Below are 115343 nucleotides of genomic sequence, written 5' to 3' on the forward strand. Positions count from 1 at the left end.
CTCACTTTCTTTATTCCATTCTTAAGCAATGTCTACGCACTGCCCATTGCGTTAGTTGGTGCATATGGAATTATTAACCAATATTGTCTAAAGATGGTTGGCGGCCCTATCGGTGGCTTAATTGCGGACAAAGTTCTGAAATCACCAAGTAAATATCTTTTCTATACCTTTATTATTAGTGCGATTATGTTGGTGGTATTGATTCTTTTACCTCATAAACATATGTCGGTTTATTTAGGCATGGTATGTACTTTACTATTCGGTGCAGTGGTCTTTACGCAGCGAGCGGTATTTTTTGCACCTATCGGTGAAGCTGGAATTAGTGAGAAAAATACTGGGGCAGCAATGGCGCTAGGCAGTTTTATCGGTTATGCCCCTGCAATGTTTTGCTATAGCCTGTATGGCCATATTTTGGATGCCAATCCAGGGCTCATTGGCTATCAAATTGTCTTTGGTCTGATGGCGGTTTTCGCCTGCTTAGGGATTTGTATTTCAGGATTACTGATTAAAAACATTCGTAAAGATCGACAGCTGCGCTCAATGGCAACCGTTTAATATTAATTATTAGACGGTGTAGTTTATTGTCGGCTTATTATCTGAAAGTTTAGAACGAAGGGCTCGCGTCTTCCCAAAGCGTGAAGGACGCGAGCCAGACCGCAGAATTATTTTTTCTTCAAGCAGTCGCTCATGAAGGTTTTACGTTCGCCTTCTTTAAAGGTTTTGCTTTTGGCTTCCGCGTTACAGGTTTTCATTTTCTGCTGCTGTGGCGTTAGCGTGGTAGCGGTTGGATTCGTTTCCGCCTTTAAACAGGTACTCATAAAGGTTTTACGAGCGTCACCGCTCAATGACTGGCTGCTTGCCTGCTGGCTACAGTCGGTCATTTTCTTTTGCTGAGCTAACTGTTTTGCCGAAGGGGCTTTGACTGCTTTAGCATCTGTAGTAGCCGGATCTGCCGCCAGAGCGCTACCAGCCAGCAGTAAACCCGCCATTAAAGGGAGAACTTTGCGCATGAACATAACTGTTTCCTTATTTGCCGAAATGTAGCTCTTTAGATGAATTTTTACTGACCCATTCATTTACGTAATAAGCGTAGATGGCAAGTAGCAGAATTGGAATGAGACTTTTATAAAAAGCGCGTTAAAACAGAGAGAAACGGATAAATCTCAGAAGAATAAACAAAAAAAACACAGCCGGGATAGGCTGTGTTTTGACTTCAAACGTTAATTTTAATGGGGTTGCTTGGGATCCGCTTTAACCGGATGAAGCAACAAATACACCGCAGGGATGACTAGCATCGATAGCAGTGGGGCGCTGACCATCCCGCCAATCATTGGCGCCGCAATGCGCTGCATGACTTCTGACCCCGTTCCGCCTCCCCACATAATCGGCAATAAACCCGCCATAATGGTGGCAACCGTCATCACTTTGGGGCGAACGCGCAGTACGGCACCTTCGTGCAGCGCTGCCAGCATTTGCTGGTGGGTGAGCGGCCGATCGCCTTGCTGATGTTTGGCAACCGCATGGTTGAGATACAGCAGCATAATGACGCCAAATTCTGCCGACACGCCCGCCAGCGCGATAAAGCCAACGGCTCCGGCAACCGAGAGGTTATAGCCCAACAAATAGAGCAGCCAAACGCCGCCGATTAAGGCAAAGGGAAGGGTGCCCATGATCAGTAAAGCGTCACGAATTTTGCCGAAGGTGATGTAGAGCAACACGAAGATAATCATCAACGTTAACGGCAGAACCATCTGTAATTTGGCGCTGGCGCGTTCCATATACTCAAACTGTCCTGACCAACTTAAAGAAACGCCTTCGGGCAGTTTTACCTGTTCAGCCACGGCCTTCTGCATATCTTCCACCGCTGATTTCAGATCGCGCCCGCGCAGGTCAACGTATACCCAATCAGACAAGCGTGCATTCTCGCTTTTTAACATCGGTGGGCCTTCGCTGATCCGAACTTCGGCTAAATCTCCCAGCGCAACCTGAGCGCCGCTGGCCGTGACTACCGGCAAAGCACGGAGTTTTTCAACGGAATCACGCACTTCTCGTGGGTAACGGATATTGATAGGAAAACGCTCGCGGCCTTCAATGGTTTCACCAATATTTTCACCGCCGACAACGCTGGAAACCAATGACTGAAGCTCTTTTACCGTGACGCCATAGCGAGCGGCTGCGGTGCGGTTAATATCAATATCGATGTAACGACCGCCGGTCATACGTTCGGCTAGCGCCGACGTGACTCCGGGCACTTTTTGCACCACGCGTTCGATCTGCTCAGCCACCTCGCCAATCTGCTGCAAATTGTTGCTGTTTACCTTGATGCCGACCGGGCTTTTGATGCCCGTAGACAGCATATCTAAACGGTTACGGATCGGCGGTACCCAAATATTAGCGATGCCGGGAACCTGTACACGAGCATCCAGTTCGGCAATCAGTTTGTCCATCGTCATACCCGCGCGCCATTGGTCATGCGGTTTGAAGCGAATGGTCGTTTCCAGCATGGTGAGCGGGGCGGGATCGGTCGCGGTATCTGCGCGGCCTGCTTTGCCAAATACGGTCTCAACTTCAGGTACGGTTTTGATCAGGCGGTCGGTGAGCTGTAACAGTCGGCTGGCTTCACGCGCTGAAATACCGGGCAATGCGGAAGGCATATACAACAAATCACCTTCGTCCAGCGACGGCATAAACTCGCTGCCCAAGCGGCTTAAAGGATAAGCCGTTGCCAGCAGCAGCGCAGCGGCAATCACTAACGTAGTTTTTGGGCGTGCTAACACCCAATCTAATAACGGGTGATAGGCTTTTATCAGCCAGCGGTTTATCGGATTAGCATTTTCATCCGGTATCTTGCCACGAATAAAATAGCCCATCAGCACCGGAACTAGCGTAATCCCTAAACCGGCCGAAACCGCCATGGCATAGGTTTTCGTGAACGCCAGCGGGGAGAACATTTTCCCTTCCTGTGCCTCAAGTGCGAACACAGGAATAAAGGACAGCGTAATAATTAATAAGCTACAAAATAGCGCTGGGCCCACTTCGACCGCGGCTTTCTCTGCGATCTTCCAATATTCTGCGCTGCTTGGCGTGCGGTTTTCATGATCGTGTCGCCACTGTTCCAGCACCTTATGCATGTTTTCGATCATCACGATCGCGGCATCCACCATCGCCCCAATGGCGATCGCGATCCCGCCGAGTGACATAATATTGGCGTTGACCCCCTGATAATGCATGATCACAAACGCGCCGAGTATTCCCAGCGGCAGGCTGATAATGGCCACCAACGCCGAGCGGAAATGGAACAGGAACAGGGCACAGATAACGGCGACCACCACGAACTCTTCCAGCAACTTATGTGAAAGGGTTTCGATAGCGCGTTCAATGAGCTGAGAACGATCGTAAGTGGTGACGATCTTCACCCCCGGTGGCAAACTTTTTTGCAGCTGATTCAGCTTGTCTTTCACCGCGTTGATGGTGTCTAAGGCATTTTTCCCCGAACGCATCACGATGATACCGCCAGCCACTTCACCTTCACCGTTAAGCTCAGCCACGCCGCGGCGCATCTCTGGCCCTAAACGCAGCGTTGCCACATCGGAGAGCATGACGGGAACTCCGTTACGTGTGGCGATAACCACGTTGCGGAAATCATCCAAGGATTGCAGATAGCCGGAGGTGCGAACCATATACTCCGCTTCGCCAAGTTCTAAAACCGAGCCACCGCCTTCCTGATTTGCCGCCTTAATGGCCGCCGTTATTTGCTCATGCGTCACGTTAAGCGCACGCATTTTCTCAGGCTGCAAAACGACCTGATATTGACGCACCATACCGCCTACGCTGGCGACTTCTGATACGTTCGGCACCGTTTTTAATTCATATTTCAGCGTCCAATCCTGTAATGCGCGAAGATCGGCCAAACTGTATTTTCCTGTGGTATCCGTGAGCGCATATTCATATACCCAACCAACGCCGGTGGCATCGGGGCCGAGAGAGGCTTTAGCCTCAGGCGGCAGCGTTGACTGCACTTGGCTGAGATATTCGAGAACGCGCGAGCGCGCCCAGTAAGGGTCGGTGCCATCGTCAAAAAGCACATACACATAGGAATCACCAAACATAGAGAAACCGCGCACGGTTTTCGCACCGGGCACCGAAAGCATGGTGGTGGTGAGTGGATAGGTGACTAGGTTTTCGACCACCTGCGGAGCTTTGCCAGGATAGCTGACACGAATAATTACCTGCGTATCAGAGAGATCGGGCAGCGCATCCAACGGAGCTTTTTGTACGGCCCACAATCCCCAAACGGCTAAACCGATGGCAGCCAGTACCACCAACAGACGGTTTTTGAGCGACCAGCGAATAACGGCGGCAATCATGGTCGGCCTCCCGACATATCCATTTTCATGTCCGCGGGCATGATGTGGCGGATGACAATCCCGCTGTCATCCATCGTGAAGCTAAAGCTGACATGCGACCCTGTTTCCACACCTTCGGGTAGCTTACCGCCCGGCAAGGTGAAATCCATGGTCATTGGGCCCCATTTCAAGGCCGGAATCGCTTCGTGGCTGATCGTTAAACTCTCGCCCGTTATCGCCTTAATCACGCCGGTGGTGGAGTATTGCGTCTCCTCCGGCTCTTGCTTGGTTTGAGCTTCAGTAGACGTTTTCGCCTCGCTAAACTGCGGCAGCGCGTTACGCAGGCTGGCTTCAGAATCCAGCATAAATTGACCGGACGTTACGACCGGCTGACCTTCTTTAAGACCCTCTAAGATCTCCACCCAATCGCCTTGGCTCTCGCCGGTACGCACCGCCACCGGGGTGAAATGCCCGTTGCCATCGCTAAGCAGTACATGACTGTTTTCACCGGTGGTAATTAACGCGGATTGCGGGATCGCCAAGGCGCTACGTTCGTGGCTGCTAGCGCTTGCGACGTTGAGGTACATCCCCGGTTTTAATTGTTGCTGCGGGTTGCTGAGCTCAATTCGGGCTTTCAGGTTACGGGTAGTTGCATCGAGTTCGGGCAAAAGCTCGCTCACGCGGCCATCAAAACTGACACTAGGCCATGCGCTGCTGGTGGCGGTTACGCGATCGCCCAAGCGGATCCTCTCGGCCTGTGACTGCGGATAGTCAATAACCACCCAAACCGGATCGAGGCTTGCCAATTCAAATAGCGGCTGAGCGGTGGCAACCTGCTGTCCTTCACGCACTTCCAGTTTAGATACGTAGCCACTGCGCGGTGCGGTGATGGTCATTCGCGGTTGTACTTTGCCGCTACGCTCTACGGCTCGGATAACGCTTTCAGGCATGAACTGTAGCGCTAAGCGTTGACGGGCCGCCTGCGTTAGCGCCGAATCGCCCACGGCGCGGATAGCCAGATACTCCTGCTGAGCGCTGCTCCAGCTAGGATTCCAGATAACCGCCAGCGTTTCACCGGCCTTAACGCTTTGCTGTAGCGCTCTTACCTTCAATTGCTCGATAACGCCCGCGCTCGGCGCAGAGAGCGTGCTCAGCGTGCGTTCATTAACGGCGACGGTGCCATAGGCTTTCAGGTTGCTGCTAAATGTATGACGCTCGGCGGGTGCCGTTTTAATGCCGAGATTCTGCTGTTGGCGAGCGCTAATGCTGACACCGGTATCTGATTCCTGCCCTGATTCACTGGCATAGCGCGGCACAAGCTCCATATCCATAAACGGAGATTTACCGGGCTTATCAAATCGCTGGCCGGGCACCATCGGATCGTACCAATACAGCACTTTGCGTCCTGCTTCAGCGGTCTGTTTGGTAGTGGGGGCGTCATTCGTATGCTGAGATTGCGAACCTAATTTGTATCCGCCCCAGCCCGCAGCGAGCAAGGCAATGACAATGGCGCTAAGGGTAAATTTGTTATTCATTGGGCAAACTCCTGCGGGATGAGATAGCGGATTGAGGCCCAGATTTTGGCCATTTCACGTTCAGCCGTAACGGATGCTAACTCGCTTTCTAATAGGGCACGGCGACCACTCATCACCTCGGCTAAGGAGCTGCTGCCTGCACGATACTGTGCTTCTAGCAGACGGATTTTCTGTTGCTGTAGCGGCACGATTTCCTGCTGCTGGCGCTGCCAGCGGCTTTGGGCGGCCTGATACTGAGCGATTAACGTATCTAACTGCGCGCGGTGATCGCGCTGGAGTAACGTAAGCTGGTCGTTCGCTTCCATGCTGCGGGAAACTTCGGCGGCGTAGTCTTTATCCTGACGTTTGGATTTAAACAGCGGAAGATCGACGGTAAACATCACGCCTGCCATATCTTCATAGTCATCTCCGCGCTTGGCGTAATAAACCTCAACGCCCACGTCGGGTATTGCGGCCAGCGCGGTTTGCTCGGAACGGGCATGCGCAACGTCTGACTCACGCTTGGCCTGTAGAACTTCAGGATGTTCATCAATGGCCTGAATCAAAATATCGCGCTCGGCGGGTAAGCGCTGATAACGCGGCAGCGAGCCCGCGGTACGCACATCGTTTTCGCCGGTCAACTGCATCAGACGTGCCTGAGCAACCTGAACATCACGGCTGGCATCGGTCACGAGATCCTGCATGGCGGCGAGCGTGAGTCTGGCATCAATTGCGCTGCTCGGCGCACTGCCGTTGGCGACGCTGGCATTTTGCAGTGGAACCTGACGTTGGCCTTCATTCACCAATTTTTTTGCCTGTTCTTCACTGCGCTGTGCCAAGGCCAGATCGAGCCACGCTTGTGCGGTATCTCGTTGGAGCTGAGCGCGGATCGCCAGCGAATTGGCCGCGGTTTTTGCCGCTTCAGCGCGTAAGGTATCGGCTTTACGTTCGCGTTTTTCGCTGCTGACGTAGTCCTGCATGATCCCTATACGCTGCATGGTCATCCCTTCACGCGTTAGACGACGACCGTTATCCCCACCGACGGGGACGTTTTCGATACCAAATTTTAATTTTGGATCGGGAAGCTGCGTGGCAGAGTCAGCCATGTTTTCCAGTGCATTAACCTGATGTTGGTTCGCCGAGAGCGCCGCAGAATATTTCTGCGCGGCGTTCAGGGCTTCATCCAAGCTCAGGCTTGCCGCCTGTGCGGCGGCAGGCAGGAAAAACATCGCCGCCAGCCACGCCGCAATGCGGCGCTGCTTTCGGTTTTGCATGATGTTTCTCCGTTACTGAGCTGGGGTAATTTCAGTTAATTGATAACCGGATTCGGTTTGAATAAAGCTGAAATTCACTTTGCTACCCACGGCCAGTGGCTTGATGGCTGGCGCAGAGGGCAATGCAAAGGTCATGGTCATGGCTGGCCAATGCAGTTCAGGGATCGGGGCGTGAGTTAATGAAACGCCGCTTTCTTGGCTCCAGCTTTTTACTACGCCGGTAGCGTGGTAAGACGCCGCGGTTGATTCATGATGCGGCATGTCGCTCATGTTATGCATCGCGCTCATGTCATGACCGGTGTTGGCCATAATCGGCGTAGCGAAAGCAAAGGCAGAAAGAACGGCGGTGGTTGCGAGTAGGGTACGGATGTTTTTAGCGTAAGACATAAGATTAACTCCTGTAAAAATAACGAAAACCCGCTGCGTATAGGCGAAGCCACGCAGCAAAACTAAATTGAGGTTTTACGTCTGGAGTTATTCTCTAAAGCGGCAAAAACGTATTTCGGCTGGAGGGCCGACAGAAGGGGGCTGACGCCATTCGGTATCACAGGGCAGTTCTACCGCGGCCACATCAATGGCGGCGAGTTCAGAACTGACGGGGATCGCATGGAGCGTTAGCTGGGTTTCACCGTTGTCTTGTTTCATGCTGTCAGGAGAACAGTGTTTTTCACACATGGTTTCCGACACTTGCATGTGATGCGCGACAACGTCGGGTGCGCCTTGCATATGCGTGATGTGCTGCACCATTGGCGCAGGGCCATCAACGTTCATATTGCATTGATGTCCAGCGATGGCGAGCTGAGCGTTCAGCAGCGTCCAACAAGCAACCAATACAATCGCCCACACGTTTTTCACGCGTAGATTATGCATCCGTTGTTGAAGCTTGCTGCTCATAAACATAGAAATCGACAGTCACCCTAAATGAAACGGCTTTCAGTGTAGCGTTTAGCATTGCGTGCTAACAAGGAATGATGGGTAAAGAACTGTCAGGAGGAGATATTTCGGATAATCAGGGAGTTGATTTAACTTTTTGGTTACTGGGGGGATTCAATTTTGTATCAATTCTATTTGATTGGTGTGGTAGGTGTAAGGTTACGTCCGCCTAAAATTCCGAATTCTGCTTGTGCATTGTGCAGACGTCCGAGCAAGGCGGCTCAATTGCCTCTATAGCTTAAGTACGGTGAAAGGTTACGTCCGTCTAAAACTACGAATTCTACCTGTGCATCGTGCAGACGTCCGTGTTAGGGGGCCAATCGCCGCCCCCTAACAACCCGGCTTGGCACCGTTCTTCAGCCTGCTTCGCAGGTTCCCTCATTTCGTCATTCCGGCTTTAACGGAACGAGCGACAATCGGCATCCATGCCTCCGTCGCTCTTTTGCCGACGTCCAGTCGGCAAATCCTAGCCTTCATTCCTCTATTCGGCTGAAGAACAACGTGCCGGAGAAGGTCAAACCCAAAAGACAAAAGACAAAAGACAAAAGACAAAAGACAAAAGACAAAAGACAAAAACTTTATATGTTTTTTAGTCTAAGTCATGGCATTTAGAGCAGTGAAAACAGGATGTTTTCACGAGGGGAGGAGGCGCCAGGGATGGCGCATGCCGACCCGGCGCGGAGATGGCGTCTCGGATAAAAGCGCGAGGATTGAAGGGGCGCGCGCTGGCGCCCCTCATCGGTCGCCTTTGACTCTAGCTATATGTGATAGCTGTTATTGATAGGCGAACGAAACCTTACACAAAGGCGTCATAATCCGGTCGAAACTATACACGGATATAACACAAACGGATGTCCCTAACCCTTTGGGTTATCCCCTAAAATATCAACTTAAACACACCCGTAATCGTCAACAGCCCCACAATAAAGATAATCGCAATAACCCATAAGAGAATTTTCATTTGCTGCTCCTTATCCATTTTTAGTCGCTGAAAAAAACGCCCTAAATGGGCGTTAGTCATAGTGAGTATAGATTAAGAAAAGCAAATGCTTAGGTTATTGGGTTTTACCACCCTTGCACGGCACCGCCGTTGAATATCTTCTGAGCCGCGGCGGCAACCTCCGGCGATTCATAAGATTTTACGAAGTCTCGGACATTTGCGGCGTCTTTATTATCTTCGCGGGTGACGATGATATTGACGTAAGGCGACTCTTTATCTTCAATAAATACGCTGTCTTTGACCGGCGATAAACCGGTTTGCTGTAGATAGGTGGTGCTGATAATTGCCACGGTGACTTTCGGATCTTTTAACACGTGCGGAAGCTGTGCGCCTTCAAGCTCCATAATATTTAAATCGAGCGGGTTGGAAGTAATATCAATCGAGGTTGGCAACAGGCCTTTATCCTGTTTAACCGTAATCAGCTTCTCTTTTTGCAGCAGCAATAATGCGCGACCCAAGTTGGTAGGATCGTTTGGAATCGCGATGGTGTCTCCCTTTTTCAGCTCGGAGACAGTTTTGATTTTGTCTGAGTAGCCCGCCATCGGAAAAACAAAGGTGTTGCCGACGGCGACTAGTTTATAGCCGTGAGCCTGATTTTGTTCGGCTAAGTAAGGACGATGTTGGAAAACGTTAGCATCGAGTTCGCCTTTATCGGTGGCGTCGTTAGGCAGCAGCGAACCGCTAAATCCAACCAGCTCCACGTCAAGGCCATATTTTTCTTTTGCTACTTTCTGAGCCACCTCAGCCACATCCTGTTCCGCCCCGTTAATCACGCCCACTTTTATATGATGAGCCTGATCGCTTTTTTGATCACAACCAGAGAGCAATGCAGCCGTGCTAAATAGCGCAACGAATAGTGTTGCGTTAAATGCAGATTTCATGAGTACCGTCCTTATGTTTTTCAATGGGGTGAGAAAGGTGCAACGCCAATATTAATCGCTTTTCTCAACCTCCCGCGTGATGGTTTTGCCGACGTGACTGTCTCAGCGGAAAGGTTATTTTGACGTCATATTCAGCATCGCTTTTTCACCTGCGTTTGTATGCTGATTATTTTTCATCATGTTGCCTATTCCGCCCACTTAGCAAAGTAAATACCTGTTTTATAAGTCACCTCAATCATTACTCTTAGGCTAATGATTGCGTGAATTGGTTAATTGATAGACGACTTTAGGAATTTTATGCTGGCCTCACTGCAAAAATTCTTACTCGCATGATGCGCTAATGAATTAAACCGGGGAGGTTTAGGTATGTCGCTTCATCAAACACCCACTCGCGTATGGGATACCCGCCGTCAGGAAAAAAGACGTCGCGTTGAAAGCGTGCAGGGGCTCATCAACGGAAAAGTAATTCCGACCGATGATTTAACCGCAATTCTCGAAAAACTGATTGTCTCTGGCGACCGCGTTGTTATGGAAGGTAACAACCAAAAGCAGGCTGATTTCTTATCGCGCAGCTTGGCTGAGGTTGATCCGGCGAAAGTCCACGATTTGCATATGATCATGCCAAGCGTGGGTCGTGCAGAACATCTGGATATCTTTGAAAAAGGGATTGCTCGCAAGCTGGACTTTGCCTTCTCCGGCACCCAGAGCCTGCGCATTTCACAGCTGCTTGAAGATGGTCAGCTAGAAATTGGTGCCATCCATACCTACATCGAACTGTATTCACGCCTTTATGTGGATCTGGTGCCTAACGTGGCGCTGGTCGCCGGTTTCAAAGCGGACCGCCACGGCAATCTTTATACCGGTCCAAGCACCGAAGATACGCCCGCGCTGGTTGAAGCTGCGGCGTTCAAAAATGGCTTAGTCATCGCACAGGTTAATGAGCTGGTCGATGACGAAACCGACCTGCCACGCGTTGATATTCCGGGTTCTTGGATTGACTTCGTGGTGGTTGCCGACAAGCCATTCTTTATCGAACCTCTGTTTACCCGCGATCCTCGTTTGATTAAACCCGTGCACGTACTGATGGGCATGATGGCCATTAAAGGTATTTATGCCAAGCATCAGGTGCAGTCCCTCAACCACGGGATTGGTTTTAATACCGCCGCCATCGAATTGCTGCTGCCAACCTACGGTGAGCAATTAGGGCTGAAAGGCAAAATCTGTAAACACTGGACACTGAATCCGCATCCAACGCTGATCCCTGCTATCGAAAGCGGCTGGGTTGAAACCGTTCACTGCTTCGGCGGCGAACTGGGGATGGAAGATTACATTGCGGCACGCCCGGATATTTTCTTCACCGGTAATGACGGCTCTATGCGTTCAAACCGTGCTTTCTGCCAGATGGCAGGGCAGTACGCGGTGGATATGTTTATCGGTTCCACGCTGCAAATTGACGGCATGGCACACTCTTCAACGGTCACCCGTGGTCGCCTATCCGGTTTCGGCGGTGCGCCAAATATGGGACACGATCCGCATGGTCGCCGTCACGCGACGCCAGCTTGGCTCGATATGATCGAAGAGCCAGATCCGTTAGCACGCGGTCGCAAGCTGGTGGTTCAGATGGTTGAAACCTTCCAAGCCGGTGCGAAACCGACCTTCGTTGAAAAACTGGATGCGATTGACGTGGCCAAAGAGTCAGGCATGCCGCTGGCTCCGGTCATGATTTACGGCGATGACGTAACTCACGTACTAACCGAAGAGGGGATTGCCTATCTCTACCGTGCCCGCTCGTTAGAAGAGCGCCGTGCGATGGTGGCGGCAGTTGCGGGGATCACCGATATCGGTTTGGGCGTTGATGCTAAACGCGTTGCCGAGCTGCGCCGTGAAGGCAAAGTAGTCTTCCCTGAAGATATGGGGATCCGTCGTACCGATGCAACGCGTTCGTTGCTGGCAGCGGGTAGCGTATCCGATCTGGTTGAGTGGTCTGACGGTTTATACAACCCACCCGCTAAATTCCGGAGCTGGTAATGAAAATCCAACCCTATTCACTCCATTCCGACGCCGATGATGCGGCCAGTTTACTCGCTAAACAGGCGACGCAAGCACTGCTGGACGAAGCGCGTCTGTCTCCAAAACCTGGCTTGGTTGATAGCCGCGGTTCTGGCGCACATCAGGATTTAACGCTGGAACTGATGGAGCGCTCGGCACATAGCCTAACGCCTGCGTTTCAACAGCTCGCCATCGCAAGCTGGCAGCGTCCGGTAGACAGCGCGCTGCGTCAGGAGATTGGAAGAATAGGGCGGGACGGTGAGCGCAGCATGATGCTGGCGACGCAGGGCGTGAATACCCACCGTGGTGCTATTTGGGCGCTGGGATTATTGGTGAGCGCCGTCTCCATGCAAGGGGCGAAGGGGGACGTGTACTCAACGCTCAGTTTGGCCGCGCAGGTTGCGCGTTTGCCCGACCATGCAAGCCCAAAAGTATTCAGTAAAGGGCTTCGAGCGACTCAACGTTATCAGGTTCCCGGTGCACGTGAAGAGGCACAGCAAGGCTTTCCGCATGTGATAACGCTGGCTTTACCACAGCTGTGGCGTAGCCGTCAGCAAGGGGCAACGGAACAAGAAGCCCGGATTGATGCGCTGATGGCTATTATGACCTCGCTTAGCGATACCTGTGTGCTTTCTCGCGGTGGTTTATCCGCCCTGAATGCGATGCAACAGGGTGCCGCCGAGGTGCTGGCTAACGGCGGATATCAAACGCCAGCAGGTCGTTTAGCGTTAGCCCATTTGGAAGCCCGCATGCTGGCTGACCACGTTTCTCCCGGTGGAGCCGCAGATTTACTGGCCGCCGCGCTGTTTTTAGACAGAACCTGCCGCCAATAGGTGGGGCATAAAGATTCGCGTCGGCGGTTAGACAACGAATAAAGAGGACGTTATGGAACGTATTGAACTGAGCTATCCGGCAAGCGAAACGCTGCCGAACAAAGCATTAAGCGGGGTCGTCGGTTCCGGCGATATGGAAGTGCTGTTTGCGCCTGAACAGAGCGCAGGCACGCTGTCCGTGGTGATTAAAACATCGGTGGACGGCAGCGGTCTGCGTTGGCAACACCTGTTTGAGCGCTTGGCTAGCCTACGTACTTTGCCTGCGGGGCTTTTAGAGATTAATGATTTCGGTGCGACGCCGGGCGTGGCTCGCCTACGTATCGAACAAGTGTTTGAGGAGGCAACTCATGCGTAACGATCTCAGCTTTATCGAACTCAGCGCCCGTGAACGTGCGCGTCGTTTACTGGATGCCGGTACTTTCCGTGAATTATTAGGCCCCTTCGAGCACATCACATCGCCGTGGTTAGAACCTCAGGGCATTGTGACGCAGGCCGACGACGGCATGGTGGTGGCTAAAGGCACCATTGAAGGCAAACCCGCGGTCGTGGTTGCGGTTGAAGGCGCTTTCCAAGGCGGCAGCATGGGCGAAGTGTCCGGTGCCAAAATGGCTTCAGCGCTAGAGCTGGCCGCGGAGGATAACCGCAACGGTATTCCAACGCAGGCTGTCTTGTTGCTAGAAACCGGCGGCGTGCGTTTGCAAGAGGCCAATCTCGGTTTGGCGGCCATTGCGGATATTCATGCGGCGATTGTCGATCTGCGTCGCTATACGCCGGTAGTGGGCATTGTTGCCGGTACCGTTGGCTGCTTCGGTGGTATGTCGATTGCGGCCGCGCTGTGCAGCTATTTGATCGTAACGCGTGAAGCGCGCTTAGGACTCAACGGCCCGCAGGTGATTGAGCAGGAAGCGGGGATTGAAGAGTATGACTCACGCGACCGCCCATTCATCTGGAGCATGACCGGTGGTGACGTTCGTTATCGCAACGGTTTTGTTGATGTCGAAGTCCCTGATGGCTTAAACGCGGTAAAACAGGCAATGAATCAGTGTATTGCCCGTGGTGTTCCTGAACAACATCGTTCAGATAAATTCGCCCAGTATCTGACCGCGCTGCAAGGATTCGATACTCGCCAACAGGCAACGACTGAACTGGCCGCCGAACTTTTCTCTCAGAATCATCTCTCTGCTAAAGACCGTTTACAGGAGGATCGCGCATGAGCACCTCAACAGCACACACCGCCAGCCGTGGCCGCTACTGGTTTTCCTTACTGACTCAGGGCGCCACTCAGCGCCAAGGGCAATGCGAATCGGTTAAAGTCGCCGATGGCGAAATTGATGGACAGGCCGCACGTTTTATCGCGGTGGTTCCAGATGCAAACAATCATTATCCGCGTGCGGTCAACGGCGAAGTCGGTCTGCTCGAAGGCTGGACGCTGGCACAGTTGGTGAGTGAGGTCGTCGAAGCTGACCAAGACAAACCACAGAAGCGCGCCATCGTGGCCGTGATTGATGTGCCAAGTCAGGCTTATGGCCGTCGCGAAGAAGCGTTTGGTATTCATCAGGCCTTAGCCGGTGCCGCAGGTGCTTACGCGAAAGCGCGTTTGGCGGGTCATCCGGTGATTGGCTTAATCGTCGGTAAAGCGATGTCAGGTGCTTTCTTAGCGCACGGCTATCAGGCTAACCGTCTGATTGCGTTCAATGACGCGGGCGTCATGATTCATGCGATGGGGAAAGAGTCTGCGGCGCGTATTACGCTGCGCTCCGTGGAGTCGCTGGAGAAATTAGCCGCGACCATTCCGCCGATGGCCTATGACATTAAAAACTACAGCACGCTGGGCTTATTAGACCAACTGCTAGACATCAACGATCCGCTCAATGCCAGCGCAGACGATCTTGCTCGCGTGAACAACGTACTGCGCGAGGCCATTGCCGATGCTCGCCAACAGGGCGTCGATCTCAGCAACCGCTTAGGCGCGCACAATCGCCAAAGTTCTTCTCTGGTTCGCAGCCGTATGCGCGCCGAGTGGTAACGCGTTAAACACACTAAGACCGACCGTTAGTTTTAATTATAACGCTGGGAACGATGCAAATGTATCGCACCCAGCGAGTCTTCACCTGCCCGCTAACGACTGTTTTATAAAAAGAAAATAACGTTTTAACTGAATTTTTCTGTAACGCTTTTTGTTTTTATACAAGGTGATTTATGACATACGTAATTATTCACGCCCTCGCCCCAATCTTCGTCATCATGCTGCTCGGCTTTTATGCCGGTAAAGCCAAGATGGTCGATAACAAGAATGTTTCTCTGCTCAATATCTTCGTGATGGACTTTGCTTTGCCTGCGGCGCTGTTTAGCGCCACGGTGCAAACGCCGTGGAGCGGCATCGTTCAGCAGTCTCCGCTGATTGTCGTTCTGGTATTAGGCATGTGGATCACCTATGCCGCCATTTACTTTATCTGCACCAAAGTCTTCAAGAAAACCCCACAGGACGCAGCGGTTCTGACGCTAACTGTGGCGTTACCTAACTACGCCGCGCTGGGCTTACCGATTTTAGGCAGCGTGTTGGGCGAAAGCTCTTCCACGTCGCTGTCGGTTGCGGTGGCTATCGCCTGTGGTTCCGTGCTGATGACGCCGTTCTGTCTGCTGATCCTCGAACGTGAAAAAGCGCGTGAGTCGGGTGCGATTCAGGGTTCAACGCTGACCATGCTGCCGGTTCTGATGTGGCGTTCGGTGAAAAAACCTATCGTGTGGGGGCCGCTGCTGGGGGTTGTGCTGTCAGCCATCGGTATTCACATGCCTGAAATGGTGCTGGCTTCAATCAAACCGTTGGGGCTGTCTGCCACGGCTTCGGCGCTGTTCCTGACCGGTGTGATCCTGTCTGCGCGTAAACTGCAAATCAATACCTGCGTGGTGCTGTCTAGCGTCACCAAGCTGCTGATTCAGCCTTTCATTGCGTGGGGTATCGTGTTGGCGATGGGCTTGCATGGCGATGTTGCCGTCACGGCCATTCTGATGATCGCGCTTTCTGCGGGCTTCTTCGGTATCGTATTCGGCAACCGTTTCGGCGTGCAGTCTCCTGATGCTGAAGCCACGCTGCTGATAAGCTCCGTGCTGTGTATCATCACACTGCCGCTGTTTATTGCGCTGACCGCAGGAATTTAAATAAGGAATCCGTATGTTACGCCCGCATGACCTGATTTGGATTAACAACGCACAGTCACTGACTACGCAAGACACCATGCCGGAGTGGGTGACGCAGCAGTGGCGCACATCATTGCCATTGGTGGTGCGACGCGATGTTCAAGACGGCGGGCGTATTCCAGTTGGGATCCGTGGCATGAAGCGCAGCCAGCGTGCGGCGGGGTGGGTCGATGAGCAAAGCGTGGTGCGATGCGTCACGCCGGAGTCGTTAATCGCCGATCCTATCGCGTTACTGCAATCTTCTTTTGTTTCCCTGCCTCCGGTTCAGGTGCTGATTATGCTGATGCAGACGCCGTGGCCGTGGGTATGGGGCGTGACAGGAAGCTGCGGTTACGCCTTAGCGACGGATATTCCGGTGATGCATACCGATAGCGATCTCGATTTAGTGGTGCGCTGTCCGCAAAAAATAACTGCGGAAGAATTGGCGCACTTTGCCGAACGCATTGCTCAGGTTCAGCTCCCGTGCCGAACCGACGTTCAAGTTGAAACCCCACTCGGGGCTTTTGCTCTGACAGAATGGCTACGCGATAAGCGCGTCATGCTGAAAACGTCAACCGGACCGGTGTTAACCCGCGATCCGTGGTTGCCGTCAGAGGAGGCATAATGAAGGTCTTATTTACTTTTCCCGGTCAAGGGCCGCAGCGCCCTGCGATGCTGCATGACTTACCTGATAATGCTATTTCACGCTCGCTCATTGAACAGGCTAATATCGCGTTAAACGAAGACGTGTTGGCGCTAGACAGCGCCTCATCGTTGCAAAGAACGCGTGCGGTTCAGCTATGTTTACTGATCGCGGGCGTTGCCTACGCCAGAGAGCTTCAGACGGCGGGAGTTCAGGCTGATTTCGTTAGCGGCCTGTCTATTGGTGCTTTCCCCGCGGCGGTGGTTGCGGGTGCGTTGGATTTCTCGGACGCCGTGCGTTTAGTCGCCCTACGCGGTGAGCTGATGGAAAATGCTTATCCTACGGGTTTTGGCCTTTCTGCCGTTGTCGGTCTGAATTTGAATCAGCTAGAACCGCTGATTGCCGAGGTGAATTCGCCGGATTTGCCGGTTTATTTAGCCAACATCAACGCCGAAGAACAGTTTGTGATTGCCGGTAGCGAAGCCGCTATGCAGCAGGTAATGACGCTGGCGCGGGCCAAAGGCGCGCATAAAACGCAGCGTCTGGCGGTTAGCGTTCCTTCGCACTGCGCGCTGTTGCTGGAGCCCGCACACCAGTTGGAGCAGGCGATGCAAAACGTGGTGCTACAACGACCGAACATTGCTTATCTCAGCGGCAGCACGGGGCGCGTGTTATGGCAACCCGAACGCATTGCCGACGACTTGGCATTCAATATGTCGCGCACCGTGCGTTGGCATGAAGCCATGGTCGCGGCCTATGAGCGAGAAGTGCGTCTGGCAATTGAAATGCCGCCGGGTGCAGTACTTACAGGCTTAACCCGAAAAGTGATGGAGCAGGGGGAAGCGCTTTCGCGCTGCCAACTTGGCTTGAAATCTGTCACTGATATTGTGGCTCGCTATCAGAAACAGGCTTAACTGAATGAAGGATGGGCGCGTGCGTACATGCGTCCTTCTGCGGTAAGCGCGAGCAGGTTAGGATCTTGTTCTCGGCTACGTGCAAATACCAAGGCAATGGTCTGACGCATCTGATATTCATTGCACAGCGGCAGTAGTTTTACGCTGCTTTCATACACGTTTTTCATTCGGCCTGGGATCAGCGTATAGCCCACGCCAGCCTGAACCAGACTGAGCATCGAGAAAATATCGTTGACTCGGGTAACGATGTCCGGCTCGAAACCGGCTATTTGAAATGCCTCGCTAAAGCCATGATAGGTGGCAAATCCTTCCGCTAAGGCAACGAATTTCTCGCCTCGATAATCCCGCAAATCTGCCAAACCGGGTTTCACCAGCGTTGATGAGGCGGGTGCCGCAAGAAAAATATCGTCTTGAAACAGCGGCACGGTTTCGAATAACTGTTCGTTTACTTGGCTATCGGAAATTGAAATCAGAATGGCGTCGAGCTGCTGGTTTTCGAGCTGCTGTAATAAATCCTGATTCGAACCCATGGTAAGGCTGATTTCCACTTCTGGGCGGCGCAGCTTAACGCCCATGATGAGCTTTGGAATGGTTTCCAACGTCAGCGAATACATGGTGCCAATTTTCATCCGCTGCTGGCCAAATCCAGCGGCAATGCGCGTTTCTTCGATGCCTTTCTGGGCAAGCTCCACCAAGTCGCGGGCATATTCCGCCAGCGTGTGTGCGGCCGGAAGCGGTAATAAATTCCGTCCTTTATGCACAAATAGCGGGCAGCGAAAACCTTCTTCCAGCGTGTGTAACGCTCTATGCACGCTCACACTGCTTAACCCCAGTGATTCTGCTGCGCGGGTAATATTCTCTTTTTCCATGAAAGCTAAAAAGATTTCTAATTTTCGCAGAGTTATTTCGCTGTCGATCATTATGCCGCCACATATAAACTTACCAATATTAGGGAATACTTTAGCAAAATAAGTGATTTATGTTTGGCAAAAAGACAGCTTCGAAAAATTAAAACAAATTCAGTCCGAACCCAATCAGGGCGCGGCTTATAGAGGTAAAATAATTCCTATTTTTTCTGTACTTTTGTGGGAGCGTTCTATACTGAAAGTGAGGGGAAAATGTGAGTGAGCGTGATTCCCTCGATAGACGTCAGGGGGTGTGTCATGAGTAACCATGTTTGGGGACTGTTATCGCATCCGGCACAGGAGTTCCGGCAAATACGGCAGGAAAATGAGTCGGTATCGCATATCTATACTCACCATGTGCTGCTGATGGCTGCTATTCCTGTCATCTGCTCTTTTATCGGTACCACCCAGTTTGGCTGGGATTTCGGCGGAGACCGCGTTTTTAAAGTTATGCCGATGACGGCGTTAGCCATTGCAGTTGTGTTTTACGGCTTAATGCTCGCCGCGGTTGGTTTTGTTGGTATGGTCATTCGCTGGATGGCTCGGGAATATGAAAACTGCCCGAGTTTAAATCAATGTATTGTGTTTGCGGGCTACGTCGGTACGCCCATGTTTATTAGCAGTATCGTATCAATATATCCGATGGTATGGCTGTGCATGCTCACTGTTATTGTTGGTGTATGTTATAGCGGGTATTTGTTGTATCGCGGTATTCCGAATTTCCTCGGTATCACTGAAGGTCAGGGGTTTATATTTTCTGGCTCCACCTTTGCAATAGGCGTTTTGGTACTCGAGCTGTTATTAGGGATTACCGTTATCATGTGGGGCTATGGTTCACATATTTTCTAGCCCTGCGGTGTTCAACGCGGTAGAAGTGAAAATCGTTTTGTTAATGTCCACCTAGCAGGCGCTGAAGTTTATCTTCAGCGCCTTTTCCTTTTTATATTTCAAACCGCAGAACGGCAATTTGAACTATGAAGGAAAATAGAGCGCGGTCGCTTATTTCTTATTCAGCATGGCTTTAAGATCGGCAAACGGATTATAGGTGGCTTCACCTACGTCTTTTTGCGCATCTTCACCCGCAATCACGGTTGAACCGTATTGGTCGGCTTCGGTGTATTTTGAGTGCTCGTGGTCGTGGCAATATAAACACAGAAGCTCCCAGTTGCTGCCGTCTTCTGGGTTATTGGTGTGATCGTGATCGATATGATGCACCGTTAATTCACGCAGATTGGAGTACACAAATTCGCGCGAACAGCGGCCGCACACCCACGGATAGATTTTAAGCGCTTTTTCGCGGTAGCCAGTTTCTAAACGGGCATAGTTCTTAGGGATAATGGCCATCGGGGACAAACCTTAACAAGACTGAGGGATATTTGCCTATAGTAGGCGAAGTCGCGGCTCAGGCCAATCTTTGGCAGAAATTATGAGCGAACTATGAGCGAACATAGATAATAATTCCGGCCAGAATCACTCCGCCAACGCCGCCCAGAGTTAATAGTGCCATTCCGGCGATGATTGCTTTTTTCAGCATGATTATTCTCCTAAATACAATTGCGCCGATTATACCCCGCAGCAGGCTTTGTCTCTAACCATTTTGTAACATTCAAGTCACTTTTCTGGTGGTTTATATATTCATTATCGAAATAAAAACTAATTTTTTAGTATTTAGTGGAATTTAAAGTTTCAGGAATACTGAGCCACATCGGATTTAGGGAGTGGCTTATTGATGACATCAGCAACCAGCAAAACGCGAACTTCGCACTATCTGCATGCCGAGCAGAAAAACCGTATTCGTTTATGGCAACGCCAATGGCTGTGGCGCAGCGAGCTTCCAACGTGGTGCGTGCTGATCGCCGTGTATGGCGGATGGGCGCTGGTGGTTTGCCACTGGCAGTCGCTTGGCAAAGCCGTGGGAACTCCGCTGCTGATACTCATCGCGTGCTGGTATATGTCATTACAACATGAGCTTATCCATGGGCATCCAACGCGCTGGCCGCGTGTGAACCAACTGCTTGGGCTTTTACCGTTGGCGGTTTGGTATCCCTATGGCGTTTATCGAGACTCTCATTTAGCCCACCACAACGATGACTCTTTAACGCATCCGCTGGAAGATCCTGAGTCCTACTATTTTGCCGAGTCACGCTGGCAGCATTCATCGGCGTTGTGGCGCGGCGTTATTGCGTTTCGAAATACCTTTTTTGGTCGCATCTTGCTGGGCCCCGCGCTGGGGATTGGCGCACTGCTTAAAAATGAGTTTATGGAAATAATTCACGGCGATAGTAAAAAAATTGCCATGTGGTTGATTCATCTTTCATTGCTGGCGTTAGTGCTCTGGATCGCCCAACTCGCGGGGATTTCAGCGTGGTGGTATCTACTGGCGGTGAGCTATCCGGCCTTAGGGCTTGCCATGGTTCGCTCGTTTTACGAGCACCGTGCGGTGGACGAACCCTCAGCCCGTTCTATTATTAATGAAGCGGCATGGCCTTGGCGGCTGCTTTTTCTCAATTTGAACTATCACATTGTTCATCACGATTTGCCGGGATTACCGTGGTATGGATTACGTAAAGCCTATCTGGCAGACCGCACCGAGTATCAACAGCGCAATCACGGATTTGTGGTGCAGGGCTATTCGCAATGGTGGCGGAACTATGCGTGGCGCTCTGTTGAAGTGACTCAGCATCCTTTAATGGGGCGAGAAGAAAAAGGCTTAACCGAGCTTTCAGATGCAAACAAACACAATAACAATGATGAGGAACCGTTATGGCAGGAAATGTATTTATCGGACGTAAGATTCTGGCATCTTTGGCGTTAATGGGCGCGGTGATGTGCACGGCACAGGCGGCCGATGCGGTTACGGTGGGCTCTAAAATTGATACCGAAGGTTCTTTGTTGGGCAATCTCATTGTGCAAACCTTGGACGCAAACGGCATTAAAACGGTGAACAAAACCCAGCTTGGCACCACTAAAGTTTTACGTGGGGCGATAGCCGCGGGAGAAATTGATATTTACCCTGAATATACCGGCAACGGGGCTTTCTTCTTTGCCGATGAAAAAGATCCTGCGTGGAAAAATGCCCAGCAAGGCTATGAAAAAGTGAAGCAGCTCGATTTGGCCAAAAACCAAATTGTCTGGCTGACGCCAGCACCGGCTAACAATACGTGGAGCATCGCGGTGCGCAACGACGTCGCGCAGCAAAATCATCTGGAGTCGTTAGAGGATCTAGGTAAATGGCTGAAGCAGGGCGGTAAATTTAAGCTGGCCGCATCGGCTGAGTTTATCGAACGTCCTGATGCGTTACCGGCCTTTGAAACGGCCTATGGTTTCAAATTGGATCAAGATCAGCTGCTGTCATTAGCCGGTGGTGATACCGCGGTGACAATCAAAGCGGCCGCGGAGCAAACGTCGGGTGTTAACGGCGCGATGGCGTATGGCACCGATGGCCCCGTAGCCGCGTTAGGTTTGAAAACGCTCAGCGATCCTAAAGGCGTGCAGCCAATCTACGCACCAACGCCAATCGTGCGTGAAGCGACGCTGAAAGCACATCCCGAAATCGCGACCGTGCTGAAACCGGTATTTGAATCTCTTGATGGCCCAACGCTGCAAAAACTGAACGCCAAAATCGCCGTTGATGGGCAAGACGCAAAGAAAGTCGCAGCAAAATATTTGAAAGATAAGGGCTTTGTTAAGTCTTAAGTCAATACCCCCTCCCAACCTCCCCCTTGGCAGGGGGAGGAGTAGATCGTGTATCGCGCTGTTGCGGCCTCCGTTGATAAGAGGTGGATTTGGGTGGGGAAAACTATAGGGAATTCCGTTTTGGTAAAAAACAGAGTCGTGCTCACACTCTGGCTGCTGATGATGTTGGCGCTCTGGCAAATGCCGCTGCTGACTCAGGCGGCAAACCGCTTGGTGTCTGGTACTGGTATGCCGCTAAGGGACATTATTCATGGCTTTGCATGGATTCTGATCCTGCCATTTCCTGTTTTGCTCATCCTCTGCTTCTGCCCACAAAACCGCCTTGTGCTATGGCTGATTTACCTCGTCAGCGGCGCGTTGTTTGCGGGTTTGCTGCTCTTAATTGCATGGCAAGCACACCTGCTGGCCGGTGATGAAGACAGCCTAGTGCGCGTGTCTTTAGGCGGCGGATTTTGGTTTATCGGCGCATTAAGTTTGCTGAGCGGTGCTGACGCCGTTAGCCGTTTAACCCAAAGCAGCGGAATGCGTATTTTGGCCGCGCTGCTGATTTTGGCTCCGATACCGATCTTATTAGTCAGCGGTGCGCTGGATACGCTTTCGCTGATGAAAGAGTACGCCAACCGTGATGATGTTTTTAATCAGGCGCTGGGGCAGCATCTCACGTTGTTGTTCAGCACGCTCGCGGTGGCCGTGCTCATCGGTGTGCCGCTCGGCATTGTTGCTGCGCGCTGTGAAAAACTGCGTAAACCGATGTTTTCGGTGCTGAATATTATTCAGACCATCCCCTCAATTGCGCTATTTGGCTTGTTGATCGCACCGCTTGCGGGATTAGCTCAGGCATGGCCATGGTTGGGAACGCTGGGTATTAGCGGAATTGGCGTTGCACCGGCGCTGATCGCCTTGGTGCTGTATGCGCTGTTGCCGCTGGTGCGTAGCGTGGTGGCCGGAATTGAACAGGTTCCGCAGCCCGTGATTGAGGCCGCGCGCGGCGTGGGTATGACGCAAAGCCAAATCCTACGTAAGGTTGAATTGCCTCTGGCGCTGCCCGTTATGCTCAGCGGCGTGCGAATTGTGGCGGTTCAAACCGTGGGGATGGCGGTTATCGCCGCGCTGATCGGCGCGGGTGGATTCGGTGCCATCGTCTTCCAAGGCCTACTCAGCAGCGCGTTGGACTTGGTGTTGCTGGGGGTTATTCCGGTGGTTGTGATGGCGGTGACCGTAGATACCTTATTTAAATTTTTAGTTTCTCGAATTGAAGCGACGCGACAATGATTCATTTCAAGCATGTTAATAAATACTTTGCCGGACGTCCGGCGGTAGAAGACCTCTCTTTGCATATTGCCGAGGGGGAATTTACCGTGCTGATCGGCACCTCTGGCTCGGGGAAATCGACCACGCTGAAAATGATCAATCGCTTAATCGATCATGACAGCGGTGAGCTGACTTTCGCCGGACAGGATATCAGTCATTTTAAGCCTGAGGCTTTGCGGCGGCGTATGGGATATGCCATTCAATCCATTGGATTATTTCCACATTGGACGGTAGAGCAAAATATTGCCACCGTGCCACAGCTGTTGAAGTGGCCCGCGGCCCGTATTCGCCAGCGCGTGACGGAGCTGATGGAAATGCTGAGTTTGGATGTGGCTGAGTTTCGCCATCGTTATCCGCATCAGCTTTCAGGGGGGCAGCAGCAGCGCGTGGGCGTGGCGAGAGCTTTGGCTGCCGATCCGGAAGTTTTACTGATGGATGAGCCTTTTGGCGCGCTCGATCCCGTTACTCGCACCACTTTGCAACAGGAAATCGCCCGCATTCATACCTTGCTCGGCCGCACCATTGTTTTGGTGACTCACGATATTGATGAAGCGCTGAGTCTTGCCGACCGTATCGTGCTGATGGATGCCGGAAAAGTGGTTCAGCAGGGAACGCCGCAGGCGTTGCTGAATCAACCGGTAAATGATTTTGTGCGCCAATTCTTCGGCCATAGCGACGTTGGGATCAAGCTGCTGGGATTAGACGTAGTGGCTTCCCGCGTGCGTCGCGGCGAACTTCTTCACGGTGAACCGATTCGCTGCGATCTTAATTTACGCGATGCGATGTCGGTCTTTATTTACCGTCAGGTTGACCGTTTACCCGTTATCGATGAGGCAGGGCAGCCGGTTGGCGTGCTCTATTTCGCCGACTTGGTGAAGAAAACGGAGGCATGATGCAGGGGCAATATCATCCGACAGTCCGACGCTGGTATTTCGATCCTTTGCTGTGGGGAATTGTGCTGCTCATTGGGCTGAATAGCGGAATGGCGCACATGGGACGTTTATTTAGCGCCTTATTTCCTGAGCTTTCACGGCCGGTGTATCAGCAGGACAGCTTTTGGTCGCTCACGCTGGCGCATGTTTCGTTAGTGGCGATTTCCAGTCTGATTGCCGTGGTGATTGGCGTGAGTGCAGGGCTATTGGTCACCCATCGCGGCGGACGCGAGTTTCGCTCAATGGTGGAAACCATTACGGCGGTGGGGCAAACATTTCCACCCGTGGCGGTGCTGGCGGTGGCGGTGCCGCTGATGGGCTTCAGCCCAGAGCCCGCGGTGATTGCCTTGGTGCTGTATGGTTTGTTGCCGATTTTGCAGGGAACGATTAGCGGAATTGAATCGGTGCCCGCCGCGGTACGAGAGACTGCCCGAGTAGCGGGAATGAATCCTTGGCAGATTCTATGGCGAGCGGAAATTCCCTTAGCCGCGCCGGTGATTTTGGCCGGAGTACGCACCTCCGTCATTATCAATATCGGCACGGCAGCCATTGCCTCAACGGTTGGGGTAAAAACGCTAGGTTCGCCTATTATTATTGGGCTAAGTGGTTTTAACACCGCTTACGTCATTCAAGGCGCACTGCTGGTGGCGCTCTTGGCGATGATTACCGACGCGGCGTTTGAACGCTGGGTAAATTATTTAACACGTTGGCGACAGGTGCCAACGTCGACAGAGGGATGATAAACATGCGGGTTTCGTTGCCTATGTATGGAATCAATCGCGATGATGTAGAGCTGCTCTGGCAGGGGCTTTCTCGCTGGCTGGCGCAGGAGGGTGAAGAGGATTTGCCGCCTAATCTGTGCTGGCCGGATGATCTCTATGCGCATTGGCAGCAGCCTGATTTACTGCTCAGTCAAACCTGTGGCTATCCGCTACAGGAAACATTGAGTGCAAAAGTCGACGTAGTGGGGGTGTTTCGCTATCGCGCCCCTGGATGTGAAGGTAACGATTATCGTAGTTTTTTAGTGGCGAGAAAACAGGACGCCGGTGCCGATATTGGTTCGTTTTTAGGCCGTAAAGCGGCGTATAACAGCGAGGATTCCCAGTCCGGCTACAATGCGTTGCGCTCGGTGATTGCACCCTTGGCGCATCATGGACGCTTTTTTGCCAGCACGTTACAGACCGGATCACACCGTGCCTCGCTGCTGGCGATTAAACAGGGCGATGCCGATATTGCCGCCATTGACTGCGTGACGCTGGCGCTGCTGCAAAAAGCAGAGCCGCAATGTATGAGTGGTTTGAAGATTATTGGGGAAACGCCACCGGCACCCGGTTTGCCGTTAATTACCGCGGCGGGAAATGAAACGCGTTTGCTGCGTTTGCGTCGTGCGCTGAAAAAAATGGTGGAAGATCCGTCGATGGCAGCGGTGCGGTCGCGTTTATTGATTAGCGGTTTTAGCCCGATATCCGTGGATGAATATCAGCGTTGTAGCGATATGAAACTACGGGCAGCCGCGCTATGCGTGACGCGGCTGTAAAGTCTTCGAGGCGCTTAGCGTTTTTGCAGCCAGCGATCGAGCTGGTTGGCGAATTCTTGTCTATCGCGTTGATGCAGCGTCGCTGGGCCACCGGTTTGTACACCGCTGGCGCGCATGGTATCCATAAAATCACGCATATTCAGGCGTTCTTTGATGTTGGCTTCGGTATAAAGCTCGCCGCGCGGGTTTAACGCTACGCCGCCTTTTTCCAGCACTTCGGCCGCCAAAGGAATATCGGCGGTGATAACTAGATCACCGGGATTGACGCGACGCACAATTTCGTTATCCGCAACGTCAAAACCAGCCTCAACGCGCAGGCTGCGAATAAAGCGCGATGGTGGAGTGCGGATGGTTTGGTTAGCAACCAAGGTGACAAAAATCCCGACGCGATCGGCGGCGCGAAACAGCACCTCTTTGATCACGTTCGGGCAGGCATCGGCATCGACCCAAATTTGTTTTGCTTCTGACATTACTCTTCCTTTAGCCAGTCTTGAACCGGCAAAAAATCACGCTCAAGCGCGGCCTCTGGTGAATTTGGCTCAGGGTGGAAATCATATTCCCAGCGAACCAGCGGCGGCATCGACATTAAAATAGACTCGGTTCTTCCCCCGGTTTGCAGGCCAAACAGCGTACCGCGATCCCATACCAAATTGAATTCAACGTAGCGGCCACGACGATACAGCTGGAATTGGCGTTCGCGTTCACCGAAGGGGGTATCTTTGCGCTTAGCCACAATAGGCAGATAGGCGGTGTTAAAACCGTTTCCCACGGCCTGCATGAAATCAAAGCAGCGATCGAAATCAGGGGTGTTTAAATCGTCAAAGAACAGGCCACCCACGCCGCGTGATTCCTGACGATGTTTGATAAAGAAATACTCATCGCACCACTTTTTATAGCGCGGGTAAACTTCTTCGCCAAACGGCTGACACAGATCGCGCGCGGTGCGATGCCAATGCAGCACGTCTTCTTTGAAAGGATAAAACGGCGTGAGATCGAAACCGCCGCCAAACCACCATACGGGCTCTTCGCCCTCTTTTTCAGCGATAAAAAAACGCACGTTAGCGTGGCTGGTGGGGACATAAGGATTGAGCGGATGGATCACTAACGACACGCCCATCGCTTCGAAACTGCGCCCGGCTAATTCAGGACGATGCGCCGTGGCCGAGGCGGGGAGTTGCCCGCCGGTAACGTGGGAAAAATTGACGCCAGCCTGCTCAAATACGGCACCCTGAGTCAGCACGCGGCTGCGTCCGCCACCACCGGCCTCGCGCTGCCAGTTATCCTCACGAAACGTAGATTGCCCATCGGCGGCAGCAATTTGCTGACAAAGAGAATCCTGCAGGCTCAGCAAAAAAGCTTTTACCTGCGCAGAAGAAGGCTTGCTCATGACGTTTTCCGCTACATTGCTCAATGAAATAAAATGCATCTAATGATGCAAATAAGTGCGCCAGTATAGCGGAAAACGGGGCTTTCCTGTGGGATTAACTTCCCACGTTATTTTGCCAAATTAACTCGGACGCCGACGCTCGTGGGCGTCGAAATAGTCGAGGTATTTGACGATGCCGTTCGCGATAGCCTGCGAAATCTGCTGGCGGAAGGCCACTGAGGTTAACAACTGTTCTTCCTGATGATTGGTGATAAACGAGGTTTCAACCAAGACGGAGGGGATCGACGGTGATTTTAAAACCGCAAACGCGGCCTGTTCAGTATGCTGGCTGTGCAGATGATGCACCGGTTTAATATGGTCTAACAGATGGCGGCCTAGCGTGAGGCTATTTTTGATGGTGTCGGTTTGCACCAAATCGAATAACACCTGCTGAAGATAATTATTATCTTCATCGGCGTATTTTGCCCCTGCCACTTTGTCGGCATCGTTTTCACGCTGCGACATATATTTTGCCATGGTGCTGCTCGCGCCGCGGTTGGAGAGGGCAAACACCGAGGCGCCCGATGCGGTTGGGCTGGTAAATCCATCGGCGTGGATAGAAACGAACAGGTCGGCCTGATGCTGATGGGCAATTTCGACCCGCTTATACAGCGGAATAAAGAAATCGTCTTCACGCGTCATTTTCACGTCAATATTGCCGTGTTCGCGCAGATGATCGCGCACGTAGTGGGCAATCTCTAACACCACATGTTTCTCTTTGGCTCCTTGATGACCCACAGCCCCCGGGTCGATGCCGCCGTGACCCGGATCGAGCATGATGACCTTGCGAGCGCCCGGTGCTTTTTTTGCCGGTTTTGCCGTCAAGGCGGTGCTGCTGGCGGTGGCCGCGTCGATTTTACTTCCCGCCAGCGCTATCGCCGCCAATCCAGACAGGAGGAACTGACGACGGGAAGTGTATTTAGGCAATAAACGGAAGTGGGAGAAATTCTTCATGTGATGAATGATTCATTAGCCATTGATAACAAACAGAGGCTGAATAGTAGCGCGTCGCTACCGCAATGATCGAGTTGAGAACTATTTCGAACTGTTACCTTGTTTGAGGCCGTTCATAGAACGGTACTTTACTGCTTTACAGCGCTGTGTTTGTTATTCATTTTGATGTTCTATTCGATATTGAAGATGCATAGGCCATCGCGATGAAATCTAATTCTGCTGATAACGCTGTTAATTCGCTGTCTGTTGTTCTTTCTCGTCGTGACTGGGAAAACCCTATTTGCACGCAATATCGACGCTTACCGGCTCATCCGCCTTTTAATAGCTGGCGTAATACGCAGGATGCGCAAAACGATCGGCCTTCGTTGCAGCGGATTTCACTAAATGGCGTCTGGGCATTTAGCTATTTTAGCCAACCTGAACAGGTGCCCGAAGCTTGGCGGCATGGGGACCTAGACGATGCCGATGCGTTACAGGTGCCGTCTAACTGGCAAATGGCGGGCTATGATGCACCTATCTATACCAACATCACCTATCCAATTCCGGTCAATCCTCCGTTTGTGCCACAGCAAAACCCCACGGGATGTTATTCGCTGGCGTTTAGCGTGGATGACGCGTGGCTGGAACAGGGGCTGACGCGGGTTATTTTTGACGGCGTAAATTCTGCATTTTACCTTTGGTGTAATGGTCAGTGGATTGGCTATTCGCAGGATAGTCGGCTGCCCGCCGAGTTTGATCTCACCCACGCGCTGCATTCCGGGGAAAACCGGCTGGCAGTGTTGGTGCTACGTTGGAGCGACGGTACCTATCTTGAAGATCAGGATATGTGGCGCATGAGCGGCATTTTTCGTGATGTAACGTTGCTGCATAAACCTGCTACTCACCTGTGCGATGTTCAGATTAGTACGCATTTGGAGGCCGGTTTTTATCACGCCGAACTCGAGGTTTTGGTGCGGCTGAATCGTCCTGAACCGAGCTATTATGCCCGTGTGGAGCTGTGGCGAAACGATCGCTGCGTTGCCGAACATCAGCAGTCTATCGTCAGTGATGTTGTGGATGAGCGCGGCGCCTATGACGATCGCACCACGCTGCGTTTGCGGGTGGATAAGCCTCTGTTGTGGAGTGCGGAAGAACCCCATCTCTATCGTGCGGTAGTTTCACTCTGTGACGAGCACGGCGGCATTGTTGAGGTTGAAGCCTATGACGTTGGATTTCGTCAGATAGAAATCAGCCATGGGCAGCTCAAACTGAACGGAAAACCCTTATTGATACGCGGCGCCAATCGACATGAACACCATCCTGAACATGGGCAGGTGATGGACGAAGAAACCATGCGCCGCGATATTGTTTTGCTGAAACAGCACAATTTTAATGCGGTGCGCTGTTCCCATTATCCCAACCATCCGCTGTGGTATCGGCTGTGTGATCAATACGGTTTGTACGTGGTGGATGAGGCCAATATCGAAACGCACGGCATGATCCCCATGAATCGCTTAAGTGACGATCCAGTTTGGTTCAACGCCATGAGCGAACGTGTGACGCGTATGGTGCAGCGCGATCGTAACCATCCGTCGATTATTATCTGGTCGCTGGGGAACGAGTCTGGCCACGGCTGTCATCATGATGCGCTCTATCGCTGGGTAAAAAGTAACGATCTGACTCGACCCGTTCAATATGAAGGTGGGGGCGCTAATACTACCGCCACCGATATTCTTTGCCCGATGTATGCGCGCGTGGAGCAGGATCAGCCGCACCCAACGGTGCCCAAATGGTCAATTAAAAAGTGGGTCGGTCTGCCGGACGAAGCGCGTCCGCTGATCCTGTGTGAATATGCTCACGCGATGGGTAACAGCTTGGGTGGTTTTGATCGCTATTGGCAGGCATTTCGTAAGTATCCGCGTTTACAGGGCGGCTTCGTGTGGGATTGGGTCGATCAGGCGTTGACTAAAGTGGATGAAAATGGCGAAGCGTATTGGGCATACGGAGGAGACTTTGGTGATACGCCAAACGATCGCCAGTTTTGCCTGAATGGCTTAGTGTTTCCCGACAGAACACCGCATCCGGCGTTGTTTGAAGCCCAGCGTGCGCAGCAGTTTTTCCAGTTTCGGTTGGTCGAACAAAACCCGCTCAGCATAGAAATCACCAGTGAATATCTGTTTCGAACCAGCGATAACGAGCAGCTGTTTTGGAACGTCGCGCAGGATGGAAATATTCTGGCGGCGGGATGTGTCGATCTCAACCTGCGGGCGGAAACTTCGCAACACATCGTATTGGGCGAAATGCCTGAGATGATTTCTTCAGGTGAACTGTGGCTTAACATAGAAGTTCGGCAGCGTAAAGCCACGCCGTGGTCGGATGAACATCACCGCTGCGCGTGGGATCAGTGGCGATTGGCGCAGCCGCTCGCTCTTCCTACCGCTGTTGAAGCGTGCGGCACAATGCCGCGTTTGGAGACGTCTGGCGATGAGCATTGCGTCATTTGGCAAGATCAGCGCTGGCAGTTTAACCGCCAAACTGGCCTGCTCGAACAGTGGTGGCAGGGCGATAAAGCTACGCTGTTAACACCGCTGCAAGACAACTTTACGCGTGCGCCGCTCGATAACGATATTGGGGTGAGTGAAGTGGCGCGCATCGATCCCAACGCGTGGGTTGAACGCTGGAAAAAGGCAGGCATGTACGCATTGGACGTTCAGTTGTTGCAATGTGCTGCTGATGTGGTTTCTCAAGGCGTTCAAATCACGACAGAGCATGCTTACCATAGCCAGCAAGCGGTGTTGTTTATCAGCCGGAAAACCTATTTGATTGATCGTCAGGGCAAGCTACATATCACCGTGGCGGTGGATGTGGCCCACGGAATGCCAGCGCCTGCTCGCATTGGCTTAAGCTGTCAGGTGGCTGAGGTAGCGTCTGATGTCACATGGTTGGGGCTTGGCCCACACGAAAACTATCCTGATCGACAGTTTGCCGCACAGCATGGATGCTGGACGTTGCCGCTTTCTGAGTTGCATACCCCTTATATTTTCCCAAGCGAAAATGGACTGCGCTGTCATACGCACCAGCTGGAGTTTGGGCGCTGGCAATGGCAGGGGAATTTCCATTTTGGTTTAAGCCGATTCAGCCAGAGACAGCTGATGAATACCTCTCACCAGCACCTATTACATGAAGAACAGGGCGTGTGGGTTAACATTGATGGCTTTCATATGGGCGTCGGTGGAGACGATTCATGGAGCCCCAGCGTTAGCCCAGACTTCCTGCTCAGCGATACGCATTATCGCTATTCGCTGGTTTGGTTCGCCGACCGACCAGCGTCCGTCGGATAAGCCCATGGAAACAGTAAGATAACTTTTTCGTTGCGTATCGAAGGATTCCAGCGATAATTAGGTATTAATACAAATAATTACGGTCAGAACCATGGAAATCCGCGTTTTTAAACAAGCTGATTTTGAAGAAGTTACTACGTTGTGGGAGCGCTGCGACCTGCTGCGCCCGTGGAACGATCCGGAGACGGATATTGAGCGTAATCTCAATCACGACGCGGATTTATTTCTCGTCGCGGAAGTCGGCGGTGAGGTAGTGGGGACCGTCATGGGCGGCTACGACGGCCATCGTGGCACGGCGTATTATCTGGGCGTTCACCCTGATTTTCGCGGCCGTGGCATTGCCAATGCGCTGATCAGTCGGTTAGAGAAAAAGCTGATCGCCCGCGGCTGCCCAAAGATTCAAATCTTGGTCGGTGAAGAAAATGATGCGGTCATCGGCATGTATGAGAAGCTGGATTACGAAACGCAGGACACCTTGTGTCTGAGCAAAAGACTGATTGAAGATCACGAATACTGATCGCGCTTTTATGTTGGGCTCGTTATTTTGCAGAAGCAGGATAACGAGCTGAAACGTCTGGTTTATTTCCTATGAGTGGCTATGCTCCATCGCACCTATTCCCCCGATGATTTTAATACCCACGGCATGTTGCGCTTACCGTGGGCATTTTGGCTGGTTTTGATATTACAGGCTAAAACCTGGTTTTTGTTTGTGATGGCGGGGTCATCGCGCCAGCAAGGTGCCGATCTGCTCGCGTTGTTTTATCCCGATCGCGGATTGTTTTGGAGCGGAATGCTTGTCGGTCTTCCGGCGGCTTTGGGCTTTTTATTGAGCGGTCGCCGCCATTTATGGAAAGGTCTTTGGAAAAGCTGGCGTTGGGTATTAATTCTCACCACGCTGGCCCAAATGGGGCTACAGGCTGTACCTTTTTGGACCAACAGCAATGATGTCACGCTGCTCTCTTTAGTCATTCTGTTGTTGGATTTGCTGGCGGTAGCCTATTTGCTGTTTAACTCCCGTCTGATTGATAGCTTCAAGATTAGCGAGTCATTTAACACTGAGGCCTAAGTGCGAATGACGCGTTAAGGTGAAATTAGGAAAAAGTTTTCGGCACTTTTTCCCAGATGTGCACTCCAACCAGCCAGATAAACTTTCTCGGGCGTGCTGACCACGACTCGATACCAAGGAGCATTCGCATGAATTTTCGTCCTCTGCTGTTGGTGGTTCCGTTGTTATTAACGGGCTGCTCTACGATGAGTCATATGTCATGGTCAAGCTTGTCACCGCTAAACTGGTTTGGTAGCTCGGTAGAAGTGAGCGACATGGGCGTTGCGGGTATCAATGCCAGTACGCCGCTAAACGAAGCCGCTATCAATAAGGCGCTGGATGATGATTATCGCCTGCGTTCTGGTATGGGCACGCGTAACGGAACCGTCACCTCGTTTTATCAGGCGCTGGACGGTGACACGTTGGTGATGACCATCAGCGGCGATGATAAAGGCACCGTGAAACGCGTTAATGTTGAAAACGATGCGATTAAAACGGCATGGGGCGTAAAAATAGGCACGCCGTTTAGCGATCTTTATGAAAAAGCCTATGGCATGTGCCAGAAAGGTCAGGGCGATAACGCCAACGACGTTGAATGCGTGGCGAAAGAGAGCCGCCACGTGAGCTATCTGTTCAGCGGTGAATGGCATGGGCCAGAAGGTTTAATGCCGTCTGACGATACGCTGAAAAACTGGAAGATTACGCAGATTGTTTGGCACGCCAACGCGATCTAAATTCTCTCGCTCTGCGTCACAGCCTGCCTTTTGAAGCGCCGATTTGAATGTTTAAAACCGGCGCTTTTCCTCACTAAATACCTCTTTTTTGTTCTGAATTCTTGCTTTTTAGCAAGGCAACGCCCTCGGCATAGCGTAAACTACGCGCAATTAAATCGCGCTGAAGTGAACGATGTTAGCTTTGAGCGCGGCAAATCAGTCAAAAAGGGAGATGACGTTTAATGTCTCAGCCACAAAGCGGTATTTTATTAGAGCATTGTCGTTTTGGTATTTTTATTGAAGCCATGGTGCAAGGCGATCTTGATGCAGTACGTCAGGGATGCAAAGCCTTCGTCAAAAGCTTGGAAGAACTACAAGCACAATATCCTCAGGAACGTTTAGGCGCGGTTATCGCTTTTGGTAACGATGTTTGGCGCGATCTTTCCGCAGGCGTTGGTGCGCCAGATCTGAAACCTTTTACCCCACTGGGCAAAGGTTTGGCTCCGGCAACGCAGCGTGACCTGCTGATCCACATTCAGTCTTTACGCCACGATATCAACTTCTCTTTAGCTCAGGCCGCGCTGGCTGCCTTTGGTAACAGCATTCACGTTGAAGAAGAAGTGCATGGTTTCCGCTGGGTCGAAGAACGCGATTTGAGCGGCTTTATTGACGGTACCGAAAACCCGAAAGACGAGCAGCGTCCTATCGTAGGCGTGATCGGCAATGACGACGCCGATGCAGGCGGTAGCTACGTACTTGTGCAGCGCTGGGAGCACAACCTCAAGCAGTGGGGGCGTTTCAGCACTGAGCAGCAAGAGCAGATTATCGGCCGTACTAAGCACGACAGCGAAGAGCTTGATCCAGAATCACGCCCAGATACCTCACACGTTAGCCGTGTTGACCTGAGCGAAGATGGCAAAGGCCTGAAAATTCTGCGTCAAAGCCTGCCATATGGCACCGCAAGCGGCGCACATGGTCTGATGTTTATTGCGTATTGTGGCCGTTTGCACAATATCGAAAAACAGCTGCTAAGCATGTTTGGTGACTTAGACGGCAAGCGCGATCAGCTGTTGCGCTTCAGTAAAGCGGTAACCGGCAGCTACTACTTTGCGCCGTCGTTAGATCGCTTAATGTCGCTGTAATCCATACCTAACCGCCTGCTTCTGCGGGCGGTTATTTCTCTCATATTCACCCTCAATTTCTCCCTCACACCGCCATTCTAAAATGCCTTATAGCATTTGATGCTTTCTGAGTCCCAAACGATATATAAAACCGTTACAGGTTAGCCTCTAGTTATAAATACACTAACAGTCATAAAGACGACATGCGTGGTCGTTTTCACAGACTGACTGAAGGTGAACGATGAAACTGAATAAGCTCAAAGGATGGACGCTGGCGACGTTGCTGATTTCTGGCGGAGCGTCGGCGGCTGAACTGCTGAATAGCTCTTATGACGTTTCACGCGAGCTGTTTACCGCACTTAACCCGGCCTTTGAAACCCAATGGCAGAAAGAGGGAAACCCAGCTCTGACCATCAAGCAGTCTCATGCGGGTTCGTCTAAACAGGCTCTGGCTATCTTGCAGGGGTTGCGTGCGGATGTTGTGACCTACAATCAGGTGACCGACGTGCAGATCCTGCACGATCGCGGCAATCTGATCCCCGCAGACTGGCAGGCTCGCCTACCGAATAACAGCTCACCGTTCTATTCCACCATGGCGTTCTTAGTGCGTAAGGGAAACCCGAAGCAGATCCATGATTGGAACGATCTGGTACGCAGCGATGTGAAGCTGATCTTCCCTAATCCAAAAACCTCGGGCAACGGGCGTTATACCTATCTTGCTGCATGGGGCGCGGCGAATTTAAGCGATGGTGGCGATCAGGCCAAAAGCCGCGAGTGGATGAAACGCTTTCTTGGCAACGTAGAAGTTTTTGATACCGGCGGCCGTGGTGCCACGACGACGTTTGTGGAACGTAATTTGGGCGACGTGCTGATTAGCTTTGAATCGGAAGTGAAAAACATTCAAAAACAGTACGGTGACGCGGGCTATGAGGTGATCGTTCCTCCGGTCGATATTCTGGCTGAATTCCCTGTTGCATGGGTGGATAAAAACGTTGAGCGCAACGGCACCGAAAAAGCCGCCAAGGCTTATTTGAACTACCTCTATTCGCCAGAGGCACAAAAAATTATCACCAGCTTTAACTACCGTGTGTATGACAAACAGGCGATGGCCGCGACCAAAGGGCAGTTCCCTGAAACCAAGCTGTTCCGCGTTGAAGATCAGTTTGGTAGCTGGCCGAAGGTGATGCAAACGCACTTCGCCACCGGCGGTGAGCTTGATCAACTGTTAGCAGAAGGGCACCGGTAATGTTGTTGTCTCGCGCTGCACCTAAAAGGGTTTTGCCCGGCTTTACCCTGAGTCTGGGCAGTAGCCTGCTGTATACCTGTTTGATTTTGCTGTTGCCGTTAAGCGCGCTGGTCATGCAGCTCGCGCAGATGACGTGGCAGCAGTATTGGGAGGTGATCACCAACCCGCAGGTGGTGGCCGCCTATAAGGTGACGTTGCTGGCGGCGGGCGTTGCCAGCATATTCAACGCGATATTTGGCATGCTGATGGCATGGATCCTAACGCGCTATGAGTTTCCTGGCAAAACTTTGCTGGATGGGCTGATGGATCTGCCGTTTGCTTTGCCAACGGCGGTCGCGGGCTTAACGCTGGCGGGGCTGTTTTCGACGACCGGTTGGTATGGGCAATGGCTGGCGATGATAGATATCAAAGTCGCTTTCACATGGTTAGGTATTGCCGTCGCGATGGCGTTTACCAGCATTCCGTTTGTAGTTCGTACCGTGCAGCCGGTGCTGGAAGAACTCGGCCCTGAGTATGAAGAGGCCGCGCAGACGCTAGGCGCTTCACGTTGGCAGAGCTTTCGTAAAGTGGTGTTTCCCGAAGTTGCCCCTGCGCTGTTAGCGGGAACCGCGCTGTCGTTCACCCGTAGCCTCGGTGAGTTTGGCGCGGTGATTTTTATCGCGGGCAATATCGCATGGAAGACGGAAGTGACGTCGCTGATGATTTTTATCCGTCTGCAAGAATTTGATTATCCAGCGGCGAGTGCGATTGCCTCGGTGATCTTGGCGGCATCGTTGCTGCTGCTGTTTAGCATTAACACGTTGCAAAGCCGCTTCGGCAAACGTATTGGGGGGGGCACTAATGGCTGACTTATCTGCATGGCAAGGCAACAGCCAACAACTGCGCCCCAAGGTCGACTGGCTGAAATGGTTTTTGATCGGCAGCGGCGTGCTGCTTTCGGTGCTGCTGTTGCTGGTGCCGATGATTTCGATCTTCGCTTTGGCATTTTCTGAAGGCGCTGGCGTGGTGTGGAAGAACCTCAGCGATCCCGACATGCTGCATGCGATTTGGCTCACGGTGCTGGTGGCGTTGATTACGGTTCCGGTCAATCTGGTATTTGGTACGTTGTTGGCATGGCTGTGCACGCGCTTTGTGTTCCCCGGTCGCCAGTTGCTGCTAACGCTGATTGATATTCCTTTTGCGGTTTCGCCGGTGGTGGCGGGGCTGCTCTATTTACTGTTTTACGGTTCGAACGGCCCACTAGGTGGATGGTTGGATGCGCATGACATTCAACTGATGTTCTCGTGGCCGGGCATGGTGTTAGTCACGGTATTTGTGACCTGTCCGTTTGTGGTTCGCGAGCTGGTTCCGGTGATGATGAGCCAAGGGAGCCACGAAGATGAAGCGGCGGTGCTGCTGGGCGCTTCTGGCTGGCAGATGTTTCGTCGCGTGACGCTGCCGAATATCCGTTGGGCGCTGTTATATGGCGTGGTGCTGACAAATGCGCGTGCGATTGGTGAATTTGGTGCGGTATCGGTGGTTTCCGGTTCGATACGTGGTGAAACTTACACGCTGCCGCTACAGGTTGAATTGCTGCATCAGGATTACAACACCGCCGGGGCGTTTACCGCCGCCGCGCTGTTAACGCTGATGGCGATTGTAACGTTGTTCTTGAAAAATATGCTGCAATGGCGCTTGAACCGGCAGGTGGTTCACGCTGCGCGGGAGGACGTGAAATGAGCATTGAAATTAAACAGGTCAACAAATACTTTGGCCGCACCAAAGTTCTGAACGACATTTCTCTGACCATTCCGTCTGGCCAGATGGTGGCGCTGCTTGGCCCATCCGGATCGGGTAAAACCACGCTGTTGCGAATTATTGCCGGTTTAGAAGGGCAGAGCGGCGGTCAGCTGAGCTTTAACGGTAATGACGTGAGTCGCCTGCATGCGCGCGATCGCCGCGTGGGTTTTGTCTTCCAGCATTACGCTCTGTTTCGTCATATGAGCGTGTTCGATAACGTGGCCTTTGGCTTAACGGTGCTGCCGCGTCGCGAGCGTCCATCAACGGCGGCGATTAAACAGAAAGTGGAACAGTTGTTGGAAATGGTTCAGCTTGCCCATCTGGCCGATCGTTTTCCTTCCCAGCTCTCTGGTGGACAAAAACAGCGCGTTGCTCTGGCACGTGCGTTAGCCGTTGAGCCTGAAATTTTGTTGTTGGATGAACCTTTTGGCGCGCTGGATGCACAGGTGCGCAAAGAGCTGCGCCGCTGGTTACGCCAGTTACATGAAGAACTGAAATTCACCAGCGTGTTCGTGACTCACGATCAGGAAGAGGCCATGGAAGTGGCGGATCAGATTGTGGTGATGAGCCAAGGGAATATCGAGCAGATTGGCTCGCCTGACGACGTGTGGCGCGAACCTGCCAGCCGATTTGTGCTGGAGTTCTTGGGCGAAGTGAACAAAGTCGGTGGCGAAATTCGTGGCTCGCAGATTTACATCGGTGAACATCACTGGCCTTTGGCATTCTCGCCGTTGCACCAAGGCAAAGTCGATATGTTCCTGCGTCCGTGGGAAATGGAGGTCAGCTTACAGGCTAATGCGCGCTGTCCGTTGCCCGTTCAGGTCTTGGAAGTGAGCCCACGCGGACACTATTGGCAGCTCACCGTGCAGCCGCAGGGCTGGCATCCTGAACCCATCAGCGTGGTGATGCTGGAAGGTAATGGTACACAGGCCCCTAAACGCGGCGGCCGATATTTTGTGGGTGGTCTGAATGCGCGCTTGTATGCGGGTGATACGCCCTTGCAGCCGGTAGCGCTGGCTAAAAGTGCTTAGATCCTTTCCCCGTCCTTTTCTTTGAGGCCGGGGATGTAGATTGCGCCTCTTCATCATCTCCGCTTTTGCATTACACTAAACTTCTCATCTTTTTGTCTAAATAGGTAACCGCTCGTGAGTTCTCTGGAATCTTGTATTGGAAACACGCCTTTAGTGCAGTTGCAGCGCATGGCTGCGGGTACGGGGAGTGAGGTCTGGGTCAAACTGGAAGGGAATAATCCGGCTGGCTCGGTTAAGGATCGCGCAGCGCTGTCGATGATTCAGCAGGCTGAACTGCGTGGCGAGATTAAACCAGGCGATACCCTGATTGAGGCAACCAGCGGTAATACCGGCATTGCATTAGCGATGATCGCAGCGCTGAAAGGTTACCGCATGAAATTGCTGATGCCGGAAAATATGAGCCAAGAGCGTCAAGCTTCCATGCGAGCATACGGTGCCGAGCTGATTTTAGTTAGCCGTGAGCAGGGCATTGAGGGCGCTCGCGACCTCGCGCAGCAAATGGCCGACCGTGGTGAAGGGATGATCCTCGATCAGTTTAATAATGCGGATAACCCGCTGGCACATTTCACTACCACCGGGCCTGAGATTTGGCAACAGACGCAGGGCGAGGTGACGCATTTTGTGTCGAGTATGGGCACCACGGGCACGATTACCGGTGTTGGCCGTTTCCTAAAGCAGCAGAGCGATGCGGTGAAGATCGTCGGTTTACAGCCCTCTGAAGGCTCAAGTATTCCGGGGATCCGTCGTTGGCCGCAGGAATATCTGCCGGGAATTTATCGCCCAGAACTGGTGGATGAAGTGATGGATATGTCACAACAGCTGGCAGAAGAAACCATGAAGCGCTTGGCGCGTGAAGAAGGGCTGTTTTGCGGTGTGAGTTCGGGCGGTGCTGTTGCTGGAGCGTTGCGCGTAGCGCAGGAAAATCCGGGGAGCAAAGTGGTGGCGATTATTTGCGACCGAGGCGACCGCTATTTATCGACCGGCGTGTTCAACGAATGAGATTCGTTGAGTACTCGTATCGCTTGCTGGAGAGAGTGAAATTTCCGCGAGCAGCCAATAAAAAACGGAGCCTTAGGCTCCGTTTTTTCATGCTAAATCACATTATTTTTTAATGCGAATAACTGGGGTTTCGCCAACAACGACGGTACCAGAAAGCTTAGTCAGCTCTTTGATTTCGTCCATGTTAGAGATAACAACCGGAGTCAGGGTAGACTTGGCTTTTTCTTCCAGCAGCGCCAGATCGAACTCGATCACAACGTCGCCTTTCTTAACACGTTGGCCTTCTTCAGCGATGCGTTTGAAGCCTTCGCCTTTCAGTTCAACGGTGTCGATACCAAAGTGAACAAACAGCTCAATGCCGCTATCTGACTCGATTGAGAATGCATGGTTTGTTTCAAAGATTTTGCCAATGGTTCCATCAACGGGAGCAACCATTTTGTTGCCTGTTGGTTTGATAGCGATGCCATCACCAACGATCTTCTCTGCAAATACAACGTCCGGCACATCTTCAATGTTGACAATTTCACCAGACAACGGAGCAAAAATTTCAATGCTGCTCGTGTCTTTCTTGTCGTCTGAAACCAGAGATTTCAGTTTATCAAACAAACCCATGATCTTCTCCTAAGCAAGTAATGTTGGGCGGCGCCCAGCGCATGAATTAGCAGATAGTTTTTTCTTCAATGAACTTGTTAACCACGTTCATTAAATCTTCTGCTGTTGGCTGGTCCAGAGCTTCATCTGCCAGTGCCTTCACATCTTCAAAATTCGAATTACGAATGATTTTTTTGATGCGAGGGATAGAGATAGAACTCATGCTGAACTCATCCAGCCCCATGCCCAAAAGAAGCAGTGTAGCACGTTCATCACCAGCAAGCTCGCCGCACATACCGGTCCACTTACCTTCCGCGTGAGACGCGTCGATGACCTGTTTGATTAGGGTCAACACTGACGGAGACATAGGGTTGTAGAGATGAGAAATCAGCTCGTTTCCGCGATCTACCGCTAGAGTATACTGGGTTAAGTCATTTGTCCCAATACTAAAGAAGTCAACTTCCTTCGCTAAATGACGTGCGATGGTTGCAGCTGCTGGAGTTTCAACCATAACGCCGACTTCAATGGTTTCGTCGAAGGCTTTACCTTCTTCGCGCAGCTGGGTTTTCAGCATTTCTAACTCAGCTTTCAGCTCACGCACTTCTTCAACGGAAATAACCATTGGGAACATGATACGCAGCTTGCCGAATGCAGAAGCACGCAGGATAGCGCGCAGCTGAGCATGCAGGATCTCTTTACGATCTAAACAGATACGAATTGCACGCCAGCCCAGGAATGGGTTTTCTTCTTTTGGCAGGTCCATGTACGGCAGGTCTTTGTCGCCGCCGATGTCCATCGTACGCACGATGACCGCCTGAGAACCCATACCTTCAGCCACAGCTTTATAAGCTTGGAACTGTTCTTCTTCTGTTGGGAACGCATCGCGATCCATGAACAGGAATTCAGTACGGTATAAACCAACGCCTTCAGCGCCGTTACGTTCAGCACCGGCGATATCACGCACGGTACCGATGTTGGCACAGACTTCAACCTGATGTCCGTCCAGCGTGATAGCTGGCAGATCTTTCAGTTTCACCAGTTCGTTCTTTTCAGACACGTACTGGTTCTGTACCGCTTTCAATTCTTCAACGATTTCTGCCGTCGGGTTGACGTAGATTTTGTTGTTAACGGCGTCGAGGATCAGGAAATCGCCGTTTTTGATTTGTTTGGTCACGTCAGAGGTGCCCACAATCGCTGGCAGTTCCAGTGAACGCGCCATGATAGAGGTGTGGGAAGTACGGCCGCCCAGATCGGTGATGAAGCCGAGAACCTTGTTCAGGTTCAGCTGTGCGGTTTCTGACGGAGTCAGGTCGGTGGCAACCAGAATAACTTCGTCCTGGATTGCGCTTAAATCAACGATGGTCATGCCGAGAATGTTCATCAGCAGACGTTTACCGATATCACGCACGTCAGCCGCACGCTCTTTCAGGTATTCGTCGTCCAGCTCTTCCAGAGCCTTCGCTTGACCTTCGACAACTTCGTGAGCCGCAGCGTCCGCGGTCATTTTGCTGTCTTTAATGAGGGCTATGATTTCCTGCTCAAGCTCTTCGTCTTCCAACAACATGATGTGGCCTTCGAAGATGGCGGCTTTCTCTTCGCCAAAGGTCTCGCTTGCTTTCACTCTGATGGCTTCAAGCTGTACAGATGCTTTATCACGACCAGATTTAAAACGAGCGATCTCCTGCTCCACTTCTTCAGCAGCGATTTTTTTCCGGTTGATGATAATCTCATCTTCTTTCAGTAAGAGTGCCTTACCAAAAGCAATGCCCGGCGATACTAAGATACCTGAAATCATAACCCTACCTTACTGTTGACTGGTTAAACTAAACGGATTGGACTTGAGGATTACTCAAGTTCTGCCATCAGTTTTACCAAATGTTCAACGGCTTTCTGCTCATCTTCACCTTCAGCGGCGATAGTCACTACGGTGCCTTGGGTCAGACCCAGAGTCTGCAGTTTAAACAGGCTCTTAGCGCTTGCGCTTTTACCGTTAGAGGTCACAGTGATTTCAGAAGTGAAGCCTTTTGCTTCTTTAACGAACTGAGCAGCAGGGCGGGTGTGCAGACCATTCGGAGCGGTAATCGTAACTTCTTGCTGGAACATAGGTTTCCCCAACTATTTTTGAATTAATGTTGTGGGGCTAAAGTTTAGCTTAAATACTGAACTTTAGCCTGTTTTCAGTTAGCGCCTAACTCGTGGAGCAGTAGCAGCCTGAGCGTTGTAGAAAATGTGTTCAAGATAGAAACTATCGTGAATACGTTCTCTGATAACTTCCGTATTATGCCGCTATCGTGATGCTCAGGACAAATCAGTAAATCGATTCAGCCGACTTGATGCAACACTCCGCTTTATTTCGCGCTTCAAAATAATTGCTTGGTTAAATACTAGACCCGGGCAGGAAAAGCAAGTTTGGGCAGGTGAAAACTTTGAACTGCGCCACAAAAAAGCACCCATTTGGGTGCTTTTTTAGCATGATTAGAACATCAGCATCACTGTTGCAATTCTTGTTCTGTGAACAGATCTGCGAACAATGCCGTGCTTAAATAGCGTTCACCCGAGGAAGGCAGAATAACCACAATTGTTTTGTCAGTAAAGTCTGGATCGTTAGCAAGTTTTTCGGCTGCAACAACTGCCGCTCCCGAAGATATTCCGGCCAAGATGCCTTCTTCTTCCATCAGACGGCGAGCCATCGCAATCGCTTCGTCGTTGCCAACCAGCGCTACGCGGTCAACCAGATTTAAATCGAGGTTTTCAGGAATGAAGCCAGCGCCGATGCCTTGGATTTTATGCGGGCCTGGTTTGATTTCTTCTCCGGCCAGCGCCTGAGTGATAACCGGTGAGCTTTCAGGTTCAACGGCAACGGTGATGACTTTTTTGCCTTTGGTGTTTTTCAGGTAACGGCTGGTGCCGGTTAGAGTACCGCCGGTACCGACGCCAGAAATCAGCACGTCGACTTGACCATCGGTGTCTTCCCAAATCTCTGGGCCGGTGGTTTTTTCATGAATTTCTGGGTTAGCAGGGTTGCTAAACTGCTGGAGCAGAACGAAACGTTTTGGATCGCTCGCCACAATTTCTTCGGCTTTGGCAATGGCGCCTTTCATGCCTTTGGCGCCTTCGGTCAGTACCAGATTCGCGCCCAAGGCCTTGAGGAGTTTACGGCGTTCAAGGCTCATGGTTTCTGGCATGGTGAGCGTCAGCTTGTAACCACGCGCGGCGGCCACAAAGGCCAATGCAATACCGGTGTTACCGCTGGTAGGTTCAACCAGTTCAATGCCCGGTTTTAAAATGCCGCGTTTTTCGGCATCCCAGATCATATTGGCGCCGATGCGGTCTTTAACGCTAAAACTTGGGTTACGAGATTCCACTTTCGCCAAAATACGACCATTGCCGATACGATTCAGACGAACAAGCGGCGAATGACCGATTGTCAGGGAGTTGTCTTCAAAAATCTTGCTCATAGCACGTCCTTTAACTCTATGAAATACAGGGAACATTAATTGAGCATACGCGAATACAACCCGTTGGGAAGTAAAGAAATCATATATGCTTATTTCAATATGCGATTAGGTTTCACGAAGCTGAAGTTTAGCTGAGACAAGAATAGAGCAGAGCAGCCGGAGCTGCTCTTGGAGGAAGTAAGGGCGGTGGTTATGGCTGGATGCGTGAATATTCTGCGCGGTAACGATCAACCCACATGGCAGTCGCGCCACAGACGGCAACCGGCATGATCACCAAGTTTAAAATCGGGATCATGGTAAACAGGCTGGTCAATGCGCCAAACTGTAGGTTATCGACTTTATTGCGGCGCAGGGCGTCGCGCATGTCTGGGAAACTCACCTTGTGGTTATCAAACGGGTAATCGCAGTACTGAATAGACATCATCCATGCGCTGAACAGGAACCACAGCACAGGCGCAACGGTTTGGCCTACGCCCGGAATAAAATACAAAATCAGCAAGACGATGGCTCGCGGCAGATAGTAGGCCAGCTTTTTCCATTCACGCGCCATAATTCTCGGCACGTCTTTGACCACGCTCCAAATGCCCGTATCCGGCAGTGGTTTACCGGTTAATACGCCTTCTAACTGTTCAGCCAGCAGGCCGTTAAACGGCGCGGCTATCCAGTTGGCTATGGTGCTGAATAAATAACTGAAGACCAAAACGATCGAAATAACGGCCAGCGGCCAGAGTAAATAGCTAAGCCACTGTAGCCAGTCAGGAACGTGACTCATCAAACTTGGGATCCAAGCACCTAGCTGAGTGAACAGCCACCAGAACGCTAAGCCCATTAAAACGATGTTCACCAGCAATGGCATGACCACATAACGTTTTATTCCCGGCAGACGAACTAAACGCCAACCTTCAGAAAAGTAGTGAACGCCATTGGTTTTTGTTGGGATATTTCTTTCATTTGACCCGGTAGGGGTATTTTTCATAACTGCTCTTTTAGCTGTGTTAGTTATAATAAAAAAAATCTCAGCTATCATAACTATGAGTTAAATCGCTTTCCAGTTCAGAATCGACCGAAAAATCAGCAAAAAAGTGCGAAAAGTCATCTTTCTTAAGGTAAATTTCAGTCCAGACTTGCACTTGTACCAACAGCCAAATAGAGTTATGCGTTAAGGGTTTGCCATTATGGCAATAGTATTAAAACAACAGAGATTGCGATGATGCAGGATTTGCGTCTGATATTAATTGTTGTTGGTGCGGTCGCCATTATAGCGTTGTTACTGCACGGCTTGTGGACCAGTCGTAAAGAACGTTCTTCGCTATTTCGCGATCGTCCAGCAAAAAAAACAAAGAAACAGCGTGACGAACAGCCTCTGGCTGATCTAGATGAAGGCGTGGGCGAAGTTCGGGTGCAGCGTTCTAGCAACCCGGTACAGAAACCTGTTGAGCCCGCATTTGGTCAGTTCAGTGCGTCACAGGATGAACGTCCGGATCCACTGGATACGGCTCGTGCACCTTCACGCCCTGTAGCGCAACCAAGCTCTGTCGTTCCAGAACAGCGTGAACATAGCGATCCGTTATTGGGTGATGCCTTGTTCGGTGACGACGACGAAGATGATTATCGTCGTCCGAGTAAGCCGGTTCGTCATTCTCAGCCCGCCGAGCCTGTTATTCAGCCGAAGCAGCAGCCAGCGCATTACGCTGAAGAAGAGAATGAGCCTGAAGCTCCTCACGTAACATCGTCTTATGATGATGAATACGAGGAAGAAGCGCCGCAGGCAGTACCTGAGGTTGCGCCTGAGCCTGAGAAAATCACCGAAACTGTGTTAGTGCTGCATGTTGCTGCGCATCACGGCAGCGTGATTGGCGGTGAAGTACTACTGCAAAGCGTGTTGCAGTCTGGCTTCCAGTTCGGTGCGATGAATATTTTCCATCGTCATCTGAACCCAGCGGGCAGTGGCCCAGTGCTATTTAGCATGGCGAATATGGTGAAGCCGGGTAACTTCGATCCTGACAATATGTCTGATTTCACTACGCCGGGGATCTCCTTCTTTATGATGGTGCCTTCTTATGGCGATGCGAATCAGAACTTTAAGCTGATGCTGCAATCTGCTCAGCGAATCGCTGATGATGTCGGTGGTGTGGTGCTGGATGATGAGCGCCGTATGATGACGCCACAGAAGCTAGAAATTTACAAAGCGCGTATCCGTGAAGTTTTGGATAACACCGCGAAATAGCGCAACGGCGATAGAATCGAATAAAATGAAACCCCCGTATATCGGGGGTTTTTTATCATTAATCAATCATGGTGGATTATGACCTCAACGACTGGACCCCAACTCCAACAACAACTCGAACAGCTTAGAGCCGCGTTGCGCCATCATGAGTATCAGTATCACGTACTTGATGCCCCTGAAGTTCCAGACGCCGAATACGATCGCTTAATGCGCGAACTGCGTGCGCTGGAAGAGCAACATCCTGAACTTATCACGCCAGACTCGCCGACTCAGCGCGTGGGGGCGGCTCCGCTCTCGGCGTTTAGTCAGGTTCGCCATGAAGTGCCGATGCTTTCTTTGGATAACGTCTTTGACGATGAGAGTTATTTGGCCTTCGATAAGCGTGTCCACGACCGTTTAAAAACCGCAGAGCCGTTAACTTTTTGCTGTGAGCTTAAACTGGATGGTTTAGCCGTTAGCCTCCTGTATGAAGATGGCGTATTGGTTCGCGGGGCGACTCGCGGTGATGGTACGACCGGCGAAGATATTACGGCTAACGTAAAAACGATCCGCGCGATCCCGCTGCGTTTGCAGGGCGATAATATTCCACGTCGCGTTGAAGTACGCGGCGAAGTATTTATGCCGCTCGCCGGTTTTGAAGCCATGAACGAAGAAGCGCGCCGTAAAGACGGCAAAGTTTTTGCCAACCCGCGTAACGCCGCAGCGGGCTCGCTGCGTCAGCTTGATCCTCGCATCACTGCTAAACGTCCGCTGACGTTCTTCTGCTACGGCGTGGGACTGATGGACGGCGGTGAGTTGCCAGCTAGCCATTATGGGCGTTTGCAGCAGTTTAAAGCGTGGGGATTACCGGTTAGCGATCGCGTGAAACTGTGCACCGGCAGTGAAGAGGTTTTGAAATTTTATCGTCAGGTTGAGCAGGATCGACCCACGCTCGGTTTTGATATCGATGGCGTGGTGATTAAAGTTGATAGCATCGCGACTCAAGAACAGCTTGGCTTTGTGGCGCGTGCACCTCGCTGGGCAACGGCGTTTAAATTCCCTGCGCAAGAGCAGATGACTAAGGTAAACGGCGTTGAGTTTCAGGTTGGGCGCACAGGGGCAATTACCCCTGTGGCACGTTTAGAACCGGTGCTGGTCGCCGGTGTTATCGTGAGTAATGCGACGCTGCATAACGCCGATGAAATCGATCGTCTGGGTCTGCGCATCGGCGATACCGTGATTGTGCGTCGCGCCGGTGACGTTATTCCGCAGGTGGTGGGCGTGGTGGAAGCGGAACGTCCTGAGAATGCGCAGGAGATCGTGTTCCCGCTGCACTGTCCGGTCTGTGGTTCCGACGTTGAGCGTGTGGAAGGCGAAGCCGTGGCGCGCTGTACCGGTGGATTAATCTGTGGTGCGCAGCGTAAAGAGTCGCTTAAGCATTTCGTTTCCCGTCGTGCAATGGACGTTGACGGCATGGGCGATAAGATCATCGAACAACTGGTCGAAAAAGAGTATGTGAAAACGCCAGCCGATCTTTATCGCCTGAGCGCCGGTATTTTAACTGGGCTTGATCGCATGGGGCCGAAGTCGGCGACGAACTTGGTCAATGCGTTAGACAAGTCTAAAGAAACTACTCTGGCTCGATTCCTGTATGCGCTGGGGATTCGTGAAGTAGGTGAGGCGACCGCGGCGAATCTGGCTGCGCACTTTGGCTCATTGGACGCTTTGCGCGAGGCCGACGTTGAGGCGTTGAAGGCTGTGCAGGACGTGGGGGAAGTGGTGGCGAAACATGTGCGCCATTTCCTGAGCGAAGAGCATAACCAGAAAGTGATCGAGGAACTCATCAGCCCAGAAATTGGTATTCACTGGCCTGCGCCGCAGGTGGTGGTAGCTGAAGAGATCGATAGTCCGTTTGCTGGTAAAACCGTGGTTCTGACTGGATCGCTAAGCTTGATGCCGCGTGATGAAGCGAAAGATCGTCTTGCGGCGTTGGGTGCCAAAGTCAGCGGCAGCGTTTCTAAGAAAACCGATATGGTTATCGCGGGCGAAGCCGCAGGCTCTAAGTTGGCGAAGGCACAGGAGTTGGGTATTCCGGTGATTGATGAAGCCGAGATGATCCGTCTGCTAGGGCTGTAATGCGTATTCGCTGCGATAACGCTTAATGACAAAAACGCGATCGGCTCCTCCCAATCGGGGGGGAGCTAGATGACAGGCAGAAATGTAATGGAAAAAGAAAACCTGATTGAAATTGCCAATATGGTGATGCCGTTTGGCAAGTACAAAGGTCGCGTGTTGATTGATTTACCGGAAGAGTATCTTTTGTGGTTCGCCCGCAAGGATGAGTTCCCGCAGGGAAAACTGGGTGAGCTGATGCAGATCACCCTCGCCATCAAAATTGAGGGTCTTGAAGGCTTAGTTAAGCCTCTCAAGCGTCAACGTAGTTAACGCAGCGCAGCGGCGATAAGGGCAGTAAAATACTGTAATGCGTTTGTTTAAGAGATCGAGATACACGGGTCTACCACACCGCGGGGCGCTCCGGCGACTAACGCCGCTACGACCCCATCGGTGTGCTCCTCCTAAAATCGAGCTTAAGTAAATTGTATTAAGTAAAATACTGCCCTTATGCTTATTTACTGCGGCTGAATATGCGTGATGTTGCCCGCTTCGTCATGGATCACTTTGACAATTCGGTGTGCCTGCTCGGGATGGGTTTCCGCCATGCGTTGATGCAGTTCATGCTTACGCATTAGCATCAATACCCGCCATAGATAACGCAGCGCAAACCATAGCGCCAGAATGATCCCCATCGATATGATGATCAGGCTGTAATCGCCCAGCCGATTAAGATTGCTTAACAAGTCATGGCTGTTGAGCATGTAGCGATAAAGGAAAAAGACAATCGCTAACCATACCCCGATAATCAATAACGGTTGCCCGAAACCAAACCAAATGTAGAGCAGCAGGCGCTGACGCTTATTCACCGTAGAGGCGTTAAGGAAGCTTTTTGCTGATATTTCGATGATCGGATTTTCCATGTTGAATACCCCTGTCAGGACTAACCCATACCGCTCGTGCGCCTTGTCGGCGAAGCAATACGGACGGAACGGCAACCAGACTGGTTACCACGTTGATTAACCAAAACATCAATGGATACCAAATCGTCCAGAGATAGCATTTCATAATCCCTCGGTCATAGCGTCGGTCGATAAGACAACTGACTAATAGCTGCAATAGACAGGTCACACCGAGCACCATGCCATTCCAGACCGGAACGACCGAGATTTGCCACTTGATGGGTAGCGGGAAAAAGAAATCGGCAAACATCAATACAAAAGCAAAGGCCATGCAGTAGGCCCAAAAAATACTCACCACGTATTCGCAAAACAGAGGCAGCATCATGCGGTTGCGCGGAGTGAACATGGCGGGAAAATATTTAAATACGGTTTGTACTCCGCCTTTGGACCAGCGCAGCCGTTGACGATAAAGCCCAACCAATGTTTCCGGCGTTAATATCCACGTCAGTGCGCGCGGTTCGTAGCGTATTTCCCAGCCGTGAGTCTGTAGCTTCCAACTGATATCAATGTCTTCGGTTAGCATATCGACGCTCCAATAACCCACTTCCTCGAGCGCGCTTTTACGAAATAGGGCGATAACGCCGGATACGGTAAATAGCCGCCCAAAAACCTGCTGACAGCGTTTGATAAGTCCCACCGTGGAAGAGAATTCCCCCACCTGCATGCGCCCAAGTAACGAAGTGCGATTGCGGATGCGTGGATTTCCGGTAACCGCGGCCATGTGTGGGTTATCAATAAAATGGCTGACCAAAAAATGCAGCGCGTTAGGATCCAGAAGTGCGTCACCGTCCATGCAGAGAATAAAATCGCCGGTGGCTAACTGTGCCGCGGTATTTAAACCCACGGCTTTGCCTTGGTTTTTATCCTGATGAATGGCCATTAAGCTGGGATATTGCTCAACCAGTTCATTAAGGATTTCGCCGGTGCGATCGTGGCTGCCGTCGTTAACGGCGAGCACTTCATAGTTGGGGTAATTCAGGTTTTGCAGATGGGCGATCACTTCGCGCACGTTAGGCTCTTCGTTATAGCAGGGCACGATAATGGAAATGCGCGGTGTTTCTGCCTGCGTGAAATCAGGGTGGGTGAAATCATCATGGCGTTCGTAGACGACAAAATAGATCAACCCTCCGAGCATCCATAGCCAAGCCATAAAGAACGGGTAGTAGAAGACAAAACCAAACAGCAGCGTTGGAATATCTGTGCTTAAGAAGTGGTTCATGGTTGATTGCTCCACTGCTTATGTTTGTCGCGCACCATGCGGCTATCGCATTGAGGTAACGGTTTTCGCTCGATAACGTTGCTCTGCGCCGACATCAGTGGGCGGATCACTTCGGTATCAGGCTGGTTGTTGATGAAGTCGTCTGGGTAATAGCCCAAATGGCGGGCACCGAGCGCCCGCAGCAACGTCAGTTGATGTAGCAAAACGTCGTTGCTGACGGGGCGCTTTTTCTCCCAATCGTAGCTTTGGAGTTCAAAAACGGTTTTTTGAATGCCTAATGGCTGCGCGGCCACCTTTTCATACAGCTCGGTGAGCCAACGATCGGGCATAGTGGCCGATTCCATAAAGGGCATCGCCATCAGCGCGGTGTAATCATAGTTTGCCAAGAATTTGGGCGGGCTTTGTGCGTACCACTGCTCGGCCTGTGGATCCATGACGGGCTGGGCGTAGAGATTGCGCGCGGTCATTTGCGTCGCAGAGGCAAACTGATTTTTCTGCACTTCAGCGGCCAACTGGTGGGTGAAGTTAATGAGGAAATCGATTTTTTTGTCTGTCCACGCGCGTAATAGCGCAGGATTGGAGCGAATTTTGTTCACATCAGCTGGCAATCCCCACGCTTGATATTGTGCTAAGGCGGCAGGGCGAGTGTCCTCGTCGTCGCTCAGCGCGGCATCATCATGAAATAGAACGCCCTGAAACGGTGTGTAGCGGGAAAGATCGTGATAGAGCTGAGTGATAGCCGCCCGAACATCGGGTTCAAATGGGCTGAGGCGAGTGTAGGGAAACGTGCTGGGCTGCGTACCGCTGTGGGTTGAAGTGATCCACTTATTCGCCGCCGGATTATCCTTCGGCAGAGCGATGCTAAGTACCGGCATCCAGGCGAATACGTTCACGCCGGTGCGAGTTTGTAATTGCCATGAGACGCGGCTGAATAGGTCAGCGCGCATCTGTAATACGCTGTTGGGAAAATAAACTTCTTTGACGAGACCGCTGCCGTCGGGATCGGCAAAGGCCTGCAAGTAAATCGTGGTTGGGGAAAGATCTTTGATGCGATCTAACAGGCAAGATAAATTCTGGTCCTGCTGCTGAGGATCGGCGTCATAAACATAATCCAAATCGACCTGAACCACGCGTTCAACGGGATAGATGTCGCCGTTGTAGTTGGCTGGCGCTCTGAGTTCCTGCTTGAGCACGCTGGTCGTGGTGTCGTAGCCGATCAGGATGCGAGTAATTTTTGAAAGCGGCTGTGAGGATGGATTTGAGCCGGAATCCAACGTCAGCATGATAGGCATGCCAAGCTGACGGGCAATTTCCTGCACCGGCTGATGGTATGCGCCATAAGGCCACACCATAATTCGCGGTGCATGGCCGGTATATTGCTGAATGAGCCTCGCGCTATGGGCTAAATCCGCTTTAACTCTGGTTTGATATTCAGCTTCGGTTTCATAGCGTTTTTTATCTGCCAAATACTGTAATGTCGTTGCCGCAGGGAACTCACTGCCCTGTGGGTTAGCGGCTATTCCACGGTGTAAATTGTGAGTATGAGACGCAAATTCGACTAAGCCTGAACGCTGCATTTCGGCTACTTCATTCCAATTCAGGAAATAATCACCGGGCAACTCCACCGTGGAGCTAATTTTGATTTTTTCTTTAGCGGGATGATTGACCCAATCGGTGATCAGCGCCTGCACAGCCGGGTAGCCGTAGGCTTTGAGTAGAGGGAAAACACGGGTATAGAAACTGCGATATCCGTCATCGAAGCTTAACAGCACCGAACGCGGCGGCAGCTTTTTGCCGCCTTGGCGCGCAGCAATGATTTGATCGACGGAGACCATGTGGTAGTCATTTTCCTTCAGCCAAGCGAACAGCGAGGCCAGCGTTTTGGTATCAATGGCGGTGGCATCAGGATAGGTGGCGAAGCTGGCACGCAGATCGTCGCGCACGTCGTGGAAAGCCAATACGCGAAAAGTAAGACCATCGTCGGGATCGGCAGGAGGCTGAATATCAATAGCCGGTAACGGCTGCCCGGCAGCGAATGCCCCTTGAAGCAACAGTAGGCTCAAAGTAAAAATTAAGATTGAACGAAAAGTAGACGTCATAGCGGGCTTCCTAAGGGCAAAGTCAGTGACAGATAAAAAAGAGTCCGGTTTTCGCGTGATTCATCGTAGCGATGGCTATTCAGTCCAATACCGTAAATTAATTCTGAATGGGCACTTAGCGCCCATTGGTGCTCGAATCTCAGCTCAGTAAATAGGCTTGAGCCAAAATGGCGCTGCTGGTATTCACCTGCGGTGAGATAGGTTCGCTGGGTAAAGTGACGCCGCGCTGATTGCCATGGTGTCCACTGATGTAGCAGGGTTACGCCTGCCGAATAGTCGCGCTCAGGGCTGAAATACTCCGCGTCAGGCAAGCTATTGCTGCTGGTGGAAAGCGATAGTGTGCCCTCTAACTGCTGGCGTGGGCGTGTCCATAACAGCTTAGTGGTTGAGGCTTCCCATGTTTGGCTAAGGTTTCCATCGCTCAGCCGCTGGTTTTGATAGGCCAGTTCTGCGGAGGCGGTGCTATCGGTTTGATAGCGCAGCGCGACGTTCGTCTGCTTCGCGCTGATGCCGCTGTCATAGGCTTTCCAAGCAAGCTCGTTGCTGCTGTTATCGTAGCCTAGGTCGAACTGCCAATGGTCGGATGGAAGATAGCTAACCTGCGTTGCTAGGCCTGTTTTCGCCGCGTTGCCATTGCTGCGGTTAATTTCCATCGAACCGAGCCATTCAGTGGCACGAAAATCGACGCCAGCGCCGTTACGTATCCGCCTTGCTGTGCCTTCTTCAGTTTTGCCCTGACCGGTGAATTGATGCGCGAAGAGCCGCCAATTCTGTTGAATCGGTGAGGAGTAAAGGTAGCTATCGATTTGCCAATCATAGTCGCTGAGCGTGCCGTTGCCGCGCCCGCCGCTGGCGTCGGTGGTGAAATAAGGCAGTTGCTGATAGCGATAATTATCCACGAATTGTGCAATAGAATTGTCGTCTTCAAACCCTTGAGAGACTTGCTGGTAGATCTCTTGGCTAAGGGCAAAATCCCGTCGGGCAAGCGACGCTTCGGCAAGACCCGCGCGAGCCTCAAGGCTGTCTGGTGTTTGATTTAAGGCAATTCGGTAGGTCTGTGCAGAACGCGTGGGCAAATCACGCAGCAAATAAGCCTGAGCCTGAGTGGTGAGCAGGTCATCATTCATCGGTGCCGTATGGACCAATGCGTCTATTTGCCGCTGACCCAGCGTGACATTTCCACTGTACAGGGTGTACTGCGCACGCATCTTTTTTACCGTGGCGTAATCCTGATTCACCAACCCTGGTGCGGCGCTGAGCCTAACCCACTGTGGGGTATCGGGTTCTAATTTTGCCAGCAAGGCTTCGGCTTGCTCATAGCGCCCGCAGTCTAAAAGAGCATAGAACAGCATTTCCTGCGTGGGGATCGGTTCAATCTCTCCCGGCGCAGCATGAGCTAGCGCATATTCATAGCTGGCTACGGCGTTTTCTGGCCGCTCTAGCTGCATAAATGCGTCGCCTCGAGCTGCACTCACATAGGCGGGAAGGGGGGCGAGTTGTTCGAGTTGATGAGCGCGGAGAATCGCGTTTTTCGCGTCACCTGTTGCGCTAAGTGTGACAATTTGATCGCCAAGGACCTGTTGTTGCACGCGATTGACGCTGTTTGATTGCCCAAACGTGGCCAAAAATCGTTGCTCTTCGACTAATGCTTTATTTAATGGCGCGAGACGCAAGACGCCGTTATCGCTTCGGCTTTCATCCATGCCCCAGCGTAGTAAAAGGCTAAGTCGATGTTGAGCAATCGTGGCTGCTTGCAATCCATGCATTTGAGACTGGGCCATGGACATCTTTTCCCAAGCAAGAGTAGGCGCGCCTAATGACATCAGTGTATCTGCCGATATTTCTTCCGTATCGGCCGTACACAGGGAAGGCGATAATATGAGATAGACTGCAAACATCGTGTATTCCCAACGAGGTTTTAAATAAATCACAAACGACACCTTTTCGGTTGTTACTTGATTACGGTGCGATGGAGGCAGAAATAAAGTAAGCACTTCATCATTAAGCTATTTATAGATAAATAAAATCTTAGGTAAATGAATTGGGTAAGTAACAAAAATGCTCATTTAGGAATATTCTCTAAACTTTATCTGTAGCTATTTGTTCTATAACGAGGGAATGGGTGTAATGATTCCATGCAATGAATTAATAGTAGAGTGAAAAAAAGTATAATCATGTGATGTTAATGTTTCGCAGCCATTTGCTCTCTTGTTATAAAACGTTATCTGCGTAAAATAATAACGGTAATCTGAATGCTTTAATGAGAATGGTCAGCGATGTGGTTTTATTTTTATATGGTGTCTTCAATAAAATAATCACAAAATTTCCTTCATCAGAAATAGGAATTATCTTGCATGTATAGATATTGAAAATGCGAGGAGTTTTCGGGAGCTTTATATGGCACAAGGGAAAATAACCATCAGTACGATAACGCACAAAATTGTTACCGTTGATGGCGAGGAACACACATTACGTAGCAAAGAATATCAGATGCTATGTCTGCTTTTAGAACGTGCGCCGTTATGTGTAACGCGGCGTGAAATCATTTCACATGTGTGGAGTGGGACGTACAGCGCAGATGCGACGATCAACCAAACAATGAAATCGATACGGCGCAAGTTAGGAGATAAAGATTTTACACTGATACAGACTATACCTAGGATGGGGTACCAAATAGAGCATCCCGAGCTCTTTTCTTTAGAACCGGCCGTTAATCATGAACCGATAATTCAAGATGATAGCCGTGAAGAACAGCAATTAAACACACAATCTCACTTTGAAAGTAAACGGGAGAACGTGCAAAATATTCTGCCGGTTATTAATGAAAATCAAAGAGTAAAACGCTGGGGAATGATGGTGGTAATAGGCATAATCTGTTTTATATGCGGTGTGCTTTGGCATGGAGTGGCAACTTCATTTCCTTTACTGACGAAAATCCAAGAGCGTGATGAAATGTCTAATTCATTAATCACCACTGTGGCATCGGGCAAAGATAGTATGCTGCTCTATGATAATTATAGATTTGTTTGTAGGTATTCATGGCATGATGAATCACAATTTGCTTTAGTCTGTACTAAGATTGAATTACCCGAAAGTAATACATCGTCAAGGTAGTTGTTATTATAAAAAGTGATGTGGTTTGTTTATTTCTTTGCAATAAGATTCATCCCAATACATGTGAAATTACACTTTTTAAAATAGATGAAAACTTCTATTTCAATTTCCTTGGATGAAATTAAATTTAATGATAGTGAATATGATTAAAGTTATGACCACATTTGCCGTATATGTATATAAAGCAGCGCGATGGTTGTTGTAGAATCGTCTCGGGAGACTTCTTCGAGGTCTAAACAAACCATAGAAAAGCTCAACGTAGAGAGTTTCAACGTAGAAAAGCTCAAGCAGGCATAATGAATATACCTCCGGTGAATGCACGATCTGACGCCTTACCAACTCCACGGGGAGAGAAACTCTCCGCGGAAATGCTGGCGGTTAAAATCGATCAGCTTCTCAATTTGCTTGAGCGCAAAGATATATCGCCTCAGCAACGAGAGACGCTGATTCGAACATTAACGGCGCTACAGCAGGAACGCACGCTGCTCAGCCAGCTTGCTTCTGGGGCAAAAAATACGGCACCTGCGGCTCAGGTGCAAAATGCGCGTCCTGACGTGGCAACGGCTGCGCGGGCGGCGACCGTATTGCAGAGCAATCAGCCGGTTGTGATTGGTGATACGGCCAAAGCATTGATGAGTAAAAGTGAAATCCAACATGCGATACAGGTCAATCAAGTCTTGGATAAAGCATTAGGGAATTTGGCTCCAGCGTCTCAAACCTCGGATGTGGTACGTTCTCCCTTGGAAAACTATTTGGCCGTGGCTGCGCAAAATCCTGTCGTGAATGTGAAGCCGGACGAGACAGATAACAAAATAACCTCCGTTATCGATCCTAAGCCGTTGTTTGGCATTATCCCGCAAGAATGGTTGCCTACGGGAATGCGCACGCCTGCGCGCTCTTCAGGCTGGGTTATGTTTGCGGGAATTCTCGTTTTGTTGGGTGTGATGGTTTGGATCTGGTGATATGAAACTGTGAAACGAAGAGTTTAGGGAGGATGGAGAGGGGATAAGTCTCTTCGTTCGACTCGAACCTGCGGCAGGTTCTCATCCCACACGAATTTTATGCGGAGTATAAAAACCAAAAAACGCCTCTCGGCGCTTATTGTTTTATCTGAAATGGTGGGTCGTGCGGGATTACTCGGCTTTGCCTCGCCCTTCGGGCCGTTGCTTACGCAACGTTGTCTCACTTCGTTCGACTCGAACCTGCGGCAGGTTCTCATCCCACACGAATTTTATGTGGAGTACAAAAACAAAAAAACGCCTCTCGGCGCTTATTGTTTTATCTGAAATGGTGGGTCGTGCGGGATTCGAACCTGCGACCAATTGATTAAAAGTCAACTGCTCTACCAACTGAGCTAACGACCCGCAGAAGTGGTGGGTGATGACGGGATCGAACCGCCGACCCCCTCCTTGTAAGGGAGGTGCTCTCCCAGCTGAGCTAATCACCCACTTCTGAACTACTATTTTCTGCGCTACTTCAGATACTCATTGTCAATTCGGTACCAGCTGGTTAGAAGTGGTGGGTGATGACGGGATCGAACCGCCGACCCCCTCCTTGTAAGGGAGGTGCTCTCCCAGCTGAGCTAATCACCCACTTCTAAATACCGAATTTCACGACAGCCCAATTGACTCTTAAAGAGTGGTGGGTGATGACGGGATCGAACCGCCGACCCCCTCCTTGTAAGGGAGGTGCTCTCCCAGCTGAGCTAATCACCCAATCGGAAATCTGTCGTTTTACTGCTGTACATCAATCACTTCAGGCTCACTGGTCACTCTAAATGAGTGGTGGGTGATGACGGGATCGAACCGCCGACCCCCTCCTTGTAAGGGAGGTGCTCTCCCAGCTGAGCTAATCACCCAGTCTGAAACCTGTCGTTACTCATGTACTTCACACTGCGGGAACACTCTAAAGAGTGGTGGGTGATGACGGGATCGAACCGCCGACCCCCTCCTTGTAAGGGAGGTGCTCTCCCAGCTGAGCTAATCACCCCCGCTGTATGGAGTCGCATTATAGGGAGCGCCCGAAAATGGTCAACGCTTTTTTCAAGAAAAAATGCTGTTCGTTGGAAAAATAGTCAAGATGTCTTATACATAGACAGCAATGAGAACTTTTTAAGCACATTTTGCAATAAGCCTTCGAACTATAGACGTAACGGCGTTGAGGAATCGGGGCGTAATGGTAGAATGCTGCCTACTTATTAGTAATAGAAAGCAGGCCACATTCCTATAATGTGGGTCATTGCGTAATAAAGGCCACGTTTCACATGAAAATCAAAACCCGTTTTGCACCTAGCCCAACTGGCTACCTGCACGTAGGTGGTGCGCGTACCGCACTTTATTCTTGGTTGTTCGCCCGCCACGCCGGCGGTGAATTTGTTCTTCGTATTGAAGATACCGATCTTGAGCGTTCAACTCAGGAAGCGATCGACGCCATCATGGATGGTATGAACTGGCTGAATCTCGATTGGGATGAGGGTCCGTACTACCAGACCAAACGTTTTGATCGTTATAACCATGTGATCGATCAGATGTTAGAGCAGGGCACTGCCTATAAGTGCTACTGCTCCAAAGAACGTCTGGAAGAGCTGCGTGAAACGCAAATGGCTAACGGTGAGAAGCCTCGCTACGATGGCCGTTGCCGTCATAGCCACGAACATCACGCCGACGACGAGCCGCACGTTGTGCGTTTCCTGAACCCTCAGGAAGGCTCCGTTATCTTTGACGATAAAATCCGTGGCCCAATTGAATTCAGCAACCAAGAACTGGACGATCTGATTATCCGTCGTACCGATGGTTCTCCGACCTATAACTTCTGTGTTGTTATCGATGACTGGGATATGGAAATTACCCACGTTATCCGTGGTGAAGACCATATCAATAACACACCGCGTCAGATCAACATTCTGAAAGCGCTGGGTGCTCCAGTTCCTGAATACGCACACGTATCTATGATTCTGGGTGATGACGGTAAAAAACTGTCTAAGCGCCACGGTGCGGTCGGTGTGATGCAGTATCGCGACGATGGCTACTTGCCAGAAGCGTTGCTGAACTATTTGGTTCGTTTGGGCTGGTCTCACGGCGACCAAGAAATCTTCAGCATTGATGAGATGAAAGAGTTCTTCACACTTGATGACATCAGCAAATCAGCAAGTGCGTTCAACACTGAAAAACTACAGTGGTTGAACCATCACTACATCAACACGATGGCGCCAGAGTACGTGGCTATTCATCTGGCATGGCATATCCATGAAGCGGGTTATGAAACGCGCAATGGTCCACAGCTGGTTGAAATTGTTAAGTTGCTGGCTGAGCGCTGTAAAACTCTGAAAGAAATGGCCGCTCAGGCGCGTTACTTCTACGAAGATTTTGCAGAGTTTGATGCTGATGCGGCGAAAAAACACCTGCGTCCTGTCGCGCGTCAGCCGTTAGAGCTGGTACGTTCTAAGCTGGCGGCAATTACTGACTGGACCGCTGAAAATATTCACCATGCTATCCAAGGCACCGCGGATGAGCTGGAAGTGGGTATGGGCAAAGTGGGTATGCCACTGCGTGTGGCTGTCACAGGCGCAGGCCAGTCACCTGGCGTGGATGTTACCGTACATGCGATTGGTCAGCAGCGTTCGCTGAAGCGTATTGACATGGCTCTGGCATTTATTGCCGAGCGTGAAGCGCAGCAATAAGCTTATTGGCTTATGTTTATAATAGAAAAACCGGCTGATGCCGGTTTTTCTTTATCTAGAGTACGTACTTGATCACTCTAAACATTTTCTAAATCGCATATTCTATGCGCGATCTGTCAGCGCTATCTGTCATTGGCATGCAGGCATTGCAGCAGGGTATTGATCCCCTCGCGCATCGTAAAATCGGTGAGGAATATCTGCTCGTCTTGACTCATCTGATGAAAGATACTCAGCCAAGCTTTATCTGGCGAGGAGGTAATAGCGGTACTCTTCATCACTTCTTTGGCGGTAAACCAGTCCTTTTTTTTCATTATGATATCCTATCGTTCCAAAGGGCTATGAGACTGAACTCGTCGTGTCATTTTGAGTGCTAAGACAGGGATGCTGAGACTCTAAGCATCCCAACAATGCGTTAATGCCTCGACGCATGATAAAACGCGTTAGCTGCTCACGTTCGTCTTCAGTGAGCTGATAATAAATAGCACTCCACGCCTTTTCTGCTTTAGGCAGATCGGCCAAATAAAATGATGATTCTTCATTGGCGAGTAGCGCAGATACAACTTCATCGGGGAAACTGCTGATGTGGTACTCGAGCGCTTTACCTTGTACACCGCTGCGCTTTTGTTTACGCCACCCTTCAGATTTTGCTCTTTGGTTTATAGCCTGTGGCGTCGTTGGAAAACCTGCGACCCCAACCAGCTCTTTTGCTGCATACCATTCCTTGTTCATACATCTTCCTTTTGTTGCTTAAACACACCGCCGTATTTATTACTCAAAATAGTTACATATCTAGCTAATAGAATACAGTGAGTGAAGCCATAAAATAGCTTTAGCATTCCTAAAGATTGAATTGTTTTGAGCTACAAATTGTCGATAAATTTCGCTGTGTTGGCGGCTTTTTCAGCGTTTGGATTAAGAAAAACATTTAGCCGTTGACAGCATTTGTGAGGTTTCATATCATGCGCCCCGTTAACGCGATTTAGCGTCAGCGTTGGGGCTATAGCTCAGCTGGGAGAGCGCTTGCATGGCATGCAAGAGGTCAGCGGTTCGATCCCGCTTAGCTCCACCAACCTTTTCTCAGACTGGTTGGTCGTTTTACAAGCTTTAAAATAAAGCTTGAAAGAAGTACAACCACTTCTCGTAGTTTACGTTGTGGGGCTATAGCTCAGCTGGGAGAGCGCTTGCATGGCATGCAAGAGGTCAGCGGTTCGATCCCGCTTAGCTCCACCAAAATTTGAAAAGCCGACAGAGATGTCGGCTTTTTGCTTTTCTGCATTTCGTTCTGAAATTCTTTTCTCTTTCCGTTCTCTGATCTCAACGCTTTCGTTATTGATTCAATAAACGGCCTGCGTAATAGCCCTGTAAGCAACGCTACGGACTTTTCTGTAAAAAGAGATGCCGTTAGGTGACAGACAATAAAAAAGGCGCCTAAGCGCCTTTTAGCCAATCAGAATTTGCCTAACGTATTACAGGAACAGACCCGCAATCGACGCAGACAGAATACTAACCAGTGTAGAACCGTAAACCAGTTTCAGACCGAAACGAGCAACGACGTTTCCTTGGTGTTCGTTCAGACCTTTGATAGCGCCTGCAACAATACCGATAGAAGAGAAGTTAGCGAAGGAAACCAAGAACACAGACAGGATGCCCAGTGAACGAGGAGACAGTTCGGTTGCAATTTTCTGCAGGTCAATCATGGCAACGAATTCGTTAGAAACTAACTTGGTTGCCATGATGCTGCCAACGTTCAGCGCTTCGTGGCTTGGTACGCCCATTACCCATGCAAATGGATAGAAGACATAGCCCAGCAGTCTCTGGAAAGTCATGCCGTCAACGTGGAACAGCGCGAAGACCCATTCGGTCAGGCCGTTCAACGCAGCAATCAGCGCGATGAAACCAATCAGCATTGCGGAAACGATAATCGCAACTTTGAAACCAGCCAGGATATATTCGCCCAGCATTTCAAAGAAGCTCTGACCTTCGTGGGTGTTTTTCAGCTGGATGTCAGCCTCACCTTCCACAGAATAAGGGTTAATCAGGGACAGTACGATAAAGGTACTGAACATGTTTAACACCAATGCGGCTACCACAAACTTGGCATCCAGCATGGTCATGTATGCACCAACGATAGACATAGAAACGGTAGACATCGCCGTTGCTGCCATGGTGTACATACGTTTTTCAGACATTTTGCCCAGAACATCTTTGTACGCAATGAAGTTCTCAGACTGACCCAGAATCAGCGAGCTCACGGCGTTGAAAGATTCCAGTTTACCCATGCCGTTGATTTTAGACAGCACGGTACCAATTGCGCGGATGATAACCGGCAATACGCGGATGTGCTGAAGAATACCAATCAAAGCAGAGATAAAGACGATTGGGCACAGTACGTTCAGGAAGAAGAAGGCCAGACCTTTGTCACTCATGTTACCGAAGACGAAGTTGGTACCTTCTGCCGCATATTTGAGCAGCGTTTCGAAGAACCCAGAGAAACCCTTCACAAAGCCCAAACCAATGTTGGAGTTCAGGAAGAAGTAAGCCAGCAGGATTTCAACAACTAACAGCTGAACAATGAAGCGCACGCGAATGCTTTTGCGATCGCGGCTAACGAGCAGGGCAAGTACCGCTACCACCGCAAGGGCTAAAACAAAATGCAAAATAGGGGACATACAGTGCTCCAAATTATGAGGCAGGCTAAATTTCGCAGCACATTCTATGTAACGGCACAGGTAAAAACGAGACTTCGGTTGCAAATATTGAAATTGTTATAACGTAAATCAAGAAAAAAGTTAGAAAAGTAACAAAAAGCCCCCAAGGACCATGTTGATGAAAGTTTGAGAAGTTGTGATATTATTATTAGACACCATAGTTCGCTTATTTGGAAGAAATGCCAGAAGCGAGGGTGTCGACGTGTTTAAGAGCTGAAAGCGCCTTGTCAGACTCCACAAGCAAACGGCCTATCGAACGGATAGGAAGTATCGTTTAAGTTGATATTGATAATCATTATCACTTATACAATAATGGAGTTAATCACGAAGTTTAGGTCACAAATCGTTAGTGTGACTATAGGTGTTAAGGTGGCTGGTATGCTTGATTCACGTGTTGCAGAAACAACTCCTCCTGCGTCGCGAAAGATAAAATTTTCGCTGATGGGACCTGCCTTTATCGCCGCCATCGGCTATATCGATCCCGGTAACTTTGCGACCAATATTCAGGCCGGTGCGTCTTACGGCTATAAGCTGCTGTGGGTTGTTGTATGGGCCAACTTTATGGCCATGCTGATCCAACTTCTTTCCGCAAAACTTGGCATCGCGACCGGTAAAAACTTAGCGGAACATATTCGCGATCGCTTTCCTCGTCCGGCCGTTTGGGCTTATTGGGTGCAGGCTGAAATCATTGCCATGGCGACCGATTTGGCTGAGTTTATCGGGGCCGCGATTGGCTTCAAGTTATTGCTGGGCTGTACGTTGTTGGAAGGGGCGGTGTTAACCGGTATTGCCACTTTCCTGATCCTAACGCTACAACGCCGTGGACAGAAACCGCTTGAGCTGGTTATCGGTGGTTTGCTGCTTTTCGTTGCTGCGGCTTATATCGTGGAGCTGGTGTTCTCTCAGCCGAGCATTGCTCAACTTGCGCACGGGATGTTGGTTCCGGATTTACCCACTCACGAAGCGGTATTTTTGGCAGCCGGTGTGTTAGGCGCAACGATCATGCCGCATGTGATTTACCTGCATTCGTCTCTGACACAAACTTCTGCGTCGTTGGGAACCAAGGCCGAACGTTACTCTTCCACTAAACTCGACGTTGCCATTGCAATGACCATCGCCGGTTTTGTTAACCTTGCGATGATGGCAACCGCAGCGGCAGCGTTTCATTTTAGCGGCCACAGTGGAATTGCAGAGCTGGACCAAGCTTATTTAACGCTAAAACCGCTGCTGGGTAATGCTGCTGCCACTATTTTTGGTTTGAGCTTAGTCGCTGCCGGTTTGTCTTCTACCGTGGTGGGAACCTTGGCGGGTCAGGTGGTTATGCAGGGCTTTGTGCGTTTTTACATTCCGCTCTGGGTGCGCCGAGTGGTGACCATGCTGCCTTCTTTCATCGTGATTATGGCAGGGCTGGATGCGACCCGTATCCTATTGTTAAGTCAGGTGCTGCTGAGCTTTGGTATTGCTCTGGCACTGGTGCCGCTGCTGCGCTTCACCGGCGATAAAGAACTGATGGGCGACATGGTGAACGGACGTACCGTTCAGGCGCTGGGTAAAGTTATTGTGGTCGTGGTCGTCGGCCTCAACTTCTACCTGTTGGTGAGCATGTTGTTTTAAGGCTTAGAAGATTTGTTTTTAGAAGATTTATAGAAAAGCAGGTTCATTTTCGTGAACCTGCTTTTTTTATTCAGCCATTAGTGATGGCCATGCCCGTGGCCACGATCGTCGTGGTCATGGCGGTCATGTTTTTTATAGTGACCATAATGGTTGCCACGGTCATGATGCTTATATTTGTTTTTATGGTCATAGCGATAATACTTCCCGCCGCGTGAATAGTAGTTTTTCTGCCACCAGTTATGGTCACGCCAGCGGCCACCATCCCAGTAATAGCCGCGAGGACTGCGGTCACCAACCCAACGGCCTTGATGATTGCGCCACCAGTTTTGATCGCGCCAGTCATAGCCATCCCAGTAATTCCCTCGCTGATCGCGATCGCCAAGATGCAAACTCACGCCGGGAAGTAAATCGATATCAGCTGACGTGGCCTGTGCAACGCCCAGAGGCATCAGGCTACAAAAAGCAAAAATAACTGCAGCTATACGCGGGTTCATGTTTTTCTCCTTTACGGGGAAGGACGTTGGTTGGCATCATCTTCAATGAACAACACATAACGCCGTCATTCCTTTATGTGAGCTGATATTAGCATTGTGAATGTGATTACAATGTGGAGAAATGGGGGAATCCGCTGTTAATCGCGACGTTTGAGATTATTCTGGCGGCCTAGCGAATTTTAGGAGCAGTACACGTGAGCAAAAGTGAAAAACAGAAGATGATTGAGGGCGAAAACTACTACTCATCGGATCCTGAGTTAGTGGCCGATCGGCTACGCGCGATTGATTTATGTTTCCAGTTTAACCATACGCTACCGTCGCAGCAGCAGGCGCGCAAAGAGCTGCTGGAAGCGCTGTTGCCAAATGTGGATAAGCAGGCTGAGATCACCGGGCCGTTCTTTTGCGACTATGGTTACAACATTAAAATTGGGCAGCGTTTTTACGCCAATACGGATCTGACTATTTTGGATATCGCGCCTGTGACTATCGGCGATGACGTGATGTTCGCCCCTCATGTGCAGCTATATACCGCGGCACATCCTACCCATCCTGAACGACGAATTTCAGGCATTGAGTTTGGTAAGCCGATCACGATTGGCAACAAAGTGTGGATTGGCGGCGGGGTGATTGTGTGTCCGGGTGTCACCATCGGTGATGGTTCTGTAATTGGTGCTGGCAGCGTGGTAACGAAAGATATCCCGCCGCGTGTTGTTGCAGCGGGAAATCCATGTCGTGTATTGCGTTCGGTCGATGAAGATTAACTGGCCAGGGTTTTTTCGATAGCGCTGAGCTCTTCGGCGCTAAAATGTCGGTTTTCTAGCATACCCACGGCATCTTCAATTTGGCTGATACGGCTTGCACCGATCAGTACCGATGTCACGCGATCGCCACGTAGCACCCATGCCAGCGCCATTTGCGACAGTTTTTGCCCTCGCGCCAGCGCCATCTCATTAAGCTGCTTAATTTTACCCAGTTTCTGCTCAGTAATGGCTTCTGGTTTTAAGAACTGGCTATGTGCTGCGCGTGAATCTTCAGGTATTCCATGCAGATAACGATCGGTCAGCAGACCTCCCGCTAGTGGGGAAAACGCAATGGAACCGACGCCTTCTTCTTGCAAGACATCTAACAACCCACCTTCAACCCAGCGTTCAAACATTGAATATTTAGGTTGATGGATCAAGCAAGGTGTCCCGAGATCTCGCAGGATCGCAATCGCTTGGCGAGCCGTTTCTGCGGGATAGTTAGATAGCCCAACGTACAGGGCTTTACCTTGACGCACGATGAGGTCGAGAGCGCCCATAGTTTCTTCGAGCGGCGTATTAGGATCGGGGCGGTGGTGATAGAAAACATCCACATAGTCGAGCCCCATGCGTTTTAGGCTTTGGTTAAGACTAGCCACTAAATATTTTTTGCTGCCCCAGTCACCGTAAGTCCCTTCCCACATGGTGTATCCCGCTTTGCTTGAGATCACCATTTCATCGCGATACGGCAGGAGATCGTGTTGTAGAACACGGCCAAAATTGGTTTCTGCCGAGCCGGGAGGGGGGCCATAGTTGTTAGCGAGATCAAAATGAGTGATGCCTAAATCGAAAGCGCGCAGCAGCATATTGCGGCTGTTGTCGAAAAGGGTGGTATCACCAAAGTTATGCCACAACCCCAGCGAGATAGCCGGTAGCTGTAAACCGCTGTTACCGCAACGTCGGTATTCCATCGATTGATAGCGTTCGGGATTTGCCAGATAACTCATTGATCTTCCTTACACGATGACATGAAAAAAGACGATAAACACACAGTACGCCGCCTGATAATCTTAGGTAGTATGCGTGTTCACAGCGTAAATCTAGCTTTCCATCATGCTCCAGAGCCGGTTTCAACGCCATCAAAAAGAGCCCCCTATACTTTTAAACGTGAACTAACTTCTCGTTTTTTCAGTGCTTACTGCCCTGAAATGTCCATTGGGAGCATCGCAATGAGCAAGACTTCAAATAGCACGGTGTATAGCGTATCCGACTACCTCCTCGACCGACTTTCGCAGGCGGGTATTCAGCACGTGTTCGGCGTTCCCGGAGACTACAATCTGCGTTTTCTCGATTTTGTTACGGCTCACGCCGATCTTGAATGGGTGGGATGCGCCAACGAACTCAACGCGGCCTATGCCGCCGATGGATATGCACGATGTGCGCCCGCAGCTGCGTTGGTGACTACGTTCGGGGTGGGGGAGTTGAGTGCGATTAACGGTACCGTAGGCAGCTATGCTGAATATTTACCGGTTATTCATATTGTGGGAGCACCGAATAGGCGCTCTCAGCAGAAAGGGGAGTTGCTGCACCACACGTTAGGTGATGGTGATTATGGCCATTTCTACCGTATGGCGGCGGAAGTAACCTGCTCACAGGCCGTACTGACCCCAGAAAATGCGGCGGTTGAAATCGATCGTGTTCTCAGTGATGTGCTCTATCACCGTCGGCCCGGCTACCTCTTATTGCCAAGCGATGTGTGTGATGAGCCGATTCGTACCGAACTTTATCCCTTTGCCACACGACAAGATGAGATCACCGGGCTAAATGAATTTGTTCAGGCGGCGCGTGAGCTGCTTAAACCGGTTCGTAAGGTCGCATTATTGGCCGATTTTCTGGCCGACCGTTTTGGTCAAAAACAGGCCGTTCAGCAGTTGGCGGATTTACCCGGCGTTGCCAGCGCAACGCTGCTCATGGGGAAAGGCGTTCTCGACGAAAGTCAGCCAAACTTTGTTGGCACCTATGCCGGAGGCGCGAGCCAGCCCTGTGTGAAGGCCGCGATTGAAAATGCGGATGCATTAATAAGCGTGGGTGTGAGGTTAACCGACAGCGTGACGGCGGGCTTCACCCATCAGCTCACCTTAAATAAAACCATCGATATTCAGCCATTTTCAGCCAGCGTGGCAGGGCGCGTGTTTAGCCAATTGCCGATGAATGACGCATTGGCTGCATTAATTGATCTGGCACGCGAGCTTTGTGTGGAGTGGCAATCTCCCGATGCCCAGCGAGATAGTTTGCCGGAGGGACACGGTAATCATCTTGATCAACATACGTTTTGGCAGCAGGTTCAGCGATTTTTGCGCGCAGGCGATATTGTGATTGCCGATCAGGGCACCTCGAGCTTTGGCTCTGCGACTCTGCGTTTGCCTAAAGACGCGAGCTTTATCGTTCAGCCACTCTGGGGCTCGATTGGCTATACGCTGCCCGCGGTGCTGGGTGCCCAACTGGCGCAGCCACAGCGCCGCGTCGTGCTGCTGATCGGCGATGGTTCGGCGCAGCTGACGATTCAAGAACTGGGCACGCTGCTACGTCACGGGCTAAGACCGGTGATCATTTTAGTGAACAACGATGGCTATACCGTAGAGCGAGCAATTCACGGCCCCGAAGAGGTCTACAACGATATTGCCGCATGGAATTGGACGCAAATTCCCGCTGCACTTTCGGTGAATGGCAACGCGGTCACCTACCATGCGGACAGCGTGCAATCTTTGCAAAAGGCCTTCGACGCCAGCAAAACGCCAAAAGCGCTGACGCTGATTGAAGTTATGCTGCCGAAAATGGATGTGCCTGAATATCTGGCAACGCTGAGCAAAGCGATTGCTGAGCGTAACGCATCACATTAGTAAACCGCTGAATCAGTCTCAAGCGGGCATATCCAGCAAATAGTCTTTAATCCAGCTCCCTGCCGGCCCCGGCGGGGAGTTTTTTGACCACACCACGTCGACAGAAATAGATTTGGGCCAGCCGGGCACCGACAGCGGCACCAACTCTTTTTGATGGCAAAACTCTTCCACCAACGCGCACGGTAGCACGCTCCAACCAAATCCTTGAACCGCCATGCTAAGCAACAGCAAATAGTTAGGTGCAGACCAAATCAATCCATGCATTTGGGTTTGATCGCGCTCGAGATAGGTACTTAAACGCAGTTCGCGCACGGCATTGAGTTCCTCTGGGCGAATGCGTTCACGTAGCGCGAGCGGATGTGATGGGGCGGTATAAATTGCCATCTGGGTTTGCTTGCTTAACCGCGCAACGCCGATGTCTGGCGGATAGTGCTTGCGCGATTCAATCAGCCCAATGTGGGCGCGATTTTTTTGCAGCAGGTCGATAACGTCTTCGTCTTCACCAATCAGACATTCAAATTCGGTATCGGGGTAACGCCGATCGAATTGCTGTAGCAACGCTTCTAACGCGCTGGGGTGAAAGGTGTCGGAAAGCACAAACGTCAGGCGTGGCTCAACGTTATCCATTAAACGCACGGCTAACTGATCTAGACGCTCGCTGGCAGCCAAAATTTCCTTCACGTGAATCAAAACCCGCTGTCCCTGTTCGGTGAGAACCGGATGTCGAGCTGAGCGGTCGAACAGCGTCACGCCCAAATCATCTTCTAAATTGGCAATCGCGGTACTGATGGTGGACTGGCTTTTATGCAAACGGCGAGCGGCGGCGGAGAATGAACCGGCGGACACGGTTTCGACAAAGGCATTGAGTGCTTCGGGAGAGTAACGCATAAAGTATCTATTTTATCGATGGAACCTAATTTTAATATAGCGATAAACCTGAGGATAATCACCTTCTCTGACATGACTCAGAGGATTAATTTGAGGTTTTATTCCGTATGCAACGTAAATCTTTGATGGAACGCGTGTTCCACGCCGTCACTTTTGAGGCCATTGCGACTCTTATCTGTGCGCCCGTTGGCGCGTATTTGATGCAGCGCTCAGTATGGGAGATGGGCGGTCTGACGATTATTCTGGCTACCGCTGCGATGATCTGGAATATCATCTATAACGCGATATTCGATCGCTTATGGCCGGTAAGCCGCGTGGTGCGTAATGTGAAAGTCCGCATTTTCCACGCGCTTGGCTTTGAATGCGGGTTTATCGTGATTGGCGTGAATATTGCCGCGTATGTGTTAAGCATCTCGATGTTACAGGCGTTTATGCTGGAACTGGGCATCATCCTGTTCTTCTTGCCATACACCATGGTCTACAACTGGGTGTATGACACGCTGCGTGAGCGCATTGTTGCACGCCGAGCGGCTCGCAATATGGCGTCAACGCTACGCTAATGCTGTACTCATTCTGCCTGCCTGCGTTATGTTAACCCCTATAAATAATAGTGGGTTAACAGGAGCAACAGCATGAAAACGTTAGGCTTACTCGGCGGAATGAGTTGGGAATCCACGGTTCCTTACTATCGAATTATCAACGAGACCGTAAAAAACCAGCTGGGTGGACTACATTCCGCTCGGCTGGTTTTGTATAGCGTCGATTTTGCCGAAGTTGAACACCTACAGATGCAGGGCGAATGGCAACAGGCCGGTGAGCTTTTGGCGGATGCGGCACAGCGTCTACACGCTGCTGGCGCAGAAGGTATTGTGGTGTGCACTAACACCATGCACAAAGTGGCCGAGCAGATCCAAGCACGTAGTGGTTTACCGCTGTTACATATTGCCGACGCTACCGCGGCACGCATTCAGGCCAAAGGCTTAACGCGCATTGGTCTATTAGGTACGTGTTTCACGATGGAGCAAGATTTCTATCGTGGCCGACTCACCGACACCTTTGGCATTGAGGTCATCGTTCCCAACGAATCCGACCGCGAAATTATCCACCGCATTATTTATCAGGAACTGTGCTTAGGCCAAATCCGTCCTGAATCACGCCAACAATACCGCGAGATTATGCAGCGTTTGGCTGAGCAAGGTGCGCAGGGCATTATTCTGGGATGCACCGAAATTGCATTGCTGGTCGACCAAACCGATGCTGACGTTCCTCTGTTTGATACTGCGCAAATTCATGCTGAATATGCTGCGCACTGGGCGTTAGGTAACGAAGGCGTTTAAGCGTAGAACGGGTGCAAACAGCGCCTTGCTGAAACGATTTTTGTGATCGGTTTCACTATTGCGTGCCGTAGTGCGGAGTGCCCGTTGTGGGGGCTGATACGGCTGTGTTTAGATACGGCCAGTATTTTTTCGGTGGTTTCAGGCAGCATTTTTTGGGAGAAGGCAGTATGACAACGCACGCACTGGTCGGGGATGTGGGTGGTACTAACGCGCGATTGGCTCTTTGCTCGCTGGAGAACGGTGAAATCTCGCAGGCAAAAACCTATTCAGGGCTGGAGTTTGACAGTTTAGAAGCCACGATTCGTACTTATCTGCAAGAGCATAACGTTTCTGTCAAAGAAGCCTGTATTGCCATCGCCTGCCCCGTGACAGAAGACTGGGTGGCGATGACCAACCACACGTGGGCGTTCTCTATTGCTGAGATGAAAAAAAATCTGGCGCTGGAAAAGCTGGAAGTGATTAATGATTTCACTGCGGTTTCCATGGCGGTTCCTATGCTTAAGCCTGAGCATCTGATGCAGTTTGGCGGTAAAGCCCCGCTAAAGGATAAGCCGATTGCTATCTACGGCGCAGGGACGGGATTAGGCGTAGCGCATCTTATCCATGCGGCCGATCGCTGGATCAGCTTGCCGGGCGAAGGTGGGCACGTTGATTTTGCCGCCAACAGTGAAGAAGAGGATCTGATCCTTGAGGTGCTGCGTCCAGAACTTGGGCACGTTTCCGCCGAGCGTATTTTATCTGGCCCTGGGCTGGTTAACCTTTATCGCGCCATTGTGAAATCGGATAATCGTCTGCCGGAAAACCTCGCGCCTAAAGACGTTACCGAGCGAGCATTAGCTGATTCTTGCACCGATTGTCGTCGCGCGCTCTCGCTGTTTTGCGTGATTATGGGCCGCTTTGGCGGCAACTTGGCGCTAAATATGGCAACCTTCGGCGGCGTGTATATCGCCGGGGGAATTGTGCCGCGTTTTCTTGAATTCTTTAAGGCATCGGGTTTTCGTGCGGCGTTTGAAGATAAAGGGCGCTTTAAGGAGTATGTGCATGATATTCCGGTTTATCTTATCGTACATGACTTCCCCGGATTACTGGGTGCGGGTGCACATCTGCGCCAAGAGTTAGGCATGAAAATCTAGTTAGATTCTCGACGCCCGCTGAAAATAAAAAGCCTGCGCAGGACACTGAGCAGGCTTTTTTGTGAGCATCAGCAAAATGCATTAGAAATGTTTTTTGACGTATTGCTCCATTTTGCTTTTCAAATCAACAAGCTTGGTGGCAGGTGCCTTATTGCACTCTTCAATCACCATCGGCGTTACAAACTCGTCAACCTGTTGCTCATCAACGTAGTCGCCACCTTTATAGTGGGTATCTAAGTTGCTTACCCAAAATACAACCGGTGTTTGTGCCTGTGTATCAAGCGCCAAAAAATCTTCACAGGACATGTGAATGGGTGTGGTTTTAGATTCTTTGGATTTTGAACCCGCGGCGTTGGTTGATGCGGCCGGAGCGTCTAACGTTAAGACTGCGTTGTTCTGCGCATTATTGCTTTGTGAATCACTGTTTTGAACCGATGCTGCGTAGGTGTAGGTGGTCGCCAGAAGTGTGGTTAAAAGCGCTATTGAAAAGGTTTTGTAATTCATCATCGCTATTCTCTCTTCGATCCAACAGAGCAAACCGCTCATAAATACATCATAAAAGTGCCATTTCCGTTGATATCTGTCATAACGAGCGGAAGTTGTTTTGTAACACAAATAGTATATAGCACTTTTTAAAATGTTGGATTTAGATATTAGCTCTATAAATATAGTTTTTTGGTCTGTTTGTTGTGCCTTGATTAGCACTTGTCACATGAGGTGAGTAGACAACGGATCTCGTGATGAGATCCGTTGTGAGGGAGGCGGGCGGAAAATATGAGTGATGCAATTTAACGCTATAGCCGCATAAGTTGGCGGAATGCTTTTATTTTTCCGCGACTTACGGGAACTTCGAACTCAAGATCGGTGAGACGCAGTACGTAGGTGTTATTAAACCACGGTACGATCTCTCGGATTTTAGACAAATTGACGCAGTACGAACGATGGCAGCGGAAAAACTTCTCTTCAGGCAATCGGTTACAGAATTCAGTAATGTTCATAGGCATCACAAACTCTTCGCGGCGGGTATAGACTCGGGTGACCTTTTCGTCCGCCGCGGCATAATAAATATCGTTGCATTCGGTGACGATGATGCGTTCGTCTTTTATCAGGTTGATCGTTTTGGGAGCCGGTCGCGCTACGGTGTTGTTGTTGGTCAACTCCTGCTCGCGCTGGTGGCTGGCTTCCAGCTTTTGCAGCATGGTGATGATGCGTGACTCGTGATAGGGCTTGAGAATGTAATCAAAAGCCTCAAGCTCGAAGGCTTCTACCGCATGTTCTTTGTAAGCGGTAATAAAAATAATCTGCGGCTTACGCGCAAATTTGCTGAGATTTTGCGCCAGCAGCACGCCGTCCAACGAAGGGATATTAATATCGAGAAAAATAGCGTCCACTTCGTTGTGCTGTAGGTATTTGAGCACGTCAAGACCATCCTCGAAGGTGCCCACAATCTGAATTTTGCTGTGGGTTCGAATCAGGTAGCTTAACTCTTCCTGTGCTAAAAACTCGTCTTCTACAATGATCGCTTTCATAGCGTATTAACCTCCTTGGGTTCTCGCACCGTGAGTTCGTTGTGCGTAGGAACGCTTGGGGTAATGTAAAAATAGATCTCGGTGCCGGGCTCAAGTCGGCGAATATGCAGACCATCGCCATACAGCAGTTTGACGCGCTGATGTACATTGAGCAGGCCAATTTTATTATTTGGCATATCGCCGTGCGTCACCCGGTCAATGGTTTCTTGGCTGATCCCGTTACCGGTGTCTTTGATCGAGATTCTTATCCGGTTATCTTTCTTTTTAACCGCAATCGCCACCACGCCTTTGCCGCGACACGGCTGGATCCCATGCACGATTGCGTTTTCAACTAACGGCTGAATCAGCAGGCTCGGAATGGTTAAATCAACGTCGTCGATGTCAAAAATAACGGTCAGCTTGCTACCGAATCGCGCTTTTTCAATCGCCACATAGTCTTGGATTTGGTGTAGCTCGCGCTTGATGTCGATGTGTTCATCGTTGAGCTCCAGATTAAAGCGCAGGTAGCTGGCCAAATTAATGATCAGCTGGCGAGCGGTATCAGGATTGGTGCGAATAGAAGACGAAATCGCGTTGAGCGCATTGAAAAGAAAATGAGGGTTAATCTTGCTTTGCAGCGCGCGGAGTTCGGCCTTGTCTGCCATTTCGCGCAGTTGTTCAATGCGAGAAACTTCAATTTGCGTTGAGATGATCTGCGATAGACCAACGGCCATGACCTTTAATGAATAGGTGATTTTGTGCGCGTGACAGTAATAGATTTTTAGCGTACCGGTGACTTCGCCTTTTTCGCGCAGCGGGATGATAATTTGCGAATGGATCTGCGGTGTGCGGTGGGCTTCGTCGTTGTTATTGATCGTGATGTCACCGCGCTGGATAGTTTGGCGTGTGACATCGCTAATCAGCTCTTCGCCGATATTATATTGATCTTCGCCCACGCCCACGTAGGCGAGAATATTTTCGGTGTTGGTGATGGCCACCGCATCGGCATTGATATCTTCGCGGATGATCCGGCAAATGGTCATCAGAGATTCGCTGTTGATATTGCGGAAGTAGGGCAGCGTTTTGTTGGCAATATCGAGAGCCAGCTTCGCCTGACGTGCCGCGATAACCTCTTTTTCATCTTCAACGCTTTGTACCAATAGCACGATCAAACCGATGCAGCCTGCACCGAGGATCATCGGTAAACCGATGTGTTCAACGATATCAACGCCCAGCGGTTTAGAATCGATAAAGACGATAATCAACACCATCGTCAGGCTTTCACACAACATGCCCGCTAAGATACCTGCGCTCCAGCGTTTTTCTTTCACCACCCGCTGATGGATCCACGCTGAAATTATCCCCGCAATGATGCTGCTGATTAAGCATGGGATCGCGGTAACGCCATCCATATCGATCAAATAGCGATGCACGCCCGCGATAACGCCGGTAGTGATCCCCACCCAAGGGCCAAAAAGTATCCCGCCGGAAATAACCGCAATAATGCGCACGTTGATTAATGCGCCTTCAACGCTGATGCCGTTATAGGTACTAAATAGGGCGAAGGTGGTAAAAATCGCGGTCACGGCGGCCAGCTCAACCCGAGTATGCTGCTCTTTTTGCAGCAGTTGGCGGAACAGGCGAATGCGTGTCAGAAAAAAGATGCAGATCAGCATCAGAGCGGCGCGTTCAAACACCGCCAGCAGCATATTGAAGTTTTCTTGCAAAATATTATAAACCGAATAATTCAGTGTGTTGATGTATGGCGATTATAGCCATAAAGCATCCATGATGATAATCAACCAGAGCGGTAGCGCAGATTGCCGTAATGCGTAAAGGGGAGGGGACTGGTTTATAGCCTAAAATCAATCTATCGCAGATGTGCTCTGCGATAGCATAGGAATCAGCGTTACTGAAAACGTACCGCGACTAATTTTGCTCTTCCCACTCGTCGGAGGCGGCTTCACCTTCTTCAGTGTCTAACGGTGGCTCGTATTGGAAGTCATCTTCATCCCACTCGTAGAGCGTATTTTCGGTGATCCACTCTTCGCGAATTTCTACTTCATCGTAGTCATTATCAAAAATTGCCTGAGCCGCTTCACCGCTAAATAGCGGCACGCCATCACCACTTTCATCTTCGGTAGCGTGGAATTCCGCTAGCCACATGATTTCACCGTCTTGCATGACATATTTTTGCAGATTGAATTGGGCGACCTGTGAGGCGTCATCGCTGTTTTCGTGATCGGCTAAATAGGCTTCTCGTGCGGCCTCGATAGCTTCATCTAAGGTTAAATACATGTCCATGATGTCCCTCGCGATTGGTTGTGGTTATGAAGTTTGAGTTCAAGTATCAATTGTTGATAATTTCTGCAAAGGTGCAAGAAAACGACAAGATTTTTTTGTGCGCTATCTTGGCAAGATATCTGCTCAATCATGACTTTGACTTCTCCTACTGCTATGGTTCAAGCCTCCTTTTGTAGAAAATGATGACTAAAATGAAAGTTGTATTCCATGTTTCAGAATCAACGCACTGCATTCCAGCGTTTAACAGCGCCACTAATCTATTGAAAGCGCGCAACGGTAAATATACCGATATTCATATTGTGTTTACCGGCTCAGCCATCAGCACGTTGATTGCCGACAGTGACGAATCGCCGAACTGGGAGACGTTGCAGCAGGCTAACGTCATTTTGCTGGCCTGCGAGAATGCCATGCGGGCAAATAGTATTACGTTAGATCGATTACTGATGGGGGTGAGCTCTGTGACTGCGGGAATATTGGCACTGGTTGAACATCAGCAGGAAGGTTATTTTTACATCAAACCTTAGCGGATACTTCTATTTGACGGCGCTGACAAACCTAACCCCACTTAAGCAATTGTGATGTTATCGCTTTTACTTTCCTTATTAATGAATTGGTCAATCGGAACTATGGATAAAAAAGCAGCTTTTTTCTATTAATGACCGCGTTATGGCTGGCTGGTTTAAATTTATTCAGTAAAATTTTTATCTTGCACAATCAAGTCTTTATTAGGGATCTTCCTAAAAAACACTTAATGTAACATTTTGATTTTAAATGTTAATTTAATTCTAATTGACGTCGGGTATAATTAAATCCAATCCTATTGGGTTGCAACCCTTATTAGGTTGTTGTCGACGGGGTGAGTAATCAATTACTATGCTTCCAACAAACCAATTTATTACTGAGTTCTTCGTTTCGTAGAGCACCATCAGGGGGGTATGTGCTAACACATTTATTAACCACCCGGCCCAAGTTTCGCGCTTTAACAGGGCTGGCTGCATCAGTATTTCTGATGCTCGCAACAACACAGGCATGGGCGTTTTCGCTAGATGATGTTGCAAAAAAAGCACAATCTCTGGCAGGGGAGTCCTTCAAGGCACCTAAAAGCAACCTGCCTTCCGAGTTTCGTGAGATGAAATTTGCTGACTATCAGCAAATCCAATTCAATCATGACAAACCCTATTGGAATAACCTTAAAACTCCATTCAAATTAGAGTTCTACCATCAGGGTATGTATTTCGATACGCCGGTTAAGATCAATGAAGTGACGGCAACGTCGGTTCGTCAGATCAAATACAACCCGGACTACTTTAATTTTGGCTCAGTGAAACACGACCCAGAGGCCGTGAAAGATCTGGGCTTTGCCGGTTTCAAAGTGGTTTATCCGATCAATCAGGCGGGTAAAAACGATGAAATCATGAGCATGCTGGGCGCAAGCTATTTCCGCGTTGTGGGTAAAGGCCAAGTCTATGGTCTTTCTGCGCGTGGTTTAGCTATCGATACCGCACTGCCGTCTGGCGAAGAATTCCCGCGCTTCCGCGAATTCTGGATTGAACGCCCGAAAGCGAAAGATAAACACTTGGTGATTTACGCGCTGCTGGATTCTCCACGCGCAACCGGCGCATATCGCATGATTGTGACTCCGGGTACTGACACCGTGGTTGATGTGCAGTCACGCTTATACTTGCGTGATAAAGTCGGCGTGTTGGGTATGGCACCGTTAACCAGCATGTATCTGTTTGGTTCAAACCAGCCATCCACCAACGTGAACTATCGTCCACAGCTGCACGATTCTGAAGGCCTATCGATTCATGCTGGCAACGGCGAATGGATCTGGCGTCCACTGAATAATCCTAAGCATCTGTCCGTGAGCACTTTCAGCGTTGAAAACCCGAAAGGTTTTGGTCTGTTGCAGCGTACTCGTGATTTCTCTCAATACGAAGACCTCGACGATCGTTACGATCTGCGTCCGGGCGCTTGGGTTGAGCCACGCGGTGTTTGGGGCAAAGGTAAAGTTCAGCTGGTGGAAATTCCAACGGCCGATGAAACCAACGATAACATCGTAGCATTCTGGATCCCGGCAAGTCTGCCAGAGGTCGGAAAACCTATTAATCTGGATTACCGTCTACACTTCACTCGTGATGAAGCAAAACTGCATGACCCTGCGTTAGCGTGGGTTAAGCAGACTATGCGTTCAACCGGTGATGTGAAGCAGTCTAACCTGATCCGCGAACCAGACGGCACAACCGCGCTGATTGTTGATTTCGTTGGTCCTGCGCTGAAAGCGTTGACGCCTGATGCACCTGTAACGACTCAGGTGACAACGGATGACAACACTAAACTGGTGCAGAACGATTTACGTTACAACCCGGTAACCGGCGGCTGGCGTCTGACGCTACGCTTTAACGTTATCGACAACAAAAAACCGGTTGAGATGCGCGCTTATCTGATCAAAGAAGATAAACCGCTGAGTGAAATCTGGAGCTATCAGTTACCTGCCAATGAATAAGTCTACTGAGAATGCCGATGCCTATCTAAAGGCATTGGCGATGAGCGCGGAGCAAGAAGCCGCGCTCAGGCAGCAAATGACCGCATCACAGGATGTTTCTGTGGATGCGGTGCATAGGTCGCTGGCCTCAGACGATGTTCAACTGTCGGATTTAGAGGCGCTCGATGCGCCTCTTTGTTCAGTTGAATCACGTCTTGAAATGGGCTGGTCGGATACGCTGGAAGAAAAAGCATTGCTGACAAAAGATGCGGCAGGACGAACTGCGATCAAAGCAATGCCAACCATTAAGCGTACTTCGATGTTTCCTGAAAAGTGGCGTACCAATCCGGTTGGCCGCATGTGGGATGGCCTGCTAGGCAGAACGCAGCCGCCGAAACACCAGTTTAAAACCGCCGCAGAAGCCGAAGCAGATAAACGCTGGCGTAAAGTGGGCTCAATGCGCCGCTGGGTTTTGCTTATCCTAATGCTGACGCAGACTGTCATTGCCACGTGGTACATGAAAACCATTCTGCCGTATCAAGGGTGGGAGTGGATCGATCCGGCTTCAATGCTGGAAAAACCGATCATGCAGTCGGTGATGGAGCTGCTGCCCTATGTTCTTCAGTTTGGAATATTAGTGCTGTTTGCCATTCTCTTCTGCTGGGTGTCGGCCGGTTTCTGGACAGCGTTGATGGGCTTCCTTCAGCTCTTGATAGGCCGCGATAAATACAGCATTTCCGCCACGACGGTCGGGGACGAAGCGCTCAATCCGCAGCATCGTACCGCACTGATCATGCCTATTTGTAACGAAGACGTATCCCGTGTATTTGCAGGGCTGCGGGCAACTTACGAATCGGTGGTGGCAACGGGACAAATCGAACACTTTGACATCTTTGTCCTGAGCGATAGCTATGATCCCGATATTTGCGTGGCAGAGCAAAAAGCATGGATGGAGATTTGCAAAGAAGTTGGCGGCGAAGGACGTATTTTCTATCGTCGCCGTCGTCGTCGTGTGAAACGCAAATCTGGTAACATCGATGATTTCTGCCGTCGCTGGGGCGGAGAATACAGCTACATGGTTATTCTTGACGCCGATAGCGTAATGAGCGGCGACTGCTTAACCAATTTGGTTCGTCTAATGGAAGCCAATCCAAGCGCGGGGATTATTCAATCTGCGCCGAAGGCGACCGGCATGGACACCATGTATGCGCGTATTCAGCAGTTTGCAACGCGCGTATACGGACCGTTGTTTACCGCAGGTCTGCATTTCTGGCAGTTAGGTGAATCTCATTATTGGGGCCACAACGCCATTATTCGCGTGAAGCCGTTCATCGAACACTGCGCGCTGGCACCGTTGCCGGGCAGCGGTACCTTTGCCGGTTCCATTTTGTCGCATGACTTTGTGGAAGCCGCATTGATGCGTCGCGCTGGCTGGGGGGTGTGGATTGCCTATGACCTGCCAGGTTCCTACGAGGAATTGCCACCGAACCTGCTGGATGAGCTTAAGCGTGACCGTCGCTGGTGCCAAGGTAACCTGATGAACTTCCGCCTATTTTTGGTGAAAGGTATGCATCCGGTTCACCGTGCGGTATTCCTGACGGGCGTGATGTCGTATCTGTCGGCACCGCTATGGTTCATGTTCTTGGTGCTCTCAACGGCGCTACAGGTGGTGCATACGCTGATGGAGCCGCAGTACTTCCTGCAGCCGCGGCAGCTATTCCCTGTTTGGCCACAGTGGCGTCCTGAACTGGCGATTGCGCTGTTCTCAACCACCTTGGTGCTGTTATTCCTGCCAAAACTGCTGTCTGTGGTGCTGATTTGGGCCAAAGGTGCTAAAGAGTACGGTGGTTCATTCCGCCTGCTGATTTCCATGCTGCTGGAGATGTTATTCTCCGTGCTGCTGGCACCGGTACGTATGATTTTCCACACCGTATTTGTGGTGAGCGCGTTCCTTGGCTGGTCAATCACCTGGCAGTCGCCGCAGCGTGATGATGATGCTACGCCGTGGAGTGAAGCTTTCCGTCGTCATGGTTCGCAGTGTTTACTCGGCCTTATCTGGGCGGGTGGCGTTGCGGTGCTGGATCTGCGCTTCCTCTGGTGGCTGTCACCGATCGTGGTGTCGTTGATCCTGTCGCCGGTGGTTTCGGTGATTACGAGCCGTCGCACGCTGGGCGTGAAGTGCAAACGTGCCAAGATCTTCTTGATCCCAGAGGAATACTCTCCTCCGGTTGAGATGGTGGCGACCGAGCGTTACGTTGAGCTTAACAACAAGCGCGAACTCGATCATGGTTTCCTGCGTGCGGTGTTTGATCCTGCGTACAATGCGCTGGCGACGGCAATGGCAACTTCTCGCCATCATGCGCATGCTGCAATTGCAAAAGCGCGTGAAGAGCGCGTAGAGAAAGCCTTGAGCACGGGGCCTCAGGAGCTTAGCCGAGACGAACGTTTGGCGCTGCTGAGCGATCCTGTTACGTTGGCGCGTCTGCATCAGTTACTGTGGAGCACGCCAGAACGCTACCCGCAGTGGACTCAGGCTTATCAGGCATTGAAGCCAGCAGCCTAATCGCTTAGCTGAGCTAAATGCAAAAAGGGTGTTTGCCGAAAAGCAAACACCCTTTTTTTATCTGGTGATTAAGGATGGGCAGCACGGTGGGGCGGGTAGTACAAGATGTCTTGTTGCAGCATAAAGCGTGACGTGATGCTTTTTAGCTCGCCTTGATAGTCAAAGCTGATGATTTCCTGCTTTTCAGACAGTATACAGTTCCCGCTGTTATCCCATTTTTGACACTCGGTGATATAGGTAACATGGGGTGTTTTGGTGATGGAACTCAGATCTTTGCCGTTATCGGTAAAGGTCGAAAGGGTGTCATTGTCGTTTTTCACCACTTTCTCTAATCGCCCATCGGGACGATACAGGTACATCCCAAACCCCGGATTACGGCCAACGGCAACGTAGAAGCGCACCTGATCGTCGGGCGTGTAAAAATAGTACTGATTAGTAATGCCAATCGTGTTGTCGCCCGCTTCGACTTCGGTCACTTTCACTATGCGGCCACGATCGTCCGTTTTATAGGCGCTAATGAGCTGCGAAACATCTTGCTCATTGCCGGTTTGAACGGCCACCACGCTGCGGCTCATCCAACCAATATCATCCAGCACTAAGCGACTTTCCCAAACAGGGTTAGGGCCATAGCTTTGATTGGCTGCATTGATTTGTCCACTACGGGCAAACTCGATGCTGATATCGCGCAGCGTATCTTGGCTCTCTGGACCGATAACGTATTGATGATAGCTTTTGGCTGGGCCAACGATATCGCCTTCCATCAAGATAATATTGTTGGAACGCACAATGTGGGAATTACCGATAATCGGTGGAGCCGCTATCGCGCCAGACGGTATTAACGCAACGGCGAGTAGCGTTGCAGCAGCGAGTAAAGTCTCTGGTGGCCGCATCATGCTCCTTGTTGCGGTATGATTTAGCCAAATTGCGCCTAGAGTGAATGATCAGCAGGCGTAACTCGATCGTGACTATCAGTGATACAAACGTGCCTTAATTGATAATACACCAGGCTAGAAAGAGAAGGAGGACTGAATGGGCTATGCGGTGGGAATTCACAGCCCTGAGCGGTCATTATTGAGGCGTTTAAAGCCGATTGGCGATTTCAATCAGATTGCCGTCGGGGTCACGCAAATAAATAGAGCTAATTTTTCCGGTGGCGCCAGTACGAGTTACCGGCCCTTCAATAATCTCTACGCCGCAGCCAATCACCCACAAAACCACCTCTTGCAACGGCTGAACGGTGATAAAACAGAGATCGGCGCTGCCAGGCGTGGGATGTTTAGCATGTGGACGAAAAGGGGATTTAGCCGCGTGAAGATTGATTTTTTGCTCACCAAACGTAAGCGCCGTGCGGCCTTCACTGCCAAAGGTTTCAACGCCCATCCCCAAAACCTGCTGATAAAACTGGACGGATTTGTCGATATTAGCAACGGTGAGGACTAAATGATCCAGCGTGGAGAGTTTAAGCATGGGCAGACGGCTCCAAAAATGATACGAATATGAGTGAAAAAAACATCGAAGAATAAAACGCTATTAAGCCACCATAACGTTTTATCCTGATGTTATTCAACATTTACGCAACAGATAGGAGCACAGACCAGATCGATTATGCGTGCCCGCACACTTCGCAAGAAGGATTTTTAGCCAGCGTCATCGAGCGCCACTGCGAGCTCATGGCGTCGTACATCATCAGCCGTCCACGGGGAACCGTGCCGAAATGAGTCAAAAGCTTAATGGCTTCCATCGCCTGCGTAGCTCCAATAATCCCGACCAATGGCGACATCACGCCCGCTTCCACGCAGGTGAGGGCGTTCGCACCAAACAAGCGGCTTAAACAACGATAGCAAGGCTCATCGTCTTGATAGGTAAATACGCTGACTTGCCCTTCCATGCGGATAGCGGCACCGGATACCAACGGTTTATGCAAATTGAAGCACAAGCGGTTAAGACGATCGCGGATATCTACGTTATCCGTACAGTCGAGCACCACGTCAGCCTGTGCGATAAGCGTGGTGAGATCGCTATCCTCTAGCACGGCATCAACGGTGTATATCTGCATGTGAGGGTTAATCTCGTGGAGCGACAAACGTGCCGACTCGACTTTTGGCATCCCGATCCGCGCATCGCGGTGCAAGATTTGGCGCTGTAAGTTAGAAAGAGATACCGTATCGAAGTCGACAAGCGTTAAGGTTCCCACACCGGCCGCCGCCAGATATTGGCTCGCAGGGCAGCCTAAACCGCCCAATCCAATAATCAGTGCATGCGAGGCTTTTAGCTTTTCCTGTCCGTCGAAATCAAAACCGCGCAGCACGATCTGGCGGTTATATCGCATCATCTCAGCATCGCTAAGCTCTTCGGGTATCTCTTTGTTCATGTTTAAAATCTCAGCAGCGGGTTAAACAGTTCTACATCAACTAACTCACCGGCTTTGACCGAGCCGCGCTCGCGCTCTAAAACAATAAAAGCATTGCCGAGCGTAAATGAGCTGAAGACGTGTGAACCTTGATGACCCGTGGTGCGCACTTCTAGCTCGCCCTGAGCATTCGCGCTGACGATGCCGCGCTGGAAATCTAGGCGACCCGGTGATTTTTTCAGCGGAGTCATCACCTTAGCTTTTAAGCGCGCCGGTGGTTGCCAATGGGTATCGCCAGAAAGATGGGCAATCAGCGGTTGCACCAGCTGATAGAACGTCACCACGGCTGAAACGGGGTTGCCCGGCAGGCCGCAGAACAACGCGCGGTTAAGCTGACCAAACGCAAATGGTTTACCCGGCTTCATGGCCAGTTTCCAGAAACTAATTTTTCCGACTTCATCTAAAATTTGCTTGGTGAAATCGGCTTCGCCAACGGAAACGCCGCCGCTGCTAATCAATAGGTCAGCATGCAAATCGCCCGCTTTGAAGGCCTCGCGCAGCGCCTGTGGATTGTCGCGGATAATGCCTAAATCAATAATCTCGCAGTGCATTTGCTCCAGCATTAAACGCACGGCAAAACGGTTCGTGTCGTAAATCTGCCCTTCTTGCAAAGGCGTGCCTACGGGCTGTAACTCATCACCGGTTGAAAACAGAGCGACTTTCAGCTTACGCACGACCTTAATCTGAGCGATACCTAAAGACGCCAACAGCGGGAGCTCAGCGGTGCCCAAACGGACACCGGCGGCCAATACTTCAGCGCCTTGGAGAATATCTTCACCGGCTAAACGGATATTTTGCCCTTGCGCTGGCATTGCCGTAAAACGCACGCCTTGTTCGCTGAGCTCAGCCTGCTCTTGCATGATAACCGCATCGGTTCCTGCCGGTACGGGCGCGCCGGTCATAATACGAATGACGCTGCCTGCGGGCCATTCACCGCTGAACGGGCTGCCTGCAAATGCTTTGCCTGCAACAGGAAGTACGGCGTCTGGCGTGATGTCTTGCAAACGAACGGCGTATCCGTCCATCGCAGAGTTAGCAAAAGGAGGAACATTTAACGGAGAAATAACGGGCAGCGCGGTGATACGGCCAGCGGCGTCGGTCAGCGCAACGTCCTCAACATCGGAAATGGCTGATGTTTGTGAAAGTAATTTTTCCAGCGCTTGTTCAATAGAAATCAAATCTGATGTGTTGTAACAATCCATCGGTTGGCTCCGTACAGGGTTCCCGACAGCCGATCTCAGCTCAGGAGGGAATAAATAATGCGGCTATTATGGCAGAAATCGAAGGAGGGGAGAACGCTTGCGTAACCCGCTCATTGCCCACGTGCGCAGGTTCAGAGGGGGAGCGCGATAGTCATCATAAAAAATGGCCGCAGGTGCGGCCATGAAATTCAGCGTGAATGAAATCTGATCGGTATTACGCTAAGCCAAGGTGTTCGGCGTGGAAGCGAAGATGATCTTCAATAAACGTCGCGATAGTAAAGTAGCTATGATCATAACCCGGCTGGATACGTAAACGGAGCGACCATTCGTTCTGACGAGCCAACTCGGCAAGTTTAGCGGGTTGTAATTGATCCGCTAAAAACTGATCGTCATCGCCCTGATCGATGAGGATCGGGAACGTTGGCTTTTGCTGTGCAATCAGGCAACAGCTGTCATAGCTTTGCCAGAGAGAGCGATCGTCACCCAAATAGGCCGCGAAGGCTTTGCGCCCCCAAGGTACCTGCGTTGGGTTAACGATAGGCGCAAAGGCAGACACCGACAAATACTGATGCGGGTTACGTAATGCCAACGTGAGTGCGCCATGTCCCCCCATCGAATGACCGCTGATAGACTGCTTTTCACTGACGTTGAAATGCTCACGAATAAGCGCTGGCAGCTCCTGCGTGATGTAATCATCCATTCGATAATGGCTATTCCACGGAGCCTGCGTGGCGTTCAGATAAAAACCAGCGCCTTGTCCTAGATCGTAGCCCGCATCGTTGGGCACTGTATCGCCGCGCGGGCTGGTATCTGGGATCACTAACGCTAAACCTAGCTCGGACGCAACGCGCTGCGCGCCAGCCTTGGTGGAGAAGTTTTCGTCATTGCAGGTTAAGCCTGACAGCCAATAGAGTACCGGCGGCGGTGCGTCGTCGGCTGTGGGAGGCAAATAGATGCTAAATGTCATCAGACAGTTGAGTGCATCAGATGCGTGGCGGTAGCGTTGCTGCCAGCCATTGAACAGACGATGCTCTTCTAACAGTTCCAGTGAATCCACGACGTTCTCCTATCCGAGATAATAGGCGCGATGATTAAATCTCCTGCGCCCATTATTTAGGTATGTTCGTTATTCGCTTTGACTAGCGGTCAAAGTGAATGACGGTGCGAATCGACTTACCTTCATGCATAAGATCAAAGGCTTCGTTGATTTCATCCAAGCTCATGGTGTGGGTAATGAAATCGTTGAGTGCAAACTCGCCGTCCATATAGCGCTGTACGATACCCGGCAACTGGGTGCGGCCTTTAACACCACCGAATGCGGAGCCACGCCATACGCGACCTGTCACCAGCTGGAATGGACGGGTCGAGATCTCTTCGCCCGCGCCAGCCACGCCGATAATAACCGACTCGCCCCAGCCTTTATGACAGCATTCAAGCGCAGAGCGCATGACGTCCACGTTGCCGATACATTCAAAGGAGAAATCGACGCCGCCATCGGTCAGTTCGACGATGACTTGCTGAATTGGCTTATCGTAATCTTTTGGATTAATAACGTCGGTTGCGCCTAACTTGCGAGCCAGTTCGAATTTATCCGTGTTGATATCGACACCGATGATACGTCCCGCGCCCGCCATTTTGGCTCCAATAATGGCAGACAGACCGATACCGCCCAGACCAAAGATTGCCACGCTGTCGCCCGGCTTAACTTTAGCGGTGTTGACGACGGCGCCCATGCCGGTGGTTACGCCGCAGCCTAGCAGGCAAACCTCTTCCAGCGGGGCTTCCTTGCTGATTTTCGCCAAGGAAATTTCTGGCAGAACGGTGTATTCAGAGAACGTAGATGTACCCATGTAGTGGAAAATGGGCTTGCCGTCTTTAGAGAAACGCGTTGTACCGTCTGGCATCAAACCCTTGCCTTGGGTTTCACGAATGGCTTGGCACAGATTGGTTTTGCCTGACAGACAGAACTTACATTTTCCACACTCTGGCGTATATAGCGGGATGACATGATCGCCGACGGCGACGGTGGTCACGCCTTCACCCACGGCCTCAACGATGCCCGCGCCTTCATGGCCTAAGATCGCAGGGAATACGCCTTCAGGATCTTTCCCTGATAGGGTATATGCGTCGGTATGGCACACGCCGCTGGCGACAATGCGAACCAAAACCTCGCCTTTTTGTGGCGGCATCAAATCAACTTCTTCGATGGTTAATGGCTGATTTGGCCCCCAAGCGACGGCGGCGCGAGTTTTAATCATTTGCATGGTGTGCTCCTGGTTTTTTTTGATGTAAGACGATGGCGTGCTCTGACGCGGAAATATCGATAGCTTCTGGCTGTTCTTCTATGTGCTCTTGTGCGCGCTCTTGCTCAATGATTTGCATTTTAAGCGCACGAATATTGGGATTAAACGCATCGCGCCGCCAGATAAGCCATGTTGCGGTGTGGGCGATATCGTCAGGCAATGTGTGTACGGCGACGCGCTCATGGCCGGGTAAGAGAGATAAAACCGAGCGCGGGATCATTGCAATACCGGCACCGCTGGCGGCGCAGGCTAGCATGGCGTGGTAGGACTGAATTTCCATAATCGCGCCGGGTACCGCACCATCTTGCTGAAACCACGATTCAAAACGCAGGCGGTATGAGCAGCTTGGCCGAAAGGCAAATAGTGTTTGATTGGCGGCGTCTTTAGCACGCGTAATCGGTGGATGTTCAAGGCTAGAAATCACTACCATCTCTTCACGAAAAGCAATGCAGCCATTCAGTTCATCATGATTGAGCGGTCCGTCGACTAACCCTGCGGCAAGCGTCCCCGCGCGTACTTTCTCGGTAATCTCACCTGAAGTTCCCGTCACCAAAGAGAGTGATACCTGAGGATAGCTTTGGTGATAGGCCGCCAATAACACCGGTAAACGCGTTGCTGCGGTACTTTCCATTGAGCCTAACGCAAAGCTTCCTGCCGGTTCTCCGGCATGCGTGATGCTCATTGCTTCATCGCTGAGCGCCAGAATTCGCTTGGCGTAGTTGAGAAAATTATGCCCCATCGGTGAAAGGCGTAAGCGCTGTTTCTCTCGAATGAACAGATCGGTGCCCAGCTCCTGCTCTAGCTGACGCAAACGAGTGGTCAGGTTAGAAGGAACGCGATGAAGTAGCTCCGCTGCACGAGCAACTGAGCCAGTTTCAGCTACGCTACAGAACATGCGGAGTTGGGTGAGATCCATGTTTGTTCTCTTATCGTGAATTACTTTACGGAAAATATTCACTTTTCATGATTATTTTTGCAAGCAAATTTTGCATGAAATCGGATTCGTTGGTGCCACTAGTCGTAACAAAACGGGAAACCGATTGTTATAGCTATAAAAAATGAGGGTGTAATTAAGCGAAGAATGTTAATTATGAGTAAAGTATGGCATAGTTTTATAAGAAACATTTTATTGTTTTAGTTATGAGTAAGAGAATTATTTGGTGTTGGCTGGCTTTTTGTACTAAAAAACCTTGAATAACTATCCAAGAAAAGAAAAATAATGACTTATTATAGTAATAAATAACACTATATTTAGGTAGCACATGAATCTGATATCATACTGTTGCTGTAAAATATTTATTATTAGTTTATTGCTATTATTGTCTAACGTTTCTGTTGGGGGAAATGGCGGCGATTGAGCATCTTCGTGTTTTTCCATCGGGATATCTTGACAAGCGATAAGAGAAAAACGATATCCTTTATTTCTCACCGTGAGGATTGTGTTTTTTAACCCGCAAATAGCTAGTATCCTTCTAACCTTATGTATTAGTTGTGATAAATTATCTATATATTCGTGGTTCTCTGCATCATCAGGCCAGAGTTCGGCGATGACTTCTTCTTTGGTTAATATTTTATCAGCATGTTTAATCAGCAGTTTTAACAGCATAACTTCCATATATGACAAGTGAATATAGCTTTCATCATAGCATATACATTGATTGCTAAGATCAATATGGCACCTTTCGTTTAGTGTCAACATAATGTACCTCTCAGGTATAGAACACGTATAATATATGCTTGTTATGGCATTGTATGTTATTTGGTTGGATTTTCATTATTGGCATTTTTCTATGGATGTACTAAAAATCTTACTTTATTTATTGTGAATATCTCAAGTGAATTGTCACATGTTATGTATATTTTTACTCATCTATAAACTATATAGATCGTTATTTTGTTGGTATTCGCCTGGTGTATGAATTATATCGAGATATCACTACCTATTGTGTGGGAAATAATTAGGCAGGCGTAGCTCAGGATTTAGTCTATTTATTAAAAGCGTTGTTCAATGTTTGTTATGCCTTTTGAATCAATATTTAAATAGGGCTTTTTCATTCTCTTGTCATTCAGAATAATATTAATAATATTTTAAAAAAATTATTTATTACGAGGTGCGTTTGTTATCTAAGTTTAAAATATTAATTCTGTTGGTTTTTTTATATTTCGGTTGTTAACTGAATTTGTGCGGAATGACGCTATTTAGTTTCGCGCTCAATCTCGTATCAACTTAATAAGGACTGAATATGAACAGAAAATTACAGGCGTTAATTTCAACGTCAGTTTTAACCGCCGGAGTGATGTTTTATTGCCAAGCTTCTTATGCCCATGGGTTTGTCACTTCGCCACCGAGTCGTTCTTACCAATGCCAACTTGGCGTCAATAGTAATTGTGGCCCCGTCCAATATGAACCACAAAGTATTGAAGGCCCTCAGGGATTTCCATCCGGCGGCCCTGCCGATGGTCACTTGGCGAGCGGTGGGAAAGCAAACTTTAGTGCTTTAGATAGCCAAAGCCCGACGCGTTGGGTGAAAACATCCATTAAGAGCGGGGAAAATACATTTGTATGGAATTTAACGGCACAACATAAAACGACAAGCTGGAAATATTATCTGACAAAGTCAGGTTGGAATAACACCAAGCCATTGACTCGGGCAGATTTTAATCTAAAACCATTCTGTGAGTTTAATGATGGTGGCGCTCTTCCTCCTCAAACGGTGACTCATAAATGCACCATCCCGACAGGCAATACCGGAGATCAGGTGATTCTGGCGGTTTGGAATATTGCAGATACAAGTAACGCGTTTTATCAGGCAATTGATGTGAATATTACCGACTAAAATATCTCCCTGAAATAACATGCGTAACGTTGTGTAGAGGTTACAAAGCGTAGCCTCTACACGGCAGAAAAAACGAGTTTACTATCCTAAATAAAACCCGCATCAAACTCACTGCTGATTTAGTTTGAAGTTTCAAATGTTCTATAAGCACTTCCATTCGAGCAACTGAGCCAGTTTCAACTACGCTACAGAACATGCCGAGCTGGGAAAAATTTACATTCATTCTCTTTGTGTGAATAACTTGATTATCATTATTCACTTTTTGAGATTTTCTTGGTCAGGCAATATAACAATAAATTATTTAACAATTATCTATCATCAGCATGATAGGGATGGAGATCCTGCAATGGCAGTGCGTATCGCATTAAGCGGCTTTTTAGCCTTGGTTGTGGCAATGGGAATTGGGCGGTTTGCTTTCACGCCTCAGGTTCCGTTGATGATTGCAGAGCATCAGTTTTCACTGACCGGCGCGGGAATTGTGGCCGCGCTTAACTATTTGGGCTATTTGGCCGGTGCTTTTGACGCGATGCGAGCGAGCAGACAGGTTGAACGGCGGTTGCAGCTTGGGCTTTGGGGGGCGGTGTTTTTAACGCTGCTTTCAGCCTTTGTCAGCGGTTTTTGGTGGCATAGCTTAATTCGCTTTATGGTTGGCTGGGCGAGCGGATGGGCAATGGTGCTGGTGGCCGCATGGACCAATGAACGTCTGGCTCATTTCGGAAAACCCAATCTTGCTGCCGCGGTGTTTGCCGGTCCTGGCGCCGGTATTTTTATCAGTGGGATGCTATCGGTCGGAATTAGCGCGCTTAATCTCGATGCGGCTCAGGCGTGGCTGGTTTATGGCGTGTTAGCGTTGGTGCTGAATGGTTTTATCGCCCGTTTCTTACCAAAAGCAGGGGAGCTTCATCGCCCTGACGTGCCAGCGCAGCCTTTGGTATTAACGCCCGCGCTCAAACGATTGGTGTGGAGCTACAGTCTGGCCGGATTTGGCTATATCTTACCTGCGACGTTTTTATCACAAATGGCGCATGCCCGTTTCCCCGATAGCCTCTTTGCCCAGTTTGTGTGGCCCGTCTTTGGTTTTGCCGCCGTGGTAGGGATTGGTTTGGGGATTTTGACGCGCCGCTGGCTGCTGACTCAGCAACGTTTAGCGATTGTGTTGTGGATTCAAGCATTAGGCATTGTGTTCACAGAAACGATCCCTGGTGTCAGTGGGTTGGTATTAGGCGCATTACTCACCGGCGGCGGGTTCTTATGCGTAGTTCAACTTTCGCTGCAATATGGCCGCGAGTTAGCGCCTTCGCACATTCGTTATATGGCTGGACTGCTAACCACCGGTTACGCCGTTGGTCAATTAGTCGGCCCTATGCTTTCGGCAATTTCAACGTCGCTAACGCATCGTTTAGAGCCCGCGTTGTATATTGCTGCAATAGGTTTACTCGTTGCAGGTGGCTTGGTTTTTCGCCCGCAGCCGGTATGCAGACCACAAACAGAGCGGGTTGATGGATAACCGCACACTTTATATGCATTAAACAAATGACGGTTTTTCATGTATAGCTGAAAGAGTATCACTGGATAAAGCGTTCGCACTCCACTAAAGTGATGACAAAATTCTGATGTGATCACCATCAAATTGTGCTCAGAATTAAGATTACCTGCAGGAGAGAATTGATGTCATCGCTAAGTAAAGAAGCAGTTTTGGTTCATACGGCGCTAGAGGCTCGTGGCCTAGAAACTCCCCTGAAAGGGGAAGTGTTAGATCGTGAAACACGCAAGCAGCGCATCAAAGAGCACATGACGGAAATCATGCAGTTGCTCAATCTTGATTTGTCTGACGATAGCTTGGCGGAAACGCCACACCGTATTGCCAAAATGTACGTTGATGAGATTTTCTCGGGCTTGGACTATGCGAATTTTCCAAAAATAACCGTCATTGAGAATAAGATGAAGGTTGATGAGATGGTCACTGTGCGAGATATCACGCTAACCAGCACCTGTGAGCACCATTTTGTCACCATCGATGGCAAAGCGACGGTGGCCTATATTCCTAAAGACTGCGTGATTGGCCTGTCGAAAATTAATCGCATCGTGCAATTCTTTGCGCAGCGCCCACAGGTACAGGAGCGTTTGACCCAGCAAATTTTGGTTGCGTTACAAACGCTGCTGGGCACCAATAACGTTGCGGTGTCGATTGATGCCACGCATTACTGCGTGAAAGCTCGTGGCGTGCGTGATGCGACCAGCGCGACGACCACCACCTCACTCGGTGGGCTGTTTAAATCGAGCCAAAATACTCGTCAGGAGTTTTTGCGCGCGGTACGCCATCACGGCTAATTGAGTGTGCATAATCGGGTGATTGACTCGAAGTGATACAGCGCCGGCCATGTGCCGGCGTTTTTTTATATACCCGTCATACTTCAAGCAACTTGAATTGTTTTGGGTATAGTAAAAGTATTTTCTATAGGGATCGTTGTTATGCTGCAGCGTTTGCAAAACTCTCAATCCGAAGCGGTAACAAAACCTGCCATGCTGAAAACACGCATTGGTACGCTGGATTTTGTGCGCGGGCTGGCGATTCTTTGTATTCTTTTAATGAACATCACCGGCTTTGGTTTACCTAAAGCAGCCTATCTTAATCCTGCCTATAACGGCCTACCTGATGGCGCAGATACGCTAACGTGGGGTCTGCTACATATCTTCGTGCAAGGCAAATTTTTAGCCATGTTTGCGCTGCTGTTCGGGGCAGGGCTTCAGCTATTGCTACCCAAAGGCAAACACTGGCTGCGTGCACGTTTATCTTGGCTAGTTTTATTCGGGCTCATCCACGCTATTTTCTTTTGGGATGGCGACATTTTATTGGCCTACGGGCTGATTGGATTAATCAGTTGGCGAATGATCCGGGATGCGACTTCAACGCTACAGCTGTTGCGCACTGGCCTTGTGCTGTATGCCATTGGCCTAGGACTGCTGCTATTACTGGGGTTGATTGCAGGGCCAGAGCCGAGTGCATTTTGGCTGCCGGGATATGCCGCCATTCAGTACGAAGGCATTTGGAAAATACACGGTGGTTGGGAAGCATGGCGTAATCGCAGTGATTTGCTCAGCGCAAATCTGATGGCGCTCGCGGTGCAGTATGGCTGGCAGCTCGCAGGGCTGATGCTGACCGGCGCTGCGTTAATGCGCAGTGGCTGGCTAAGCGGTAGTTTCAGCCAGCGGCATTATCGGCGAACGGCGCTTTGGTCGCTGGTGGTGGGATTAAGCATTCAGGTACCGACAACCATCGCGCAGTGGCAAAACGGTTGGGAATATCACGTTAGTGGCTATTTGCTTCAGGTGCCTGCCGAACTGACTGCGCCACTCATGATGATCGGTTATGTTTCGCTGATCTATGCATTCTGGCCACAAATCTCACGGCTTAAACTTGCCTTCGCTCTGCGGCAGGTTGGGCGCATGGCGTTGACGAACTATTTGCTGCAAACGCTGCTGTGCACCACGTTGTTTTATCAATTCGCCATGTTTAATCACTGGTCAAGAACGGCATTGCTGTGGGTTGTTCCGGTAGTATGGCTGGTTAATATTCTATTCTCGATATTTTGGCTGCGTCACTTCAAGCAAGGACCGGTTGAGTGGCTGTGGCGTAAATTAACGGCGCTTGGCACTCAAAAAAGAGATTAAGTCATGGCGTTTCAAGCAAATATTGAGGCTAGAAACACAGGTGAAAAGCGTGAACTGAAATAAACGTTAATGAAATGTATGAAAACGTTTTCTTTCCTGTGACATATTTCACGCAGCAATGATGAAAAACTGGGTAGCATAGCGCGGTCATATCACGTAAGTGCTTTCGACCCAGGGATCTCTATGAATGCCATTCGCTGTCCTGCACCATTCCGTGTTTATTTTTGTGCTTTTCTTTGCCGTCGTGAGCGTCGCGCATGATCACTATTCGTGATGTTGCTCGGCTGGCGGGGGTTTCCGTTGCGACCGTATCTCGCGTTTTGAATAATACGGCGATCACTACGCCGGAAACGAAAGCGGTGGTGCAGAGCGCCGTAGCCGAGCTCGGCTACCGTCCGAACGCCAACGCGCAGGCGTTAGCAACGCAAAGTAGCGATATGTTGGGTGTGGTGGTGATGGATGTTTCTGACCCGTTCTTTGGCGCTTTAGTTAAGGGTGTTGATGAAGTCGCTCAGCGTGAACGCAAAAATCTGCTGATTGCCAACAGCTATCACGATGCAGACAAAGAGCGAAAAGCGATAGAAATGCTGATCCGCCAGCGCTGCAATGCGTTGATTGTGCATGCGAAAATGCTATCTGACGATGAGCTGGTGGCATTTATGCATCAGGTGCCGGGGATGGTGTTAATCAACCGTATCGTGCCGGGCTATGAGCACCGCTGTGTGGGATTAAATAACTTAGCGGGTGGAAAAATAGCTACGCAGTTGCTGCTGGATAAAGGTCATCGGCGGATTGGCTTTTTGGGTTCGAATCATCAGATTGAAGACCAAGTGATGCGGCAGAAAGGATATGAAACCGCCATGCAATCCGCGGGGGTCGAAATCGGTAAAGCGTGGTGCGCCTACGCTTCGCCCGATCTTCAAGGGGGCGAGGCCGCAATGGTGGAACTCCTTGGCCGTAATCAGCAGCTGAGTGCCGTGTTTGCTTATAACGATGCAATGGCAGCCGGTGCTTTAGCCGTGTTGAAAGAAAACGGTATTTCTATTCCAGAACAATTTTCTATCGTAGGTTTCGACGATATTCCTATTGCTCGCTATACCAGCCCTAAACTGACCACAGTCCGTTATCCTATTGTTTCTATGGCTACTTTAGCCTCTGAGCTGGCGCTTAAGTCTGCTCATCAAACACCGCTTTCAACCAACGGTCATTGCTTTATGCCTACCTTAGTGCAGCGCTGGAGCGTGGGTTCTCGATAAATGTGGTGTAGCTCACTTTGTCAGCAGATTGGCCCATGTAACCGTTTTCAATCTGTGAGTTCATTCACAGAATATTAACATAATCGTGTCTATTCTTGTGGCGTTTTCGCTATCACAAATATCAGTCATACGTGTAAATCGCCCTGATACTCTAGGTTTTTCGGGCGTCAAACCTAGAGTGGCTGGGATATTCTAAATGTAAACGATATGTGTATTTTAAACGGTTCGCGTTGATATTTGTTTTCTTGCCGCAGCGATAGTGGAAACGATAAAAAAGGGCGTCTGAAAAATCGGACATCCATGCTGAAATACCCTACATCCAATCGGAGCTTCACATGAATAAGAAGACGTTTACCTTAGCAACTTTGGCGGCCAGCATGATGTTTGGCGTCGCGGCGCAGGCGGCAACCACCAATATCGGTGTCACCATCTATAAGTACGACGACAACTTTATGTCCGTGGTACGCAAGGCGTTAGAAAACGATGCTAAGGCTGATCCCAGCGTTAAATTGTTGATGAATGACTCACAAAACGATCAGTCCAAGCAAAACGATCAGGTTGACGTATTGATGGCGCGTGGCGTGAAAGGACTGGCGATTAACCTCGTCGATCCTGCAGCTGCGCCAACGATTATTGATAAAGCGAAGGCAAACGATGTTCCGGTGGTGTTCTTCAACAAAGAACCCTCTCGCAAGGCGCTGGATAGCTACGACAAAGCGTATTACGTGGGTACTGACTCCAAAGAGTCTGGCATCATTCAGGGTCAACTGATCGGTAAACACTGGAAAGCCAATCCTAACTGGGATCTAAACAAAGACGGTGTCATTCAGTTCGTCCTGCTGAAAGGCGAGCCGGGCCACCCAGATGCTGAAGCGCGTACCACTTACGTGGTGAAAAGCCTGAACGATCAAGGTATTAAAACGCAGCAGTTGCAGTTAGATACTGCAATGTGGGATACCGCGCAGGCTAAAGATAAAATGGATGCATGGTTGTCTGGCCCAAATGCAAACAAGATTGAAGTGGTTATCGCTAACAACGATGCCATGGCGATGGGCGCCGTCGAAGCCCTGAAAGCGCATAACAAAACCGCTATTCCAGTGTTTGGCGTCGATGCGCTGCCAGAAGCGCTGGCATTAGTTAAATCAGGCGCAATGGCGGGTACCGTATTGAACGATGCCAATAACCAAGCCAAAGCCACCTTCGATTTGACCAAAAATCTCGCCGAAGGCAAGCCTGCGGGCGAAGGTACTAACTGGAAAATTGAAAATAAAATCGTTCGCGTTCCGTATGTCGGCGTCGATCAGGACAACCTGTCACAGTTTATTAAAAAATAAGCTTCACCTAAGCCTATATAACAATAACTTTTAAGTTTTAAGCCCGATATAGATTGATGGTTCAACCAGATGTTATCGGGCTTATTCTTTATGTCATTTTCAGGTGGATGTTATGCCAGATAACTCTTTGATGGGTAACTCGTTGACCGATAGCTCTTTGGCAAAAGAACAGATTTCTAATCAAGAGAACGCATCGATAAAACATGATGATGACGCGTTTTTATTGGAAATGGATAATATCAATAAGTCATTTCCTGGCGTCAAAGCGCTGGATAATGTCAATCTGCGCGTTCGACCACACTCCATCCATGCATTGATGGGGGAGAATGGCGCAGGGAAGTCCACGCTTTTAAAATGTTTGTTTGGTATTTACCAGAAAGATTCAGGACGTATTCTTTTTCAGGGAAAAGAAATTAATTTCAAGAGCGCTAAAGAAGCATTGGAACACGGCGTTTCGATGGTGCATCAAGAACTAAACTTAGTTCTGCAGCGTAGCGTGATGGACAATATGTGGCTTGGTCGCTATCCAATGAAAGGGATATTTGTCGATCAGGATAAGATGTACCACGATACCAAAGCGATATTTGATGAGCTCGATATTGATATCGATCCGCGTGAAAAAGTCGCAGGGTTATCTGTATCCCAAATGCAGATGATTGAAATTGCTAAGGCATTTTCATATAACGCCAAAATTGTGATTATGGATGAGCCAACTTCTTCTCTAACCGAAAAAGAAGTTAATCATCTTTTTACTATTATCCGTAAATTAAAAGATCGTGGATGCGGCATTGTTTATATCTCCCATAAAATGGAAGAGATCTTTAAGCTTTGCGATGAAATAACGATTCTGCGTGATGGGCAGTGGATCGCGACCCAAACGTTAGATGGCATGAGTATGGATCAAATCATTTCAATGATGGTGGGGCGTTCGTTAACCCAGCGTTTTCCCGACCGTGTTAATACGCCGGGTAAGGTCATCTTGGAAGTCCGTGATTTGACATCGTTGCGCCAGCCTTCAATCCGTGATGTCTCATTCGATTTACACGAAGGCGAGATTTTAGGTATCGCAGGGCTGGTCGGTGCTAAGCGCACAGATATCGTGGAAACCCTGTTTGGCATTCGTGAAAAGGTAAAAGGTACGATCCGCCTGCATGGCAAAGCGATTAATAACCATAGCGCGAACGAAGCGATAAACCATGGTTTTGCCTTAGTGACTGAGGAACGTCGCTCTACCGGTATTTATGCTTATCTCGATATTGGCTTTAACTCGCTTATTTCGAATATTCGTAAGTATAAAAATAAAGTGGGCCTGCTGGATAATCGGCGGATGAAAAGCGATACCCAGTGGGTTATTGATGCTATGCGGGTAAAAACCCCAGGGCATCATACGTCGATTGGTTCGCTGTCTGGTGGTAATCAGCAAAAGGTGATTATTGGTCGTTGGTTACTGACTCAGCCCGAAATATTGATGCTGGATGAACCCACCCGCGGTATTGATGTGGGCGCTAAATTCGAAATCTATCAACTGATGACCGAGCTGGCGAAAAAAGGCAAAGGCATCATTATTATTTCTTCAGAAATGCCTGAATTACTGGGTATTACCGATCGCATATTAGTCATGAGTAATGGCCAAGTTGCCGGTATCGTTGAAACTAAAAGAACGTCTCAGAATGAAATTCTGCGATTGGCTTCTTTGCATCTATAAATTCTGCATCGGTAATGTTGCACCTGATATTTTAAGGGTACGAATATGAGGGTATTAAATAAAAAAAGCCTGTTTACCTATTTTAAAGAGGGCGGGATTTATGTTGTTTTGTTGGTATTGTTAGCGATTATTATTTTTCAGGACCCGACATTTTTAAGCTTAATGAACCTGAGTAACATTCTGACCCAGTCATCGGTGCGCATTATTATTGCGCTCGGTGTGGCAGGGTTGATTGTTACGCAGGGCACGGATTTATCTGCTGGGCGTCAGGTCGGATTGGCGGCGGTGATTGCGGCAACGCTGTTACAGTCTATGGATAACGTCAATAAGGTGTTTCCAAATTTAGATACTGTTCCAATTCCATTAGTTATTCTTGTGGTCTGTGCTGTGGGGGCGGTGATTGGTTTAGTGAACGGTTTAATTATTGCCTATCTTAACGTGACGCCATTTATTACCACTCTTGGTACCATGATTATCGTCTACGGTATTAACTCTCTGTATTACGACTATGTGGGTGCTTCACCAGTTGCGGGCTTTGCGCCGAATTTTTCTAATTTTGCACAGGGGTTCTTACGCTTCGGAGATTTCAAACTCTCTTATATCACCTTCTATGCGCTGATCGCGGTGGCTTTCGTCTGGGTGCTGTGGAACAAAACTCGGTTTGGCAAAAATATCTTTGCGATTGGTGGTAACCCAGAAGCGGCGAAAGTTTCCGGGGTAAACGTACCGCTCAATTTGATTATGGTGTATGCACTGTCTGGTGTGTTCTACGCATTCGGCGGGATGCTTGAAGCAGGGCGTATCGGTAGCGCAACGAATAACCTTGGCTTTATGTATGAATTGGATGCTATCGCAGCCTGTGTCGTTGGCGGCGTATCATTCAGCGGCGGTGTAGGAACCGTTATCGGCGTGGTGACAGGGGTCATTATTTTTACCGTGATCAACTATGGCCTGACCTACATTGGTGTTAATCCCTATTGGCAGTATATTATCAAAGGCGCAATTATCATCTTTGCGGTAGCCCTTGACTCGCTTAAGTATGCGAAGAAAAAATAATCGTATCTTTGAAAAAGCCGAACTTAGGTTCGGCTTTTTGTATTTTATGAGATATTTCTCGTCCCAAATCCATCAATAATAAATTCATGGTGATAAAAACTTATAATCCTTTAATTAATTATTAATAAAAACAAACCAAATTTATTAACATGTTTTTGTTTAAAAAATATCTTTATAGTTGTTAAATGTAATGACATCCTTAACTTTATAATAAAAAAAGAATGTACTTGGCTAATCTTAATCTAGGAACATTCTTGAATGTACTAATAACTCTACATTTTGTAACCCGCAATATGTAATAATCTCTCGTCAGGTTTAATACTTGAAGTATTGAGCTAGTAACATAAAGAAATTATGTCTCTTGCTAACTACACTTCATGGATGTGAGCAGCATTAAACGGATTTTTCTACGAGAATAGACATTTCTTAAATTATAAACCCATAACTTACGGAATGAACAAACGTGAGGTTTCATTGTTTGTTTCTATCTCTGATATTTTTTCTTTTCAAAGAAGCATATCGATACAATGAGAAATACCATTATCAGGCTGCAAGAAATGATTGTTCCGATGCTTATTTGCATCGTATTGCTGCCTTTATCGCGTGAATTATCGCCTATGGCGAACATTCAAGGGAACGCAATTTTTTTACTTTATCTTCCGTTGGCTTTAGCGATTTCAGTCGTCATGTTATTTGGCATGAAAGGGTTTGTCCCGCTGTTTATCGTTTATACTTTATATTATTCAACTTTAAATATCATGAGCTTGACCGAAGCGGTGGTGCTTTCACTGTGTTACGGAATACCACTGTGGGGAAGCTTTTGCGTCATGGATCGCGTGGTGGGCGTTCGTTGGCGCTATGATATTGACAGCATGAGTAGCCGCGCGTTGGGCATTCGTATGTTTGTCTTTGGGTTACTGTATCCGCTGGCCTGTAAAGGCATGATGCTGGCGTTCGGTTCCGTGCTAGACATGTCACCCGTCATGGAGCGTTATTTCTCGTATAAGCTAGATATGTTCGCGGTAGTTAACGTTGAGGCGCTGGTTTTATCTTCAATCGCAATAGCTCCTGCCTATTATTATACTTTGCGGATGTTGCTTAACCGAAGCTATGCAAGGAAATTTTTTAACCAATGTTTACGTGATGCTTTTTCAAGAGAAAAACATTGTGTAACGTTCATTTGGTTAGGGATTTTATTGGGCGCACTATTTGCTATTTGTTTTCCTGCTCAGGAAAACTTTAACGTAAGCTATTTTATTCCATTGTTATTTATTCTGTTTACCTATGGGATATTTAGGTTTGGCCATCGAGTTATTTTACTTATGTGGTCATTTACTACGCTTTTTTTATTTATCTTTAACTCAAATTTTTCTGTTGAGCTCAATAGTAGTTATCAGATTGCATTTTTATCAGCTTCATTAATTGCGTTCACAGTCTCAATTTTTTATATGGCCGTGATGTTTAAACGCAGCGAAGTGATGAAGCGGGTATATATGCATCTTGCTCGCATTGATCCGATGGTGGGGTTAGCAAATATCCGCTCTCTAAGCGTGTATATCGAAAGTCATCCAAAAGGTACGCTCTGTTTTCTTCGTTTAACCAATCTAGAAGCCTTGAGCCGCTACCATGGCATGATGATGCGGGTTGATACCAAAAGGCGCATTGCGGCGGTGATTAAGCCGTTGCTTAAACCGGGTGAAGATATCTATCAACTGCCTGGTTGCGAACTGCTGCTTTATCTGGATACGACGGATAACGTAAACCGTATTCATCGCATTCGTCAGAGCTTGTGCGATGCTGAATTAAGCTGGAATGATAATCCGGTGATGTTGCGCTATGGGATCGCTTATACCCAGTTTGATGCTAAGAAAGAGTCGCTGTATACCCGCGTGGGTAAGCTGCATCATCTTTCTGAGCGCGCTAGCCTTGAAAATGAGGTCATCAGCTTAGAGGAAAATGCGCAATCAATTAGAGAAGAAGTGAGCGAGCGAGTGGTGTGGCTGCGGAAAATTACGACGGCGTTGCATGAGAACCGTCTCGAGCTTTATGCGCAGCCGATCGTCCATTCCGGAGGAAAGAGTTATTACGAGATATTGGCACGTCTTCTGGATAACGGCGAAGTGATCCCTCCCAGTAAATTTATTCCGCTGATTTCTGAGTTTAATTTATGCGCGCAGTTTGATTTGCTCATGGTTGAAAATGTGGTGAAGCATATTAGCGAAGCGAAATTAGACACGAGCAATACCTGCTTCTCGGTTAATCTGATGCCGCTGACGTTGATGCAGCGTGATACTGCACCACGGATTATTGAAATCTTTGAGCATTACCACGTTCGGCCGGAAGCGATTATTTTTGAAATCACCGAAGAACAGCATCTTGTTAACGAGAATATCGAGCACTCAACGATCAAAGCGCTACGTGATTATCATTTCAAAATAGCTATTGATGACTTTGGTACCGGATTTTCTAACTATCAGCGTTTGAAGTCTTTAAATGCGGATGTCGTGAAAATTGATGGCGTGTTTGTTAAAGATATTGTCAATAATTCGCTCGACCAGCTGATCATTAAGTCGATTTGCGATATTGCTCGAGAAAAGAAACTGCAGGTCGTTGCTGAATATGTTGAGTCTCAAGAACAGCTGGAGATGCTACAGCAATTAGGCGTGCAGTATTTGCAGGGGTTCTTACTCGGAGAACCGAAACCGCTAAGTTCTTTCTAGCCTATAAATTTCCTAACTATTTGGCCGCTGGTTTCTCAGCGGCTTTTTCTTGTTTTAAAACCTGCTCAAGCTCTTGCAATTGCTCTGGAGATACCGCTGGATAGCTTTGTGCATCGGCCGCGACTTTATGTACTGCGGGAATAGGGATCATTGGGCCAAGGAAACGCGGTTCGCGCTTAAGGATATAGAGATCGGTTAACGCGCCCAGTCGAGCACCAATTTCCCTCACTCTTATCATCATCATATTTTTTGGCGACGGCACTGCCAAGCACTGAGCCTGTATACCCATGTGCAGCGCAATAAACAGAGCACGTTCACAGTGGAAACGTTGTGTGATGATGGTGAAGTCGTTGGTGTCGAAAACTTTGCGCGTGCGCACAATGGAATCCAGCGTTCTGAATCCTGCATAGTCGAGCACGATATCGCCGTTAGGCACACCGGCATTGATGAGGTCGCGGCGCATGGTGACCGGCTCGTTGTAGCTCTGAAGCGCATTGTCGCCGCTCAGCAATAGGTAATTCACTTTATTGCTGTTGTAGGCGTTAAGCGCGCCTTGTATGCGATAGCGGTAGTACTGATTGATGGTTCCAGTACTGACATATTTAGCCGTACCTAAAACCACGCCCACCTGACGATGCGGCAAATCCTGCACGTCTTCGTAAATATACGGCGCAGTTTTCCAGCTAATCCAGCGATCCAGACCAATAGCAGTCACCGCCAGTAAAATAGCGACGGTTAAAATGCCGTATATCAGTCGTCTCCACATGATGGTGCCTGCTGCGTCGGTTGTATTTATGGCTGGGTGTGCTTATGTCTACGAGGCTACTTTACCCGCTCAGGCGACGCAAGCAATCTGAGTGGGATTTTCCTAACTTGATGATTTTTTAGACGATGAGGGCACGAAATAAAAAATAAAGCGTGGTTGTTACACCACGCTTGGGAGATAACTCTCGTTGGATTTCACTCAGCGACTTTCACAAATGCTTAGAATGACGTTCGCTTGTAGATACGGTACTGAGGCTGCCAGAAGTTATTGTCGATCGCTTGTAATAACGCTTCGTCAGAGGTCAACACGGCCACGCCTTGTAGCTGTGCTTCTTTGGCTACTTGGAATGCAATGGAACGCGATACCTGTTGGATATCTTTAATATCAGGTAGCAGCGCGCCTGTACCTTGCTGTGCCAGCGGTGAGCAGTCGGCTAAGGCGCGACTCGCGGACATGAGCATGCCGTCGGTGACGCGTTTTGCTCCTGAGGCCAGAACACCGAGCCCAATACCTGGGAAGATGTATGAGTTATTACATTGCGCGATCGGGAAGATCTGATCTTTATAGCTTACCGGCCCGAACGGACTGCCGGTAGCGACCAACGCCGCGCCATCGGTCCAGTTAATAATGTCTTCTGGACGTGCTTCAACGCGTGACGTTGGGTTCGACAATGGCATAACGATTGGGCGCGCGCAGTGGCTGTGCATTTCGCGAATGATTTCTTCGGTAAACAAGCCTGGCTGACCCGAAACGCCGATGAGAACGGTAGGTTTCGCGTTACGCACCACTTCCATCAGTGAAATTGCATCGCTTTCTACTTTCCAGTTTGCTAGTGATGTGCTTTTTTGCACCAGCTTGCTTTGGAACTCGAGCAGGTTTGGCAGTTTGTCTGTGAGCAAGCCAAAGCGATCGACCATAAAGACGCGCTGGCGTGCTTCTTCATCGCTCAGGCCTTCAGATTTCATCTGGGCAATGATTTGTTCGGCGATACCACAACCGGCAGAACCTGCGCCTAAGAACGTAATCGTTTGATCGCGCAGCTGGCTTCCGGCCGCACGGCTGGCGGCAATCAGACTACCCAGCGTAACGGCCGCGGTGCCTTGAATATCATCGTTGAAACAGCACAGCTCATCACGATAACGGTTAAGCAGCGGGGTGGCGTTTTTCTGGGCGAAATCTTCAAACTGCAATAGCACATTTGGCCAGCGGCGTTTCACGGCCTGAATGAACTCGTCAACGAAGGCATAATATTCATCACCGGAAATGCGTGGGTGACGCCATCCCATATACAGCGGATCGTTCAAGCGCTGTGGATTATTGGTGCCCACATCTAACACCACCGGCAGCGTATAGGCCGGGCTGATGCCGCCGCAGGCTGTGTACAGTGATAACTTACCGATAGGTATCCCCATGCCGCCGATGCCCTGATCGCCTAGACCCAAGATGCGTTCACCGTCGGTCACGACGATAACTTTTACGTTTTGCTTGGTGGCGTTTTGCAGCATGTCGTCGATGCGGTCGCGGTTCGGATAGGAGATGAACAGGCCACGGGCGCGACGGTAAATATCAGAGAAATGCTCACAGGCTTCGCCGACCGTCGGGGTGTAAATGATTGGCATCATTTCACTCAGATGGGCATCGAGCATGCGATAGAACAGGGTTTCGTTGGTATCTTGGATATTGCGCAGGTAAATATGTTTATCGTTATCGGTTTTGAAATCCAGATACTGGCGGTAGGCGCGCTCGGTTTGTTCTTCAATCGTTTCAACGGCTTCAGGCAGCAGGCCGTGTAGGTTGAAGTTGCTGCGTTCTTCTTCGCTAAAGGCGCTGCCTTTATTTAGCAGGGGGAATTCCAGCAGGATCGGGCCTGCGTAGGGGATGTACAACGGACGTTTACTTTCGTATTCCAGTTCCATGGGTAGCACTCTTTATGTCGGGCGGTATACCCATCATACTTCAAGCTGCATTTTTGTTGGCTGTGCTCACTCACCCGAATCACTTACTTGGGTAAGCTCATCGGGGTTCGCTCACTTGCCGCCTCAATGCAACTCGAATTATTTTGGGTATAGTAATCAGATTATCAGAGATTTTAATGCGTCATCCCAGCGATCCTAAGAGATACTAATAAGTTGTTCAATGCTTGTTATAGAAAGATGACATTTAGCAGGGAAAGTGCGAGCTAAGTAACACTTTTTTACAGGATTTGGCGAGGAATGGGAGCGCAGAGCCGAATGACCCTGCGTTAAAAACAGCTTAAATCTGAACCTGTTCTACCTGAGTGCAGCCTAACGCATGCAGCGTTGCTTGGGTTGCATCCCATTGAGAGAACACGGCGTCTTCTGTTTCAACCAAGACAGCACGGCGAGTACGCAGCACATCTTTGCCTGAAACGTTCATCAGAATCAGCGCAGCCTGTAACGGCGGCAAGCTTGGGTTAAAGGCCGCATTTTCAGCATAGCGTCCGCTATAAACACTACCGTCCTCGGCTTCCAGCGCCACGCCGCTATAGGCATGGCTGTAAGGCGCATGGCTGCGGTTGGCAGCGTCTAACGCTGCTAATGTTAATTCGTCCGCATTAGCCAAGCTGAGGTTATGGTTTTCTTCATCCATCAGCAGGGTTTTGATTTCAAGATCGCGTGGGCCAAAGGCGTCAGGCAGATAATCACCCAGCGTGGCGGCTTGACGTCCTGGTAAGTTAATCGCCAGTTTGATGCCGGTATTCAGCTCATTCATAAACTGTCGGCAGTGGCCACAGGGGGTGTAGTTAACCGTGATGGAAGTCAGTGCTTTTTCGCCGCGCAGCCATGCGTGTGTTACCGCGCACTGTTCTGCGTGGATGGTTTGCTGCATCGGCGCGCCCAGAAACTCCATGTTGGCACCGAAGTACAGGTTGCCGCTAACACCGCGCGCAACGGCACCAACGTAAAATTTGGAGATGGGTGCCAGTGAGCATGCGGCGGCCATAGGAAGCAGGGCAAATGCTAATTCGCGGTCGCTCATGCCGGTAGCCTGTTTCAGACTTTCGACTTGAGAAGCGGTAATCACCGCGTGGAAATCAGCATCATTGAGAATCGGTGAGAGCGCCGCCTGCAAAGCGGCTGGCAGTTGGCTGAATGCCGCGTCGTATCGTGCGTGCATGGGGGAGCCTCTTAGTTAGTTACGGGGGAGTATTCTAGGCAACCGATTGGCTTTATTATGTGACTATTATCACTATTTTGATGTAATCAATGTAACAAATGAAAGAAGTGTGAGATGTATCGCGGGTATTTGTGACTTTTGTTTCTTTCTGTCTCCCCGATGAGGGGAGACAGAAGGCAGGCTTAGCTAAATAAGTGCAACAACACTGGGAAGAGGAATGGCGCGAGCAGCGAAGTGATAATCCCGCAGATAACCAGAGCCAATGAGCTGAATGCACCTTCCTGAAAGTCCATCTCAGCGCAGCGTGCGGTGCCAAGGGCATGCGAGGCGGTGCCCATCGCCAAACCGCGCGAGGCCTTGGTACTAATTTTCATCAAGTTCAAAAGAGTATGGCCAAATACAGCCCCCAAAATCCCAACGAAAATAACGCATACCGCACTGATGGCAGGAATACCACCAATCGACTGTGCAACGGCCATCGCAATCGGTGTGGTCACAGATTTCGGCATCACCGAAGCGGCGATTTCTGGCGACGCGCCCATCCACAGCGCAATCGCGGTACCTGAAATCATGGCAGTGGCGCTACCGATAAAACAGATAGTGATAATGGATTTCCAGCGTGCTCGGATCTGGTGGATCTGTTCATACAGTGGAAATGCCAATGCGACCACGGCGGGTTGTAGCAAACTGTTCAGCGTTGAACTGCCCGCAAAATAATGCTCGTAAGGAATTTTGAGCAGCAGTAGCAAAGGAATAATAATTACCATTGATACAAGCAACGGATTCAATAACGGCATATTTAGCTTTTGGGCAATACGGCGAGCCCCAAAAAAGACTAACAGCGTGAGTGGTAACGACCACCAAATATAAGCCATTATTTTTTCTCCTCGCTGCCGTCGGTAGCTTCACCGATGATGCGTTCGCGGTGCACCATGTGGGAGCTATAAGCAACGACAACCATAATAATCAAAGTACTAATGAGGCACGATACGACGATAGGACCAAACTGCTTGGTCAGCACGTCGTAGTACTGCATCACGCCAACGCCGATCGGGACGAACAACAGCGCCATATAGCGGATTAAAATATTACAACCAGGCTTTACCCATTTTGCTGGCATGATTTGTGATGCCAGCAGGGCAAATAAGATCAGCATGCCAATAATGCTGCCTGGAATTGTGATTGGCAGCAGCGTTGAGATGGCATTCCCTGCAAACAAACACAGGTAAATTAATATGAAAGCTCTCAAATACTGCCAGCAAACTGAAAATGCTTTTGACATCAGTGAATACCTAAGAAAGAAAACGCATTCATCATACAATTAAATTCAGAAATGTGCTACTGATCACATCATGAAAACAAGTTATCGCAATTATGCCGTTTGTGAAGGTTTTCAGTCAGGTTCCTGTATCAAAGAATATCTTCTGCGGCGTGGCTGGCTGCGCCCGAAAGACGATAGCCATACCAGAAAAATGCCAACCCAAGAAGTGACGCACCTACTAGTACATAGAAAAGCGTAGTCGGTGGCGCGAAAGACAGCAAAAAGCCGCACAGTATAGGATTCACCGCACCCCCTAAGTTGCCCAAATTTTGCACCCCGTAGTAACTGCCTTTCAAATGAGGGGGCGCAATAAAATCGATAAACAAGTATTCAACCGGTATCACGATTACTTCACCGAGGGTGAAGATCGCCATTGCGACCATCCAGAAAGGAATGGAGCGTTCGGCCAACGCAAAGCCGATCAGTCCTAGACAGAAAAATAGGGTGCCAAGTATCAGCCATCGCAATAGATTTTCTTTCTTCATGTTGCGGCTGAGCAAATACTGCAAGCCAATGACGACGGTTGCGTTCACCGTCATCACCGAACCGATCACCTGATAAGCAAACTGCGCATTGCTGACGGTGATTAAATATTGAGATAAGTAGCCGGTAAACTGCCCTGCAACCACTGCGCCCATGGTGCTGCCGAGCGTGAAAAAAATTAGCCGACGGTCGTGGCTTAAGACTTTAAAAGTGGCACGGAAGCTGAGTCGTTGTTCAGTAAATACTTCACCGTTCGCTGGTGGTAGCCCGTAGCCGTCTAAGCGTAGCCAAAGAGTAACCCCAACGAGAAAGGCGAGTAGGCCAGAGAGGAAAAACGGCAGCATGGGATAGAACGACGCCGCGAAAACGCCGAGCGCTGGCCCCACGGCCCAGCCAACGTTCACCAAGGTATAATTCATCGAAAAGCCGCGAATGCGTTCACTTACCGGTAGCCATTCGGCAAAGCAGGCTTTAATAGCAATGCTAAAAATTGAATAGGCGGCGTGCAACAGCGCCAACACGGGCACCATCCAGAGCACGTCGTTAAGCCATGGCATAATGCAAAACGTGAGAGCAAATAGAGCAATGCTGATAATCATTAAGCGATGTTTATCAAACTTATCAACCAGATAGCCACCATAAAAGCTGGCGATAATACCAAGTGCAAGACTGACGCCTAAGACCAGCCCCACGCCCTCAGGCTCAAGACGGTAGTGCTCGGTCATATAGATGGTAATAAAAGGCAGTGTAATAGCGCGCCCTATGGTTAATATGAGCGACGACATTAACAGCAGGGTAATTAGTGGTGGGAATCCTTTCAACCTCATATATTGATATCTTATTGTGTGCGGTTTGTGCAGGGGCAAGGGGATACGATAGCAACGAGTGTATTAGAAAAAACGGAGACGGCTAGTCTAAACAATAAATTCAGTAAGTTATTTATAATTTATGACTTCTTTAGCGATCAATGACTGCTACGAATCAGAAATCGTAAAGAAAATACTGAAGGGGAAAATAAGCGTTTTTAAGAAATGCAATGGCAATCCATTACCATTGTTTTCTGTATGGCTTATGGGTGCTCGGCAACGAGCCTGGCTTTTTCAGACCATTCGTGGAGCTGTTTGGTGTAGATGAATTTTATGGATGGGAAGGGCTCTAATGGGCTGTTTACTGCGATGTAGACCAAACATGGATAGCTTTCTGGTTGAGATTTATTAGCAAAATCAAATAATTCAATTTCATCGACTAAAGGATCTGAATTAGCGTCGAAGTCATATAGAAAAGAGCTAACAATCCATTTGTAATATTCATCATAATTATATATTAACTGCATAATATTCCTCTCTTTTAAATATATAAATGCAGGTTTATATTTTGTTTTTTTAAGCGCTCAAATACCAGATATATTTTCATTATTTTTGTTTTAATGGTGTCAGGTTGTAATAAGCGTGTTTAAAGAAACAGATGAAATGAATGTTAAAGAAAATTCTGAAAAATAGAATCAGTGTTTTTGGGAGTATTCAGATGATGAAAATAAGTTTAATGGGAAAATACAAGAGCCTATAAGACTCTTGTATTTGTGTGGGTAATGAAATAATTACACGCCTAATCGATCGCGAATTGTATAATATGCGGCACCGATGGCGGTAAATGGAATCTGTAAATTTCGTCCACCAAAGAAAGGAAGGTGAGGAAGCTTGGCAAAGGCATCAAAACGCTCAGCATCACCACGCAGCACTTCTGAAATCAGCTTCCCGGCCAGATGGGTACAGGTAACACCATGTCCACTGTAGCCCTGCATGTAGTAAATATTATTCTCCAGTCGACCAAACTGAGGCATGCGCGACAGGGTCAGCAAGAAGTTGCCTGTCCAACGATAATCAATTTTCACGCCTTTCAATTGTGGGAAAGTTTTCAACAGTTTTGGCACGATGAGATTATCAATATCGTCTGGGTCACGTGCACCGTAAACCACGCCGCCGCCATACAGCAAACGGTTATCGCCGGTGACACGGTAGTAATCTAAAAGATAGTTACAATCTTCCACGCAGTAATCTTTCGGAATTAATGAAGCAGCGACGTCGGCTTGCAGAGGCTCAGTGGTTACGATTTGAGTACCACACGGCATGCTGCGACGCGCTAACTCCGGTTCAACTTTATTTCCCAGATAGGCGTTGCCCGCCACGATAACGTATTTTGCCTGCACTTGACCCTTTTCAGTGATCACCGTGGCAGGTGTGCCGTGCTTAATTTTGACGACCGGAGATTGCTCGAAGATCCGCCCACCTTGCATGCGGATCGCCTCTGCCTCACCTAGCGCTAAATTAAGAGGATGAATATGGCCACCGCTGTGATCCAATAATCCGCCTACGTAGCGATCGGAGGCGATCTCTTCACGCACGCGGTCTGAATCTAAAAGCTCAAGCTGAGTATTGCCATAGCGTTCCCAGTGAGCTTTTTGTTCGATGAGCGTGTGGTATTGCTTGTTGTTGAGCGCAACGAAAATGCCGCCAGGTTTGTAATCACAGTCGATGGCGTAACGTTTGATGCGCTGGCGAATAATTTCCGCGCCTTCAAACATCATGCTGCCCAGCATTTTGGCGGTGTCCATGCCGTAGCGCTGTTCAATCACGTCAATATCGCGGCTGTAGGAGTTGACCAGCTGGCCACCGTTACGACCGCTGGCGCCAAAGCCAATGCGCGCTGATTCTAATAAAACGACGTCATATCCCGCTTCAACCAAATGCAGCGCAGAAGAAAGACCGGTATAACCACCGCCGACGATACACACGTCACATTGGACGGATTCGGTCAGCTGTGGATAGGGCGCGTGTGGATTCGCGCTGGCGGCATAATAGCTATTTACATGTTCAGTCATGATATTTACTCCAGCGAGATCCAGATAGTTTTCAATTCGGTGAATTTTTCCATGGCGTGCAGTGATTTATCGCGCCCGTTGCCGCTCTGCTTATAGCCACCAAACGGCACGGTCATATCGCCATCGTTGTAGTTATTGACGAAGACCAAGCCTGCTTTCAGGCGGCGCGACATGCGATGAGCTTTAGATAAATCACGGGTCCAGATGGCAGCGCCTAGGCCATAATCACTGTCGTTTGCCAGCGTGAGTGCTTCCTGTTCGGTGGTGAAGGTGGTGACAGCAAGCACTGGGCCAAAGATTTCTTCACGCGCAATGCGCATTGAGTTGCGAACTTCGGTAAAAATGGTGGGGCCGAGATAGCTACCATGCTCACCCTGCGGGTGATCGCGACCATCGAGATAGAGGTTCGCCCCTTCAGCCAGTCCTGCCGCGATATATTCATTCACTTTTTCACAATGGTCGGCATCGATAAGCGTGCCCATCACGGTTTCAGGATCGAGTGGGTTACCCGGTCTGAACGTCTGAGCCTGTTCGTGCAAAATAGCGAGGAATTCGTCTTTGATACTCTCTTCCACCAGCAGACGCGTGCCTGCGATACACACTTGGCCTTGGTTGTAGAAAATACCGGCCGCCGCATTGGCTGCGGCTTTATGCAGATCGGGACAATCGGCAAAAATAATGTTGGCGCTTTTGCCGCCGGCTTCGAGCCAAACGCGCTTCATATTGGAATCGCCCGAGTCTTTCAACAACTGTTTGGCGGTGCGCGTGGATCCGGTAAATGTCAGTACGTCGACGTCAGGATGGCGCGAGAGAGCCTGCCCTGCGCCTTGGCCAAAGCCTGCGATCACACTCAATACGCCGTCTGGCAATCCCGCCTCTTTGGCTAAACCAGCGATGCGTAAGGCAGTTAACGGGGATTTCTCAGACGGTTTTAAAATAACGCTGTTACCCGCGGCTAAGGCTGGACCGAGTTTCCAGCAGGCTAACAGCAGAGGGAAGTTCCAAGGCACGATGGCGGCGACAACGCCAACGGGTTCACGTTCGATTAACGCAAGGGCATCTTGAGCCGTTGGGGCAATTTCGCCATACACTTTATCAATGGCTTCGGCATACCAACGCAGAGAGCGAATGGCGCCGGGAATATCATCACGTAGGCTGTGGCGAATAGGCTTGCCGGTATCTAGTGTTTCCAGCAGCGCCAGCTCCTCGTGATGCTGTTCCATTAAATCAGCCAGCTTCATCAGCGTTGCTTTGCGTTTTGCCGGAGGGGATTGCGACCAGTCTCCGCGTTCAAAAACTTCGCGCGCAGCGCTAACGGCTTGATTCACATCATGCTCATCTCCCTGAGCGACGCGAACCAGCTCACGCTGACCCGCCGGATCTTCCACGGCAAACTGTGCGCCATCGGCGGCCTGCTGATAACGGCCATTAATAAACAGTCGGTTCTCAATCTCTAGGGCGCGAGCCCGTTGCTGCCAGTACTGCAAATCGTGAAAGTCCATGCGTTCCCCTTAATTCCCTTCGACATGGCATTGCAGAGCGTGAACGGCAATGCCAACGGCGTCGGGTTTTATCTATATCTCGACATAGGCGTCAGAATGTTGTGGGTGTATGGGCGCTGATAATTCGACATATACGCGCCGACGTATTGCTGAAGCTATGTGGAATGCCGGTGTTAATGGCATAACTTTGTCCGGCTTCTAGGTGATAAATCTGACCGTTGACCGTCAGCATCACTTCCCCTTCCAACAAGGTGCCGATCTCTTCACCCTGATGTTTTATGCGTTCACCGGTTGTGGTGCCGGGTTCATAAGTTTCAATCATCATGGCCAGCGTGCGGTTTGGGTTACCGTTATGAATGAGCTTCATGGAAACCCCTTGGCTGCCAATTTCGATCAAGTCTTCGGCGTTAATCACAACCTGTGGTTCATCTGGTTTTTCCTGTTCGGCAAAAAACTCCGACAGTGACAACCCATAGACCTTGAGCAGTTTTTGCAAGGTGCTAATCGCTGGGCTGACTTTATCTTGTTCGATGGTGCTAATAGCACTGTGCGTTAATCCAGACAGTTCAGCTGCCCTGCGCTGTGACAATCCCAATTGTTGACGGATATGTGACAGGCGTTTTCCTGGCGCCAAGCTGACATCGCTCATATGCATATTTCCTTATTGATAGTTCTTATCAGGCTGGCTGTTTTTTTCAGCACTGGCTTTCTGACAAGCGGTGATAAAACCTTCAAACAACAAGCGGGAAAGGGCGTATTCATCGCTATTCCATTCAGGATGCCACTGCACGCCCAAGGCGAATGGGTGATCGTGAACGCTAACGGCTTCGACTAAACCATCAGATGCCTTAGCTTCAATGCGTAGCCGTGGCCCCAGCGTTTTGGCACCTTGACCATGCAATGAGTTAACCCAGAACTTGTTGCAACCCGGTACTAATTGTGAAAGCAAACCCCCTGCCTGTACCAGCACCTCATGAGAGGGGGCATATTGTTGCTCCAGCGGAAGCTCTGGATCTTCACGGTGCTCCAGCAACTCCGGCTGTTCATAGAGGCGGCGATACAGCGTGCCACCGGTTGCCACCACCATTTCTTGTAACCCACGGCAGATGGCGAAAAGGGGAATGCGCCTTTCGAGTGCGAGGCTAATCAGCGCCATACTCAAACTATCACGCCCAGGATCGGCGTCAGGCTCATCGCCGTTTTCACCATATAGGTGCGGCTGCACATTGCTTGGGCTGCCCGGCAGCATAATGCCGTCCAGATGGGGGAGAAGCGATTCCAACAATTCAGGTTCAGACAGCGCGTGTGGCAAGGCCACTGGAAGTCCGCCCGCATTCAATACGGCATTTAGGTACTTTTCTTGCAAGGTTTGCGTTAGGTGCCCGTGCACCCTGTTCCTACACATGACGATGCCAATCACCGGCCTGTTAAATATATTGCCCATACCACCCTCTCCGCTTGGTCTAAATTATGAACACATTGCTTCCATACAGCGCTTTTCCGTTCAATATTTTCTCAATCTAGCAGTGGTAAGCGTAATATTCAAACTAATTGCAACACTTGCGAAACATTTTGTTTGCATCTACATTTCAATTGTGGACATTATATCGAGCAGTCCAAACGGTCAGATCCACGGTCTTCAATCAATGGCGGGTGAATCATGCAAACCAATATCGTAGAAGTTGAAAATTTTGTTCAGCACAGTGAAGAGAGACGAAGTAGCGCGTTCCAACGCGAAGTAAAAAATTACTTGGAACGCTATCCCTCCACGCAGCACGTCGATGTACTCCTTACCGACCTTAATGGTTGCTTCCGTGGAAAGCGTATTCCTGTTGCTGGGCTGAAAAAGCTTGAGAAGGGCTGCTACTTCCCTGCGTCGGTGTTTGCGATGGATATTTTGGGTAACGTGGTTGAAGAGGCCGGATTAGGCCAAGAGCTCGGCGAACCCGATCGCACCTGTATTCCGGTATTGGGATCGTTAACGCCATCGGCGGCTGACCCTGAATTTATCGGTCAGGTTCTACTGACCATGCTGGATGAAGATGGTACTCCCTTTGACGTTGAGCCACGTAACGTGCTGAATAATGTCTGGCAGCAACTACGCCAGCGCGGATTATTCCCTGTGGTAGCGGTAGAGCTGGAGTTCTATCTCATCGATCGACAACGCGACGCCGAAGGATATCTTCAGCCGCCATGCGCGCCAGGGACTCAGGAGCGTAATACGCAAAGTCAGGTGTATTCAGTCGATAACCTGAATCATTTTGCCGACGTGTTAAGCGATATTGATGAACTGGCTAAGCTACAACAAATCCCCGCCGATGGTGCGGTAGCAGAAGCGTCTCCAGGACAATTCGAAGTTAACCTGAACCACACCGATAACGTCTTACAGGCCTGTGACCATGCGCTTTCGTTAAAGAGACTGGTACGCATGGTGGCTGAGAATCATGATATGCACGCCACCTTTATGGCGAAGCCTTATGAAGAGTATGCGGGCAGTGGTATGCACATTCATATCAGTATGCTCGATAGTAAAGGTCAAAACGTTTTCGCCGACGACGACGGTGAAGACTCGGCATTATTGAAGAAAGCGCTCGCGGGCATGATGGAACTGATGCCAGCATCGATGGCGTTGTTGGCGCCGAACGTCAATGCTTTCCGCCGCTTCCAGCCGGGCATGTATGTACCGACTCAGGCATCTTGGGGCCACAATAACCGCACCGTCGCATTGCGCATTCCGTGTGGTGACCGCGACAGCCACCGTGTTGAATATCGCGTTGCTGGCGCTGATGCCAACCCGTATCTGGTGATGGCAACGGTGCTTGCGGGCATTCTGCACGGTTTGGACAACACACTTACGCTGGCAGAGCCTATCACCGGCAACGGCATTGAGCAGGACGGCCTGCCATTCCCAATCCGTCAAAGTGATGCTCTGTATGAATTTGAAGAACAGCAAGCGTTGCGCTCGCTGCTCGGAGAGCGTTTCAGCCACGTTTACCACGCCTGTAAAACTGATGAGCTTATTCAGTTTGAACGCATGGTGACTGACACTGAAATCGACTGGATGTTGAAGAACGCCTAATACCCTTTATCTTTCAAATTGAAAGGTACTGCAAGACCCCCTCCCAACCTCCCCCTTGTCAGGGGGAGGGGCTGAAAATGCGTATTTTTGCAGAAACAGCGTGTTTACACGGAGTGCTCCCTCCCCTGACAAGGGGAGGGTTGGGGTGGGGTTCGAAATTTGAAATTCAAATTCAATTACGGAGTACATCATGTCTGAGAATCAAAATCTGTCCGGGAATGCCTCCAACCAGTCATGGCAGAAGCGTCGTGAAGAGGCGGTGGCGGGCGGAGTTTCAACATTACTGCCAGCGTTCATTCATAAAGCGCGCAATGCTGAGCTGTGGGACATTGAAGGTAATCGTTATATCGACTTTGCAGCAGGGATCGCCGTGCTGAATACCGGCCATAACCACCCTAAAGTGATCGCGGCCGTTCAAGAACAGCTGACGCGTTTCACACACCCGTGCTTCCAAGTTACGCCATATCCAGAATACGTTGAGCTGGCAGAGCGTCTGAATGCGCTGGTGCCCATTAAAGAAGCCACGCAGACGCTGTTGCTTACCACGGGTGCTGAAGCGGTTGAGAACGCCGTGAAAGTGGCGCGTATCGCCACCGGACGCAGCGGTGTGATTGCATTCCGCGGTGGTTTCCACGGACGTACCTTAATGGGAATGGCGTTGACCGGTAAAGTTGCTCCGTATAAACAGGGGTACGGTCCGTTCCCATCGGGTATTTATCATGCGCCATATCCGTCTTCCTACCTTGGCATCACGGAGCAGCACGCGTTAGATGCGCTCGATTCCATTTTTGCAGCGGACATCGCGCCGAGCGAAGTCGCCGCAATCATCATTGAACCGGTACAGGGCGAAGGTGGTTTCTATGCCGCTCCTGCTGGTTTCTTGAAATCGTTACGTGAAATTTGCGATCAACACGGCATTGTTTTAATTGCGGATGAAATCCAGAGCGGCTTCTGCCGTACCGGTAAAACCTTTGCTATCGAACATACCGGCGTTGAACCCGATCTGATCACCATCGCGAAAAGCTTGGCGGGCGGCTTCCCGCTGTCTGCGCTGGTGGGTAAAAAACGCCTGATGGAAAAAGCGTTGCCGGGCGGTTTGGGCGGTACTTATGCAGGTTCTCCGGTGGCTATCGCCGCAGCGCTTGCAGTGACGGATCTGATTAAAGAAGAACAGCTGAACCAAAAAGCCCAGCAGGTTGGCGAACAGATTACGACCGAATTACATGCGTTGGCAGAACGCTTTGATTGCATCGGCGATATTCGTGCCGTTGGCGCAATGGTGGCGATGGAGCTGGTGGAAAATCGCGATGCAGCCAAGCCAAATAAGGCCATCACTTCTGCGTTAGTGAAAGAGGCCGGTAAACAAGGGCTGATTCTGCTCTCCTGCGGTGTGCGCGGTAATGTCATTCGATTCTTAGCGCCGTTAACGGCCGAAAAAGAAGTTATAAAAGAAGGTATGGAAAAGTTGGCTTCAGCACTTTCTGTTGTGGCAAAAACAGTGCAGAATGCATGACATAAAGATAACCGGTAGTTTACTGCCGGTTATCTTTTTTTTATCACTATGGCGTAACGACCTCGGGTCTACGCATGTGAACAAACGATGAGCCTGCCCCTCGATTCACGACGCAGGCTCCAAATACAGAGCGCGGTCGGAAGATTCGCGCAATAGCCAGAGCAAAAGTAGTTCTCGCGGCTGTTTCCACTACCGGACCACGGAGCGTTCAGGCGGTAGCGGTTTACTATGATGACGTATCGGGATACGTCTAGAGGATATAATGATGGTGCATGTTTATGTTTATCCGCCGCGCTTGGGCGAACGCCTGAGCCGCAGCGAATACGGGCCAGCTCACTGTTTTATTGGCGCTTTGCTGAATGAACAAACCTATATCTGTAGTCGATTATCCCGCCGCCTAATACGACGTTTCCCCGCGGCCTCTCTGAATGACGTTAATTTGTTACCAGCAGAGGACAAAGGGGGAAACCGTCAT

Annotated in this window: 105 protein-coding genes, 8 tRNA genes and 1 other RNA gene (3 of these 114 running past the window's edge); 56 read left to right on the forward strand and 58 right to left on the reverse strand. The window is 49.9% G+C overall.

Annotation, left to right across the window (positions count from 1 at the left end; all coding sequences use genetic code 11):
• On the forward strand, positions 1–555 hold the final stretch of the coding sequence (locus DSM2777_RS12290) for an MFS transporter (protein WP_061554089.1). Its footprint begins 711 nt before the window's first position; only the last 555 of its 1266 coding nucleotides appear in the window; its start codon lies off the left edge, out of view; its stop codon occupies positions 553–555.
• 107 nt (positions 556–662) lie between these two features.
• Here DSM2777_RS12290 and DSM2777_RS12295 read toward each other — a convergent pair whose 3' ends face one another.
• From DSM2777_RS12295 to nlpA, 8 genes are all read right to left on the reverse strand, one after another.
• On the reverse strand, positions 663–1016 hold the full coding sequence (locus DSM2777_RS12295; RefSeq protein WP_046457337.1) for a PsiF family protein: 354 nt from the start codon (positions 1014–1016) through the stop codon (positions 663–665).
• Between the two features lie 210 nt (positions 1017–1226).
• The gene (locus tag DSM2777_RS12300) at positions 1227–4367 is read right to left on the reverse strand and encodes an efflux RND transporter permease subunit (RefSeq protein ID WP_061554090.1); all 3141 of its coding nucleotides are present in this window, start codon (positions 4365–4367) and stop codon (positions 1227–1229) included.
• Entirely contained in the window at positions 4364–5881 is a 1518-nt protein-coding gene (locus tag DSM2777_RS12305) for an efflux RND transporter periplasmic adaptor subunit (RefSeq protein ID WP_061554091.1), read from the reverse strand. The genes DSM2777_RS12300 and DSM2777_RS12305 overlap by 4 nt, the downstream gene beginning before the upstream one ends.
• Positions 5878–7134 carry a TolC family protein gene (locus DSM2777_RS12310; RefSeq protein WP_061554092.1) on the reverse strand — a complete coding sequence of 419 codons (1257 nt, stop codon included), beginning with the start codon at positions 7132–7134 and terminating at the stop codon, positions 5878–5880. Before DSM2777_RS12310 ends, DSM2777_RS12305 begins: the two co-directional genes overlap by 4 nt.
• A gap of 12 nt (positions 7135–7146) precedes the next feature.
• The gene (locus DSM2777_RS12315) at positions 7147–7521 is read right to left on the reverse strand and encodes a copper-binding protein (RefSeq protein ID WP_061554093.1); all 375 of its coding nucleotides are present in this window, start codon (positions 7519–7521) and stop codon (positions 7147–7149) included.
• Positions 7522–7608: 87 nt separating this feature from the next.
• On the reverse strand, positions 7609–8028 hold the full coding sequence (locus DSM2777_RS12320; protein ID WP_335340649.1) for a hypothetical protein: 420 nt from the start codon (positions 8026–8028) through the stop codon (positions 7609–7611).
• Positions 8029–8944: 916 nt separating this feature from the next.
• Positions 8945–9088, reverse strand: coding sequence for a small membrane protein YohP (locus DSM2777_RS25240; protein WP_441683023.1), 144 nt, complete (start codon positions 9086–9088; stop codon positions 8945–8947).
• Positions 9089–9132: 44 nt separating this feature from the next.
• Entirely contained in the window at positions 9133–9948 is an 816-nt protein-coding gene (gene nlpA / locus DSM2777_RS12325) for a lipoprotein NlpA (protein ID WP_061554094.1), read from the reverse strand.
• Between the two features lie 366 nt (positions 9949–10314).
• On the opposite strand from nlpA, the gene mdcA reads away from it, so the two are divergent.
• The 8 genes from mdcA to mdcH all read left to right on the forward strand — a co-directional run bounded on the left by mdcA (position 10315) and on the right by mdcH (position 17564).
• Positions 10315–11976 (forward strand): malonate decarboxylase subunit alpha, encoded by a 1662-nt coding sequence (gene mdcA, locus DSM2777_RS12330; protein ID WP_046458141.1) that lies wholly within the window; start codon positions 10315–10317, stop codon positions 11974–11976.
• The gene (locus DSM2777_RS12335) at positions 11976–12830 is read left to right on the forward strand and encodes a triphosphoribosyl-dephospho-CoA synthase (protein WP_061554095.1); all 855 of its coding nucleotides are present in this window, start codon (positions 11976–11978) and stop codon (positions 12828–12830) included. Before mdcA ends, DSM2777_RS12335 begins: the two co-directional genes overlap by 1 nt.
• Positions 12831–12882: 52 nt before the next feature.
• The gene (gene mdcC, locus DSM2777_RS12340; protein ID WP_061554096.1) at positions 12883–13185 is read left to right on the forward strand and encodes a malonate decarboxylase acyl carrier protein; all 303 of its coding nucleotides are present in this window, start codon (positions 12883–12885) and stop codon (positions 13183–13185) included.
• Positions 13178–14044: a biotin-independent malonate decarboxylase subunit beta gene (locus DSM2777_RS12345; RefSeq protein ID WP_061554097.1), complete on the forward strand. Its 867-nt coding sequence runs from the start codon at positions 13178–13180 to the stop codon at positions 14042–14044. The genes mdcC and DSM2777_RS12345 overlap by 8 nt, the downstream gene beginning before the upstream one ends.
• The gene (gene mdcE / locus DSM2777_RS12350) at positions 14041–14856 is read left to right on the forward strand and encodes a biotin-independent malonate decarboxylase subunit gamma (protein ID WP_061554098.1); all 816 of its coding nucleotides are present in this window, start codon (positions 14041–14043) and stop codon (positions 14854–14856) included. The genes DSM2777_RS12345 and mdcE overlap by 4 nt, the downstream gene beginning before the upstream one ends.
• A gap of 173 nt (positions 14857–15029) precedes the next feature.
• Positions 15030–15989, forward strand: a complete 960-nt coding sequence (locus DSM2777_RS12355) for an AEC family transporter (protein ID WP_061554099.1) — start codon at positions 15030–15032, stop codon at positions 15987–15989.
• 13 nt (positions 15990–16002) lie between these two features.
• Positions 16003–16632: a malonate decarboxylase holo-ACP synthase gene (locus DSM2777_RS12360; RefSeq protein ID WP_061554100.1), complete on the forward strand. Its 630-nt coding sequence runs from the start codon at positions 16003–16005 to the stop codon at positions 16630–16632.
• Positions 16632–17564: a malonate decarboxylase subunit epsilon gene (gene mdcH, locus DSM2777_RS12365; protein ID WP_061554101.1), complete on the forward strand. Its 933-nt coding sequence runs from the start codon at positions 16632–16634 to the stop codon at positions 17562–17564. The genes DSM2777_RS12360 and mdcH overlap by 1 nt, the downstream gene beginning before the upstream one ends.
• On the opposite strand, the gene DSM2777_RS12370 is transcribed toward mdcH, so the two are convergent.
• Positions 17561–18484 (reverse strand): LysR family transcriptional regulator, encoded by a 924-nt coding sequence (locus tag DSM2777_RS12370; RefSeq protein WP_046458136.1) that lies wholly within the window; start codon positions 18482–18484, stop codon positions 17561–17563. The two genes, mdcH and DSM2777_RS12370, sit on opposite strands and share 4 nt — an antisense overlap.
• Before the next feature lie 243 nt (positions 18485–18727).
• Here DSM2777_RS12370 and DSM2777_RS12375 point away from each other — a divergent pair, with 243 nt between their 5' ends.
• Positions 18728–19318: a Yip1 family protein gene (locus DSM2777_RS12375; protein WP_061554102.1), complete on the forward strand. Its 591-nt coding sequence runs from the start codon at positions 18728–18730 to the stop codon at positions 19316–19318.
• A gap of 150 nt (positions 19319–19468) precedes the next feature.
• Here DSM2777_RS12375 and yajD read toward each other — a convergent pair whose 3' ends face one another.
• A complete protein-coding gene (yajD, locus tag DSM2777_RS12380; protein WP_004096236.1) occupies positions 19469–19813 on the reverse strand; it encodes an HNH nuclease YajD in 345 nt (114 codons plus the stop codon).
• A 385-nt stretch (positions 19814–20198) separates the two neighbouring features.
• Between yajD and DSM2777_RS12385 the strand changes: the two genes are divergently transcribed.
• From DSM2777_RS12385 to DSM2777_RS12410, 6 genes are all read left to right on the forward strand, one after another.
• Positions 20199–21284, forward strand: coding sequence for a fatty acid desaturase (locus DSM2777_RS12385; RefSeq protein ID WP_061554103.1), 1086 nt, complete (start codon positions 20199–20201; stop codon positions 21282–21284).
• The gene (gene osmF, locus DSM2777_RS12390) at positions 21233–22165 is read left to right on the forward strand and encodes a glycine betaine ABC transporter substrate-binding protein OsmF (protein ID WP_061554104.1); all 933 of its coding nucleotides are present in this window, start codon (positions 21233–21235) and stop codon (positions 22163–22165) included. Before DSM2777_RS12385 ends, osmF begins: the two co-directional genes overlap by 52 nt.
• A gap of 159 nt (positions 22166–22324) precedes the next feature.
• Positions 22325–23437: an ABC transporter permease gene (locus DSM2777_RS12395; RefSeq protein WP_061555390.1), complete on the forward strand. Its 1113-nt coding sequence runs from the start codon at positions 22325–22327 to the stop codon at positions 23435–23437.
• Positions 23434–24369 (forward strand): ABC transporter ATP-binding protein, encoded by a 936-nt coding sequence (locus tag DSM2777_RS12400; RefSeq protein WP_046458133.1) that lies wholly within the window; start codon positions 23434–23436, stop codon positions 24367–24369. The genes DSM2777_RS12395 and DSM2777_RS12400 overlap by 4 nt, the downstream gene beginning before the upstream one ends.
• Complete coding sequence (locus DSM2777_RS12405) at positions 24369–25148, forward strand: ABC transporter permease (protein ID WP_061554105.1); 780 nt, start codon at positions 24369–24371, stop codon at positions 25146–25148. The genes DSM2777_RS12400 and DSM2777_RS12405 overlap by 1 nt, the downstream gene beginning before the upstream one ends.
• Positions 25149–25171: 23 nt before the next feature.
• Entirely contained in the window at positions 25172–25945 is a 774-nt protein-coding gene (locus DSM2777_RS12410; protein WP_237087768.1) for a phosphate/phosphite/phosphonate ABC transporter substrate-binding protein, read from the forward strand.
• Between the two features lie 14 nt (positions 25946–25959).
• Here DSM2777_RS12410 and DSM2777_RS12415 read toward each other — a convergent pair whose 3' ends face one another.
• The 3 genes from DSM2777_RS12415 to amiA form a co-directional block, all read right to left on the reverse strand.
• A complete protein-coding gene (locus tag DSM2777_RS12415) occupies positions 25960–26415 on the reverse strand; it encodes a YaiI/YqxD family protein (RefSeq protein ID WP_025800755.1) in 456 nt (151 codons plus the stop codon).
• Complete coding sequence (gene hemF, locus DSM2777_RS12420) at positions 26415–27332, reverse strand: oxygen-dependent coproporphyrinogen oxidase (RefSeq protein WP_040045755.1); 918 nt, start codon at positions 27330–27332, stop codon at positions 26415–26417. The genes DSM2777_RS12415 and hemF overlap by 1 nt, the downstream gene beginning before the upstream one ends.
• Before the next feature lie 120 nt (positions 27333–27452).
• Positions 27453–28325 (reverse strand): N-acetylmuramoyl-L-alanine amidase AmiA, encoded by an 873-nt coding sequence (gene amiA, locus DSM2777_RS12425; protein WP_061554107.1) that lies wholly within the window; start codon positions 28323–28325, stop codon positions 27453–27455.
• Between the two features lie 203 nt (positions 28326–28528).
• On the opposite strand from amiA, the gene DSM2777_RS12430 reads away from it, so the two are divergent.
• From DSM2777_RS12430 to cysM, 10 genes are all read left to right on the forward strand, one after another.
• Entirely contained in the window at positions 28529–31645 is a 3117-nt protein-coding gene (locus DSM2777_RS12430; protein WP_061554108.1) for a beta-galactosidase, read from the forward strand.
• A 91-nt stretch (positions 31646–31736) separates the two neighbouring features.
• A complete protein-coding gene (locus DSM2777_RS12435) occupies positions 31737–32162 on the forward strand; it encodes a GNAT family acetyltransferase (RefSeq protein ID WP_061554109.1) in 426 nt (141 codons plus the stop codon).
• Between the two features lie 81 nt (positions 32163–32243).
• The gene (locus tag DSM2777_RS12440) at positions 32244–32711 is read left to right on the forward strand and encodes a DUF2919 domain-containing protein (RefSeq protein WP_025800760.1); all 468 of its coding nucleotides are present in this window, start codon (positions 32244–32246) and stop codon (positions 32709–32711) included.
• Positions 32712–32839: 128 nt separating this feature from the next.
• Positions 32840–33424, forward strand: coding sequence for an RpoE-regulated lipoprotein (locus DSM2777_RS12445; RefSeq protein WP_061554110.1), 585 nt, complete (start codon positions 32840–32842; stop codon positions 33422–33424).
• Between the two features lie 221 nt (positions 33425–33645).
• Positions 33646–34545 carry a Dyp-type peroxidase gene (locus tag DSM2777_RS12450; protein ID WP_061554111.1) on the forward strand — a complete coding sequence of 300 codons (900 nt, stop codon included), beginning with the start codon at positions 33646–33648 and terminating at the stop codon, positions 34543–34545.
• A gap of 220 nt (positions 34546–34765) precedes the next feature.
• Positions 34766–35770 carry a sulfate ABC transporter substrate-binding protein gene (locus DSM2777_RS12455; protein ID WP_061554112.1) on the forward strand — a complete coding sequence of 335 codons (1005 nt, stop codon included), beginning with the start codon at positions 34766–34768 and terminating at the stop codon, positions 35768–35770.
• Positions 35770–36618: a sulfate/thiosulfate ABC transporter permease CysT gene (cysT, locus tag DSM2777_RS12460; protein ID WP_061554113.1), complete on the forward strand. Its 849-nt coding sequence runs from the start codon at positions 35770–35772 to the stop codon at positions 36616–36618. Before DSM2777_RS12455 ends, cysT begins: the two co-directional genes overlap by 1 nt.
• The gene (gene cysW, locus DSM2777_RS12465) at positions 36611–37489 is read left to right on the forward strand and encodes a sulfate/thiosulfate ABC transporter permease CysW (RefSeq protein WP_046458125.1); all 879 of its coding nucleotides are present in this window, start codon (positions 36611–36613) and stop codon (positions 37487–37489) included. The genes cysT and cysW overlap by 8 nt, the downstream gene beginning before the upstream one ends.
• Entirely contained in the window at positions 37486–38580 is a 1095-nt protein-coding gene (gene cysA / locus DSM2777_RS12470; protein WP_025800766.1) for a sulfate/thiosulfate ABC transporter ATP-binding protein CysA, read from the forward strand. The genes cysW and cysA overlap by 4 nt, the downstream gene beginning before the upstream one ends.
• 114 nt (positions 38581–38694) lie before the next feature.
• Positions 38695–39579 (forward strand): cysteine synthase CysM, encoded by an 885-nt coding sequence (cysM, locus tag DSM2777_RS12475; RefSeq protein WP_061554114.1) that lies wholly within the window; start codon positions 38695–38697, stop codon positions 39577–39579.
• 102 nt (positions 39580–39681) lie between these two features.
• Here cysM and crr read toward each other — a convergent pair whose 3' ends face one another.
• From crr to cysZ, 5 genes are all read right to left on the reverse strand, one after another.
• Positions 39682–40191 carry a PTS glucose transporter subunit IIA gene (crr, locus tag DSM2777_RS12480; protein WP_025800768.1) on the reverse strand — a complete coding sequence of 170 codons (510 nt, stop codon included), beginning with the start codon at positions 40189–40191 and terminating at the stop codon, positions 39682–39684.
• A 46-nt stretch (positions 40192–40237) separates the two neighbouring features.
• Positions 40238–41965: a phosphoenolpyruvate-protein phosphotransferase PtsI gene (ptsI, locus tag DSM2777_RS12485; RefSeq protein ID WP_061554115.1), complete on the reverse strand. Its 1728-nt coding sequence runs from the start codon at positions 41963–41965 to the stop codon at positions 40238–40240.
• Positions 41966–42015: 50 nt separating this feature from the next.
• A complete protein-coding gene (ptsH, locus tag DSM2777_RS12490) occupies positions 42016–42273 on the reverse strand; it encodes a phosphocarrier protein Hpr (protein ID WP_005971891.1) in 258 nt (85 codons plus the stop codon).
• Positions 42274–42659: 386 nt separating this feature from the next.
• Complete coding sequence (gene cysK / locus DSM2777_RS12495) at positions 42660–43628, reverse strand: cysteine synthase A (protein WP_025800770.1); 969 nt, start codon at positions 43626–43628, stop codon at positions 42660–42662.
• Positions 43629–43818: 190 nt separating this feature from the next.
• Positions 43819–44604: a sulfate transporter CysZ gene (gene cysZ / locus DSM2777_RS12500; protein ID WP_025800771.1), complete on the reverse strand. Its 786-nt coding sequence runs from the start codon at positions 44602–44604 to the stop codon at positions 43819–43821.
• Between the two features lie 231 nt (positions 44605–44835).
• On the opposite strand from cysZ, the gene zipA reads away from it, so the two are divergent.
• The 3 genes from zipA (at position 44836) to DSM2777_RS12515 (ending at position 48279) form a co-directional block, all read left to right on the forward strand.
• Entirely contained in the window at positions 44836–45855 is a 1020-nt protein-coding gene (gene zipA / locus DSM2777_RS12505) for a cell division protein ZipA (RefSeq protein ID WP_061554116.1), read from the forward strand.
• Positions 45856–45933: 78 nt separating this feature from the next.
• Positions 45934–47970: an NAD-dependent DNA ligase LigA gene (gene ligA, locus DSM2777_RS12510; RefSeq protein ID WP_061554117.1), complete on the forward strand. Its 2037-nt coding sequence runs from the start codon at positions 45934–45936 to the stop codon at positions 47968–47970.
• A gap of 87 nt (positions 47971–48057) precedes the next feature.
• Positions 48058–48279 carry a DUF3820 family protein gene (locus DSM2777_RS12515; RefSeq protein WP_025800774.1) on the forward strand — a complete coding sequence of 74 codons (222 nt, stop codon included), beginning with the start codon at positions 48058–48060 and terminating at the stop codon, positions 48277–48279.
• Positions 48280–48464: 185 nt separating this feature from the next.
• Here the strand turns inward: DSM2777_RS12515 and DSM2777_RS12520 are convergent, their stop codons facing one another.
• The 4 genes from DSM2777_RS12520 to pgaA are packed head-to-tail and all read right to left on the reverse strand — an operon-like array spanning position 48465 to position 54124.
• A complete protein-coding gene (locus DSM2777_RS12520) occupies positions 48465–48869 on the reverse strand; it encodes a hypothetical protein (RefSeq protein WP_046458120.1) in 405 nt (134 codons plus the stop codon).
• Positions 48826–50127, reverse strand: a complete 1302-nt coding sequence (pgaC, locus tag DSM2777_RS12525) for a poly-beta-1,6-N-acetyl-D-glucosamine synthase (RefSeq protein ID WP_061554118.1) — start codon at positions 50125–50127, stop codon at positions 48826–48828. The genes DSM2777_RS12520 and pgaC overlap by 44 nt, the downstream gene beginning before the upstream one ends.
• Positions 50124–52226 carry a poly-beta-1,6-N-acetyl-D-glucosamine N-deacetylase PgaB gene (pgaB, locus tag DSM2777_RS12530; protein ID WP_061554119.1) on the reverse strand — a complete coding sequence of 701 codons (2103 nt, stop codon included), beginning with the start codon at positions 52224–52226 and terminating at the stop codon, positions 50124–50126. Before pgaB ends, pgaC begins: the two co-directional genes overlap by 4 nt.
• Positions 52223–54124 (reverse strand): poly-beta-1,6 N-acetyl-D-glucosamine export porin PgaA, encoded by a 1902-nt coding sequence (gene pgaA / locus DSM2777_RS12535; RefSeq protein ID WP_061554120.1) that lies wholly within the window; start codon positions 54122–54124, stop codon positions 52223–52225. Before pgaA ends, pgaB begins: the two co-directional genes overlap by 4 nt.
• Positions 54125–54623: 499 nt before the next feature.
• Between pgaA and DSM2777_RS12540 the strand changes: the two genes are divergently transcribed.
• Both DSM2777_RS12540 and DSM2777_RS12545 read left to right on the forward strand, forming a co-directional pair.
• On the forward strand, positions 54624–55340 hold the full coding sequence (locus DSM2777_RS12540; protein ID WP_061554121.1) for a winged helix-turn-helix domain-containing protein: 717 nt from the start codon (positions 54624–54626) through the stop codon (positions 55338–55340).
• Between the two features lie 296 nt (positions 55341–55636).
• Positions 55637–56302: a hypothetical protein gene (locus DSM2777_RS12545; protein ID WP_061554122.1), complete on the forward strand. Its 666-nt coding sequence runs from the start codon at positions 55637–55639 to the stop codon at positions 56300–56302.
• A gap of 154 nt (positions 56303–56456) precedes the next feature.
• Here DSM2777_RS12545 and DSM2777_RS12550 read toward each other — a convergent pair.
• The 7 genes from DSM2777_RS12550 to DSM2777_RS12580 form a co-directional block, all read right to left on the reverse strand.
• Positions 56457–56580: non-coding RNA, RtT sRNA (locus DSM2777_RS12550), on the reverse strand.
• Between the two features lie 48 nt (positions 56581–56628).
• Positions 56629–56704 (reverse strand) — tRNA-Lys (locus DSM2777_RS12555).
• 7 nt (positions 56705–56711) lie between these two features.
• Positions 56712–56787, reverse strand: a tRNA-Val gene (locus DSM2777_RS12560).
• A 69-nt stretch (positions 56788–56856) separates the two neighbouring features.
• A tRNA-Val gene (locus DSM2777_RS12565) sits at positions 56857–56932 on the reverse strand.
• A 47-nt stretch (positions 56933–56979) separates the two neighbouring features.
• Positions 56980–57055: transfer RNA gene (locus DSM2777_RS12570), tRNA-Val, on the reverse strand.
• A 67-nt stretch (positions 57056–57122) separates the two neighbouring features.
• Positions 57123–57198: transfer RNA gene (locus DSM2777_RS12575), tRNA-Val, on the reverse strand.
• A gap of 55 nt (positions 57199–57253) precedes the next feature.
• Positions 57254–57329: transfer RNA gene (locus DSM2777_RS12580), tRNA-Val, on the reverse strand.
• A gap of 274 nt (positions 57330–57603) precedes the next feature.
• Between DSM2777_RS12580 and gltX the strand changes: the two genes are divergently transcribed.
• Positions 57604–59019: a glutamate--tRNA ligase gene (gene gltX / locus DSM2777_RS12585; protein ID WP_025800781.1), complete on the forward strand. Its 1416-nt coding sequence runs from the start codon at positions 57604–57606 to the stop codon at positions 59017–59019.
• A 122-nt stretch (positions 59020–59141) separates the two neighbouring features.
• Here gltX and DSM2777_RS12590 read toward each other — a convergent pair whose 3' ends face one another.
• Both DSM2777_RS12590 and DSM2777_RS12595 read right to left on the reverse strand, forming a co-directional pair.
• Entirely contained in the window at positions 59142–59330 is a 189-nt protein-coding gene (locus DSM2777_RS12590; protein ID WP_061554123.1) for a hypothetical protein, read from the reverse strand.
• Between the two features lie 25 nt (positions 59331–59355).
• A complete protein-coding gene (locus DSM2777_RS12595) occupies positions 59356–59748 on the reverse strand; it encodes a DNA-binding protein (protein ID WP_061554124.1) in 393 nt (130 codons plus the stop codon).
• Positions 59749–60012: 264 nt separating this feature from the next.
• Here DSM2777_RS12595 and DSM2777_RS12600 point away from each other — a divergent pair.
• Positions 60013–60088, forward strand: a tRNA-Ala gene (locus DSM2777_RS12600).
• A gap of 85 nt (positions 60089–60173) precedes the next feature.
• Positions 60174–60249: transfer RNA gene (locus tag DSM2777_RS12605), tRNA-Ala, on the forward strand.
• A gap of 236 nt (positions 60250–60485) precedes the next feature.
• Here DSM2777_RS12605 and DSM2777_RS12610 read toward each other — a convergent pair.
• Positions 60486–61688, reverse strand: coding sequence for a NupC/NupG family nucleoside CNT transporter (locus DSM2777_RS12610; protein ID WP_025800785.1), 1203 nt, complete (start codon positions 61686–61688; stop codon positions 60486–60488).
• Positions 61689–62105: 417 nt separating this feature from the next.
• On the opposite strand from DSM2777_RS12610, the gene DSM2777_RS12615 reads away from it, so the two are divergent.
• Complete coding sequence (locus DSM2777_RS12615) at positions 62106–63341, forward strand: Nramp family divalent metal transporter (protein WP_061554125.1); 1236 nt, start codon at positions 62106–62108, stop codon at positions 63339–63341.
• A 77-nt stretch (positions 63342–63418) separates the two neighbouring features.
• Here DSM2777_RS12615 and DSM2777_RS12620 read toward each other — a convergent pair whose 3' ends face one another.
• On the reverse strand, positions 63419–63835 hold the full coding sequence (locus tag DSM2777_RS12620) for a DUF2502 domain-containing protein (RefSeq protein ID WP_074399244.1): 417 nt from the start codon (positions 63833–63835) through the stop codon (positions 63419–63421).
• Positions 63836–64053: 218 nt separating this feature from the next.
• On the opposite strand from DSM2777_RS12620, the gene DSM2777_RS12625 reads away from it, so the two are divergent.
• Positions 64054–64596, forward strand: a complete 543-nt coding sequence (locus DSM2777_RS12625) for a sugar O-acetyltransferase (RefSeq protein WP_174521877.1) — start codon at positions 64054–64056, stop codon at positions 64594–64596.
• On the opposite strand, the gene mgrA is transcribed toward DSM2777_RS12625, so the two are convergent.
• Complete coding sequence (mgrA, locus tag DSM2777_RS12630) at positions 64593–65582, reverse strand: L-glyceraldehyde 3-phosphate reductase (protein WP_061554126.1); 990 nt, start codon at positions 65580–65582, stop codon at positions 64593–64595. The two genes, DSM2777_RS12625 and mgrA, sit on opposite strands and share 4 nt — an antisense overlap.
• A 222-nt stretch (positions 65583–65804) precedes the next feature.
• Here mgrA and DSM2777_RS12635 point away from each other — a divergent pair, with 222 nt between their 5' ends.
• Positions 65805–67475 carry an alpha-keto acid decarboxylase family protein gene (locus DSM2777_RS12635; RefSeq protein WP_061554127.1) on the forward strand — a complete coding sequence of 557 codons (1671 nt, stop codon included), beginning with the start codon at positions 65805–65807 and terminating at the stop codon, positions 67473–67475.
• Positions 67476–67493: 18 nt separating this feature from the next.
• Here the strand turns inward: DSM2777_RS12635 and DSM2777_RS12640 are convergent, their stop codons facing one another.
• Entirely contained in the window at positions 67494–68363 is an 870-nt protein-coding gene (locus DSM2777_RS12640) for a LysR family transcriptional regulator (protein ID WP_046458108.1), read from the reverse strand.
• Between the two features lie 107 nt (positions 68364–68470).
• Between DSM2777_RS12640 and DSM2777_RS12645 the strand changes: the two genes are divergently transcribed.
• From DSM2777_RS12645 to glk, 3 genes are all read left to right on the forward strand, one after another.
• Positions 68471–68923: a multidrug/biocide efflux PACE transporter gene (locus DSM2777_RS12645; protein WP_040045780.1), complete on the forward strand. Its 453-nt coding sequence runs from the start codon at positions 68471–68473 to the stop codon at positions 68921–68923.
• A gap of 72 nt (positions 68924–68995) precedes the next feature.
• A complete protein-coding gene (locus DSM2777_RS12650) occupies positions 68996–69700 on the forward strand; it encodes an aspartate/glutamate racemase family protein (protein ID WP_061554128.1) in 705 nt (234 codons plus the stop codon).
• 167 nt (positions 69701–69867) lie between these two features.
• Entirely contained in the window at positions 69868–70833 is a 966-nt protein-coding gene (glk, locus tag DSM2777_RS12655; RefSeq protein ID WP_061554129.1) for a glucokinase, read from the forward strand.
• An 81-nt stretch (positions 70834–70914) separates the two neighbouring features.
• Here glk and DSM2777_RS12660 read toward each other — a convergent pair whose 3' ends face one another.
• The 4 genes from DSM2777_RS12660 to DSM2777_RS12675 all read right to left on the reverse strand — a co-directional run bounded on the left by DSM2777_RS12660 (position 70915) and on the right by DSM2777_RS12675 (position 74645).
• Entirely contained in the window at positions 70915–71340 is a 426-nt protein-coding gene (locus tag DSM2777_RS12660; protein ID WP_237087769.1) for an HdeA/HdeB family chaperone, read from the reverse strand.
• Positions 71341–71627: 287 nt separating this feature from the next.
• Entirely contained in the window at positions 71628–72362 is a 735-nt protein-coding gene (locus tag DSM2777_RS12665) for a LytR/AlgR family response regulator transcription factor (protein WP_046458105.1), read from the reverse strand.
• Complete coding sequence (locus DSM2777_RS12670) at positions 72359–74050, reverse strand: sensor histidine kinase (RefSeq protein WP_061554130.1); 1692 nt, start codon at positions 74048–74050, stop codon at positions 72359–72361. Before DSM2777_RS12670 ends, DSM2777_RS12665 begins: the two co-directional genes overlap by 4 nt.
• A gap of 220 nt (positions 74051–74270) precedes the next feature.
• Positions 74271–74645 (reverse strand): MysB family protein, encoded by a 375-nt coding sequence (locus tag DSM2777_RS12675; RefSeq protein ID WP_061554131.1) that lies wholly within the window; start codon positions 74643–74645, stop codon positions 74271–74273.
• Positions 74646–74836: 191 nt separating this feature from the next.
• Between DSM2777_RS12675 and DSM2777_RS12680 the strand changes: the two genes are divergently transcribed.
• From DSM2777_RS12680 to mdoH, 3 genes are all read left to right on the forward strand, one after another.
• Entirely contained in the window at positions 74837–75169 is a 333-nt protein-coding gene (locus DSM2777_RS12680; RefSeq protein ID WP_227719161.1) for a DsrE family protein, read from the forward strand.
• Between the two features lie 485 nt (positions 75170–75654).
• Positions 75655–77151 carry a glucan biosynthesis protein G gene (locus tag DSM2777_RS12685; protein WP_061555392.1) on the forward strand — a complete coding sequence of 499 codons (1497 nt, stop codon included), beginning with the start codon at positions 75655–75657 and terminating at the stop codon, positions 77149–77151.
• Positions 77144–79693 (forward strand): glucans biosynthesis glucosyltransferase MdoH, encoded by a 2550-nt coding sequence (gene mdoH, locus DSM2777_RS12690; RefSeq protein ID WP_061554132.1) that lies wholly within the window; start codon positions 77144–77146, stop codon positions 79691–79693. The genes DSM2777_RS12685 and mdoH overlap by 8 nt, the downstream gene beginning before the upstream one ends.
• Positions 79694–79761: 68 nt before the next feature.
• On the opposite strand, the gene DSM2777_RS24150 is transcribed toward mdoH, so the two are convergent.
• From DSM2777_RS24150 to DSM2777_RS12730, 8 genes are all read right to left on the reverse strand, one after another.
• Positions 79762–80586, reverse strand: coding sequence for a DOMON domain-containing protein (locus DSM2777_RS24150; RefSeq protein WP_237087770.1), 825 nt, complete (start codon positions 80584–80586; stop codon positions 79762–79764).
• 187 nt (positions 80587–80773) lie between these two features.
• Entirely contained in the window at positions 80774–81160 is a 387-nt protein-coding gene (locus tag DSM2777_RS12700) for a VOC family protein (RefSeq protein WP_046458100.1), read from the reverse strand.
• A gap of 136 nt (positions 81161–81296) precedes the next feature.
• Entirely contained in the window at positions 81297–82064 is a 768-nt protein-coding gene (gene moeB / locus DSM2777_RS12705; RefSeq protein ID WP_061554134.1) for a molybdopterin-synthase adenylyltransferase MoeB, read from the reverse strand.
• 2 nt (positions 82065–82066) lie between these two features.
• Positions 82067–83305, reverse strand: a complete 1239-nt coding sequence (gene moeA / locus DSM2777_RS12710) for a molybdopterin molybdotransferase MoeA (protein WP_061554135.1) — start codon at positions 83303–83305, stop codon at positions 82067–82069.
• 214 nt (positions 83306–83519) lie between these two features.
• Positions 83520–84362, reverse strand: coding sequence for an S-formylglutathione hydrolase (gene fghA, locus DSM2777_RS12715; protein ID WP_043492051.1), 843 nt, complete (start codon positions 84360–84362; stop codon positions 83520–83522).
• A gap of 82 nt (positions 84363–84444) precedes the next feature.
• Positions 84445–85569: an S-(hydroxymethyl)glutathione dehydrogenase/class III alcohol dehydrogenase gene (locus DSM2777_RS12720; RefSeq protein ID WP_046458096.1), complete on the reverse strand. Its 1125-nt coding sequence runs from the start codon at positions 85567–85569 to the stop codon at positions 84445–84447.
• A complete protein-coding gene (gene ptrR, locus DSM2777_RS12725; RefSeq protein WP_061554136.1) occupies positions 85556–86524 on the reverse strand; it encodes a putrescine utilization regulator PtrR in 969 nt (322 codons plus the stop codon). The genes DSM2777_RS12720 and ptrR overlap by 14 nt, the downstream gene beginning before the upstream one ends.
• Positions 86525–86806: 282 nt before the next feature.
• On the reverse strand, positions 86807–87307 hold the full coding sequence (locus DSM2777_RS12730) for a winged helix-turn-helix domain-containing protein (RefSeq protein ID WP_080950875.1): 501 nt from the start codon (positions 87305–87307) through the stop codon (positions 86807–86809).
• A gap of 544 nt (positions 87308–87851) precedes the next feature.
• Between DSM2777_RS12730 and DSM2777_RS12735 the strand changes: the two genes are divergently transcribed.
• The 9 genes from DSM2777_RS12735 (at position 87852) to DSM2777_RS12775 (ending at position 100188) form a co-directional block, all read left to right on the forward strand.
• On the forward strand, positions 87852–88445 hold the full coding sequence (locus DSM2777_RS12735) for a lytic polysaccharide monooxygenase (protein WP_061554138.1): 594 nt from the start codon (positions 87852–87854) through the stop codon (positions 88443–88445).
• A 346-nt stretch (positions 88446–88791) separates the two neighbouring features.
• Positions 88792–89952 carry a YbfB/YjiJ family MFS transporter gene (locus DSM2777_RS12740; protein ID WP_061554139.1) on the forward strand — a complete coding sequence of 387 codons (1161 nt, stop codon included), beginning with the start codon at positions 88792–88794 and terminating at the stop codon, positions 89950–89952.
• 161 nt (positions 89953–90113) lie between these two features.
• The gene (gene folE / locus DSM2777_RS12745) at positions 90114–90776 is read left to right on the forward strand and encodes a GTP cyclohydrolase I FolE (RefSeq protein ID WP_046458091.1); all 663 of its coding nucleotides are present in this window, start codon (positions 90114–90116) and stop codon (positions 90774–90776) included.
• Between the two features lie 141 nt (positions 90777–90917).
• A complete protein-coding gene (gene yeiB, locus DSM2777_RS12750) occupies positions 90918–92117 on the forward strand; it encodes a DUF418 domain-containing protein YeiB (protein ID WP_082790877.1) in 1200 nt (399 codons plus the stop codon).
• A gap of 257 nt (positions 92118–92374) precedes the next feature.
• On the forward strand, positions 92375–93373 hold the full coding sequence (gene galS, locus DSM2777_RS12755; protein ID WP_061554140.1) for an HTH-type transcriptional regulator GalS: 999 nt from the start codon (positions 92375–92377) through the stop codon (positions 93371–93373).
• Positions 93374–93708: 335 nt separating this feature from the next.
• Positions 93709–94707 carry a galactose/glucose ABC transporter substrate-binding protein MglB gene (gene mglB, locus DSM2777_RS12760; protein WP_061554141.1) on the forward strand — a complete coding sequence of 333 codons (999 nt, stop codon included), beginning with the start codon at positions 93709–93711 and terminating at the stop codon, positions 94705–94707.
• Between the two features lie 229 nt (positions 94708–94936).
• Positions 94937–96412 (forward strand): galactose/methyl galactoside ABC transporter ATP-binding protein MglA, encoded by a 1476-nt coding sequence (gene mglA / locus DSM2777_RS12765; protein WP_046458186.1) that lies wholly within the window; start codon positions 94937–94939, stop codon positions 96410–96412.
• A gap of 45 nt (positions 96413–96457) precedes the next feature.
• The gene (gene mglC / locus DSM2777_RS12770; protein WP_061554142.1) at positions 96458–97468 is read left to right on the forward strand and encodes a galactose/methyl galactoside ABC transporter permease MglC; all 1011 of its coding nucleotides are present in this window, start codon (positions 96458–96460) and stop codon (positions 97466–97468) included.
• Between the two features lie 527 nt (positions 97469–97995).
• Positions 97996–100188, forward strand: coding sequence for a sensor domain-containing phosphodiesterase (locus tag DSM2777_RS12775; protein WP_061554143.1), 2193 nt, complete (start codon positions 97996–97998; stop codon positions 100186–100188).
• Positions 100189–100204: 16 nt separating this feature from the next.
• On the opposite strand, the gene sanA is transcribed toward DSM2777_RS12775, so the two are convergent.
• The 11 genes from sanA to puuD form a co-directional block, all read right to left on the reverse strand.
• Positions 100205–100954: an outer membrane permeability protein SanA gene (gene sanA / locus DSM2777_RS12780; protein WP_046458086.1), complete on the reverse strand. Its 750-nt coding sequence runs from the start codon at positions 100952–100954 to the stop codon at positions 100205–100207.
• A 218-nt stretch (positions 100955–101172) separates the two neighbouring features.
• Positions 101173–102870, reverse strand: a complete 1698-nt coding sequence (locus DSM2777_RS12785) for an NAD-dependent malic enzyme (RefSeq protein ID WP_046458085.1) — start codon at positions 102868–102870, stop codon at positions 101173–101175.
• 337 nt (positions 102871–103207) lie between these two features.
• A complete protein-coding gene (cdd, locus tag DSM2777_RS12790) occupies positions 103208–104092 on the reverse strand; it encodes a cytidine deaminase (RefSeq protein ID WP_061554144.1) in 885 nt (294 codons plus the stop codon).
• A 182-nt stretch (positions 104093–104274) separates the two neighbouring features.
• Positions 104275–104967 carry a CidB/LrgB family autolysis modulator gene (locus tag DSM2777_RS12795; protein ID WP_038502086.1) on the reverse strand — a complete coding sequence of 231 codons (693 nt, stop codon included), beginning with the start codon at positions 104965–104967 and terminating at the stop codon, positions 104275–104277.
• A complete protein-coding gene (locus tag DSM2777_RS12800; protein WP_025800819.1) occupies positions 104967–105374 on the reverse strand; it encodes a CidA/LrgA family protein in 408 nt (135 codons plus the stop codon). The genes DSM2777_RS12795 and DSM2777_RS12800 overlap by 1 nt, the downstream gene beginning before the upstream one ends.
• Before the next feature lie 128 nt (positions 105375–105502).
• Complete coding sequence (locus DSM2777_RS12805; RefSeq protein ID WP_046458185.1) at positions 105503–106717, reverse strand: MFS transporter; 1215 nt, start codon at positions 106715–106717, stop codon at positions 105503–105505.
• A 248-nt stretch (positions 106718–106965) separates the two neighbouring features.
• The gene (locus tag DSM2777_RS12810; protein WP_046458083.1) at positions 106966–107229 is read right to left on the reverse strand and encodes a hypothetical protein; all 264 of its coding nucleotides are present in this window, start codon (positions 107227–107229) and stop codon (positions 106966–106968) included.
• Between the two features lie 264 nt (positions 107230–107493).
• Positions 107494–108774, reverse strand: coding sequence for an NAD(P)/FAD-dependent oxidoreductase (locus DSM2777_RS12815; RefSeq protein WP_025800822.1), 1281 nt, complete (start codon positions 108772–108774; stop codon positions 107494–107496).
• A gap of 5 nt (positions 108775–108779) precedes the next feature.
• A complete protein-coding gene (puuC, locus tag DSM2777_RS12820) occupies positions 108780–110276 on the reverse strand; it encodes an aldehyde dehydrogenase PuuC (RefSeq protein WP_061554145.1) in 1497 nt (498 codons plus the stop codon).
• 91 nt (positions 110277–110367) lie between these two features.
• Entirely contained in the window at positions 110368–110925 is a 558-nt protein-coding gene (gene puuR / locus DSM2777_RS12825) for an HTH-type transcriptional regulator PuuR (protein WP_025800824.1), read from the reverse strand.
• 12 nt (positions 110926–110937) lie between these two features.
• Positions 110938–111720 carry a gamma-glutamyl-gamma-aminobutyrate hydrolase gene (gene puuD / locus DSM2777_RS12830; RefSeq protein WP_061554146.1) on the reverse strand — a complete coding sequence of 261 codons (783 nt, stop codon included), beginning with the start codon at positions 111718–111720 and terminating at the stop codon, positions 110938–110940.
• A gap of 216 nt (positions 111721–111936) precedes the next feature.
• Here puuD and DSM2777_RS12835 point away from each other — a divergent pair, with 216 nt between their 5' ends.
• Positions 111937–113355: a glutamine synthetase family protein gene (locus DSM2777_RS12835; protein ID WP_046449837.1), complete on the forward strand. Its 1419-nt coding sequence runs from the start codon at positions 111937–111939 to the stop codon at positions 113353–113355.
• A 190-nt stretch (positions 113356–113545) separates the two neighbouring features.
• Positions 113546–114868 carry a 4-aminobutyrate--2-oxoglutarate transaminase gene (gene gabT, locus DSM2777_RS12840; RefSeq protein ID WP_061554147.1) on the forward strand — a complete coding sequence of 441 codons (1323 nt, stop codon included), beginning with the start codon at positions 113546–113548 and terminating at the stop codon, positions 114866–114868.
• Between the two features lie 262 nt (positions 114869–115130).
• Positions 115131–115343, forward strand: the 5' portion of a protein-coding gene (locus tag DSM2777_RS12845) for an ABC transporter permease (RefSeq protein WP_227741598.1). The gene runs 9 nt beyond the window's last position; the window shows 213 of its 222 coding nt (coding positions 1–213); it begins with the start codon at positions 115131–115133; its stop codon lies beyond the right edge, outside the window.
• Positions 115342–115343, forward strand: a 2-nt sliver of a protein-coding gene (locus DSM2777_RS12850; RefSeq protein WP_025800829.1) for an APC family permease. It continues 1387 nt past the right edge of the window; just 2 of its 1389 coding nucleotides fall inside the window; the start codon is cut by the window's right edge — 2 of its three bases fall inside, at positions 115342–115343; its stop codon lies beyond the right edge, outside the window. Before DSM2777_RS12845 ends, DSM2777_RS12850 begins: the two co-directional genes overlap by 11 nt.

This window comes from Obesumbacterium proteus, assembly GCF_001586165.1.
Taxonomy (GTDB): Bacteria; Pseudomonadota; Gammaproteobacteria; order Enterobacterales; family Enterobacteriaceae; genus Hafnia; species Hafnia protea.

Bases quoted from the DNA above. Each gene is read 5' to 3' on its own strand.
- DSM2777_RS12385 (WP_061554103.1), top strand. From the start codon at position 20,199: ATGACATCAGCAACCAGCAAAACGCGAACTTCGCACTATCTGCATGCC.
- ligA (WP_061554117.1), top strand. From the start codon at position 45,934: ATGACCTCAACGACTGGACCCCAACTCCAACAACAACTCGAACAGCTT.
- moeB (WP_061554134.1), bottom strand. From the start codon at position 82,064: ATGAACAAAGAGATACCCGAAGAGCTTAGCGATGCTGAGATGATGCGA.
- puuD (WP_061554146.1), bottom strand. From the start codon at position 111,720: ATGGGCAATATATTTAACAGGCCGGTGATTGGCATCGTCATGTGTAGG.
- yajD (WP_004096236.1), bottom strand. From the start codon at position 19,813: ATGGCCATTATCCCTAAGAACTATGCCCGTTTAGAAACTGGCTACCGC.
- DSM2777_RS12455 (WP_061554112.1), top strand. From the start codon at position 34,766: ATGAAACTGAATAAGCTCAAAGGATGGACGCTGGCGACGTTGCTGATT.
- mdoH (WP_061554132.1), top strand. From the start codon at position 77,144: ATGAATAAGTCTACTGAGAATGCCGATGCCTATCTAAAGGCATTGGCG.
- DSM2777_RS12590 (WP_061554123.1), bottom strand. From the start codon at position 59,330: ATGAAAAAAAAGGACTGGTTTACCGCCAAAGAAGTGATGAAGAGTACC.
- yeiB (WP_082790877.1), top strand. From the start codon at position 90,918: ATGCTGCAGCGTTTGCAAAACTCTCAATCCGAAGCGGTAACAAAACCT.
- DSM2777_RS12675 (WP_061554131.1), bottom strand. From the start codon at position 74,645: ATGGACATGTATTTAACCTTAGATGAAGCTATCGAGGCCGCACGAGAA.
- DSM2777_RS12610 (WP_025800785.1), bottom strand. From the start codon at position 61,688: ATGTCCCCTATTTTGCATTTTGTTTTAGCCCTTGCGGTGGTAGCGGTA.
- DSM2777_RS12740 (WP_061554139.1), top strand. From the start codon at position 88,792: ATGGCAGTGCGTATCGCATTAAGCGGCTTTTTAGCCTTGGTTGTGGCA.
- DSM2777_RS12795 (WP_038502086.1), bottom strand. From the start codon at position 104,967: ATGGCTTATATTTGGTGGTCGTTACCACTCACGCTGTTAGTCTTTTTT.
- DSM2777_RS12640 (WP_046458108.1), bottom strand. From the start codon at position 68,363: ATGCGTTACTCTCCCGAAGCACTCAATGCCTTTGTCGAAACCGTGTCC.
- osmF (WP_061554104.1), top strand. From the start codon at position 21,233: ATGGCAGGAAATGTATTTATCGGACGTAAGATTCTGGCATCTTTGGCG.
- DSM2777_RS12680 (WP_227719161.1), top strand. From the start codon at position 74,837: ATGAAAGTTGTATTCCATGTTTCAGAATCAACGCACTGCATTCCAGCG.
- DSM2777_RS12650 (WP_061554128.1), top strand. From the start codon at position 68,996: ATGAAAACGTTAGGCTTACTCGGCGGAATGAGTTGGGAATCCACGGTT.
- DSM2777_RS12595 (WP_061554124.1), bottom strand. From the start codon at position 59,748: ATGAACAAGGAATGGTATGCAGCAAAAGAGCTGGTTGGGGTCGCAGGT.
- nlpA (WP_061554094.1), bottom strand. From the start codon at position 9,948: ATGAAATCTGCATTTAACGCAACACTATTCGTTGCGCTATTTAGCACG.
- DSM2777_RS24150 (WP_237087770.1), bottom strand. From the start codon at position 80,586: ATGATGCGGCCACCAGAGACTTTACTCGCTGCTGCAACGCTACTCGCC.
- DSM2777_RS12545 (WP_061554122.1), top strand. From the start codon at position 55,637: ATGAATATACCTCCGGTGAATGCACGATCTGACGCCTTACCAACTCCA.
- moeA (WP_061554135.1), bottom strand. From the start codon at position 83,305: ATGGATTGTTACAACACATCAGATTTGATTTCTATTGAACAAGCGCTG.
- DSM2777_RS12430 (WP_061554108.1), top strand. From the start codon at position 28,529: ATGAAATCTAATTCTGCTGATAACGCTGTTAATTCGCTGTCTGTTGTT.
- pgaC (WP_061554118.1), bottom strand. From the start codon at position 50,127: ATGAACCACTTCTTAAGCACAGATATTCCAACGCTGCTGTTTGGTTTT.
- cysW (WP_046458125.1), top strand. From the start codon at position 36,611: ATGGCTGACTTATCTGCATGGCAAGGCAACAGCCAACAACTGCGCCCC.
- DSM2777_RS12415 (WP_025800755.1), bottom strand. From the start codon at position 26,415: ATGTCAGAAGCAAAACAAATTTGGGTCGATGCCGATGCCTGCCCGAAC.
- DSM2777_RS12785 (WP_046458085.1), bottom strand. From the start codon at position 102,870: ATGGAACTGGAATACGAAAGTAAACGTCCGTTGTACATCCCCTACGCA.
- DSM2777_RS12445 (WP_061554110.1), top strand. From the start codon at position 32,840: ATGAATTTTCGTCCTCTGCTGTTGGTGGTTCCGTTGTTATTAACGGGC.
- DSM2777_RS12355 (WP_061554099.1), top strand. From the start codon at position 15,030: ATGACATACGTAATTATTCACGCCCTCGCCCCAATCTTCGTCATCATG.
- DSM2777_RS12685 (WP_061555392.1), top strand. From the start codon at position 75,655: ATGCTCGCAACAACACAGGCATGGGCGTTTTCGCTAGATGATGTTGCA.
- DSM2777_RS12520 (WP_046458120.1), bottom strand. From the start codon at position 48,869: ATGGAAAATCCGATCATCGAAATATCAGCAAAAAGCTTCCTTAACGCC.
- DSM2777_RS12735 (WP_061554138.1), top strand. From the start codon at position 87,852: ATGAACAGAAAATTACAGGCGTTAATTTCAACGTCAGTTTTAACCGCC.
- gltX (WP_025800781.1), top strand. From the start codon at position 57,604: ATGAAAATCAAAACCCGTTTTGCACCTAGCCCAACTGGCTACCTGCAC.
- DSM2777_RS12375 (WP_061554102.1), top strand. From the start codon at position 18,728: ATGAGTAACCATGTTTGGGGACTGTTATCGCATCCGGCACAGGAGTTC.
- mdcA (WP_046458141.1), top strand. From the start codon at position 10,315: ATGTCGCTTCATCAAACACCCACTCGCGTATGGGATACCCGCCGTCAG.
- DSM2777_RS12400 (WP_046458133.1), top strand. From the start codon at position 23,434: ATGATTCATTTCAAGCATGTTAATAAATACTTTGCCGGACGTCCGGCG.
- cysT (WP_061554113.1), top strand. From the start codon at position 35,770: ATGTTGTTGTCTCGCGCTGCACCTAAAAGGGTTTTGCCCGGCTTTACC.
- DSM2777_RS12660 (WP_237087769.1), bottom strand. From the start codon at position 71,340: ATGATGAATTACAAAACCTTTTCAATAGCGCTTTTAACCACACTTCTG.
- cysK (WP_025800770.1), bottom strand. From the start codon at position 43,628: ATGAGCAAGATTTTTGAAGACAACTCCCTGACAATCGGTCATTCGCCG.
- ptsI (WP_061554115.1), bottom strand. From the start codon at position 41,965: ATGATTTCAGGTATCTTAGTATCGCCGGGCATTGCTTTTGGTAAGGCA.
- DSM2777_RS12370 (WP_046458136.1), bottom strand. From the start codon at position 18,484: ATGATCGACAGCGAAATAACTCTGCGAAAATTAGAAATCTTTTTAGCT.
- DSM2777_RS12665 (WP_046458105.1), bottom strand. From the start codon at position 72,362: ATGAAAGCGATCATTGTAGAAGACGAGTTTTTAGCACAGGAAGAGTTA.
- mdcE (WP_061554098.1), top strand. From the start codon at position 14,041: ATGAGCACCTCAACAGCACACACCGCCAGCCGTGGCCGCTACTGGTTT.
- DSM2777_RS12625 (WP_174521877.1), top strand. From the start codon at position 64,054: ATGATTGAGGGCGAAAACTACTACTCATCGGATCCTGAGTTAGTGGCC.
- DSM2777_RS12700 (WP_046458100.1), bottom strand. From the start codon at position 81,160: ATGCTTAAACTCTCCACGCTGGATCATTTAGTCCTCACCGTTGCTAAT.
- DSM2777_RS12310 (WP_061554092.1), bottom strand. From the start codon at position 7,134: ATGCAAAACCGAAAGCAGCGCCGCATTGCGGCGTGGCTGGCGGCGATG.
- DSM2777_RS12815 (WP_025800822.1), bottom strand. From the start codon at position 108,774: ATGACTGAACATGTAAATAGCTATTATGCCGCCAGCGCGAATCCACAC.
- sanA (WP_046458086.1), bottom strand. From the start codon at position 100,954: ATGTGGAGACGACTGATATACGGCATTTTAACCGTCGCTATTTTACTG.
- DSM2777_RS12800 (WP_025800819.1), bottom strand. From the start codon at position 105,374: ATGTCAAAAGCATTTTCAGTTTGCTGGCAGTATTTGAGAGCTTTCATA.
- DSM2777_RS25240 (WP_441683023.1), bottom strand. From the start codon at position 9,088: ATGACTAACGCCCATTTAGGGCGTTTTTTTCAGCGACTAAAAATGGAT.
- puuC (WP_061554145.1), bottom strand. From the start codon at position 110,276: ATGGACTTTCACGATTTGCAGTACTGGCAGCAACGGGCTCGCGCCCTA.
- DSM2777_RS12305 (WP_061554091.1), bottom strand. From the start codon at position 5,881: ATGAATAACAAATTTACCCTTAGCGCCATTGTCATTGCCTTGCTCGCT.
- DSM2777_RS12835 (WP_046449837.1), top strand. From the start codon at position 111,937: ATGCAAACCAATATCGTAGAAGTTGAAAATTTTGTTCAGCACAGTGAA.
- zipA (WP_061554116.1), top strand. From the start codon at position 44,836: ATGATGCAGGATTTGCGTCTGATATTAATTGTTGTTGGTGCGGTCGCC.
- ptsH (WP_005971891.1), bottom strand. From the start codon at position 42,273: ATGTTCCAGCAAGAAGTTACGATTACCGCTCCGAATGGTCTGCACACC.
- DSM2777_RS12335 (WP_061554095.1), top strand. From the start codon at position 11,976: ATGAAAATCCAACCCTATTCACTCCATTCCGACGCCGATGATGCGGCC.
- DSM2777_RS12360 (WP_061554100.1), top strand. From the start codon at position 16,003: ATGTTACGCCCGCATGACCTGATTTGGATTAACAACGCACAGTCACTG.
- DSM2777_RS12540 (WP_061554121.1), top strand. From the start codon at position 54,624: ATGGCACAAGGGAAAATAACCATCAGTACGATAACGCACAAAATTGTT.
- cysZ (WP_025800771.1), bottom strand. From the start codon at position 44,604: ATGAAAAATACCCCTACCGGGTCAAATGAAAGAAATATCCCAACAAAA.
- mdcH (WP_061554101.1), top strand. From the start codon at position 16,632: ATGAAGGTCTTATTTACTTTTCCCGGTCAAGGGCCGCAGCGCCCTGCG.
- DSM2777_RS12635 (WP_061554127.1), top strand. From the start codon at position 65,805: ATGAGCAAGACTTCAAATAGCACGGTGTATAGCGTATCCGACTACCTC.
- DSM2777_RS12730 (WP_080950875.1), bottom strand. From the start codon at position 87,307: ATGTTGACACTAAACGAAAGGTGCCATATTGATCTTAGCAATCAATGT.
- cysA (WP_025800766.1), top strand. From the start codon at position 37,486: ATGAGCATTGAAATTAAACAGGTCAACAAATACTTTGGCCGCACCAAA.
- cdd (WP_061554144.1), bottom strand. From the start codon at position 104,092: ATGCACGCACGATACGACGCGGCATTCAGCCAACTGCCAGCCGCTTTG.
- DSM2777_RS12435 (WP_061554109.1), top strand. From the start codon at position 31,737: ATGGAAATCCGCGTTTTTAAACAAGCTGATTTTGAAGAAGTTACTACG.
- DSM2777_RS12620 (WP_074399244.1), bottom strand. From the start codon at position 63,835: ATGAACCCGCGTATAGCTGCAGTTATTTTTGCTTTTTGTAGCCTGATG.
- DSM2777_RS12775 (WP_061554143.1), top strand. From the start codon at position 97,996: ATGAGAAATACCATTATCAGGCTGCAAGAAATGATTGTTCCGATGCTT.
- DSM2777_RS12450 (WP_061554111.1), top strand. From the start codon at position 33,646: ATGTCTCAGCCACAAAGCGGTATTTTATTAGAGCATTGTCGTTTTGGT.
- DSM2777_RS12345 (WP_061554097.1), top strand. From the start codon at position 13,178: ATGCGTAACGATCTCAGCTTTATCGAACTCAGCGCCCGTGAACGTGCG.
- mglC (WP_061554142.1), top strand. From the start codon at position 96,458: ATGAGGGTATTAAATAAAAAAAGCCTGTTTACCTATTTTAAAGAGGGC.
- galS (WP_061554140.1), top strand. From the start codon at position 92,375: ATGATCACTATTCGTGATGTTGCTCGGCTGGCGGGGGTTTCCGTTGCG.
- mglA (WP_046458186.1), top strand. From the start codon at position 94,937: ATGGATAATATCAATAAGTCATTTCCTGGCGTCAAAGCGCTGGATAAT.
- amiA (WP_061554107.1), bottom strand. From the start codon at position 28,325: ATGAAGAATTTCTCCCACTTCCGTTTATTGCCTAAATACACTTCCCGT.
- DSM2777_RS12300 (WP_061554090.1), bottom strand. From the start codon at position 4,367: ATGATTGCCGCCGTTATTCGCTGGTCGCTCAAAAACCGTCTGTTGGTG.
- puuR (WP_025800824.1), bottom strand. From the start codon at position 110,925: ATGAGCGATGTCAGCTTGGCGCCAGGAAAACGCCTGTCACATATCCGT.
- DSM2777_RS12615 (WP_061554125.1), top strand. From the start codon at position 62,106: ATGCTTGATTCACGTGTTGCAGAAACAACTCCTCCTGCGTCGCGAAAG.
- DSM2777_RS12720 (WP_046458096.1), bottom strand. From the start codon at position 85,569: ATGCAAATGATTAAAACTCGCGCCGCCGTCGCTTGGGGGCCAAATCAG.
- DSM2777_RS12645 (WP_040045780.1), top strand. From the start codon at position 68,471: ATGCAACGTAAATCTTTGATGGAACGCGTGTTCCACGCCGTCACTTTT.
- DSM2777_RS12670 (WP_061554130.1), bottom strand. From the start codon at position 74,050: ATGCTGCTGGCGGTGTTTGAACGCGCCGCTCTGATGCTGATCTGCATC.
- glk (WP_061554129.1), top strand. From the start codon at position 69,868: ATGACAACGCACGCACTGGTCGGGGATGTGGGTGGTACTAACGCGCGA.
- mglB (WP_061554141.1), top strand. From the start codon at position 93,709: ATGAATAAGAAGACGTTTACCTTAGCAACTTTGGCGGCCAGCATGATG.
- mdcC (WP_061554096.1), top strand. From the start codon at position 12,883: ATGGAACGTATTGAACTGAGCTATCCGGCAAGCGAAACGCTGCCGAAC.
- DSM2777_RS12315 (WP_061554093.1), bottom strand. From the start codon at position 7,521: ATGTCTTACGCTAAAAACATCCGTACCCTACTCGCAACCACCGCCGTT.
- crr (WP_025800768.1), bottom strand. From the start codon at position 40,191: ATGGGTTTGTTTGATAAACTGAAATCTCTGGTTTCAGACGACAAGAAA.
- DSM2777_RS12440 (WP_025800760.1), top strand. From the start codon at position 32,244: ATGCTCCATCGCACCTATTCCCCCGATGATTTTAATACCCACGGCATG.
- ptrR (WP_061554136.1), bottom strand. From the start codon at position 86,524: ATGGATCTCACCCAACTCCGCATGTTCTGTAGCGTAGCTGAAACTGGC.
- DSM2777_RS12410 (WP_237087768.1), top strand. From the start codon at position 25,172: ATGTATGGAATCAATCGCGATGATGTAGAGCTGCTCTGGCAGGGGCTT.
- DSM2777_RS12295 (WP_046457337.1), bottom strand. From the start codon at position 1,016: ATGTTCATGCGCAAAGTTCTCCCTTTAATGGCGGGTTTACTGCTGGCT.
- DSM2777_RS12320 (WP_335340649.1), bottom strand. From the start codon at position 8,028: ATGAGCAGCAAGCTTCAACAACGGATGCATAATCTACGCGTGAAAAAC.
- gabT (WP_061554147.1), top strand. From the start codon at position 113,546: ATGTCTGAGAATCAAAATCTGTCCGGGAATGCCTCCAACCAGTCATGG.
- DSM2777_RS12515 (WP_025800774.1), top strand. From the start codon at position 48,058: ATGGAAAAAGAAAACCTGATTGAAATTGCCAATATGGTGATGCCGTTT.
- mgrA (WP_061554126.1), bottom strand. From the start codon at position 65,582: ATGAGTTATCTGGCAAATCCCGAACGCTATCAATCGATGGAATACCGA.
- folE (WP_046458091.1), top strand. From the start codon at position 90,114: ATGTCATCGCTAAGTAAAGAAGCAGTTTTGGTTCATACGGCGCTAGAG.
- DSM2777_RS12395 (WP_061555390.1), top strand. From the start codon at position 22,325: ATGATGTTGGCGCTCTGGCAAATGCCGCTGCTGACTCAGGCGGCAAAC.
- pgaA (WP_061554120.1), bottom strand. From the start codon at position 54,124: ATGTTTGCAGTCTATCTCATATTATCGCCTTCCCTGTGTACGGCCGAT.
- DSM2777_RS12405 (WP_061554105.1), top strand. From the start codon at position 24,369: ATGCAGGGGCAATATCATCCGACAGTCCGACGCTGGTATTTCGATCCT.
- DSM2777_RS12810 (WP_046458083.1), bottom strand. From the start codon at position 107,229: ATGCAGTTAATATATAATTATGATGAATATTACAAATGGATTGTTAGC.
- hemF (WP_040045755.1), bottom strand. From the start codon at position 27,332: ATGAGCAAGCCTTCTTCTGCGCAGGTAAAAGCTTTTTTGCTGAGCCTG.
- pgaB (WP_061554119.1), bottom strand. From the start codon at position 52,226: ATGACGTCTACTTTTCGTTCAATCTTAATTTTTACTTTGAGCCTACTG.